The sequence below is a fragment of the Psychrobacter sp. NZS113 genome, assembly GCF_015864825.1.
Taxonomy (GTDB): domain Bacteria; phylum Pseudomonadota; class Gammaproteobacteria; order Pseudomonadales; family Moraxellaceae; genus Psychrobacter.
In genome coordinates this window covers 1-115343 of record NZ_JADYWL010000008.1, presented here as the reverse complement: position 1 = coordinate 115343, position 115343 = coordinate 1, and the positions used below count along the sequence as shown (strand labels likewise).

The 115343-nt window shown below is 42.4% G+C and carries 90 protein-coding genes, 1 tRNA gene and 1 pseudogene (1 of these 92 running past the window's edge); 31 read left to right on the top strand and 61 right to left on the bottom strand.

Annotation, left to right across the window (positions count from 1 at the left end):
- The 5 genes and pseudogenes from I6E61_RS12235 to pilG form a co-directional block, all read right to left on the bottom strand.
- Nucleotides 1-605 carry the 5' portion of a protein-glutamate O-methyltransferase CheR gene (locus I6E61_RS12235; RefSeq protein ID WP_197135035.1) on the bottom strand. It extends 370 nt beyond the left edge of the window, so 605 of the gene's 975 nt are visible here — the first part of the coding sequence; its start codon is at nucleotides 603-605; its stop codon lies off the left edge, out of view.
- 150 nt (nucleotides 606-755) lie between these two features.
- Nucleotides 756-1937: pseudogene (locus tag I6E61_RS12230) on the bottom strand (methyl-accepting chemotaxis protein); the annotation flags it as partial.
- Between the two features lie 391 nt (nucleotides 1938-2328).
- Entirely contained in the window at nucleotides 2329-2859 is a 531-nt protein-coding gene (locus tag I6E61_RS12225) for a chemotaxis protein CheW (protein WP_197135033.1), read from the bottom strand.
- A 3-nt stretch (nucleotides 2860-2862) separates the two neighbouring features.
- Complete coding sequence (locus I6E61_RS12220) at nucleotides 2863-3225, bottom strand: PleD family two-component system response regulator (RefSeq protein WP_194198164.1); 363 nt, start codon at nucleotides 3223-3225, stop codon at nucleotides 2863-2865.
- 281 nt (nucleotides 3226-3506) lie between these two features.
- Complete coding sequence (gene pilG / locus I6E61_RS12215) at nucleotides 3507-3884, bottom strand: twitching motility response regulator PilG (RefSeq protein WP_197135032.1); 378 nt, start codon at nucleotides 3882-3884, stop codon at nucleotides 3507-3509.
- Nucleotides 3885-4577: 693 nt separating this feature from the next.
- Between pilG and I6E61_RS12210 the strand changes: the two genes are divergently transcribed.
- The 7 genes from I6E61_RS12210 to I6E61_RS12180 all read left to right on the top strand — a co-directional run bounded on the left by I6E61_RS12210 (nucleotide 4578) and on the right by I6E61_RS12180 (nucleotide 13240).
- Nucleotides 4578-5846 carry an HlyD family efflux transporter periplasmic adaptor subunit gene (locus I6E61_RS12210; protein WP_197135031.1) on the top strand — a complete coding sequence of 423 codons (1269 nt, stop codon included), beginning with the start codon at nucleotides 4578-4580 and terminating at the stop codon, nucleotides 5844-5846.
- Nucleotides 5847-6151: 305 nt separating this feature from the next.
- Nucleotides 6152-6874, top strand: coding sequence for a response regulator transcription factor (locus tag I6E61_RS12205; protein WP_110924036.1), 723 nt, complete (start codon nucleotides 6152-6154; stop codon nucleotides 6872-6874).
- A 106-nt stretch (nucleotides 6875-6980) separates the two neighbouring features.
- Nucleotides 6981-9068, top strand: coding sequence for a sensor histidine kinase (locus tag I6E61_RS12200; protein WP_197135030.1), 2088 nt, complete (start codon nucleotides 6981-6983; stop codon nucleotides 9066-9068).
- A gap of 256 nt (nucleotides 9069-9324) precedes the next feature.
- A complete protein-coding gene (locus I6E61_RS12195) occupies nucleotides 9325-10095 on the top strand; it encodes a methionine ABC transporter ATP-binding protein (RefSeq protein WP_194198161.1) in 771 nt (256 codons plus the stop codon).
- 18 nt (nucleotides 10096-10113) lie between these two features.
- Nucleotides 10114-10800 (top strand): methionine ABC transporter permease, encoded by a 687-nt coding sequence (locus I6E61_RS12190; RefSeq protein WP_197135029.1) that lies wholly within the window; start codon nucleotides 10114-10116, stop codon nucleotides 10798-10800.
- A gap of 230 nt (nucleotides 10801-11030) precedes the next feature.
- Nucleotides 11031-11987 (top strand): MetQ/NlpA family ABC transporter substrate-binding protein, encoded by a 957-nt coding sequence (locus I6E61_RS12185; protein ID WP_197135028.1) that lies wholly within the window; start codon nucleotides 11031-11033, stop codon nucleotides 11985-11987.
- Between the two features lie 404 nt (nucleotides 11988-12391).
- Entirely contained in the window at nucleotides 12392-13240 is an 849-nt protein-coding gene (locus I6E61_RS12180; RefSeq protein ID WP_197135027.1) for an aldo/keto reductase, read from the top strand.
- A 415-nt stretch (nucleotides 13241-13655) separates the two neighbouring features.
- Here I6E61_RS12180 and ccmE read toward each other — a convergent pair whose 3' ends face one another.
- The 5 genes from ccmE to ccmA all read right to left on the bottom strand — a co-directional run bounded on the left by ccmE (nucleotide 13656) and on the right by ccmA (nucleotide 17078).
- Nucleotides 13656-14156, bottom strand: coding sequence for a cytochrome c maturation protein CcmE (gene ccmE, locus I6E61_RS12175; protein ID WP_194198157.1), 501 nt, complete (start codon nucleotides 14154-14156; stop codon nucleotides 13656-13658).
- 244 nt (nucleotides 14157-14400) lie between these two features.
- Nucleotides 14401-14622, bottom strand: a complete 222-nt coding sequence (gene ccmD / locus I6E61_RS12170; RefSeq protein ID WP_197135026.1) for a heme exporter protein CcmD — start codon at nucleotides 14620-14622, stop codon at nucleotides 14401-14403.
- Nucleotides 14623-14638: 16 nt separating this feature from the next.
- Nucleotides 14639-15427 (bottom strand): heme ABC transporter permease CcmC, encoded by a 789-nt coding sequence (gene ccmC / locus I6E61_RS12165; RefSeq protein ID WP_110924043.1) that lies wholly within the window; start codon nucleotides 15425-15427, stop codon nucleotides 14639-14641.
- Nucleotides 15428-15641: 214 nt separating this feature from the next.
- Nucleotides 15642-16298 (bottom strand): heme exporter protein CcmB, encoded by a 657-nt coding sequence (locus I6E61_RS12160; protein ID WP_110924123.1) that lies wholly within the window; start codon nucleotides 16296-16298, stop codon nucleotides 15642-15644.
- 150 nt (nucleotides 16299-16448) lie between these two features.
- Nucleotides 16449-17078, bottom strand: coding sequence for a heme ABC exporter ATP-binding protein CcmA (gene ccmA, locus I6E61_RS12155; RefSeq protein ID WP_197135025.1), 630 nt, complete (start codon nucleotides 17076-17078; stop codon nucleotides 16449-16451).
- Nucleotides 17079-17211: 133 nt separating this feature from the next.
- Between ccmA and I6E61_RS12150 the strand changes: the two genes are divergently transcribed.
- The 3 genes from I6E61_RS12150 (at nucleotide 17212) to I6E61_RS12140 (ending at nucleotide 20091) form a co-directional block, all read left to right on the top strand.
- On the top strand, nucleotides 17212-18261 hold the full coding sequence (locus I6E61_RS12150; protein WP_227685891.1) for a hypothetical protein: 1050 nt from the start codon (nucleotides 17212-17214) through the stop codon (nucleotides 18259-18261).
- Nucleotides 18262-18325: 64 nt separating this feature from the next.
- The gene (locus tag I6E61_RS12145; protein WP_197135023.1) at nucleotides 18326-19129 is read left to right on the top strand and encodes a YbjN domain-containing protein; all 804 of its coding nucleotides are present in this window, start codon (nucleotides 18326-18328) and stop codon (nucleotides 19127-19129) included.
- 53 nt (nucleotides 19130-19182) lie between these two features.
- The gene (locus I6E61_RS12140; RefSeq protein WP_197135022.1) at nucleotides 19183-20091 is read left to right on the top strand and encodes a histone deacetylase; all 909 of its coding nucleotides are present in this window, start codon (nucleotides 19183-19185) and stop codon (nucleotides 20089-20091) included.
- 33 nt (nucleotides 20092-20124) lie between these two features.
- Here the strand turns inward: I6E61_RS12140 and I6E61_RS12135 are convergent, their stop codons facing one another.
- Both I6E61_RS12135 and coaBC read right to left on the bottom strand, forming a co-directional pair.
- On the bottom strand, nucleotides 20125-20907 hold the full coding sequence (locus I6E61_RS12135; protein WP_197135021.1) for a sulfite exporter TauE/SafE family protein: 783 nt from the start codon (nucleotides 20905-20907) through the stop codon (nucleotides 20125-20127).
- A gap of 218 nt (nucleotides 20908-21125) precedes the next feature.
- On the bottom strand, nucleotides 21126-22499 hold the full coding sequence (gene coaBC, locus I6E61_RS12130) for a bifunctional phosphopantothenoylcysteine decarboxylase/phosphopantothenate--cysteine ligase CoaBC (RefSeq protein WP_197135020.1): 1374 nt from the start codon (nucleotides 22497-22499) through the stop codon (nucleotides 21126-21128).
- A gap of 128 nt (nucleotides 22500-22627) precedes the next feature.
- Here coaBC and radC point away from each other — a divergent pair, with 128 nt between their 5' ends.
- From radC to I6E61_RS12115, 3 genes are all read left to right on the top strand, one after another.
- Nucleotides 22628-23311 (top strand): DNA repair protein RadC, encoded by a 684-nt coding sequence (gene radC, locus I6E61_RS12125; protein ID WP_197135019.1) that lies wholly within the window; start codon nucleotides 22628-22630, stop codon nucleotides 23309-23311.
- Nucleotides 23312-23613: 302 nt separating this feature from the next.
- A complete protein-coding gene (locus I6E61_RS12120; protein WP_197135018.1) occupies nucleotides 23614-26628 on the top strand; it encodes an acyl-CoA dehydrogenase in 3015 nt (1004 codons plus the stop codon).
- 400 nt (nucleotides 26629-27028) lie between these two features.
- Nucleotides 27029-28402, top strand: coding sequence for a dicarboxylate/amino acid:cation symporter (locus I6E61_RS12115; RefSeq protein WP_197135017.1), 1374 nt, complete (start codon nucleotides 27029-27031; stop codon nucleotides 28400-28402).
- A 303-nt stretch (nucleotides 28403-28705) separates the two neighbouring features.
- Here I6E61_RS12115 and I6E61_RS12110 read toward each other — a convergent pair whose 3' ends face one another.
- Nucleotides 28706-29461, bottom strand: coding sequence for a TSUP family transporter (locus I6E61_RS12110; protein WP_197135016.1), 756 nt, complete (start codon nucleotides 29459-29461; stop codon nucleotides 28706-28708).
- 490 nt (nucleotides 29462-29951) lie between these two features.
- Between I6E61_RS12110 and nhaA the strand changes: the two genes are divergently transcribed.
- From nhaA to I6E61_RS12095, 3 genes are all read left to right on the top strand, one after another.
- On the top strand, nucleotides 29952-31154 hold the full coding sequence (nhaA, locus tag I6E61_RS12105) for a Na+/H+ antiporter NhaA (protein WP_197135015.1): 1203 nt from the start codon (nucleotides 29952-29954) through the stop codon (nucleotides 31152-31154).
- Between the two features lie 162 nt (nucleotides 31155-31316).
- The gene (locus tag I6E61_RS12100; RefSeq protein ID WP_197135014.1) at nucleotides 31317-31901 is read left to right on the top strand and encodes a DUF2799 domain-containing protein; all 585 of its coding nucleotides are present in this window, start codon (nucleotides 31317-31319) and stop codon (nucleotides 31899-31901) included.
- Nucleotides 31902-31942: 41 nt separating this feature from the next.
- Nucleotides 31943-33283 carry an oxygenase MpaB family protein gene (locus tag I6E61_RS12095; protein WP_197135013.1) on the top strand — a complete coding sequence of 447 codons (1341 nt, stop codon included), beginning with the start codon at nucleotides 31943-31945 and terminating at the stop codon, nucleotides 33281-33283.
- A 133-nt stretch (nucleotides 33284-33416) separates the two neighbouring features.
- Here I6E61_RS12095 and I6E61_RS12090 read toward each other — a convergent pair whose 3' ends face one another.
- A complete protein-coding gene (locus I6E61_RS12090) occupies nucleotides 33417-34154 on the bottom strand; it encodes a CoA pyrophosphatase (RefSeq protein WP_197135012.1) in 738 nt (245 codons plus the stop codon).
- 496 nt (nucleotides 34155-34650) lie between these two features.
- Here I6E61_RS12090 and I6E61_RS12085 point away from each other — a divergent pair, with 496 nt between their 5' ends.
- On the top strand, nucleotides 34651-35214 hold the full coding sequence (locus I6E61_RS12085) for an NUDIX hydrolase (RefSeq protein ID WP_194198144.1): 564 nt from the start codon (nucleotides 34651-34653) through the stop codon (nucleotides 35212-35214).
- Nucleotides 35215-35315: 101 nt separating this feature from the next.
- Here the strand turns inward: I6E61_RS12085 and I6E61_RS12080 are convergent, their stop codons facing one another.
- Nucleotides 35316-35780 carry a hypothetical protein gene (locus I6E61_RS12080; protein WP_197135011.1) on the bottom strand — a complete coding sequence of 155 codons (465 nt, stop codon included), beginning with the start codon at nucleotides 35778-35780 and terminating at the stop codon, nucleotides 35316-35318.
- 163 nt (nucleotides 35781-35943) lie between these two features.
- Nucleotides 35944-39021: an insulinase family protein gene (locus I6E61_RS12075; RefSeq protein ID WP_197135010.1), complete on the bottom strand. Its 3078-nt coding sequence runs from the start codon at nucleotides 39019-39021 to the stop codon at nucleotides 35944-35946.
- 565 nt (nucleotides 39022-39586) lie between these two features.
- On the opposite strand from I6E61_RS12075, the gene I6E61_RS12070 reads away from it, so the two are divergent.
- Both I6E61_RS12070 and I6E61_RS12065 read left to right on the top strand, forming a co-directional pair.
- The gene (locus tag I6E61_RS12070) at nucleotides 39587-40048 is read left to right on the top strand and encodes a universal stress protein (RefSeq protein WP_197135009.1); all 462 of its coding nucleotides are present in this window, start codon (nucleotides 39587-39589) and stop codon (nucleotides 40046-40048) included.
- Between the two features lie 90 nt (nucleotides 40049-40138).
- Entirely contained in the window at nucleotides 40139-40600 is a 462-nt protein-coding gene (locus I6E61_RS12065; RefSeq protein WP_197135008.1) for a universal stress protein, read from the top strand.
- Between the two features lie 128 nt (nucleotides 40601-40728).
- On the opposite strand, the gene I6E61_RS12060 is transcribed toward I6E61_RS12065, so the two are convergent.
- Nucleotides 40729-41664 carry a LysR substrate-binding domain-containing protein gene (locus tag I6E61_RS12060; RefSeq protein WP_197135007.1) on the bottom strand — a complete coding sequence of 312 codons (936 nt, stop codon included), beginning with the start codon at nucleotides 41662-41664 and terminating at the stop codon, nucleotides 40729-40731.
- Nucleotides 41665-41887: 223 nt separating this feature from the next.
- Here I6E61_RS12060 and I6E61_RS12055 point away from each other — a divergent pair, with 223 nt between their 5' ends.
- Nucleotides 41888-42973 carry a YeiH family protein gene (locus I6E61_RS12055; protein WP_197135006.1) on the top strand — a complete coding sequence of 362 codons (1086 nt, stop codon included), beginning with the start codon at nucleotides 41888-41890 and terminating at the stop codon, nucleotides 42971-42973.
- Between the two features lie 192 nt (nucleotides 42974-43165).
- Here I6E61_RS12055 and I6E61_RS12050 read toward each other — a convergent pair whose 3' ends face one another.
- The 6 genes from I6E61_RS12050 to I6E61_RS12025 form a co-directional block, all read right to left on the bottom strand.
- On the bottom strand, nucleotides 43166-43375 hold the full coding sequence (locus I6E61_RS12050) for a cold-shock protein (protein ID WP_045453470.1): 210 nt from the start codon (nucleotides 43373-43375) through the stop codon (nucleotides 43166-43168).
- Nucleotides 43376-43619: 244 nt separating this feature from the next.
- Complete coding sequence (locus I6E61_RS12045; protein ID WP_197135005.1) at nucleotides 43620-44042, bottom strand: YbaN family protein; 423 nt, start codon at nucleotides 44040-44042, stop codon at nucleotides 43620-43622.
- 262 nt (nucleotides 44043-44304) lie between these two features.
- Complete coding sequence (locus tag I6E61_RS12040; protein WP_197135004.1) at nucleotides 44305-45606, bottom strand: VWA domain-containing protein; 1302 nt, start codon at nucleotides 45604-45606, stop codon at nucleotides 44305-44307.
- Nucleotides 45607-45880: 274 nt separating this feature from the next.
- Nucleotides 45881-46870: a DUF4435 domain-containing protein gene (locus tag I6E61_RS12035; RefSeq protein WP_197135003.1), complete on the bottom strand. Its 990-nt coding sequence runs from the start codon at nucleotides 46868-46870 to the stop codon at nucleotides 45881-45883.
- Nucleotides 46871-46873: 3 nt separating this feature from the next.
- Nucleotides 46874-48223 carry an AAA family ATPase gene (locus I6E61_RS12030; protein ID WP_197135002.1) on the bottom strand — a complete coding sequence of 450 codons (1350 nt, stop codon included), beginning with the start codon at nucleotides 48221-48223 and terminating at the stop codon, nucleotides 46874-46876.
- A gap of 367 nt (nucleotides 48224-48590) precedes the next feature.
- Nucleotides 48591-51524 carry a valine--tRNA ligase gene (locus I6E61_RS12025; protein WP_197135001.1) on the bottom strand — a complete coding sequence of 978 codons (2934 nt, stop codon included), beginning with the start codon at nucleotides 51522-51524 and terminating at the stop codon, nucleotides 48591-48593.
- A gap of 317 nt (nucleotides 51525-51841) precedes the next feature.
- On the opposite strand from I6E61_RS12025, the gene I6E61_RS12020 reads away from it, so the two are divergent.
- A complete protein-coding gene (locus I6E61_RS12020) occupies nucleotides 51842-52942 on the top strand; it encodes a formate/nitrite transporter family protein (RefSeq protein ID WP_320158591.1) in 1101 nt (366 codons plus the stop codon).
- A gap of 159 nt (nucleotides 52943-53101) precedes the next feature.
- Here I6E61_RS12020 and I6E61_RS12015 read toward each other — a convergent pair whose 3' ends face one another.
- The 6 genes from I6E61_RS12015 to I6E61_RS11990 all read right to left on the bottom strand — a co-directional run bounded on the left by I6E61_RS12015 (nucleotide 53102) and on the right by I6E61_RS11990 (nucleotide 58218).
- Nucleotides 53102-54025 carry a bile acid:sodium symporter family protein gene (locus tag I6E61_RS12015; protein WP_110924069.1) on the bottom strand — a complete coding sequence of 308 codons (924 nt, stop codon included), beginning with the start codon at nucleotides 54023-54025 and terminating at the stop codon, nucleotides 53102-53104.
- A 309-nt stretch (nucleotides 54026-54334) separates the two neighbouring features.
- Nucleotides 54335-54868 carry a YbjQ family protein gene (locus I6E61_RS12010; RefSeq protein WP_197135000.1) on the bottom strand — a complete coding sequence of 178 codons (534 nt, stop codon included), beginning with the start codon at nucleotides 54866-54868 and terminating at the stop codon, nucleotides 54335-54337.
- A 49-nt stretch (nucleotides 54869-54917) separates the two neighbouring features.
- A complete protein-coding gene (locus tag I6E61_RS12005; RefSeq protein ID WP_197134999.1) occupies nucleotides 54918-55364 on the bottom strand; it encodes a YbjQ family protein in 447 nt (148 codons plus the stop codon).
- 94 nt (nucleotides 55365-55458) lie between these two features.
- On the bottom strand, nucleotides 55459-56016 hold the full coding sequence (locus I6E61_RS12000; RefSeq protein ID WP_197134998.1) for a YecA family protein: 558 nt from the start codon (nucleotides 56014-56016) through the stop codon (nucleotides 55459-55461).
- A 293-nt stretch (nucleotides 56017-56309) separates the two neighbouring features.
- Nucleotides 56310-56546, bottom strand: a complete 237-nt coding sequence (locus I6E61_RS11995; RefSeq protein WP_110924075.1) for a PA3496 family putative envelope integrity protein — start codon at nucleotides 56544-56546, stop codon at nucleotides 56310-56312.
- A gap of 211 nt (nucleotides 56547-56757) precedes the next feature.
- Nucleotides 56758-58218 (bottom strand): hypothetical protein, encoded by a 1461-nt coding sequence (locus tag I6E61_RS11990; protein WP_197134997.1) that lies wholly within the window; start codon nucleotides 58216-58218, stop codon nucleotides 56758-56760.
- Nucleotides 58219-58737: 519 nt separating this feature from the next.
- Between I6E61_RS11990 and serB the strand changes: the two genes are divergently transcribed.
- From serB to hemJ, 6 genes are all read left to right on the top strand, one after another.
- Nucleotides 58738-59928: a phosphoserine phosphatase SerB gene (serB, locus tag I6E61_RS11985; protein ID WP_197134996.1), complete on the top strand. Its 1191-nt coding sequence runs from the start codon at nucleotides 58738-58740 to the stop codon at nucleotides 59926-59928.
- 234 nt (nucleotides 59929-60162) lie between these two features.
- Entirely contained in the window at nucleotides 60163-61149 is a 987-nt protein-coding gene (locus tag I6E61_RS11980; RefSeq protein ID WP_197134995.1) for a DUF368 domain-containing protein, read from the top strand.
- Nucleotides 61150-61374: 225 nt separating this feature from the next.
- Nucleotides 61375-61776 carry an AciT family ciprofloxacin tolerance protein gene (aciT, locus tag I6E61_RS11975; RefSeq protein WP_227685889.1) on the top strand — a complete coding sequence of 134 codons (402 nt, stop codon included), beginning with the start codon at nucleotides 61375-61377 and terminating at the stop codon, nucleotides 61774-61776.
- Nucleotides 61777-62058: 282 nt separating this feature from the next.
- A complete protein-coding gene (locus I6E61_RS11970) occupies nucleotides 62059-62565 on the top strand; it encodes an SCP2 sterol-binding domain-containing protein (protein ID WP_194198128.1) in 507 nt (168 codons plus the stop codon).
- 209 nt (nucleotides 62566-62774) lie between these two features.
- Nucleotides 62775-63926, top strand: coding sequence for a biotin synthase BioB (gene bioB / locus I6E61_RS11965; protein WP_197134994.1), 1152 nt, complete (start codon nucleotides 62775-62777; stop codon nucleotides 63924-63926).
- A 146-nt stretch (nucleotides 63927-64072) separates the two neighbouring features.
- Complete coding sequence (gene hemJ, locus I6E61_RS11960; RefSeq protein ID WP_197134993.1) at nucleotides 64073-64507, top strand: protoporphyrinogen oxidase HemJ; 435 nt, start codon at nucleotides 64073-64075, stop codon at nucleotides 64505-64507.
- Between the two features lie 159 nt (nucleotides 64508-64666).
- Here the strand turns inward: hemJ and I6E61_RS11955 are convergent, their stop codons facing one another.
- From I6E61_RS11955 to I6E61_RS11935, 5 genes are all read right to left on the bottom strand, one after another.
- Nucleotides 64667-65308, bottom strand: coding sequence for a hypothetical protein (locus I6E61_RS11955; RefSeq protein WP_197134992.1), 642 nt, complete (start codon nucleotides 65306-65308; stop codon nucleotides 64667-64669).
- A 263-nt stretch (nucleotides 65309-65571) separates the two neighbouring features.
- Nucleotides 65572-66063 carry a hypothetical protein gene (locus I6E61_RS11950; RefSeq protein ID WP_197134991.1) on the bottom strand — a complete coding sequence of 164 codons (492 nt, stop codon included), beginning with the start codon at nucleotides 66061-66063 and terminating at the stop codon, nucleotides 65572-65574.
- Nucleotides 66064-66187: 124 nt separating this feature from the next.
- Nucleotides 66188-66904 carry a ribonuclease PH gene (rph, locus tag I6E61_RS11945; RefSeq protein ID WP_110924083.1) on the bottom strand — a complete coding sequence of 239 codons (717 nt, stop codon included), beginning with the start codon at nucleotides 66902-66904 and terminating at the stop codon, nucleotides 66188-66190.
- Between the two features lie 275 nt (nucleotides 66905-67179).
- On the bottom strand, nucleotides 67180-68952 hold the full coding sequence (locus I6E61_RS11940) for an AMP-binding protein (RefSeq protein ID WP_197134990.1): 1773 nt from the start codon (nucleotides 68950-68952) through the stop codon (nucleotides 67180-67182).
- Between the two features lie 675 nt (nucleotides 68953-69627).
- On the bottom strand, nucleotides 69628-71355 hold the full coding sequence (locus I6E61_RS11935; protein ID WP_197134989.1) for an AMP-binding protein: 1728 nt from the start codon (nucleotides 71353-71355) through the stop codon (nucleotides 69628-69630).
- 646 nt (nucleotides 71356-72001) lie between these two features.
- Here I6E61_RS11935 and parC point away from each other — a divergent pair.
- A complete protein-coding gene (gene parC, locus I6E61_RS11930; RefSeq protein ID WP_197134988.1) occupies nucleotides 72002-74308 on the top strand; it encodes a DNA topoisomerase IV subunit A in 2307 nt (768 codons plus the stop codon).
- A 132-nt stretch (nucleotides 74309-74440) separates the two neighbouring features.
- On the opposite strand, the gene I6E61_RS11925 is transcribed toward parC, so the two are convergent.
- From I6E61_RS11925 to I6E61_RS11910, 4 genes are all read right to left on the bottom strand, one after another.
- Nucleotides 74441-74920 (bottom strand): BLUF domain-containing protein, encoded by a 480-nt coding sequence (locus tag I6E61_RS11925; protein WP_197134987.1) that lies wholly within the window; start codon nucleotides 74918-74920, stop codon nucleotides 74441-74443.
- A 108-nt stretch (nucleotides 74921-75028) separates the two neighbouring features.
- Nucleotides 75029-75508: a BLUF domain-containing protein gene (locus I6E61_RS11920; RefSeq protein WP_197134986.1), complete on the bottom strand. Its 480-nt coding sequence runs from the start codon at nucleotides 75506-75508 to the stop codon at nucleotides 75029-75031.
- 235 nt (nucleotides 75509-75743) lie between these two features.
- Nucleotides 75744-76223 carry a BLUF domain-containing protein gene (locus tag I6E61_RS11915; RefSeq protein ID WP_197134985.1) on the bottom strand — a complete coding sequence of 160 codons (480 nt, stop codon included), beginning with the start codon at nucleotides 76221-76223 and terminating at the stop codon, nucleotides 75744-75746.
- Between the two features lie 443 nt (nucleotides 76224-76666).
- Nucleotides 76667-77173 carry a hypothetical protein gene (locus I6E61_RS11910; RefSeq protein ID WP_197134984.1) on the bottom strand — a complete coding sequence of 169 codons (507 nt, stop codon included), beginning with the start codon at nucleotides 77171-77173 and terminating at the stop codon, nucleotides 76667-76669.
- A gap of 312 nt (nucleotides 77174-77485) precedes the next feature.
- On the opposite strand from I6E61_RS11910, the gene I6E61_RS11905 reads away from it, so the two are divergent.
- Nucleotides 77486-78319 carry an HAD family hydrolase gene (locus tag I6E61_RS11905; RefSeq protein ID WP_197134983.1) on the top strand — a complete coding sequence of 278 codons (834 nt, stop codon included), beginning with the start codon at nucleotides 77486-77488 and terminating at the stop codon, nucleotides 78317-78319.
- 88 nt (nucleotides 78320-78407) lie between these two features.
- Here the strand turns inward: I6E61_RS11905 and I6E61_RS11900 are convergent, their stop codons facing one another.
- Nucleotides 78408-78671: a hypothetical protein gene (locus tag I6E61_RS11900; protein WP_197134982.1), complete on the bottom strand. Its 264-nt coding sequence runs from the start codon at nucleotides 78669-78671 to the stop codon at nucleotides 78408-78410.
- Between the two features lie 41 nt (nucleotides 78672-78712).
- On the bottom strand, nucleotides 78713-79519 hold the full coding sequence (locus I6E61_RS11895) for a 3-oxoacyl-ACP reductase (RefSeq protein ID WP_227685887.1): 807 nt from the start codon (nucleotides 79517-79519) through the stop codon (nucleotides 78713-78715).
- A 316-nt stretch (nucleotides 79520-79835) separates the two neighbouring features.
- Here I6E61_RS11895 and I6E61_RS11890 point away from each other — a divergent pair, with 316 nt between their 5' ends.
- Nucleotides 79836-80969 carry a PotD/PotF family extracellular solute-binding protein gene (locus I6E61_RS11890; RefSeq protein WP_265091300.1) on the top strand — a complete coding sequence of 378 codons (1134 nt, stop codon included), beginning with the start codon at nucleotides 79836-79838 and terminating at the stop codon, nucleotides 80967-80969.
- 82 nt (nucleotides 80970-81051) lie between these two features.
- Here I6E61_RS11890 and I6E61_RS11885 read toward each other — a convergent pair whose 3' ends face one another.
- The 11 genes from I6E61_RS11885 to I6E61_RS11835 form a co-directional block, all read right to left on the bottom strand.
- A complete protein-coding gene (locus tag I6E61_RS11885) occupies nucleotides 81052-82263 on the bottom strand; it encodes an FUSC family protein (RefSeq protein WP_197134981.1) in 1212 nt (403 codons plus the stop codon).
- 358 nt (nucleotides 82264-82621) lie between these two features.
- The gene (locus I6E61_RS11880; protein ID WP_197134980.1) at nucleotides 82622-84043 is read right to left on the bottom strand and encodes a glutamate synthase subunit beta; all 1422 of its coding nucleotides are present in this window, start codon (nucleotides 84041-84043) and stop codon (nucleotides 82622-82624) included.
- A gap of 143 nt (nucleotides 84044-84186) precedes the next feature.
- Complete coding sequence (gene gltB, locus I6E61_RS11875) at nucleotides 84187-88650, bottom strand: glutamate synthase large subunit (protein ID WP_197134979.1); 4464 nt, start codon at nucleotides 88648-88650, stop codon at nucleotides 84187-84189.
- 873 nt (nucleotides 88651-89523) lie between these two features.
- Complete coding sequence (locus I6E61_RS11870; protein WP_197134978.1) at nucleotides 89524-90609, bottom strand: hypothetical protein; 1086 nt, start codon at nucleotides 90607-90609, stop codon at nucleotides 89524-89526.
- Nucleotides 90610-90738: 129 nt separating this feature from the next.
- Complete coding sequence (gene aroB, locus I6E61_RS11865) at nucleotides 90739-91842, bottom strand: 3-dehydroquinate synthase (protein WP_197134977.1); 1104 nt, start codon at nucleotides 91840-91842, stop codon at nucleotides 90739-90741.
- Between the two features lie 86 nt (nucleotides 91843-91928).
- Nucleotides 91929-92495 (bottom strand): shikimate kinase AroK, encoded by a 567-nt coding sequence (gene aroK / locus I6E61_RS11860; RefSeq protein ID WP_197134976.1) that lies wholly within the window; start codon nucleotides 92493-92495, stop codon nucleotides 91929-91931.
- Nucleotides 92496-92686: 191 nt separating this feature from the next.
- Entirely contained in the window at nucleotides 92687-94999 is a 2313-nt protein-coding gene (pilQ, locus tag I6E61_RS11855) for a type IV pilus secretin PilQ (RefSeq protein ID WP_197134975.1), read from the bottom strand.
- Nucleotides 95000-95025: 26 nt separating this feature from the next.
- Complete coding sequence (locus I6E61_RS11850) at nucleotides 95026-95559, bottom strand: pilus assembly protein PilP (protein WP_197134974.1); 534 nt, start codon at nucleotides 95557-95559, stop codon at nucleotides 95026-95028.
- On the bottom strand, nucleotides 95559-96278 hold the full coding sequence (locus I6E61_RS11845; RefSeq protein ID WP_197134973.1) for a type 4a pilus biogenesis protein PilO: 720 nt from the start codon (nucleotides 96276-96278) through the stop codon (nucleotides 95559-95561). Before I6E61_RS11845 ends, I6E61_RS11850 begins: the two co-directional genes overlap by 1 nt.
- A complete protein-coding gene (locus I6E61_RS11840) occupies nucleotides 96275-96928 on the bottom strand; it encodes a PilN domain-containing protein (RefSeq protein WP_197134972.1) in 654 nt (217 codons plus the stop codon). Before I6E61_RS11840 ends, I6E61_RS11845 begins: the two co-directional genes overlap by 4 nt.
- Nucleotides 96928-97983, bottom strand: coding sequence for a pilus assembly protein PilM (locus I6E61_RS11835; protein ID WP_197134971.1), 1056 nt, complete (start codon nucleotides 97981-97983; stop codon nucleotides 96928-96930). Before I6E61_RS11835 ends, I6E61_RS11840 begins: the two co-directional genes overlap by 1 nt.
- 193 nt (nucleotides 97984-98176) lie before the next feature.
- Between I6E61_RS11835 and I6E61_RS11830 the strand changes: the two genes are divergently transcribed.
- The gene (locus I6E61_RS11830; protein WP_197134970.1) at nucleotides 98177-100789 is read left to right on the top strand and encodes a penicillin-binding protein 1A; all 2613 of its coding nucleotides are present in this window, start codon (nucleotides 98177-98179) and stop codon (nucleotides 100787-100789) included.
- A 166-nt stretch (nucleotides 100790-100955) separates the two neighbouring features.
- Here I6E61_RS11830 and I6E61_RS11825 read toward each other — a convergent pair whose 3' ends face one another.
- The 10 genes from I6E61_RS11825 to I6E61_RS11780 form a co-directional block, all read right to left on the bottom strand.
- Nucleotides 100956-101483 (bottom strand): DUF6586 family protein, encoded by a 528-nt coding sequence (locus tag I6E61_RS11825; protein ID WP_197134969.1) that lies wholly within the window; start codon nucleotides 101481-101483, stop codon nucleotides 100956-100958.
- 274 nt (nucleotides 101484-101757) lie between these two features.
- Nucleotides 101758-105975 carry a DNA-directed RNA polymerase subunit beta' gene (gene rpoC, locus I6E61_RS11820; RefSeq protein WP_194198101.1) on the bottom strand — a complete coding sequence of 1406 codons (4218 nt, stop codon included), beginning with the start codon at nucleotides 105973-105975 and terminating at the stop codon, nucleotides 101758-101760.
- A 188-nt stretch (nucleotides 105976-106163) separates the two neighbouring features.
- Nucleotides 106164-110282, bottom strand: a complete 4119-nt coding sequence (gene rpoB, locus I6E61_RS11815; protein ID WP_197134968.1) for a DNA-directed RNA polymerase subunit beta — start codon at nucleotides 110280-110282, stop codon at nucleotides 106164-106166.
- Between the two features lie 706 nt (nucleotides 110283-110988).
- Nucleotides 110989-111360 (bottom strand): 50S ribosomal protein L7/L12, encoded by a 372-nt coding sequence (gene rplL, locus I6E61_RS11810; protein ID WP_011514491.1) that lies wholly within the window; start codon nucleotides 111358-111360, stop codon nucleotides 110989-110991.
- A 126-nt stretch (nucleotides 111361-111486) separates the two neighbouring features.
- Nucleotides 111487-112014, bottom strand: coding sequence for a 50S ribosomal protein L10 (rplJ, locus tag I6E61_RS11805; protein WP_110924113.1), 528 nt, complete (start codon nucleotides 112012-112014; stop codon nucleotides 111487-111489).
- Nucleotides 112015-112446: 432 nt separating this feature from the next.
- On the bottom strand, nucleotides 112447-113148 hold the full coding sequence (rplA, locus tag I6E61_RS11800) for a 50S ribosomal protein L1 (protein ID WP_110924114.1): 702 nt from the start codon (nucleotides 113146-113148) through the stop codon (nucleotides 112447-112449).
- A complete protein-coding gene (gene rplK, locus I6E61_RS11795; RefSeq protein ID WP_110924115.1) occupies nucleotides 113149-113580 on the bottom strand; it encodes a 50S ribosomal protein L11 in 432 nt (143 codons plus the stop codon).
- A gap of 91 nt (nucleotides 113581-113671) precedes the next feature.
- The gene (gene nusG / locus I6E61_RS11790; protein WP_110924116.1) at nucleotides 113672-114202 is read right to left on the bottom strand and encodes a transcription termination/antitermination protein NusG; all 531 of its coding nucleotides are present in this window, start codon (nucleotides 114200-114202) and stop codon (nucleotides 113672-113674) included.
- Nucleotides 114203-114296: 94 nt separating this feature from the next.
- Nucleotides 114297-114782, bottom strand: a complete 486-nt coding sequence (gene secE / locus I6E61_RS11785; RefSeq protein WP_197134967.1) for a preprotein translocase subunit SecE — start codon at nucleotides 114780-114782, stop codon at nucleotides 114297-114299.
- A gap of 51 nt (nucleotides 114783-114833) precedes the next feature.
- Nucleotides 114834-114909, bottom strand: a tRNA-Trp gene (locus tag I6E61_RS11780).
- Between the last annotated feature and the right edge of the window lie 434 nt (nucleotides 114910-115343).

Here is a 115343-nt window from a genome sequence, read left to right as displayed (position 1 = left end):
GGCTGGATAAACTGCTGGCAACTGTCTGGGATTAACGACTTCTGCCGCTGATCATAATGTCCTGACTGCGCTCGCTTAATGGCTTGATGACTAATATCTGTACCCAGTATCGTATAATTTTCCAACTTCTCTGAGGTTAAGCTCATCGCCAATGACCAAACTTCTTGCCCACTTGCACAGCCAACACTCCAAATGCGAAATAACTCATCAGAATTACGTTCAGCACTATTATCAGTATTGGTAGCAGTTAACTGTGCTCGCTGATGCTGTACCGCGTACTCTGTGATGAAATTGATAGAAGGTATATAACGAAAAAATCGACTTTCATGAATCAGTACGTTATCTAATAGCTGTTGACGCATCTCATTATTTGTTGGCAGCCGATGCCATAGAGTTTTAGCAGTCAACCCATACGACGATGCAGTGTGGTCAATCGCATTGATTAACCACTGCAACTGAACATCTGGTAGCACAAAACCAATTTCTTGTTCTATGTATCGTCGCCATTGCTGCACATCAAAGCTATTGTTCTGCAAAGAGGCTTCAACAAGTATTGGTTTAATGTGCTTGTTACCATGGTCGTCTGTTTGAATAATTTTATTCACGTCAACTGCTACCTATGATTGCCAATGTAAACCACTATTATTTACATAGTAATGTAATTAACATATTAATATATTAATATATTAATATAAAATACTGTAGAAACTCTAAATATTAACTTACTAGTGCTAAAATAATGCCCAACATGATTATCATGCACTTGCCGATAATGCTTGCTCGTTATCTAGCAGCTCATCATCACTCAATACCTTAAAGCCTGTTACGGATTCTTGTAGTGCTGCAGCCATTTCGCTTAGCTCACCAATAGATCGTGCAGTTGCCATCGTGCCAGAGGAAGTTTGTGAGGTAATATCCTGAATAATATTCATGGTGTGAGAGATATGACCAGCAGACTCTGCCTGTTGCAATGCAGCATTTGAGATGTTTTGGATCAAATCAGCCAACGTGTTAGAAACGCTCTGTACCTCTTCTAGTGCTTCACCAGCATCTTTTGCTAACCGCGCACCGCGCACAACTTCAGAAGTCGTTGACTCCATAGATACAACCGCTTCGTTGGTATCTGCTTGAATGGTTTTTACCAGTGTTTCAATCTGTTTGGTTGCATTCGCTGAACGCTCAGCCAGACGCTGTACTTCATCAGCAACAACCGCAAAGCCTCGACCCGCTTCACCAGCCATCGATGCCTGAATAGCAGCGTTCAATGCCAAAACGTTGGTTTGGTCAGCAATATCATTAATCAAACTAACGATATCACCAATCTCTTGCGAAGACTCACCCAGACGTTTGATACGTTTTGACGTCTCTTGAATCTGATCACGAATAACGTTCATACCTTCAATGGAGCGCTGTACAACTTCTGCCCCGTTGTAAGCAATGGCAACTGAGCGCTGAGCAACGGTCGCAGATTCTGAAGCGTTATTCGAAACTTGGTCAATCGAGATTGTCATCTCATTAATGGCCGCTGATACACCAGCAATTTCTTGCGCTTGATGCTCAGATGCTTCAGCAAGCTCAACCGCATTCATCTGCGTTTGATCTGAAGACTGCGAAACGCGATCAGCCGTATTGTTGATAACCAGTACCAACTGACGAAGTTGGTCAATTGCAAAGTTTACTGAATCAGCAATTGCACCAGTAAAATCTTCTGATACTGTTGCATTGACCGTCAAATCACCTTCTGCCAAGTCACCCAACTCGTCAAGCAAACGCAGAATAGCTACCTGGTTACGCTCGTTTTCTTCTTGGATTTGACGCGCGCGCTCAGATTCAGCTTCTGCTTCTTGGCGACGACGTAATGTTTCTTTCTCGATAAGTAATCGTTCTGAGCCACCGCGCTGTTTAAGCAATTGGTACAGGGCAAAGATTATCCCTAGTACCCCTATCACGAAAACGACGACAGGCAAAACAACGGACTGAGTAAAGTCCAAAAAGTACTGACTCACTGATGATAAGGAGTTTACCAACCAAATCAGACAAGCCACACTTATCGAAACAAAAAGCACTAATAATAACTTCCACTCACTATTAGCATTTGCGCCACCCGCTGTTGCATTAGGGGTACCAGCTATAGGTTTATTTATAACATCACTCATCGTGCGTATTCCTTTAAAACAATCATCAAAGTCTTATCGTGACTGACTTTGACAATCTCATTGCTATAAAAACAACAGTGATTAACAAAGCCTATGTGAATGCTGATATCTAACCGTGTCGTGCGCTATCATTTTGTAATAGCCCTAACAGTCAGATATCTGTTATCGATAGCTATATTGCAGCATCGGTATATTGCAAGTCTTGTGCGAGTAAACTGGGCATAAAGACATACCAGTCTTGTTCATTTTTGAAGAACCTACCATGATTATAAGGTGCAAAAGGCGAACTAGATTCAATGGCCTCAGCACGGTATTGGTCATTCGTAAATTGTTCGATACCAATAACTTGGTCTACTACCAGTCCTGAAAAAAGATTGTCATGATCGATGACAATGACTTTACGTTGGCTCATTTGCGTTAAGCCACTAGGAACCTGTAGAAATCGGGACAAGTCAGTTATAGGTAGTAAGCGTCCACGAATATTGGCGATACCCAGCATCCAAGGCTTTACTAAAGGCAAGCTGGTATACTCTGGCATGGCTAATACTTCTGATACCTGACCCATCGGCGCAACCAAACGCTGTCCACCAATCTCAAACACCACACCTTGCCAATCATACTCTTGTCCACCGCGGCGACCACTTTTGCGCGCGCGTGCCAAATCTGCTAGACGCAGAAGCTCAATAAACCCTTTGGAAGCCACAAGCTACTCCATTACTTTGCGAATGATATTAACCAAGCTATTTTCATCAACTGGTTTGGCAATATACTCTTTAGCGCCTTGACGCTTTCCCCAAACTCTATCTGTTTCTTGATTTTTAGTACTGATCATAATCACAGGGATATGATCAGTCGTTTTACCACGAGTAATTTTTCGAGTGGCTTGGAAGCCATTCATCTCAGGCATCACTACATCCATCAAAATAACGTCTGGTAAGTGGTCAACTGCCATTTGACAGCCTTGCTCACCATTTGTTGCCTCTAGGACTTGAAAGTTATGTCTAGCAAGCATATCGCGAAATTTCGCCATCTCAGATGGCGAGTCGTCAATGACTAAAACGGTAGTCATGGGAATTTCCTTTATTTTCGAAAATATCCAAGAGGATATGTTGTTATATTATTGAGACAACCCCAATGAAACTGAATCACCAAAAATGATTGGCAATATCAATTTCTTAACAGTTGTTATGAAATATTGAGTAATTATCATTAATTGTCACTCATGTTAGATATCTTGACCTTACAACCTAACCTAAAACAACATGCATAAATCATACCAATAATAAGCCTAAACGAAACTTTATATTTACAAACGCATATATTCTATTGCTAATACTAGCGTTTAGCATATCAACGGTATTGATTGATTGCCTCAAACAGCTCATCTTTACTAAAAGGCTTGGTCAGATATTCATCAGAGCCAACAATACGACCACGTGCTTTATCAAACAAACCATCTTTAGAAGACAGCATAATGACTGGCTTTTTTGCATAGTCAGGGTTGTTTTTTATTAGTGCACAAGTCTGATAACCATCTAAACGTGGCATCATAATATCGACAAAAATAATATCTGGGTTGTTATCAACAATCTTTGCTAAAGCATCAAAACCGTCAATAGCAGTCACGACTTCACAGCCTGCCTTTTGGAGTAAAGTCTCTGCGGTACGGCGAATGGTTTTTGAATCATCAATTACCATTACTTTCAAACCATTAAAATCATTTTCCATTATCATTGTCCTATAAACGACTATTTGTTCATAATTCTATCGATCAATACAAAATTTTAACTGTTATTCCAACATGCCGTATCATTTACTATTTGATTGATACGGACGGCTAAATTTGCATTACCATGTGTGATGACAGCGAACCTACTATCTGTCAGTATCGACCCATTAAACATGCTGTCAACATGAGTTACTATACGCACTTTTTTATTAATAAGCTTAGAAAATTGAGACCAACTCTTGGCTTTTTAAGTGACCTACTTTATTTTTAATATCACTAATTAAAAGAAGTACTTTTCTTCCATTGTGTAAAGCACTTCCTCGCTGACTATTTGAACTACTATTCAAATATAGACTACTACAGTCGAAATAGTCGACAACTTTATGATATTTCTACATTATATAGAAACGATAAAGATATTGCTGAATAATCTTGTTTTGTTCTATAAATGTATCAATTTACTTTATTAGGTTTGTTTTTAGCACAATTATTGACCTCTTTCTAGTCATAATCGAGTCAATATACGAACTGACCAGTAATATAGAGAGGCATTCTGATAGCTATATTTATTATTCCTAATGTCGACTGAGTTTAGCTCTCATATATCTACAAGACTAGGTTAGTGTTTAGCAGTCGTTTCACCACACTGTAATTCACTATATAATAAAATGATAACTACTATGGTGAACGCGATGACAGTTTCTAAAATTTTAAAAAACAGCAGCTACTTATTGAGTGCTTTACTCATTGCTGCTTGTCAGCCGCCATCGCCTACTGACGAAGCACTAACCACCGAAAAAAGTCCAACAGCAGATACTCCGGTTATCATTGACAATGACAGTGTGACCATTACACCTGATCATATATTGAGTATAAAACCTTCACGTTACCAGCCTAGCCTTGGCCTACAAGGCAATATCGAACCTATTAAACAGACCCAATTTGTGACAGTACACCCTATTAACGTAGAAGAAATCTTAGTTACTAAAGGCCAATGGGTAGAAAAAGGCACACCATTACTCATTGTCAGGCGATTGGCAGCAGAAAGTAATACGGTTAACTCCTCTGACATATCAGACGATGCGGATTCAAATTCAGGTAAGCCTGATCAAGAAATCAAGATACAGAAGGATGCTGATACTATTGATACCAAACAGACTGAAGCACAAGACACCAGTGCAAACGCTAAACCCAGTCAAACTACAGTAAATAATGACACAACCATTAAAAGCACTTCATCTGATGGCAAAAAAGAACCTTTAATGACAGATGCAGCTATAGTTAGCTCAAGTGATAACGAGATCAGTATTAGTAGGGGTATAGAGAGCTCAAAACCTAAGTATAACTTGATTACTATCCGTGCCAGCTTTTCAGGACGTGTAGAAGGACTGTATGTAAAAGCTGGTCAAAAGTTAGAAGCTCGAATGCCACTCCTAAAGTTTAGCGATGAGACTAAATTACACTTTACTGCTATTCTACCTATTCAAGCTGAACCCCAACTTTCGGTAGGTCAAACTGTCAACTTTACTGCTGAAAATATCTTAGAAAAATTTACTGGACAAATCAGTAAGCTGACCACGACCAGTCAACCTAAAAGACTCATGGTCAATGTTGATGTGATTGATAATGAAGTCAGTCGTAAGCAGTTATTGCCAAATATGAAAGTAACAGGGCGGGTCAATTATGGTCAGATAGATGTAGGTACTATTGTGCCTAAGCGTGCGCTACACGATGTCGACTTGACAGAGCTGCAATCGCCACCATATAAACCACTAGTACCACTGACTGCTAATGTGTGGATTATCGGACAAGATCAACATCTGAAGCGCTACCCTATTGAGGTTGTCGAGTACAATCCCTCAACAGAACAATATTTGATAGCAGGCATTAGCAATGACAGCCTGATTTGTTTGGCTGATTTGCCGCTTGATTCTGATGGCAAAAAGGTCAATGTTTCGTAGTCATCTATAATGACAGTTACATTGTGTAGAAATATTAACAAAGCCTCTCTTGTTTTGTAACAGCCTAATTAGGCAATATAGCAGTATTATATATAGCATTACCCGAGTATTATGAATCGCTAATTATAGTTGGCTAGATACTTTTTAATTCTTAAAGAAATTTTGAAATCTTAGATGCTTAAAACCTTAGAGGCTTAATAGTTTGAATGCTTAAAAACTTAAAATCATCGATGTATTTGTCATGATTGAAATATCAGAGCATATTAGACTTTTGATAAACCATAACAACAACTAGAGGATAACCCATGAGTAAGCAAATTTTATTGATTGAAGATGATCCTGATTTAGCTGAATTGATCAGCGACTATCTAACCATGAACTATTATGATGTGCATCATGCAGGTCTTGGTCAAGAAGGTCTTGAATTATTAGACACCAAAGAGCGTGATATTGACTTGGTTGTTCTTGATTTAATGCTGCCTGATATGGACGGCATGCAAGTGTGTCAAAAGATTCGTGGCAACAAAAACAACATGACTAATAAAGTACCAATTATCATGCTGACAGCGAAAGGTGATACCACAGATCGCGTGTTAGGTCTTGAGATGGGTGCTGATGATTATATCTCTAAGCCTTTCGAGCCCCGTGAGCTGTTAGCGCGTATTCGTGCTGTCATTCGTCGTCACGAGCAACCCAATCAGGCAGATAGCCAGTCAGACAGTCTGACATTCGGCCGTTTGAGTGTATTCCCCGATAGCCATGAAGTGACTATCGATGATGAGGCTGTACGTTTGACGACGCATCAGTTTCAATTGTTGCATTATTTTGCCACGCATTCTGGTAAAGTATTGAATCGCGAGCAGCTTTGGCAAGCCATGCCAAACGATGATAGCTCAGACAATATCGATCGTGCCATTGACGTTCATATTTCACGTCTAAGAGCTTTAATCGAAGACAATCCACGCCAGCCAAAACGTATCATCACGGTACGCGGTGTTGGTTATCAATTTGCCACTGATCAGGTTTGATCATAGAAAACAGCTAACGGATCGAGAAAACAATCATACTGTTGATTTAGTCTTATAGAATCAACAGTATGCATCGATATAAGCGTCTAATAATAGAGATGGTTTAATGCAGCAGTTGGGTTTTCGTTCCGTATTTGCCAAGCTATTTGCCAGTGTCATGATGGCACTTATCTTATTTGCAGTGGCTATGGTGCTGTTGACGCAACTTGTGCATGATAAAGATGCAGGTATTCGCTCAGAAGTACTCGCCACACAAATCTTGGGACAAATAGACCCATTCTTGCACGAGCTAAATACTTCCATTAGCCGAGACAATCGCTTACAGTCTCGCTTTATGTTGGCAGTGGTCAAAAAAAGCTTTGATATCTTTGATGAGTCACTACAAGCTAAGATGGGCTTATATGACAGCCAAGGTCGGCTGCTCATGCAAACAGACAACAGCGACTTACCATTAGAGCTGCCAGAACCGCCTTCTTTGTTATCTCGTGTGTTCCCTTCATTTGCAGAAACATCCCCTACCAAGCAAGCTCAAGTCTATAGCGCTACTGGCTATACACTGTTATATGAATCACGCTTACCTCCCAAAAAACCCGTACTCTCTGCTGCCTTGAATTTATTCACAGGTACTCTGTTGCTGCTATTCATTATGGCAGGTGTATTATGGTGGATTGCTCGAACCATTACTTGGCGTATCAATCAGATGAGCCAACAGATGACACAGTTGGGTGATGGCGACTTTACGGTACGAGTGAATGCTCGTGGTAACGATGAGATTGCATCATTGGCACGCGGATTTAACCAAGCTGCACAGAAAATCGAACATCTTATCGATGCCAATAACTTGCTATTAGCACACGCCTCTCATGAGCTACGTACGCCCATTACGCGTATCCGCTTGCAAATCGAAATGATGGACATGCTGACTGGTACGCTACCAACCGATACCAAAGCAAAATTTGATAAGCGTGCTCATGCAATCAATCGAGACTTATCAGGACTTAATGATTTAGTAGAGAGTATATTACTAGTCAGCCGTTTAGATGCTGGTCATGCCCTGCAACAAGTTGAGCATTTAGATTTATACGATTTGGTCAATCAAGAGCGCCAGCATTATCCTGAAGCCACTCTGATTGGTGAGCATATCGTCATTGATGGTCAGTCATCAATGTTGACCCATTTAATTCGCAACTTACTAACCAATGCGATGTTACACGGCAAACCGCCAGTGACAGTATTACTGTATGGTGTTCAAACTATCGATGAGGCTGATAGCGTCCCTGACTACCTACTACAAACCGTGTTATGCAACAGCTTTGCTAATTATGGTAGCTCTGATTTTGAATCATATGATGCACCCATTGATGTCAGCGAAAACAATACTCACAACGCATCAGACTCAGATGGTTCGTTGAATACTATCGATAAGAGCAAGTCTGAAATAACAGATACGAAAGATGTATTACCAGCACCGCCTATCTATAAAAACGGTACCAGCATTACGCCAGATACTGATGACGAAAACCTAGATGCTAGTGTTACTCTTATAGAAGATAATGCTAAAGGTGAGCAGACTGATGCTGACACCACTAATAATTCAGCAAATATCAGCAACGCAGTTGAGACTAATAGCGAATACTCATTGATTGCTAACTATCATAGCTTCACCAATGATTTGACTGACAGAATCAAAAAAGTTATTTGGAGAATCGTTCCTGATACTGATGTATCTATTAATAGCGATACAAGTATTCATGCAAAAGACGGTCAAAAAACGAATAAAACGCCTACTGACTTGGGCACCATGAAAAACGATACCAAAAATAGCACGCAGAGTGACTCTAAAGAGACTTCTCAAACTGCTGTTGAAACTCAAAGCTTACCACGTAAAGAAAGCTTGTTTGCCAAGCACATAAAGAAAGCCAAAGCAGAACCTGTACGCCCATTACCCAAATATGCCGTACTAGCAGTGATTGATGAAGGCACTGGTATTCCTGAAGACAAACGTGAAGAAGTATTTAGTCCCTTCGTGCGTTTGCAGCAAAAAAACAAGGGCTCTGGACTAGGCTTGTCTCTAGTGTCGCAAATTGTCACTGCCCACCAAGGCCGTATTCTCACTGATACCTTGAATGGCCATACTCGGTTTTTAGTCATCATACCAGTTGAGCATGATCCGCATTACCACCAGCATGATTAGTAAATCGCGCTATCAGATGTACACTTCCTGTCATGCCATCACTACGATCTCATTTCCTCAACATTCTCCCTACTAATAGCTATTAGTCATAAGCCTGTCACGGATGTGCATATCCAAAGTGCTTGATAATATGCTATATTAGCGCCCCTTATTATAGGGTTATTAACGGTTGTTTTTTAATTGGCTTCTTACATCGTAGTAGAAGCAAAACAACACGTTCATGACTATTAAAATATTATTGAATTTTGAGCCCTCCATGAATGACATGATTGTCTTAAACGATGTGACCAAAAGCTTTTTAAGCGACCGATCAATCAAGGACAAAAACGGCAAGCCGCATTGGTTCACTGCCGTTGAGCCGACATCTTTAACTATCCAACAAGGCGAAATATTCGGCCTAATGGGATATTCAGGTGCCGGTAAATCGACTTTATTGCGTCTGATTAATATGCTTGAACGCCCAGATGCCGGTCAAGTCATCATCGATGGTACTGACTTAACGACGTTATCTGCCAGTGAACTGCGTATCGCACGTCATAATATTGGTATGATTTTTCAGCAGTTTAATCTGATGTCTAATCAAACTGTTTTTGATAACGTTGCATTTAACTTAAAAATCTCTGGTTATCCAAGCCGTGATATTCATAAGCGAGTGATGGATTGTCTAGCAATCGTTGACTTAACCGACCGTGCGGGCCACTACCCTGCGCAGCTGTCAGGTGGACAAAAGCAACGTGTTGGTATTGCCCGTGCGATTGCACCCAGTCCAAAAGTACTATTGGCCGATGAACCAACCAGTGCACTAGATCCTGCGACGACCCGTAGTTTGCTGACATGCTTACGTGATATCAATGAGCAACTTGGTGTCACCATTGTCATTGTGACTCATGAGATGAGTGTCATTCGTAGACTCTGTGATCGCGCCGCATTGCTACATCAAGGACAACTACTAGAAGTTGCAGATGTAAGAGACGGTCTGATTCAGGCAACCACCCCTATTGGCCAAGGCTTAGTGCACGAAGACTAATGAGGCAGGAGAAAAAACATGTTAACTGGTAGTGAATTATCCGCCTCGATAGATAAACTGTTGGTGCTGCGCAAAGAAATTATAAGTGCCTTTATCGATACGTTTATTATGCTTGGTATTTCTACAACAGTCGCCATTATCATTGGCGGACTGTTTGGCATATTCTTATTTTTGTCCAGTGATCGACAGTTTTTGCAAAATAAAACGCTGTATGGCGTACTTGGTGGTATCACCAACTTTATGCGCGCCTTTCCTTTTGTGATTTTAATGATTGCTATGAGCCCTTTTACCAAAGCCATTGTAGGTACTGGTATTGGCCCTATTGCTGCATCGTTAGTACTCGCTATCGCGGGTTCGTTTTACTTTGCCCGCTTAGTCGAGCAAAACTTACGTGAAGTGCCGCGCGGTATTATTGAAGCCACTGAATCGATGGGGGCACGTCCTTTTACCATCATCAAAGTTTTACTCAATGAAGCCCGCTCAGGACTGGTATTGTCCGTGACTATACTTTGTATCAGCCTGCTCTCTTATTCAGCAGCTGCGGGTATGATTGGTGGTGGCGGTCTGGGTGATTTGGCCATTCGTTATGGCTATTATCGCTACCAAACTGAGGTGATGATTTTTATCGTTATCGTATTGTCGATAATGGTTATCTCGATTCAGGCCTCTGGTAACTGGTTGGCTACTCGCCTAGATAAACGCTAAAAACGGTTTCAAGAGAGAACAAAACGAGATAAAACATTGCTTATATGAAGAATACTCAAGGCTTGATGCCGATTCATACTAAGCAAAATGCTTGACTTTGTTACTGAGACCCTTTAATTTTGTTACTAAATTAACAGCCACTAACTCAGCAGCATTACTATTGATAATGTTGCTTTTTTTGATGGTCACTATTTAACCCTTTACTCCATAACTCTTATTAAGGAAGTTCTATGAAATTAACAGATATCAGCCGTCAGTTGGCGACTGCATTTGCCGCTGTTGGTGTATCAAGCCTAGTACTAGTTGGCTGTAGCAATTCATCAGCACCAGAAGCGAGCCAAGAGCCTGTGACTGAGGGATCAACTGCAGAAACTGCGGCTAGTGATATCGACCCTGAGCATACAAAAATCGTTATCGGTACTACTGAAGGTGATTTTGCTGATATGGTACGTAACCAAGTAAAAGGCTCACTTGAAGCTCAAGGCTATGAAGTTGAACTGATTGCTTTTACTGACTATGTACGCCCTAACCTTGCATTAGCTGAAGGTGATTTGGATATCAATATTTTCCAGCACAAGCCTTATCTTGATAACTTCAAAAAAGAAAACAATCTTGATCTAGTAGAAGCATTCCAAGTACCAACGGCGCCACTTGGCATTTACTCAGGTAAAAAGAACACGCTTGACGCTGCTTTCAAGGGCATGAGTGTCTCTGCACCTAACGATCCAAGTAACTTTGCACGTGCCTTGGTTATGATGAATGATCTTGGTTGGATTACCCTAAAAGACAATATCGATCCACTAACTGCATCAAAAGCTGATATAGCTGACAACAGTAAATACGATATCGATATCATTGAATTAGAAGCTGCTCAATTACCACGCGCCCGTGATGAAGTCGACTTTGCCGTTATCAACGGTAACTATGCAACGGATGCAGGTATCGAGTTGACTGAAGCTCTATTCCAAGAGCCAAGCTTCTCTTATGTCAACTGGTCAGCAATTAAGTCTGCTGATGTTGGCAAAAAATGGGTTGAAGACGTAACGAACGCTTATAACTCAGAAGCTTTCAAGAAGTACGCTCATGACACTTTCCCAGGTTATAAATATCCAAAAATCTGGGGTGCTGACCATAGCGCGCACACTGACGCCGCTGCACCTGCTGAAGCTGAAGCAGCTGCTCAGTAAGTAGACTAACGCTCAAAAATGGTTGCTCTAAATAAACTATTTTTTGAGCTTAAGTAGTAAAAGCCCATCATTTACAAATGATGGGCTTTTTTTGGTCTCAATTTTATGAATGATAAACAATTACTTATCGTCAATTCAATTTAAAAGTAGTACAAGGCAACGGAGTGTAGACGCGTGAGGCGTATTGAATACTTCAAGCGAAGTTAACGCAGTAATACTTTTATAGTGGAATGATCTATATAGTGAAAATGACGTTACAGCCTGTTAGTCCTTTGTAGGAAACCGTCACTCGCTCTTTCACTTCACACTGATTTTTCTTATAGTAGATAAGCTTAATAGTTGCTAGGTAAAATTAAATACAACTATTGCTGATAAATTAAATAATAAACTATAAGGATAATAATATGAGTGTCAAAAACTATAAAATTCGTACCGCTGGACAAGCGAACATCCCTGTACTCGGTCTCGGCACATGGCAATCAACCGGACAAGATTGCATCGATGTCGTCAAACAGGCGTTAGAAATGGGTTACGAGCATATCGATACTGCTCAGGCTTATGGCAATGAGAAAGAAGTTGGTCAAGGTATCAAACAATCAGGTGTGGCTCGCGATAAGTTCTTTTTGACCACCAAGATATTTCCTGATGATATGAAGTTTCAACCAGAAAAACTAATCGCAGCAGCCAAGCGCTCTTTGGAAGATTTAGATACTGATTACGTCGATTTACTGCTGTTACACTGGCCTGATGATCGTGTGCCACTGTCGGAAACCATTCCTGCATTATGTGAATTACAGAAACAGGGTTTAACGCGTCATATCGGTGTTTCTAACTTTAATATCGCTAACATTATTGAAGCTAAAAAGTACGCTGACGTACCAATTGTGGTCAATCAGGTTGAGTTTCATCCGTTCATCAAGCAAAACACATTGCAGACTTTCTTGAACAATCACCATATTTTATTAGAAGCTTACTCACCGCTCGCGCGTGGTGATGTGTTTGATAATGATACCATCAAAGAAATTGCAGATAAGCATAATGTGACACCAGCGCAGATATCATTGGCCTGGATTTTATCAGATAAGCATCGTGTCGCCATTCCGAAGACTGCAAACCCTGACCATTTACAAGGCAACTTAGATGCCCTCAATGTGCAATTGAGTGCTGAAGAATTAGAAAAAATTGGTAACTTAGCTAGTAGTGCTGGTCGTAAAATTGAACATCCTGACTATAGCCCTGTATGGGATGACTAATATTTCGTCATATTAGAGCATATCCTAAATCTAAACGAGCAAAGCACATATTTGATTAGGGCGTGTCTTCATTTCAAAAATGGTGATGAAAATGAGATAAATTGCCGTCAAACAAGAAAAATAGCGCAGATAATATCGGGATATTAACCAGCTATTTGACGATGTTTGGCAAGATTTAGCCATTTTCAGCCCATTTAGATGACTATCGGGTGAATTGAAGACACACCCTAGAATATGCTCTAAAAACCGTATAAAAAAAGCCGCTAATTGATTTTAGCGGCTCTTTTTTATGGTTAAATTCGTTCAAATATAGCCGATTCAATTTAAAAGTAGTACAGGACAACCGAGCGTAGATGTATATTAAATACTTTAAGCAAGGTTAACGCGGTAATAATTTTATAGTGGAATGACTATATTACTGCTGCAGTGTATCGGTCTCATGAACCTTTTCAGCAGGATTGTATTGCTCAGAAGAAGGTACGGCACCGCTACGATTGTTCTCTTTCATTGATTTTGCCACTTCCGGAGGCATGTAATTTTCATCATGCTTAGCCAATACTTCACCAGCCACAAAGGTGTCACCCTGCATTTTACCAGTGGCAACCACGCCTGAGTTTTCAGCGAATAAATCCGGCAAGATACCTTGATAAGTTACTGGAACGGTTGATTCAAAATCAGTAATCGCAAACTCAACATTCAATGGATTGTCTGCTGCACGCTGTACGCTACCCGCTACCACCATACCGCCTGCACGAATGCGCTTATCTTGTGGCGCCTCACCTTTTGCTATCGCGGTCGCGTCAAAATAATAATCAGTCTGTTGCCCAATAGCATAAATAACCAATACCACGGCGATCGCTGCACCTGCAAGCGTAAACATTACCCACATCAGTTTTTTGCGACGAACTGCGTTCATACCACTACCTCATTGATGAGTCGCTGTTTTAAAAACCATAATCAATCTATAAAACAGAAAAATTTGAAGAAACTACCATTAGAAAAACTTTCTAAAAATGTCTTTCTAATCGTACTCTTCTAACGGCTATATGGTAGCATTTTTCGGACAAATCAATAGGCCTTATAGTGAGGTATGATGTTACCCATTGATAAATGGCTCACTGACCATTTATGCACTAAAGTCATGATATCGAAATGTTTTTTTAACGAGAGTGCTTGGTTGCAGATGGTGTTGTTTTAGTCGTACGCTGTGCCTGACGTGCTTGCTGAATTGTCAGCTGCTTGATAAGGGCTTGTCTCTGGCGGCGACTATAAGCAATAAAAATCAGCATCGCGCCAACCGTAATAGCCCAACATGACCAAACAAAAACACCATGCTTACCCATGGCGATGAACTCAGATACGCTATAAAAATAGGGCTGCATAATCGTTTCCTAGCCGTTATTTATGTTGACCACGGATGTATTCTTTCACCCATGCTTTGCCTTGGTCACGATACAATATCAAAGTATTGGTACGATAAATCGCTAATGTTGCCACCAGTAAATAGCTACCGATCACCATCAGCAGCAATGGCATCCACATATCTGCCGACATCTTTGGTGCTGAGGTCAAGCTAAAAGTTGAACCTTGATGCAATGTGTTCCACCACTGTACTGAGTACTTGATAATCGGTAAGTTCACAGCACCAACAATCGATAAAATGGCTGCCGCTTTGCCGCGATTGGCGGTATGCTCAAAGGCTGCGAACAATGCCATGACACCGGCATATAAGAATGCCAAAATCAGCATAGACGTCAAACGTGCATCCCAAACCCAATAAGTACCCCAAGTGGGTTTTGCCCAAATAGAGCCTGTAATCAAGCTAATAATACAGAGCAAGAAGCCTATGGGAGCAATCGCCTGAGCCACCAAACTGGCCGTCTTAATCTTCCAGACCAAATAGATGGCCCCTAGTATAGCGAGCGCAAAATAAATAGAAATCGCAAGACCAGCAGCTGGTACGTGGATAAAGATAATGCGGTAGCTATTGCCCTGCAAATAGTCAGGTGGCGCAAAAGCAAGCCCCCAAACGCTACCTATCAACAGGCAGATACTGGCTAATATGGCCAACCACTTAACCCAAGGTCCAAAGATACGGAAAAACTCCTTGGTACCCACAGTGGTCAAAAAGCCTTGCCAAATGCGCTGCCACAGGCTAGGAGATGAGACGTTATTCAGGTTGGGCATGGGGATAAACCTATTTGCGCAGCTCTTTGGTCATAACGGACACAGCACACTATGGGCGCTACTATCTATTGACCTGCTGGCGTTAAACACTGGATAGAATCTACAAGTGATTGTTTGCGTATTAAGTTGGCTATTATAGCAAAATTACCTGTTTTCAACAGGCTGTTAATACAAAGGTTTTTTGTAGGAACTGTCGATACATCCTACTTAGTTTTTAATTAAGCCACGCCATTTTTAGAGTCATCGCAATTACCCATGGCATAATCAAGACTGAAATAATACTGCCTGCTAATAACAACGCTAAAATAGGCAAGCCATTCAAACCAGAAGCAAATAAATCAACGGCACCAGTCGCAAAAATCAATACCGGCAACTGCATCGGCAAAGCGATTAATGGCACGAGCACCGCACCGTTTTTCAATGATAGCGTCAAACTGCTGGCAACTGCTGACAGCATCAAAAGCATGGGACTACCAGTCACAATAGACGCCATCAATATCCATGCCTCAAACCAACTGAGCTGAAATAATGGGACGGCAAGCAAGCTTAGTGCTGCCACAATGCCGCTACTAAAGATCCAATGAATCACCAAACGTATCAATACCCACAGTGGCAATGAAGCGTTGGCGACGACCAATTGCGCGAGCGTACCATTATCAAGCGCGGGCTTAAATAAACCATCAACACCCATCACTAATGATAACAGAGCGGCAATCCATACGGCAGAGACACCGAGCCGCTGCAATAGCGCAGGCTCGCTACCAACTGCTAGCGGAAACAAGGTGATAATAACCAAAAACAGTACTAAAGGGTATAACCACTGCACCGCGCCCTGCTGCTTCACTTGCCATTCACGACGCCATAGCTGCATAAAACTGATGCCGCGCACAGCAGATGCGATAACGTTCGAGCCTTTATCTGTTGTTTGTACGGGACTGTCTGTCATTATCCGTCCTTTTACCTATACTACTTATAGTTACCGCACTTATTGAAGCTATCACACTTGTTATAGCTATCGTATTCATACCATATAATCTGACAAATCGAGCACTTGATTGGCAACACCAACGGCCTGATGACTGGTCATTAATATTGAGCCGCCAGCATTGGCAAAGTCACTTAATCTGTCTTCCATTCGTACCACCATATCGACATCAAGCGCAGTAAAAGGCTCATCAAGTAACCACAAAGGTGTGATGTCAGGGGTCAGTAGATATAATCTTGCAAGGGTAATACGGCGGGTCTGCCCAGCAGATAAATGACTGGAGCTAACGGTCTCAAACCCTTGTAATCCTACCCAAGCGAGCGCATCATCAATATCGGTGACACTTGGTGTGATACCATATAAGTTCAATAGAAATGTTAGATTTTGCGCAACGGTGAGATTTGGATGAATACCCAGCTGGTGCGAGACATAGAGAGGCTGAATAGGCAGAGTCACAGCTCTCTGATAAACAACCTCACCAGTAATCACTGGCAGTAATCCAGCCAGCTGCATCAGCAACGTTGTTTTACCTGTACCGTTCGCACCAACTAAATGACAGATGCTACCAGCAGATAAATTGAGAGAGACGGCTTCACACAAAGGTATTTCACCGCGCTGGACCGTCAAGCCATCAAGCACCAGTAAAGGCGTATCCAAAGCTGTCATCAAAACCTCTCGTTATTTATCTAGCAGCCATTAATATTCATCACAAACCAATACGATGTTCATGGCATAATACTTTATGCTTACCACAAACACTCAGTATAACAAATTGTCGATTACTATGACCTCAAAACCTATGCAGACTTCAAAAGATAACCAAAACCTAGACTTAGAAACAAACACGTCAACGTTCACCATCAATAGCTTAATCGACGCCCAAGTTGATTTTATGCAGCAATGGTTACGCCAGCAGGCTGAGCCACTGAGTATGGAAGCTTGGCAATGGTTTGGCGCACAGCCACTTAACAAATACATCAGCCGTGATAACTTGCAGCATTTGATGAGTGATTGGCTACTGAGTCAGCCCATGACAGCGGTGATGCGTAAGGATATCCGTGACATCTTGCACACGGTCATTTATCACCCAGTCAATGATAATGTACCCTTATCTGAGCTAGTAGATGATACACAGGTTGAGACGCTAGCCAACTATGTAGGTAGTCATGAACAGCAGCGCAATGTTTTAATTCACACGCTAGTTGGCAATGAAACCTTTGCAGATTTACTGACCCAAACGCTATATCACGCGATTAACGACTTTATGGAAAGCACACTAGATAAAGCGGGCGGTGTGGGTAAGTTGATGAAACTGGGACGTAGCTCTTTTGAAAAGGCGACCAACAGAAATCTTGACGAAAAACTGCAAGCCTATTTGCACCGCAATATTAAGGATTTAACACGTCGCGCAGAAGCCAATGCACAAGCACATCTATCAAATGAAGAAGTGGCACGGTTACTAGTCACAGGTTGGGCGCGCATCAAAGAGCAACCAGTTAGTCACTTGCAAACTTATCTGCGTGACGAGCCTGACAACAGTAGTATCGATCATATCGAAGCCAGTATTCAGCAAAGCTATAACCGCCTGCGCGTGTCGCCTTACTTGCACACACTAGCAGCAGCAAGCATCGATACTTGGTATGACAATCATCAAGCAGACACGATTGCGACCGTTGCAGCCAGTTTACATATTGATGAGCAAGCCATGACACAGTTTAGTACAGCGCTACTACCTGTCGTACACGATGCGCTTGATAGCCCATGGTTTGTGGCACATATCCGTGAGATGTTAGAGGCATTTTATGCACAATCGCATATCAAAGAAGGATTGGCACTCAATAACGAGTAACTCAACATTTTTAGTTATGCAGCAGACGCTATTATCATTCACTTATTGATCAGCAACCTATATTATGAGCCAAACGAATAAACTCAGCTTGTGGCAAAAACTCAAACAGTTATTGACTGCTGCTGCACCGCAGGCTGTTGCTGATACTGATGTGCGCAATGATGATATAAGTAGCAGAGAGGAGATTAGTGGCTCACATGATTATAGTGGCTCACATGACCATAGTGACTCGCATAACCATAATGAGACTAAGAGAAAATCTGACTCTCCCACCGAAAATGAAAGTGAGCAGGTACAAACTGATGCTTTAAGCTTAGATAAAGAGCAATCCGAGCAATCTGACACACTTATTATCGACTGTCTGAAACAGTATCTTAATACCAAAAAATGGCACTATACTTATCATCGCCCGAAAGCCAATGATGACCAGCAATCACATCATTTGTCTTTTTCGATGCGTCACAAACAACTAATCTGTGCTTATCTGTTTCGCTGGCAGGAGAAAAACAAGCTGCTGGCCATCTATGGTATTTTGCCATTTTCAATCCCAGAGAGTCATCAAAGCGCTGCGATGCTACTAATCACTCAAATCAATTACAATATGATGATTGGTAACTTGGAAATGGATGTTAATGACGGAGAAATACGCTATAAAACCACCATCGATGTCGAAGCAGTTGATATCGACAAAGCACTGATCGAACACTTACTACAAAGCGTGGTTGCTATGACCACTGTCGCTCATGAGTTGTTTAGTGATTTGATCAACAATCAAGATCCTGCAGAAGATATGCAGACGTTACTTGCAGAGCTACACCAACAAGCAGACGCTCGCACGTTCTTTTTGCCCACGCAGTTTGTGCAATGAACCCGTAGCCACTATCCTACTATCCACTCACCCGTTTAGAAAACCTTTGTCCTATGCTAAAAATTGCCTACTCTGATATTTTTCGTTACTCAGTGCCTGAAAAGCATCGTTTCCCTATGCAAAAATACACCATGATTCCTGAGCGCTTACTGGCCGAAGGTACTATCACGACCGATAGCTTTTTTGCGCCTGCACGCTTAAGTGAAGATGAGATTTTGACCACCCATACGCATGACTACTGGTATCAATTGAAAACGCAGACGTTACCACGGAAAGAAGCACGTGCTATCGGCTTTGAGATGACACCAGAACTTGTAGAGCGTGGTCGTTATATTGCTCATGCAACCTATGAATGCGCATTATATGCACAGCAATATGGCGTGGCCATGAATGTCGCAGGTGGCACACATCACGCGTTTTCCGATCACGGTGAAGGGTTTTGTGTCTTGAACGATGTTTGTATTGCTAGCAATTTATTATTAGATCGCGGATTGGCACAAAAGATTTTGGTGGTTGATTTAGACGTACATCAAGGTAATGGCAACGCTAGCATCATGGCAGACGAGCCACGCGTTTTTGTGTTCAGTATGCATGGTGCAAAGAATTATCCTTTTCGCAAGCAAGTATCAGACTTGGATATTGAGCTAGATAACGATACGGGTGATGCCGAGTATTTACAGATACTAGAAGATACGCTGCCCCGTTTAATAAAAGAGTTTGCACCCGACATGATTTTTTATCAGTCTGCGGTAGACATATTGGCCACTGATAAACTAGGGAAGCTCGGATTGACGATGGAAGGTTGTAAAGCGCGTGATGAATATGTATTGCAGCAAGCAAAAACCGCCAACATCCCTGTTGCTATCGTGATGGGTGGCGGCTATTCAGAAGATATCGAAGATGTGGTCGAAGCGCACTGTAATACGTTTCGCTTGGCGCAGCAGCTATTCTTTGGTAAGTAAAACGCACCTATGCCAGCTTAAAAGCATTGGCTACTACAAAAATGCTGTAATCCCCTGCCAGCCCACACGAATACCAAGCACTGTGACAATCAATAAAATAAGCTGACGAAAGCGAGCTTGCGGTAAGTAACGACGCAGGCGAATACCAACCAAAAGAGTGACGATAGATATCACACTAAGCAAAGTAATCAGCTGCCACTCCCCACTACTCAACGCCATAATTGGTTCACGCAGTACGATAATTTGGGCAACTTTACCCAAGAAATAACACATATTACCGACTTTCGCGATGGTATTTTTATCATCGCTGGCAGACAGCAGGTACATCATCAGGATGGTCGACATGGCATTGGTCGCACCGCCAATAACGCCAGCGCTAAAACCAACCATAATCAGTACAGGCTTGGTATCTGGTAGACGGATTTGTTTGCCAAGTAAACTACTGATGACATAAAAGGCAATAACAGCTGCCAGTGTCAATAGAATATAAGCACTATCTACCCACAGTAATAACTTGGCACCCAATATACTACCAAGTAAGCTGGTCAATGCCAGCAACCAATAACGCCGACCATAATAAGTAAAGTTCTGCCAAATCGTACGACCACCACCAGACAACCAAGTCATCGCATTGAGTAGTATAGAGGGGAAAATAACCAACACAATTGCGTGTGGTAACGGGTAAATACTAGCAAGTGCCGTGGTCGTCACCAACGTCACACCTAACCCGCTAATACCATGCAGCAGCGATGCCATTGCAAAAATCAAAGTCAGTATTAGCATCTGCGTGCTATCGTTACCCGCCATTTCCATCATATGTCATACCACTCGCGGCTTTATGTCTACATTTATAGCGACAGCACTACGGCCTGCCCTAATTTTAATAATGGCGATAAAAACGCAATAAATCTTAGTCAAGTAAAGCAACTAAGGACAGATAATATTTTCATATTACCTGCCCTTAATACCGTTTGATATGGATTTAGTCAGTTTTGGCGCATCACATACTGTCTTATTCAAATTGAACGCATATCTTAGCTATTATGGCGCTGCCACACTGTTTCACCGATGATACTAGCCAATTGCTCAGCAATCTTATCTTTGCTCGCTTTTTCAAGCATGACGCTATCATTCTCGTAACGCTCTGAGAAAAAAACCTGCATAGCATTATTGTCACTAGCAAAACCAATATCAGCCCGTGAGACATCATTACAAGCAATCAAATCTAAGTTTTTGGAAATAAGCTTACCACGAGCATAGTGCTCGACATCTTGGGTTTCTGCCGCAAAACCAACAACAAACAATTCTGGATGAGCAAGGGAAATAGTCGCTAAAATATCAGGATTTTTAACTAAATTAAGCATCATTGCATCTTGCGTTTTTTTGATTTTTTGCGGCGCAGCCTCTTCTGTACGATAGTCAGCAACAGCAGCCGTCGCAATAAAGATATCAGCGCATCTTACAGTCTCATCGGTGCTAGTCATGACAACATCGTGCTCATCACCGCAATCACAATCACCATGGTGGTCATGTGAATGTGAGTGGTCATGATGATCATGGTCGTGGTCATGCTCGTCTTCAGATATGTATTGTAGCTCGCTATGTGTACCATCTACACATTGTTGCGCGGCAGTCAGCATCTCTTGCGCAGATAAAACATCTATACGCGTGACTTTAAGCGGTGTAGGCAGTGCCACCTTACCACCGGTAATCAAAATCACTTCTGCACCGGCAGCCACACAAGCACGTGCCAAAGCAAAACCCATTTTTCCGGTAGAGTGATTGGATAAATAACGAACCGGATCGATTGCTTCTACTGTAGGCCCAGCAGTAATCACCACTCGCTTGCCTGCAAGTAGTTGCGGTGTCGTTTGCATGGCATTGAATAATAATACTTCGGCCAATAGATCCTCAGGCTCAGGTAGTCGCCCTGCGCCCACATCACCACAAGCTTGCTCACCGCTTGCAGGCTGTATCACGTGATAATTCATATCGCTCAGCGTTTGCACATTCAGGTTTACCGCTGGATGCGCCCACATCTGCTGATTCATCGCGGGTGCGACAATGACAGGTGCCGTGGTGGCAAGACAAACGGTGGTCAGCAGGTCATCCGCCATACCCATCGCGAGACGGGCGAGCGTATTGGCCGATGCTGGTGCAATGACGATTAAGTCTGCCCATTTAGCCAACTCAATATGCCCCATCCCTGCTTCTGCTTGCTCATCCAGTAGTGAGACATGTACCTCATTACCAGTCAAAGCTTGCAGTGTCAGCGGTGTGATAAAGGCCTGTGCACCTGTGGTCATAATGACGCGTACATCAAAGCCTGCTTTGATTAACAAGCGGGCAAATATAGCAGATTTATAAGCGGCGATACCGCCAGTGATAGCGAGCACAATATTAGACATAGGCATGGCAACAATAAAAAAGTTGAAAGATAAAATTGCGCTTATAGTAACAATTATGAGATAAGTTGGGTAAGAATTTCGATATTTACCAAATATCTCTAGCAGCAATCCATTTTCAAGGAGTGATAATGGCGATTAAAGACTGGCATGAAGATGACAGACCACGTGAGAAGTTATTGAAGTTTGGTGCGGCTCATTTATCCGATGCAGAGATATTAGCCATATTTCTGCGTACAGGCACTCAGTCACAGTCAGCGATTGAGTTGGCTCGTCATTTGATCGAGCAGTTTGGTAGCTTAGCAGAACTCTTGGCAGCCCCGCAAGACATCGTCCTTGCCTGTCATGGTATCGGCCCTGCAAAATACTCACAGATATTAGCCTCGCTTGAGATGGGTACACGCTATCTAGACAGTCAGCTCAAAACAGGCCAAGCACTTGGGCGCTCTCAAGCAGTCAAAGATTATATCAGCACCCAGTTGCGCGGTGAGCATCGGGAGGTTTTTGCCGTCCTTTGTCTAGACAATGCCCTTAACCTGTTAAACTTTGAGATACTATTCACGGGTGGCATCTCATCATGCTCAGTCTGCATGAAGCACGTACTACGCCACGCGTTGAGTCACGCAGCTAGCCAGTTAATCATCGCGCACAACCACCCTCATACAGACTCGAAACCATCAACGGCTGATAACTTGCTCACCTATGAGCTAAAAAAGGCCTGTGACTTATTAGATATATCTCTAGTCGATCATATAATCGTCGGACGTAACGATACTTTATCCTATGCCGAAAGCTGTTTGGCGCCTTTCGGTTAGTTTTATCTGACTTATTTGGTCTTTGGTCGCACTAGCTCTATACTTTATGCAGCTTGATACATATTATCGACACAGCGTAGCATTTTAACCGTTGATAGTCACCGACAACTGTTTCATATTGATGGCTAACTTCGTCTTTTATTTGTCTTTTCCTAATTGGAGTTTAAAGCCAATTCTTGGTAGCTGGCTTAACTTAGCTATAAGACCAATAAAGGTCCGAAAAAATAACAACTATATAGATTCGAATATTTTTATACCTACATTTCTCACGCTTTTGGTTCAGCGTTATAAAGGAGACAGTCATGGCAATTGGCTTATTTATTTTGGCAATCCTCATTCAATTAGCCATGGTTTTGGCCATCTTTTTGTTGTCCCTGTCACGTGTCACTGGCAGCGTTACTGCCCTTGTTACTGTTATCGTTACTGCCGTTATCAGTCCATGGTCACTTATATTAGGCGTGCCGATAGCGCTGCTGTGCTTGGTACTACTCGTAGCCCCTCTTCGTCAGTCGCTAATTACCAAGCCTGTCTATAAAGCATTGGGCGGCGCGATGCCGAGCATGAGTGATACCGAACGTGAGGCACTTGACGCCGGAACGAGCTGGTGGGAAAAAGAGCTATTCATGGGTGCACCTAACTGGGACACTTTTGCCAATTATCCATACCCAGAACTCTCAGAAGAAGAACAAAGCTTTATAGATAATGAAGTAGAAGTGCTGTGCGCCATGCTCGATGAATGGAAAATTCAGCATGAAGACAAAGACCTATCGCCTGAGGCGTGGCAATTTATTAAAGCCAATGGATTCTTAGGCCTAATTATTCCTAAAGAATTTGGTGGTCTAGACTTTAGCTCGTATGCGCAAAGTCGTATCATGAGCAAAATTGCCTCTCGCTCTCCTACAGCTGCTGTGACTTGCATGGTGCCAAACTCGCTTGGCCCTGGTGAGCTGTTGATGCATTATGGTACGGATGAGCAAAAACAACGCTGGTTACCCGGTCTTGCCAAAGGTGAAGAAGTACCTTGCTTTGGTCTAACGGGTCCTGAAGCAGGCTCAGATGCAGGCGCTATTCCTGATACAGGTGTAGTCTGCTACGGCATGCATGAAGGCGAGCAAGTACTCGGCCTACGTATGAACTTCTCAAAGCGCTGGATTACGTTGGCACCTATCGCCACAGTCGTGGGCTTAGCATTCAAAATGCATGATCCAGAAGGTCTGCTTGGTGATTCTGAAAAGACCGATTACGGTATTACCTGTGCACTCATTCCTGCCAACCATCAAGGCGTCATCACAGGGCCACGTCATAATCCAATTGGCTCGCCATTTATGAATGGTACGGTCGATGGCAAAGATGTCTTTATCCCATTAGATTACATCATCGGCGGTGTCGAAAACGCGGGTCGCGGTTGGCGCATGCTGATGGAATGCTTGGGCGTTGGTCGCGGCATCTCTCTACCTGCATTATCAACCTCAGCCAGTGAGATGACGTATCTGTCTGTTGGTGCTTTTGCCAAAGTTCGTGAGCAGTTTAAAATCTCTGTTGGTAAGTTCGAAGGGGTACAAGACGCCACCAGTCGTATGGCCAGCAATACCTATATGCTAGAAGCGTTTCGCCATCTCGTTACATGTGGATTGAACCAAGGTGGTACGCCATCGGTGATGACAGCCATGGCGAAATATTATGCGACCGAAACCATGCGCAGTGTGATCAACGATGGTATGGATGTCGTTGGTGGACGAGCAGTACAGATGGGGCCACGTAACTTTTTGGCAACGCCTTATCAGGCCATTCCGGTCTCTATCACGGTTGAGGGTGCAAACATATTGACCCGCTCATTAATGATATTCGGTCAAGGTGCCATGCGCTGCCACCCGTATCTATTTGATGAGCTACAACTGCTACAGAGCAAAGACAAAGAAGGTGCGACTCGAAAATTCGATACGCTTTTCTTTAGACATTTGGGCTACACCTTCAATCGCGGAGCAAAAGCCTTCGTCGCAGGATATGTCGGTGGTAGCAATAATGCCCCAAATTTTGCAGACAGCTTTACCCGTCCCTACTACAAACATATTAACCGCCTAAGCGCAGGCTTTGCTTTAACGGCCGATATGGCGTTGGGACTGTTGGCTGGTGACTTAAAACGCAAAGAGATGCTCTCTGGTCGCTTAGCCGATATTCATAGTCATTTATTTATCGCAACGGCTATTTTGCAGTTTTATGAACATGGCACCAAATCAAAGTCTGAGCGCTTACATGCTGAAGTTGCCTTGCAAAACAGCTTGTACACCATTCAAGAAGCATTCTTATCATTCTTTGATAATTTCCCAAATCGTATGGCAGCCAAATTGGTCAGCTTTGTGACTTTCCCAAGTGGTCGTATTTTTACGCCGCCAAGTGATGAACTCAAACGCCAGTTGGGTGATACCTTTATGGATGACTTTGAGGCCAACCCTTTCCGTGATTATCTAAAAACCATGGTCTACTACACGACCGAAGAAGACGATGTGACTGGGCGTATGGAGCATGCGTATCAGACCTTGACCAGCATCGAACCGTTATGGCAGAAGTTTAAAAAGGCAGAACACAAAGACAGCTTTGAAGGTCTTACCTTTGAAGATCATGTTGTGCATGCCAGTCAAAATGAGGACATCACTGAAGAAGAAGCTGAAGTGCTCATTCAATATAATGCCATACGCTTTGACTCGTTATTGACCGATGTGTTCGATGAACATCTATTACATGTACAAGAACGCGCCAATCCACATAGCCTCGACAACGCTGTACAGCAACTGACTGACTATGCTGAACTGAAAAGTGCCGCACAAGCTCGAAATGGTATTGCGACTGATAACGATGCTCTAGATGATGACTTAAACACTTCTGCTGATACCGATATTTCTACCAGTACCGATAAACCAACAGGTGATGCCAACCCTGATCATGGCTATGAGGTTGACGGTGATGTCGAGATGGTTGCTGAGCAAGATACTGTAGAAGAAGTACAAGCACAGACCAACTTCGAGGACTCTGACCCTGAGACAGAAGCACTGGATCCTCGATACCGTGATGCAGAATCGCATTTAAGCGAACGCATGAGTAATAACCATCGTCTCAATAAATACAATGCTGAAAATTCTGACCACTTGGATAGCGCTGACAAATCTGGCCATTTGGAAATCGCGAATGACAACGTACAAAAATCCAATAATCTGGATAGCATTGAAAACTCACAAGTAGAGGATAACGTAGAGAAACCATTTACATCCGAGAGCAAGTGGCGAGATGGTCTGCGTCGTGATGAAAGCGATAATGTATAAACACAGCAATATATAAATGTGACTGCGTTCAAGACGTAGAAATATCAAATACCACATAACTATTGTTTGATTTAAAAAGACTGTCCAATTTGGGCAGTCTTTTTTTTGGTTACAAACAAAAACTTTTGCTTATCATTAGTGGAAAAAAGCAGTATTATCTGCTCACTTCAAATCGTAGGTAGCCTTATAAGCAGCTTTATCATTGGGTTTATCTCGGCTGAATCATAAAAAAATGTTGCAGTTACCTTAACAATTATTTTATATTGTTTGAGAACCTGACATAAAATGACCAATCAAAATTTATAGACGTAGCAAGATCGGGTGTAGAAACAGCAATCATTTATGCATTGATTTATTGCCATACCTGCTATTGGACGTTGTACACAAAAGGATAGAGGTTATGTGGAAAAATATGGGACTGACAGGCAAGATCATGGTTGCCATGGCGCTCGGTATCATACTGGGTTTGTTTATAAACTATTCAGGACTAAACGCTGAAGGCGGTTTTGTTAATACCTACATTACAAACGGTTTCCTCGCTATTATTGGTAAGCTATTTGTTAACTCACTCAAAATGTTGGTCGTACCGCTCGTACTTATCTCATTGATTTGCGGTGTTTGCGGTATTGGTGATATTCGTCTGCTTGGTCGTATCGGTACCAAAACCTTTATGATCTATATGTTCACCACCGCACTTGCTATTGCAACGGCGATTGGACTTGGCATTCTGTTTGGTATTGGTAAAGGTATGGACATTGGTACAGATGCTACCTTTGAAGCAGCATCAGCGCCACCTTTGCTTGATGTATTCTCTAATATTATTCCATCCAATCCCATCAGCGCGATGGCCAATGGCGATATGTTATCCATCATTTTCTTTGCGATTTTGATTGGTGTCAGTATCTTGATGGTTGGCAAGCCTGCTAAAGGCTTGGTTAAAAGTTTAGAACTCATCAATGAAGTCATCTTAAAGATGGTGACAATCATTATGAACCTAGCACCTTACGGTGTATTTGCACTATTGACTAAAGCCATGGCAGAGCTTGGCTTAGATTTGATTTGGTCATTGCTGGGTTATGTGGCTGTATTGATCGGCTCATTGGCGTTCCATTTCTTTATCACCATGATGATTGTACTCAAAGTCGGTTCAGGCTTATCGATCAAAACCTTTTTGGCAAAAATGCGCGAAGTACAGATTTTTGCATTCAGTACCTCAAGCTCGAACGCAACGATTCCTATTACCTTGCGTACCGTTACTAAGCGTATGGGTGTGAATAACTCTGTTGCCTCGTTTACCGTTCCTTTTGGTGCCACCATCAACATGGATGGTACGGCAATCATGCAGGGTACAGCGACCATCTTCATTGCCAATATTTATGGTATTGATTTGGGTGTAACCGAATATCTAACCGTTATCTTAATGTCGGTATTGGCCTCTGTCGGTACCGCTGGTGTACCGGGTGTTGGTCTGATCATGCTATCGATGGTATTTGCACAAGTTGGCTTGCCTATCGAAGGTATTGGCTTAATCTTAGGTGTGGATCGTATTCTTGACATGTTACGTACTGCTGTGAACGTTGGTGGTGATGCTGCTGTGACAGCCATCGTAGCAAAATCAGAAGGTAAAATGGATTTGGCTATTTATAACGATCCTAATGCTGGTGCAAAGGATGTGTTCGATGGTCATATTGATGAAGACAACGAGCGTGAATTCTCTGAAGTCTTTAGTGATGGCATCATGGGTAGCGAATACGATGATGTTAAAAAAGACTAGCAATGACTAACGGTCTACCCGTATCATTGTTCCATAAAAAACCCCAGTCTAATTTATAAGACTGGGGTTTTTTATGTTTTATACTTCAAGCGAGGTGAACGCTGTCACTCTTTCATAGTGAATTGACTAGGGCCTGTCATCAATTAGATTGTGAGGCTTAAAATGAGAAAAATTGTAGATAAACAAGGAAGAAACTGCCGTTAATATGAACATATCGACAAAATTACTGACGATGTTTAGCAAAATTTAGCCATTTTAAGGCCACTAAATGCATTAATGTGCTAATTGATGACACGCCCTAGATTAGCCAAATACGTATTTAGTAATCATCGCCAAACACACCACCACAATCATCGGACGAATCAGCTTACTACCGCCCTTGACCACCATGTGAGAGCCAAAATACGCCCCTATCGTTTGTCCAACCATCATCGCTAGCCCTACTTTCCACAAGACATTACCGCCTAAGATAAAGAAGATTAACGAGCCTACATTGGTAGATAGATTCAATACTTTTGCGGCGCCTGTCGCTTCTATAATCTGTCGACCGCGTAACGCCACATTACCGAGCGCAAAAAACATACCTGTACCTGGCCCAATATAACCATCATAAAAACCAATGATTGGTGCAACGACTTTTTGCCATTTACTTTCGGATATGCGTGGTGCTGCTTCTACTTCACCAAGTCTAGGCGCAAACAACGTATAGATACCAATAGCGGCAATCAAAAACGGAATCAGCTTTTCGAGCAAATCCGGTGGCGACATCTGAACGGCAATCGTACCGATAACGGAACCAATAAAAGCAGCAATAATACCTACTTTTATACGTTGCGGCTTTACGACACCTTTTCGAATCATCGTAATGGATGCTGCTAATGCACCTGATGCCGCTTGTAGCTTATTAGTACCTAGCGTGAGTACTGGTGGGATATTAGCCAATAGCATGGCTGGTATGGTCAGTAAACCACCGCCGCCCGCGATGGCATCAATAAATCCTGCCAACGCTGCCACAGCCGTAAGCATTAAAATGACTTCTAGTGAAAGTGATAAGTCCATGACACTGACCTGCAAAATTTATAATAAAAAAAGAAAGCCCTAAAAATCGGCTTTGGAAGTTAGATTTAAAATACTGCTATTAGCATTTCTATTAATATTGTTATTAAAATTGCTGTTGAAGTAGCTTTTAGGGTAGCTATTGGTTTTACTAATGTCGCTCATTATAGAGATAAAGGGCTAAAAAAAACCAAAAACATGGCAAAGTCTGTTAAATTTGTCTAACCACTTACCAAATATGCAAGATAAAAGCAGTCTGATTAAAGAATGTATCGACTGGCTGCGCTTTCGCCTATGACATCAACTTTGTCACATTGCTATTACTAATGTGCGGAGCTGAGCGAATGGCTTTTGATTGACGTATTTTGTTGTGTATATTAATAAGAGTATGAGAAACTGTTGTTGTCTGGCTACTATATCGTTGAGAGCAGTAGTATAGATATTTGAAGTTATTGAACTATTTAGTAAATTGTATTTAGCAAATGAGGATGATATGGCAATACGAAGGATTAAAGCATTTTTTGAGTTTGAGGCGGCAGGCGGTATTGTCTTAGCATTGGCTGCTATTGCTGCAATGATTATTGCTAACTCCCCTCTTAATACGTGGTATGAAGGCTTTATCCATGCCCCTGTTGCTATCCAAATCGGTGAATTTGCTATCGCGAAAGACGCGCATCATTGGATCAACGATGGTCTAATGGCGATTTTCTTTTTCTTAGTCGGCCTTGAGCTCAAACGCGAAGTCTTAATTGGCGAGCTATCTAACGTCAAACAAATCATACTACCAGCGGGCGCGGCATTGGGCGGCATGATTGCCCCCGCGATCGTTTACCTACTCTTTAACTATAATGAGCCTGAGTTTTGGAAAGGATGGGCGATTCCTGCGGCCACAGATATTGCATTTGCACTTGGTATCTTAAGCTTACTAGGCAACCGCGTTCCCAACTCCCTAAAAGTATTCTTAGTATCGATTGCTATCTTTGATGATATCGGTGCGATTTTGATTATCGCTTTATTTTATACCAGTGATTTGTCATTACAGTCATTGGCATTAGCCGCGTTATGTCTGCCTTTCTTATATATCCTTAATCGCCGCAACGTCACTAGTATCACGCCTTATCTACTCATCGGTGTGATTATGTGGGTCGCCGTACTCAAGTCTGGCATTCATGCCACTCTGGCTGGTGTGGTCTTAGCACTGTTTATTCCTATGTTTGACCGTACGGATCCTGAGCATTCTCCGCTTGAGGAGTTAGAACACGATCTGCACAATACCGTTGCCTTTGGTATCTTGCCATTATTTGCATTTGCCAACTCAGGCATATCACTCAAAGGTGCAGGATTAGCAGAATTGTTCCACTCTGTCCCGCTGGGTATCGCTGCTGGTCTATTCATCGGTAAGCAAGTTGGTGTGATGGTCATGTGCTGGTTAATCTTTAAACTTGGTATCTCAACGATGCCTAGAGGCATGAACTATAAGCAGGTTTATGGCGCTGCTTTACTATGCGGTGTTGGCTTTACCATGAGCTTATTTATCGGTGGCTTAGCATTCGCTGGCGACACTGCCATGTTCGATGAGCGCTTAGGTATCATCATGGGTTCAATCGTCTCTGGTGTGGCTGGTTACTTAATGCTCAAAGTCAGCTTGAAAGACAATGTAAGTGGCACGTCAGTTGATTTGACTCGTCCGCATTGATAATAAGGCAAGCCACTTAAGAGCGATATAGCAAATAAGTGGCACATTGCCCGAGCCTTCAAGGTATTTCTGCTTAAGAGTTTTTGGTTTAAGGATGCTTTGCTTAAAAATGCTCTGACTTAAGGATATTTAAATTCAGACACATCGCTATAGGAGACAAGGATGCGACGGTTTATACAGCGGCTCTCGTCAAGTATGGCTATCATTGGTAGCATTTCTCTACTATCAGGATGCGCCACTCTCTCTAAGCAAGAATGCCTCATCGGCGACTGGCAGGCTATTGGCTATAATGATGGCGTCGCAGGCTATCCATCAGACCGCTTAGCATCACATGCCAAAGCCTGTGCCAAGGCCAGCGTGGCTCCTGACTATCAAGCATGGGAGCGCGGTCGCCAGTTAGGACTCAAACAATACTGCATCACTGACAATGCCTATAACCTTGGCAGACGCGGACGTAAGCTCAATAATGTCTGCCCAGTCGCCATAGCGAGCAATCTACAACAAGCCAATCAGCGTGGTTTAGAGTACTATAATCTAGAAAATCAACTAGATAGTGACAAAAGACTGTTAGAAGAATATCAAGAAGAATTCGATAAGTTGGAAGGTGGTGCGATGCTAGGCTTTGCCAATGAAAAAGAGGCACGTGCACGTTTACTATTACTCGCTGATGAGCGACGCCAAATCAAACGTCATATCGATGACAGGCAAAGGCAATTGGACTCATTAAATCAGAACAATATACATTAGGGCGTGATGAAAAAGCCTAACCATAACGGCACTCGATAAATATGGATTCAATCGATATCAATAAAAAATCTCCTGATAGCACCTTACCCCACAAGCAGCCGTCAGTAGAATCTTATCTACGTCATGGGCGTACCACTGCGATAGATGACCACAGCGACCTACAAGTCTTAAAGCGCATCAAACGTTATTTATTACCCAAAAACTTTGTCATCTCGCAAGACTTATTAGATGAAATCGTCGCAGGCTACGACATTGGTGACCCGCTAGCAGACGCATTGGCTAATGATGGTATTCGTTTTGCAAAGCCATTACAGCAATTAATCATCGATGGAAAAGTAGATAGTGACCTCACACAAAACGCCTCATTCAATGCGTTAACAGCGCAGTTTGGCAGCCATCCTGATTGGTTCGATCCCAAGCTGGCGCAAATTGGTGCGGTCGCCTATCGCCGTTATCCACTCATGCTCATTTGGCTATTGCGTAATGTCGCATTGATGGCAGGCTATAGCATCCCTGCTCTGTCTTTGCCACTGATTCAGACTGGCGCATTGATGCACGATGCCCTACCTCGCCTGATGCGCACCTATGCTTATATCTTGTCTGTCTCTGAACATCCACGGTCGAACGTGAGCAATGACCAAAAACCTATTGATCAAGTGTTAGCTATTGGCTCTGAAGGCTGGCGACAGTCTATCAAGGTGCGTCAAATTCATACCTTAGTACGGCAAAACCTGCTGAAAGGTAAAGGCAATGCTGCCACTGGCGTCATAGCAGAGGTAGATCAGCACCGTAATCCTGATGGCAGTTGGAATACTGACTATTGGGGCATCCCCATCAATCAAACCGACATGATTGCCACGCATTTACAGTTCTCATTATTGATTATGCGCGGACTACGACTACTAGGTGCACGCATCAGCAGCGAAGAAGCAGAAGGTATTCTGCATTTATGGAATCTGGCCAGCTACTGGATGGGCGTTGATTTAGATCGCTTGCCAAAAGATGAAGCCGCCTGTTGGGAGTGGCTCTATACCTACCTCTCTATCCAACAGCTTGATTTTAAGATGGGACAGCCACTGGCAAAAGCGCTACACGACTTACCACGCCAGCTCATGGGCGAAGACAATAGACGTGGACGCTTCGTTGAAATGGTCAATGCCAGCGTGACACGTACGTTGGTTGGCGATGATATTGGTGATGGGCTAGATTTACCGAAATCTAAGATACGTTTTGGCGTTCTGTCTTCTGTGCCTATTTTATTTGCACTAGATACCGCACGCCAGCACAATCAGAGTGTTGCTAAAAAACTAGAAGCCTTCCGATTCAAGCGCCAAGATAATATGAATTGGTGGCTAAAGAAAAACGATGACTACTATAAGTAAATGATCATAATATAATCGGTTCAATATAATTTGGATACAATGAAGGCGAGTGAAAGTACTACAGCTAGTAGACTAAGTGAGACTGACACCGTAGCCAATTTATAGAGGATTGACTATAGCCTTATATTAAAAGCTATAGCCTTGTGTCTTGTATACGGTAGTACCAGTCAAGCTGCCGATCAAAGCCCGTCTCTAATAAGCTAGCAATCACTCGACCTGTCAGCCCCCATACTGTTTCACCATCCACTTGCCAACTGGGCGTGAGGATGGTCGCCTTTTCATCTTGTATCGCATATTCCACGGCATACTCTACAGTAGGCTGAGTGACTAACGACTCAAAATCTGCCCAAAAAATGCGTGAGATTTCTCCAGGTTCTGGTACCAATATCAGATCTGGGGCAATGAGCGCAACGATAGGTCTGACACTCATGCCGCTCTTGGAAGTCTGAATAGGCAGTTGGCCGAGTAATTGGACTTTATTAGACGGTAGTGCCGTCTCTTCACAGGCTTCACGTAAAGCTGTGATGACGTTATTGCCATCGCCCTGATCATGTTTACCGCCCACACAAGACACCTCGCCCGCATGACTGTTCATATGAGCAGCCCGAAGCGTCAGTAGCAACTTAGGGTGACGCTCATGAGTAATGGCTACCAATACTGATGCATCCGCAATCGGTGTTTGATACAAACTGTCTAAAAGACGAGCACTTTGAGAACCCTGATAAGAGTCAGGCATTATTGAACCAGTAACGGTATTTAAAGTTTCACGTTGAACTCGCTCAGCTAGCCTTCTGAGCGTGGGATAACGAATAAAGGTTGGCACAGCGACTGAAAATTCATCCAAACTTACAGACTGTGGTGGAAGTAGCATTATAATTGCCCTGTATTTTTATCATTATTCATAATCATTACGAGAAGGTTATCTCTTTTATTGTTAGTCGATGTTAGCGCAATATATGCTATCACTGCACATGCTTTATGTGACCGCGGCTCCTTATATAATGCATTCGCAAGCACATAGTAAGAATATCAAAATTAATCAGCTACAAACGGGCTGTTTTTACGAGCACTGCTAGTACGACAAAATTTGTGTTATCTTAGACTGAAGCACGGCGACTATAAGCGAGTCCAAACAGTTTAAATAAAAGACAGCCAAATGCTAAAAGTGGTCAAAGCGATGTGGTTAAAGCAATGATCTAACCAATGTAAAACGGTTTGGCTATAAATGGTTTAACCATAAACGGCTTGGCCATAAATGAAAACAAGATAGGCTATCAGCCTACAATAAGAATTATTATTCTTAGAATAATGACGTCTTTTTCTTACTTATTTTTTGATTCCTACTATTATTATACAAGGCAGTTGATATGAGCTATTGTCTCCAATGCGGTCATAAAGCAGAACGAAAGATACCACCTACAGATAATATACCGCGCTTGGTATGCCCAAACTGCAACTATATTCATTACGAGAACCCAAAGGTTATTTGTGGTTCACTTGTCGTACATAAAAATCGAGTGTTGCTATGTCGCCGTGCCATTGAGCCTCAATATGGTTTATGGACTTTACCAGCAGGTTTTATGGAGAATGGGGAGACCATGGCAGAGGGTGCTGCACGTGAGAGCTATGAAGAGGCTGAAGCGGTCGTTATCAATCCACACTTATATTGCCTATATGATATTCCTGATATCGGGCAAATATACTCTATTTATTTAGCTGATCTCAAGGACGGTGCTTATGGGATTGGTTCTGAAAGCCTTGACTCTGCTTTGTTTGCCGAAGAAGATATTCCATGGGATGAGATTGCTTTTGAAGCCATACGTCGTACTCTAAAAAGCTATTTCGAAGACCGTAAACAATTCGATGACCATGCTGACTTTCCTATACATCAAGATCATATCGGCAAAGATCAAAGTATCAAACGTTTTTAAACGTCGGCTCAACGACCAATCTATCTTTTAAAAAGCCGCTATCTCAAATAGAAATAGCGGCTTTTTATTACCTGATATTTTATATCGCCTTGCAAAACTTATCATGTTTTCCAAAACCTTTGCATGTACCACAAACTATAAAAGATGACGGCATAATGAATAATTAAGGTAATAACTCCCACCACTGCCATCACTTTATGCATGCCACTATTATGAATATCTACCCATGTGATATTGATGTCCATACTTGTTATAAGTACATTAGTATTTAGTACAAACATCACCACTGATACAGCTGTAATCATCAGCACAGAGAGAACGGCAATACGACCACATTCAGCCTTGTCCAACCCTCGATGTTGACGCTTACGAAATAAAAACGTCATTGTCATATTTAGCATAGCAATGATAGCAACGGTTAAAAGCACACCGCCTACTATAAAGTTGAATTGGTTTAAGACATACGTCAACAGCACATAGCTAAGTGCATAAAAAACAGCATACACTAACAAGCTTTTATAAGATTTGGTGTACTCAGTCACTTCTATGATTAATTTATTTGCCAAGTCGATTCCTATTAATTAACTGCTAATATAAAATTAGCCCCATCTTAAATTATTTGCAGACAAAATAAAAGCAGACAATAATTCAGTATTGTCTGCTTGTTTAATGCTCACTATCAAGATCTGGCTTTCATTTAAATATCTAGCGCTTAGTTAAAAAGCGATATTAGCTCTTTATTTTGCAAACGTTAAAGCCAAGATTTTTAACGGCGTCTTCTTTATCATAAGGCGCTAATACTGCACGCACATGACCCTGCCCTTGCAGATATTGCTTGGCAACGCGCTGTATATCAGCAATCGTCACTGCCAATATTGACGCACGCATTTTACGCTGCCAATCGACACCGCGATGATGCAGATTCGCAAAGCACGCTTTGACAGCCTCACCAGCTGGAGAACCCGGCTTATCCATACCTGAGATAATACCTAAGATGGCTTCTTCTAACTGCTCGTCGGTCTGAGGTTCATTCAATAACCATTCGATACTGGCATCAAAGTGAGCAAAGGTCTCAGCGCATTGTGGATCACGATAGCTAAAGAACTTGAAGGCACACGCATTGGCATCGTAACCCGCACCGCCACCATAAGCACCGCCGCGTTCACGAATGGCACTATGTAGATAGCCGTTGCGTAAGTAAGGCGCCAATACCATCAAGGCTGCCGTGTCAGGATGGTCGGCTGCTGGAACGGTATAAGCACTGGCATTATGGTAGACGTTGGTTGGTACTAGCCAAGCCAAATCCTCAACATCGAGCGCCACACCACTTTCTAGTGCTTTGACCGCGTCTTTCTCACCGTTCAGCGCTGTATCAAGTTGCAAATCTGCAAACTCGCTCGGGACACTGTCTTCAATACTCGTATCAGAATTGCGGAGCTGCTCGGCAATCCTTGGCGCTTGGCTGTCTTTCCAACTATCGACAATCAAGCCGCTTAAGCGTTCGCTTTGCTCAGCTTCACAGATGATAACGGCGTGCTTAGGTAAGCTGATCAAGCGTTGATGTAAATCCATCAAGCTGGTGGCCAATTTATCCCACTGTGCATCATCCGTACTGGCATGCGTTAGGAAGTCTTTTAGCGCGTTTAATGCTGGTAGACCGCTGCGCACATATTCTAACTGTGCTTGACGACTCATACCACGACTGGCGGTTTGCATGGCATAAGAATGCCCAGAACCTGCAAGGTTTGACTGCCAACCTGCTTGACGCTGCTGCAAGATTTCTTTGATACGGTCATGCTCAGAAAAGATACTGTGCTCCATCACTTCTTTGAGCAAATCAATCGCTTCAGGCTTACGATTAAGCGCACGCGTTGCCACGACGAAATAGCTGCTAATCGCTTGGCTATCATCAACATTGGTACGTTGGCTGATACGAGCCGTGACCCCTGATGAATGCGCCGCTTGCTTGGCTTGCATTTCATGAGCACTTAGCGTATCCGTTCCTAACTCTGACAACAGACTTAAATAGATAGGCAGTAATGGATGATTAATCACGTCATTGACTGGCAGCTCATCACTGTTAGCCTTACCAATCGCATCGGTCAACGGGATGATCACTTGATAGTAATAGATACCGTTAGTACCCGCTTCATATTCAAATAAAGTGCTTTCTTGCCCGCTCAAATTGACTGATTTCTGCGTGCCTTGTTTAAAGCTAATATCCGTTGGCACGTCTTCTAGACCAACTTTTGGCAATAAGCTTAAATCATCAGGTGCCGCTTGGCGTGCTGCTAAATCCAATGCTTGTTTGTGCAAGATATCTTTGTCATCAGCAGTCAAATCCATCGCGATAGTATCCAGACGAGTCTGCTCAGCGGCGGCAAGACGGGCTGTTTTTTCACTATCAGGTGTCAGAGTAACGCGGACACGATGTTGATTGTCTAACAGATGGGTTTTGATTAAATTCGGTAGCCACTGTGCATCTTTTACTTGCTCACGCAGCCACTGCAAATGCTCATCAACTTCCCACACATCAATAGGATTACCGTCATGAATGGCGGTACTAAACCCTTCTAACATAAGGTTCAGACCATAAGGGATACTATCACCGCCGATATGACGCTGATCAATCTCGATCTGGTGCAAAATAGTTTCGATGGTTTCATCATCGACTGGCGAGCTAGCCACTTCCGTGAGTAAATCAATAATGCCCTGTTCTACTGCTTCGGCATGCTCAGGGTTTGATCCGCGTAGACCCGTATAAAAGGCCATCTCGTAATGACTATCATCGAGTCCCAATAGTGGACTTGGCGCTTTACCCAGTGGATGGCTGTCAAGATAGGCACGCAGCGGCGAGCCAGCATGCTCAACCAATACGCCTTCTAATAAACGTAATGCCAAACGCTGCTTGGGATCGGTAATCGATGGTAATAACCACGCCACGACATGATGAGTTTGATCTGGGCCAGCTTCATCAGCTGTATAAGTATCTACCGCACTAACGGGCGCAGACAAACGCTGCTCTGGACGCGATACATGTTTTTTGCCCGCTTCAAACCGAGTCAAAGCATCTTCGTGTATTTTGGCTTGCGTTTCAGCAACTGGAATATTACCAAAGCTCATAATCACGCTGTTCGATGGGTGATAATGGCTCTGATGAAACTCAACCAGCTCAGTGTGCGTCAAGTCTGGGATCTCGGCAGGATCACCGCCTGAATTATAGTGATACGTCGTCGTCGGGAACAAATGATGAGCGACCGTATGATACAACTGGTCAATCTCACCGCTCATTGCACCCTTCATCTCGTTAAAGACAATACCCTTAAATTGCGGCTTGTCATTTTCATCTAACTCAACACGGATGCCCTCTTGAGCAAAGTCGAGCGGATGAATACTAGGAAAAAACGAGGCATCAAGATAGACAGCAAGCAAGTTGAAGTAGTCATTTTTATTTTGCGTTGCATACGGATAAGCCGTCCAATCAGCGGCAGTCATCGCATTCATAAAGGTATTGAGCGAACGTTTAATCATTGAGAAAAACGGATCACGGACAGGGAATTTTTCAGAGCCACATAGCGCCACGTGCTCTAATACATGGGCCTCCCCTTTTGAGTCCATTGGCTGAGTACGAAAGCCAACCAAAAAGGCATTTTCGTCACTTGAATGCGCCAAGTGATAATGCATTGCGCCTGTTTTGACGTGTTGGCTTATTAATACATCCATCGACAGCGCGTCAATGTGGCGGTGTTCAATTAACTCAAATGCAGGGTGCAAAGTTAAATCTGCAGTAAATAACGTGTCGGTCATAATTGTCCTTATGGATTGCCCAGTTTTATCTAAATATGCCATTTAACCTATCAATGAAGTCATCAGCGATAAAATAAAATTAGGGTAAACAATAGATAAATAGTGATGGTGAATGTAATACTTATCGTAGTGTCGTTTTTATATGCTATTCATATAAAATATTGTGAGTATTATTGTGATTAACCTATGAGTAATATTCAAATTTAATGGCATATACCGATACATTATGAGAAATGACAGCTGTATCAATTAAAAAGAATTTGCCTAACGAAAATAGATGGGGTTCGCACGGTCATAAGTCAAGCCAGCCATCTGGCAATAACAGACTGCTTTGCCGACTTTTTACTAGAAGCCTTTCTGTTAAAGCCTTTTTGTGCAAACCTCAGTTATCAAAACTTTCATTGTTAAGCCTTCTTTATCGAAACCGTTCTATCAAACGTTGCTATCAAAACCGACAGTACCTTATCCAGATCCAGTCATTACCACAATTAAATAGTGGTTTTAGCCCTTAACAAAGGCGTGCGTCACTGTTACTATAAAGTGAACTACTAATTAGGAGCACCTGATGAGCTACCGACATGTTTTATTAGTGACAGACTTATTGCCTGATGCGAACGAAGTTGCTCTAAAAGCCAAGCGCATTCTTGCAGGCTCTCCTGAAGCGAGACTGTCAGTCTTACATATCGTTGAGGATGATATGGTACGCTTTGGGTATGAGTTAGTACCTGCCTCTAGTCTGTCAGGTGATGTCGATGGCGAGCACTGGCAAGAAGCTCGAGCAAAGTTAGCACAGTTCTTAGAGTACAATGAGCTCAACGCAGCCAACTCCGAGGTGACTGCCGCTATCTCCAACAGCAAAGGCATCGTCAATTACTGCCAAGAAAATGCCGTCGATTTACTCATTATCGGACGCCATGAGCGCCACGGTATTGCCGCTTGGTTGATGGGAGCAACGGCAGACAGTATATTGCCAAACGTGCCTTGCGACAGTCTAGTAGTGAAGCTCGATCAGCCTGTACCAGAGTAGTCAATTATTTAGGCAATGACAGCCCAGAACTACTTAACAGCAACCATAGGTAGTGCTATAGTGAAGACTACCTGCCACGAGGAATCGCTCATGAGTTATCAACATATATTACTGGTTACCGACTTGTTATCTGATGCTGACGTGGTTGCCCAAAAGGCCAAACGTATCGTCGATAATCGTCCTGGCTCTAAGTTATCGGTATTGCATATTGTCAAAGATACGATGGTTGGTTTTGGCTATGAGCTGGTGCCAGCCTCTAGCTTGTACGATGAGATTGATGACGAACGCTGCCAAGAAGCCCGAGCCAAACTGGCAGAGTTTTTGGATCGCAACCAATTAAATGCCGTTACGTCTGAAGTAACCACTGCTATCTCAAATAGTGAAGGTATCGTCAACTATTGTCATAAGCACGATGTGGATTTATTGGTCATCGGTCGTCACGAACGCCATGGTATTGTCGCTTGGTTAAGCGGTGCCACTGCAGATAACATCTTACCAAACGTGCCTTGTGACAGCTTGGTGGTTAGACTGGATAAACCTGTCTCAAAATAGCTTACGTTTCAAAGTTTGGTTAACGAGGTTTAAACTAAGTGGCTTGTATTAAAAATAGCCCTTAAAAAAGCGTTTCATAGCATGTACTATGAGACGCTTTTTATTGTCTGTCTTTAACACTATGACCCTTATTCTGATGTCAAAATATCAATGAAGGTCTGCCAAATGGGGCTCTGATGGCGAGCTTTATGCCAGACTAGCCACCATGTCCGTGACAGATCAATTCCTGCCACATTCACTTGTACCAATGTACCTGCTGCCAGCTCTGGCTCAATCACATACTGCGACAAACAACCCAATCCAATATCGGCACTGACCATATGCTTGATGGCTTCTGATTGTTGAATCGCCATAATGACGTCCGCATCGGGTAAATGCTTTAGCAACTGCTCATCGATAATTTGCCGCGTACCAGAGCCTGTCTCTCGCACCAGTAATGGCAATCGTGCCAGTTGTTCAATACTAAGCTCGTAGCAATCGCCCGCATCATTATAGGATGCTATATCTACTAGCCACTGACTATCGCGCTTGGCAAATATCATTAACTTGTCCGTTCGCCATTCTCGTTGTTCAATGGCTTTCATATCTGTCGGACGCGGCATCCCTTCTACTAGGGCAATATCGATATTGAGTTGCTCAACCTCGGCGACCACTTCTTGGGTATTGGCAATATAGGTGTTCACACTCGCATCTGGCAGTGCTTTATATAATTTAGCCAGCAGCGGTGGCAATACATAGTTGCCTATGGTGGTACTCGCGCCAATATGAATCTGTCCTGCTTGGTGCTTATGATAATGCTCAAGCGTTAATGACTGACCCAAGATCGCTTGCGCTTGCACATAAATGGGATGGGCATTGGGATGCTGATTGAGCCGTCGCCCAACGCGCTCAAACAACGGCATTTGCAATCTAGATTCAAGCTCAGTCAGCGCGCTACTGACTGCTGACTGTGATAAATGCAGCTCTTCACTGGCACGGCTGGTGCTGCCCGTCTGATAAATACTCACAAATACCGCCAATTGCTTTAGCGTAATCTTTGGTAGCGTCTGCATCGCTTTTTTCATTAGTTCATGATGCCTTATGTCAGTTTTTAGCCTGTTTTATTCGCTATACCTATCTTTGTTCGATCTTAATATCTTTTTTATTAACTTTAGATAGTCAGCATTAACCTAAAAAATCGATAGTTTGTATCTTATTAATCTGTTTTTATTATAAATCAGCTTGTCTTATACTGTCTATTCATAAGTTTATGCTTATTTCGATTAGCGATAATAGGATAGGTCTGTCATGCATGCTTTTACCCACTCAGTGAATCGTTACTTTCCCAGCAATCGGCACTTAGCAGGATTAGTCGTGGTGCTGGTCGGTAGCTTATTTTGTTTATGGCTCAATAATGGTCTAGACACTTGGTCGAACGGGCGCATCGTCGGATTATCTTCTTTAACATTGGCGATTTTGTTCGGTATGCTATTGGGTAATACGGTGTATCCTAATTTCGCTGAGCAGCTAAATGCTGGCGTATGCTTTGCCAAAGGTCAAATCTTGCGCTTAGCGATTATGTTTTATGGGTTTAAGCTGACGATGACCCAAGTGGCTAGCGTGGGTATGCCAGCGATCATGACCGATGCTTTGGTACTGACATCGACCTTTTTATTGACCTATTGGCTAGGAACGAGATGGCTAAAAGTCGATAAAAAAACAACTCTATTGATTGGCTCAGGCGCTAGTATTTGCGGAGCAGCAGCAGTCATTGCCGCAGAGCCAGTGGTCAAAGCAGAAGCACATAAGGTCACTATCGCTGTAGCGACCGTCGTCGTCTTTGGCACTATTGCAATGCTGCTATATCCATTCTTATATCATCTCGGTTGGTTGCAGCCTTGGCTAAATGCTCAACAATACGGCATTTACACTGGCTCGACCATACACGAAGTGGCACAAGTCGTGGTCGCAGGTAACGCGATCAATCCTGAGGTTGGTAATACAGCCGTCGTGACCAAAATGATACGCGTGATGATGCTCGCTCCTTTTCTACTGATTTTATCTTTTGCTTTAACCAAGGGTGACAATGACAGTCATGGCGAGACACTGTCATTTATAGACCGTATCAAACAAGTCAATGTGCCATGGTTCGCCTTTATTTTTATTCTTATCGTTGTATTGCACACGTGGGTGCCGATGTCTGACAGCTTTGAGCGAAGTATGGTCAAGTTTGATGATGTTTTGCTGACGATGGCTATGTTTGCACTGGGATTGACGACTCACCTGAGTGCTATTAAACAAGCTGGCGTGAAGCCACTCATCTTGGGTGCTATTATGTTTGCTTGGTTAATCATCGGCGGTGGCCTGATTAATATTGCTATTAGCTCTATCTGATAGATTCACTACACTCTCTAAAAAGAGAAATGCCTACGACTATCAAAATAGTACGTAGGCATTTTTAATTCTAAACTTTGACTTCAGAACCATATGATATTTAATGGCTCATATCAAATGATAGACGAAAAAAAACGAACCCGAAGGTTCGCTTTTTTTACATCTATTCATCTATCTGTCTATAAAGACAAATTAGATAGCAACGATGTTATGTGCTTGTGGGCCTTTTTGACCTTGAGTTACAGTGAACTCAACTTCTTGGCCTTCAGCTAAAGTTTTGAAGCCTGAACCAGTGATTTCGCTGTAATGAGCAAAAACGTCTGCGCCAGTTTCTGGAGCGATAAAACCGAAACCTTTAGCTTCGTTGAACCACTTAACTGTACCTTTTTGAACGTCTGACATAATATAATCCTACTTTTAAATTTATTAATGGCCTAGTGACCGGTAACGCTTGCAAATAGCTACTGAACGATAAATATTAAAACGAAGGATTATAACTAATACTACGAGGTAATGATTTGGTGCAGAACTGCTCTTAAGCTTGGGCATATTATAAGTCGAACATCCTGATTTCGCAAGTCCTATCTGAGATTTCGTGTAACTGGAGGCCTTTTTTCGCTGTTTTTTGACCTATTTTCACTGTTTTTTAGGCATTTGGTAATCGGAACAAATACACCGCTACCCCACTACAGACCGCCGCTACCGCCCATGCCATCCACATCATATCAGCAGGTAAACGATAAAATAATATAGATGTCGATATTGCCATCATTATCGTGGCTAACCACTTGGCATAGAAAGGTACTGCATGATTATTTTCCCAATCACGGACAAACTTCCCAAAAAACTTATGATTGATCAGCCAAAAATGAAAACGCCTTGAGCTACGCGCCCAGCACCCTGCTGCTAGCAATATAAATGGCGCGGTGGGCATTACTGGTAGTAACGCCCCCACTATTCCCAATACAAAAAATAGCCAACCTAACGTCAAAAACAGCCAACGTACGGTAGGGTTCTTTGATTGATTGGTTTTGGGACGGTAATAGAACGTTTTTTTATTATTGGTCATAGAAGCCATGTTGTTAGACAGTTCAGCGATAGAAGTGAGTGGCTACTGATTTTTATGAGTAGCTACCTATACAAGCCATTAAGCATGCAATATCACCGAAAATTGTACAAGACTATTTATATGAGGTTTTTGCTATAGATAAGTAGGTTTGGTTAGTGATGGGTAAATAAACGACCAAACCTATCTCTTGCGTTACCTTTATGGATACCTATCTAGGTATTTATCGACTGGTTATTAGTTCTAGGTGTTTATCGACTGGTTATTAGTTACCGCCAGTCACTATCCCAAGCTGCTTGGCTTCTTTTAGCCACATTGGAAACTCTTCTAGCATGTTTTCATACAAGGCTTCTTCGCTAATGTCATCCAAATCATCAAGTTCAAAAAAGTCGCAATTATCAATCACGCGCCCTTCCATATCGTCTAGTTTTTTTAGGATGCCATAACCACGACCACCCAAGCCCACAAACTGCCAAAATATCGGTAGTTTCGCGGCTTCTGTCATGACTCTCGTGATACCGCGATTGTCATTGACCCCACCATCACTGATAAATAGCACGTAGATGGGCACATCCAAGCCGTCTTTTTGATAAAACTCCGTCACGGCTTTCATGACCTCTGCTTCATTGTTGATACGTGGGCCAAGTGCCCATTTGCGCCAGCCGCCATGAGCGTTATCAATAAAACCGTCATAGTTGCTCAGCCCAATCTCGCCCAAATACTGCGGATCACGGGCAAACGCCCAACAGTCTAATGCTTGGTCATCATCAAAGCTCACTGCCAATGGCAATATGCGATTGACTACCTCTTGCACCCGGCCTTTTTTGTACTGTCTGTTCATTGAGCCTGAGGCATCTAGCACCAATGCTACCTTTGCGGTTAATTGCTGCAATTGGCGTTTCTCAAGCGATATCGTGGCTTTTTTGGCCAGATTGACCAGTTTTGGCGCTTTGTCTAGCATGACCTTTTCTAATGAAGGTTTTGCTTTAACTGGCGCTGCGGTTACGGCTGCTGCTTGCGGGCTACTCTCTTCTACGTCACCACCGAAATGCTGCACAATGGCGGCAAGTCCACCATTAAAGCCTTGCGCGACGTTAGATACTCGCCAAACGCCACTCTTACGATACAGTTGCATCAGCATACTGGCTTGCTGCTGGGCAAAGTCTGCTGCTTGATACTCTGCCTGTACTTTTTGCGATTGCTGCCAAATGCCAATCTCTAACGATTGAATTTGATTAAGCGGCGTGTCAGCTGATAACACAAAAAACAAGCTGTCTATATTGGTAGCCAGTTTGGATAAGTTAACTTCAAACTCAGCTTGGATACCTTTACTCACCGTTGGCTGCGACTCGTAATGGGTGAGCTTGATTTGCCCACAAGGTGAGGTTGGCTGATTATAAAACACCATGTAATCATCATTAATCAGTTTTCCCGCTGCGTCTAAGGCAAAGCAGCTGATGTCCATCTCTATTGGGCTTTGGCGAATGAACTTAAGCGTGATGGGTGCGGTATCGTCAATAGCAAGATTGCTTAAAGGCGAGCGTTGTCCGACGGTGAGATGGTTCATGGTGTTCCTTACTTTAACTTTAAAGTGTTATTCCTTTAAAGATAATAGACTAATTACTGACATTAAAAAACCGCTACAGCGTGTGCTGGAGCGGTTTTTTATTTTGGGGTCAAGCTATTATAAGCAGCTAACATCTGTTTCTATCGAACCTTAATGCGTTATTCCACTAAGTCGTTATTGTCCCACGGCGAGATGATTAATAGCAGATATAAAATTAAATATTTTGTATACACACTGATAGATCAAATAAACTGAATATATGGTACAGAATCTATTAATATGTTAGATACCTACTTTTAAAGTCCTCTAGAAATAACCTCAGACCTTCTGGTTCTTCTGTATATATAGAAAAATCGTTAATAAAATCATTAAGACTTAATTGTTTACTGAATTTAAAATCTTCTGATAACTCTACATCATTTTGGCAAAATTTATTTTTCAAGCTATTTAGGACTTTATAAGAAATATAAAGCAACTCTTTACCTCTATAGGATTTTACAATTCCGTACCTATCAAAATATTCATCGTTTTCAGAAAATCTGCTTTCTATTTTTTCCTTATTATACTGATCTATACTTATAGGAAATAGTTTGTTGAAAAAGGATGTGTCAATAACTCCATCATTTATAATCTTCTGGTTATAATTCTTAACAATCTTATCTATAACATCATCAGAATTACGAAATTTTATATTTAAATCATTCGTAACAATAGCTCTCAAACATATCATGTAATCTCGAACCAGCATCAGGAACCTATTTTTTTCAGAAACAATGTATCTATTTACTATCAGGTAATCTGAGTTTTCTTCAAGCTCTCCATCTTCTTCTGTACGTTTTTTTACTAAATTTGTCAAACCATCTAAAACATTTATAAAAAATTGATCAGTTATATAAAAATTTTCAATGCTATATTTATTTAGTCTAAACACCCTATTATCAGACATTAAAATATGACTACAATTTAAGTAAAAATCTGAATCTAAAAAAGATATAAATGAATGTTGAGAATAATAACTACTATCATTAATAGCTTTCAGTAAATCATAAGATTTATCAATGCCATTACTAACTATTTTTTCAGTCCCAGTATTTAATATTGACTTTACTTTGACATTATAAAAACTAAAATCTTCGTCTCCTTCAAAAATACAAATAACTATGTCTTTATCTCTATAAGCTTTCGTTTTTGTTATACTCATAAACTCTTTGAATAGAACAGAAGAGTCTTCAGTTTCTAACAACATTTCTTCCACTTTATTCATTAACTAACACCCTATCCTTTCTTCGATGTCAATAGTATATTTTTTTAATCCGTTAGAAAATACGAATGGTGAGTGCGTTGAAGCAATTAGAAAACCACAGTTTTCCAGTTTATAGATATCTTCCAAGATCATTTTTTGCCATGTTATAGAAATAGATATTTCAGGCTCATCAAATATAACAGCTATATTCTTGTCTTCTGTTAAGATCAACCTTGCAAATATAGATATTATTTGTTTTTCACCTGAACTTAAAAGATTAAAGTCAATACTTTCCTCTCTTTCACCATCTAGTTTTAATATATCTAAACTTACCTTTATTTCATCATAATATATCTTTTTATTTTTGAGATATTTATTGCAGATTTGGGAGAATTTTATTAATTTATTGTCACTTTTATTCTGATAATCGTGCAATTTCAGCATATTATTTAAAAAATAAACTAATGTACTATTACTATATATCTCTCCGCTATCTATCAAATTAAATATTCTATCCTTGCTACTTTCACTTAGATATTTTTCATCTATTCTCCCTAAAGTCTTTCTAATAATATTCTGATCGTGAGTATCAAAATAAGTTACATTATCTTCGTGGTTAAGAATTTCATTAATCATTTGTCCGTTCACCTTAGAAATCCAATCTATTGAAGATTGAATTATTTTATCAGTGATATCTTTGATAGCATTCTTTACATCATTCATACCAAAATTAATATCAATCCCTTCTACCTCTTCAATGCCAAAATACTCTAATCTCTGCTCAATTCTACGATAAGTTGGTAAAAACAATGTATCAAAACCTAATTTTTTTCGAGTATATTCTAGTTTTTTAATAATCTCCTTATATTTATATAATAATTCTTCTTTATGTATAGATTCATAATTTTCTTGATCCAAATAATCTAAACTAATTTTTTTCTCATACTCATCAAATAAGCTACGTTGAATTACTTTTTTACTTTTAAAATTATGCCACCTACTTGCAAGTTGTGAATTTTTATTATCTCTATATATAATTTCACTATGGAAGTATTCAAGAAGATCTAATTCTTTTTTATTAATTGTCATCTGCTCAGAAACAGCATTCTTTCCAACCTTATAAAAAATTCTTATAAATTCGAAGTTTACATCTTTTAAATATTTTATATTCCCACTAAATATTGCATAAAACATATTAAGTAGACTGGTCTTACCAAATCCGTTATCACCCACAACAATCAAACAATTATCATAAATATCGATATTTAGATTTTTACTTCCATGTAACCCTCCTACTATAATTCTGTTTATAGAAGTTATACTTACTTTCGTGTCTAATTCATTACTATTAACCTTATGAAGATATTTATTCATAGCATTCCTGTCAATTATTTATCGAAATAAATTTAAGTAAAAATTATTACTCAATATATATTTATTAAAAACGTACTTTATACATTACTTAATTCTACAATCTGCAATCTGCATTATCATCGCCATCAACTGCTATTTTTCTCAGCCAGTTTAGCATTGACTATTTCTGTAGGCGTTTTACTAACGATACTTTTTGCAACTTTCAAAGATATATTCGAGCTCATCTCAATAGACTACAAATAATAGCACACAAATATTTAGTATTTATTAGTAATAAGAGTTAGTTAAAGAACTAACCAGTAGACAATAAAAAACGCCATCACAAATGTGACAGCGTTCTTTATTACTATAGATACTTACGCTTTATTTACAACGCTTTCAACTGCTCCATCTGCGCCGTCATCGCGGTCAACTGCCCTTCTAGCTCAGCCAGTTTCGCTTTCTCAGCATCGACCACTTCCGCAGGGGCTTTACTCATAAAGCCTTCATTACCTAACTTACGCGCGATGCCTTCGGCTTGACCTTTCAACTTATCATATGACTTACCCAAACGAGCCAGCTCAGCCGTTGGATCAATCAGACCTTTCATCGGTACGAGTACCCGTAGCTGACCGACCATACTTGATGATGACAGTGGCACCTCATCGCCTTCTTTTAGGATGGTTAAGCTATCGACTTTGGCAAGTGCTTTAAACTGATTGGCGATACGTGAGAGACGCTCGTCTTCTGCTAGAGAGATATTTTGTAGCAATACTGGCAGACGTACGGCGTTGCCCAGTTTCATCTCACCACGGATGTTACGGACACTAGCAATTAACTCTTGTAGCCACGCCATATCCGCCTCAACTTGCTCACTGATTTGTGCCTCATCCGTTTTTGGATAGTCAGCGACTACGATGCTATCGGTGTTTTTGCGACCTAGTAATGGCGCCACAGTCTGCCAGATTTGCTCGGTCAGATACGGCATGATTGGATGGCTAAAGCGTAGCGCTGTCTCTAGTACATGCAGCAGCACATAGCGAATTTGCGCTTTACGCTCGTCCGATACCGAGTCATCATTTAGACTGGCTTTGGCAAGCTCAACGTACCAATCACAGTACTCGTTCCAGATAAACTCATAGATATCTTGGCTGACCATATCCAGACGATACTGGGCGAAATGCTGATGGATATCGGCAACGGTAGAGTTCAGACGACTCATGATCCATTTTTCTGGTAATTCCCATACATCAGGATTCGCGGCTTGGTCGATAGGCTTGGCAGCACCTTCGCTATCGACACAGTTCATGAGTACAAAACGGCTGGCGTTCCAGATTTTATTACAGAAGTTACGATAGCCTTCGACACGCTTTAGATCAAAGTTAATATCGCGACCGGTACTGGCTAAGGATGTGAAGGTAAAGCGCAGTGCATCCGTACCAAAGGCTGGGATGCCTTCTGGGAACTCTTTACGCGTTTGCTTTTCGATTTTGGCCGCGTCTTTTGGATTCATCATATTGCTGGTGCGTTTTTCTACCAGCGCTTCCAGATCAATACCATCGATTAGGTCAATCGGATCTAAGACGTTACCTTTAGATTTTGACATTTTTTGACCATTGCCATCACGTACCAGACCATGCACATAGACGGTCTTAAACGGTACTTGCGGCGTACCATCTTCGTTTTTCACGAAGTGCATGGTCATCATGATCATGCGGGCAACCCAAAAGAAGATAATGTCAAAACCTGTCACCAACACGCTGGTTGGGTGAAAGGTGTCCATCACGCGTGGATCGGCGTTGACGTCTGCCCAGTCAAGCGTACTGAACGTCCACAGACCAGAGCTGAACCACGTATCGAGCACGTCATTATCTTGGCGCAATACGATATTGTCGCTTAGATTGTACTTGCTACGTACTTCCGCTTCGTCACGGGCGACATAGATTTCACCTGTCGCATCGTCATACCATGCAGGGATACGATGTCCCCACCACAGCTGACGGCTGATGCACCAATCTTGCAGATCGGTCATCCACGACATATACATGTTTTTGTACTGCGCAGGGACGAACTCGATGCTCCCGTCTTCTACCGCGTCAATCGCAGGCTTGGCCAGCTCTTTAACCGCGACATACCACTGATCGGTCAACCACGGCTCAACGATCGTACCGCCACGCTCAGCACGTGGGGCTTTTAGTGCGTAGTCTTCGATATCTTCTAGCCAGCCCTGCTCGCCTGCTTGCTCAACGAGGAACTTACGAGCGGCAAAACGCTCAAGTCCTGCATACTCGCTTGGTGTGGTCTCTAATTCTGGCTCACGCGTTTGCAAGTCAGGATAGACTTCCATCGCTGGCAAAATATTGGCGCGCTCATCAAGGATGTTAATCAATGGCAAGCTATGACGACGACCCAATTCATAATCGTTAAAGTCATGCGCTGGGGTAATTTTTACGCAGCCCGTACCGAAGTCTTTTTCGACATAATCATCAGCAACGATAGGCACGACGCGACCCGTGATTGGCAAGGTAATGGTTTTACCGACTAAATGTGCATAACGCTCATCGCTAGGATTGACTGCGACAGCCGTATCACCAAGCAAAGTCTCAGGACGTGTGGTGGCGACGACTAGATAGTTTTTACCATCTTGGGTGGTTAGCTCTGCATCCGTGAAATGATAGCGGAAATGCCACAAGCTGCCTTTTTCGTCGTGGTTTTCTACTTCTAGGTCAGACAGCGCGGTTTGGAACTTAGGATCCCAGTTGACCAAACGCTTACCACGATAGATAAGGCCATCGTCAAATAGACGTACGAACACTTCTTTTACCGCGTTAGATAGACCATCATCCATGGTAAAGCGCTCACGTGACCAATCAACCGAGCTGCCTAAACGGCGAATTTGGCTAGTGATATTGCCACCCGACTCTTCTTTCCATTCCCACACTTTATCAATGAAGTCTTCACGCGTCATATCACGGCGCTTGATACCTTGCGCCTCCAAACGACGCTCAACGACCATTTGAGTCGCGATACCAGCATGATCCGTACCTGGCTGCCAAAGCGTATTGTCACCATCCATGCGGTGATAACGGGTGAGCGCATCCATGATTGCGTTGTTAAAACCATGGCCCATATGTAGCGAGCCAGTGACGTTCGGCGGTGGTAGCGCGATAGAAAATGACTCGTCTTTGTCAAAAGTCGGCTGAAAATAGCCGCTTTCTTCCCAGCCTTGATACATGCCTGCTTCGACTTCCGCAGGATTATAGGCGTTTTCAAGTTGGCTTAAGGCCGCTTGGATAGAGGCGGTTAGGTTGTGGTTACTCATAATGGCATTATCTTTTATTGATTGAATGTGATCAAAGTTAATTGAATTAAAGCGAATATGAAAATTAGGAAAATCATGAATAGAGTGATTTTAACGCAGATAGGCAGATTTTGTTAGATGGTAAGGCAATTTATAAAGCCTGAAGGCAGTTTTTGAGCAAATTATTAATCAATTAACAACAGCAATCAGCTCAATGCTAAACATAAACAGCGATCGTCATGCGATAGAATATAGCTTCTATCTCAATATAGCTTCTGTCTCTACGTTAGACACATCCTATATAGCAAAACTATTATCTTTTAACCAGTGAGCTTACCGTGCCCCAAGATATTGATAGTCATACTAATCATAAAAAAGACCCGCAAGCCTCATTTACAGATGATGAGCATTTGGCGGATGACAGTCATAGAGAAGGCCAACAAGAAAGCAGCTCTAATAACAACGTTAATGACAACGTTGATGGCAAAGCTAATGGCAACACCAATGAGACAAAAGTCACTGAAGACCTAAAAGATAACGATCTGCCAGAAGAAATCAGTGACGAAGACAAAGAAACCATCAAAAAAGTCGCCAATGACGATAATTTGAGTCACGCAAAAAGCTATGCCAGCATCTTAGTTGAGCAAGTCATGGACGCCAAAGAAACGTTTGAGCGCTCGCTTGGCTCACTCTTTACCAGTGCCTTTACCGCTGGGCTTGAGATTGGTATTAGTTTCTTTATGATTTTATCGGCGTTTGCGCTCCTAAATGAGGTGATACCAAGTCACTATGCCATGGTGCTGTCATCCCTACTGTATCCGATCGGCTTTATTATCGTTGTCATTGGTCAGTCTTTATTATTCACCGAGCAGACCTCGCTCTTGAGCTTGCCGGTCTTAAATAAAATTGAACCACTGCACAAATTGCTACGGCTATGGGGCATTGTGATTGCGGGCAATATCGTTGGCGGCTGTCTATTTGCTGCATTAATGGTTGGCTTAGGCCTACATATGCATCTGTTTACAGACCATGCCATCGATGTCTATGCCGAGCATATCTTAGGGTTTGCGTGGTGGGTGATATTTGGTAGCGCCGTACTGGCAGGTTGGATGATGGGTGTGACCGCATGGCTTGTGACCTCAGCACGCGATACCCTTAGCCGCATTGTCTTAGTCACCATCATTACTGGCAGTATCGGATTTTTGGGTTTACATCACAGTATCGTGGGTAATATTGAGGTATTTTCTGCCTTACTGTATGGCAATACCGTCAGCCTATGGCGCTATTTAGTATTTTTAGCAGTGGTGTTGGTGGGTAATACCGTCGGCGGTGTGGTGTTTGTCGCAGTACTGAAGAACCGCACCTTCTTGTTTGAAATTGAAAAAGTAAAAGAGCAAACCGCTAATGCTAAAGCAAGAGTAGATGTCCGTCATCGTTAAACGCTATCCTCAATCCTGTCTTGCGCTATATTCTACAGACTGTATGCAATGGAATATATCAACTATACATGCAAAAACCCCATAACCAGCTTTAAAAGATCAAGCTGGTTATGGGGTTCAGTTAATTAAAAGACGTTTAAGTAATTTATAGTCTTAAGATTAAAGTCTACGTGCTGCCATCACACTACTGTCTATCTCAGTTTGCTTCGCCTTATTGTGTTGCGCACTGAATACTCTCACCATGATACCTGCGGTTAAGAACATGATTAGTGTATAAATAGCTGGCGTCAGCGACATTTTGTAATTGGCTAATAGTGTCAATGCCATAAACATAGAAAGCGTACTGTTCTGTAGGCCGACTTCCATAGTGATCGATCTTCTTTGTGCGGGATTCAGACCAAACCATTTACTGGTGTAATAACCAAGCGCCATCGTCGATACGTTCAATATCAATGATACAGGGCCAGTGGCTATCAAGGCTTCTACAATGATGTCTTTTTGCACATAGCTTAGGAATAGCACCAAGAAGCTCAGGAATATCACGCCAAAACGAGAAACCATGACCTGTGTTTTATCTGCAACCGTAGGCGCATAGCGTTTAATCAGCATACCAACGCTCACAGGTAAGATAGTCAGAGCAATCAAGCTGACCATGGTTTTGACCACTGGCAACTGAAACTCACTACCCGCGCCCATGAAATACACGAGCGAAAAACTGAGGACGATAGGAATGGTAAACACGGTAATGACGCTTGCAATAGCGGTCATGGTAACCGACAGTGCGACGTCACCTTTGGCCAAATAAGTGAATAGGTTTGAGGTGGTGCCGCCAGGACAAAGCACCAGTAACATAACCCCAACGGCATATTCAGGTTCTAAGGACATCGAGGTTGCCAAGGCAAAACCAACCAATGGTAAGAAGATCAGCTGATTGGTTAGGCCTATTGCGACTGCTTTGGGGTATTTGACGACTCTTTTAAAGTCATTGGTAACTAAGGACAGACCCATCCCCATCATGATCAAAAAGATACCAATGGGAATGACTTTTGAATTTACAAACGTGACTAACTCCACACCTTCCATAACTACATCCTTGTAGATAGAGCCTTTACATAGGCAGTTTTATGACAACTTTGTGATGCTTAATCAGCCAATCCTGCTGAAATTTTTGGTAAAAGCCATCGACGTCATCAATGTTTTGTATGACAACATTACTTGACAGCATTCCATGCCATCTTTCACATATATTCAGTAATCGTAATAGAGCGGTAACATAAAGTATATCTTTGTAAAAGTGTATGTATTTGATTTTTTTGACTACTGGTCAGTCAACGTTGAGTTTTGTGCTGCGACAACCACAGAGGAGAATCTAAATAGCAGTGCTACGAGGTGTTAAGAGATGCTAGGAAATGCAGAAGATACACGTGCAGGTGATGCGTGTGTCGCAGAAACGATAGGTGTATGGTCAGTACTGATGACTGCTGTGCCATAAGCAATGGCTTCTACCATGCTGCCTAGTTGATTGACGTTAGTCACCTCAAGGCGTAGACCATAAATGTGATTACAACCTTTGGCATTGGCCTCGGTACGCATCCGTACGATAGCCTCACGGCGGGCGCGATCTAATAACGTCTCGTAGGTGGTCAGATTTTTACCAAAGATACTTAAGACACGGGCGATAATCATTTTGAAATAATCTTGACCAATCACCACACTACCTAGTACCAGCTCACCCTGACTATTAGCCGCGATATTGGGACGATAAAAGCGTTCGCTTGATACAATGATATGACTCAGTGCTTGCTCGTCGATGCTCAACTGTGCCAAATGCTGACGCTCGTGACGCGTGCCAAAAAACCAACCAGCCGCGAATAATAAAACAAACGGTGCATAGTTGATGAGAAATTGGGTAAGGGAGTTGTTCATGGCACGTCTCTTATCATACAAAAGCATCAATGCTTTAAGATTCGGTTAACTAACCAAAAGGATTGAAACGTGGCAACTCATCAGTAGGTTCTGATGATGGGATTTGCGTACTTGGGTGTTGACCTGAGTGATGATGAAAGTCGTTTGTCGGATTTTGATGTGATTGCTGTGGCATTGGTATTGCTTTGACAGCAGTGCCATAAACAAATAGCTCAGAGGCTCCCTGCGCGATGCTAGAGGTCGAAAAACGCAAACCAACGACTGCATCAGCACCCAAAGACTCTGCCTTGACAATCATGCGGTCTATCGCTTCTTGGCGCGATTCTTCTAGCAGCTCGGTATAAGCTGTCAGCTCACCACCGACGATGTTTTTTAGTCCAGCAAACAAGTCTTTACCAACGTGCTTTGAGCGTACCGTACTGCCGTACACCACATCTAAACGCTCGGTAATTTGATAATTGGGTAAGTGCTCAAGATTGGAAAGCTGCACAGTCATGTTACGACCTTATCAGTGAGTTAAAGAGGTGTAAAACTGCATGAAATATAATAAGCAGCGCTATTGATAGTACTGCTTATTAAATACAAAAGTATTAATCGTTGGTATGAAACAACAAAAACAGCTCAGTCAAATTGCCTTCAATGCTATTGGCCATTTGCGCCAGCTTATCTTCATCTTTACGCATCTCAGCAAGCTCTGGATCTTCGTCATCGATACCGCTCAACACAATCATTGGTAAAGTCAAAACCGCTACGTCTTCTGCGGTTTCTTCATCTTCAAACCAATCACTGGCTTCATCACCATACATTGCATCGACAAAGCCGATTGACCAAGCAACGATATCTGAGTCATCTGAAAAGTCGACGGCTACTTCTTCATCACCAGCGTCTTCATTAAACGGTAGCGCGATAGGCGTCTCGTTTTTTAACTCAGCGATGATTGAGTCACGCCAGCGTGTGATGCCATCGATCACGTTTTCTGGAATCTCACTAGTGTGGCCTTCAAACAATGCATCCATCCAGTTAGGCAATGGGAGACCGATGACTGTCGCCGTCAAAAAACCATGCGCAGCAACACTGTCAAGCACAAACTGGCTCTCTTGATTGTCCATATAGTCTAGTAATTCGTCAAAACTTAATTGGTTACTCATGGTGTAATTGTCCTTGAAAGGTGGATTACGACAGTCTTAATAAATGCGCAATAAACGTTCAGTTACGTGAAAAATCAGTGATAATTTGAGGATAAAGGTCATTCGAATAAACATTCAAACAACCATTATAAAATCAGAACTACTGCATAGAATGGGCTGCTAGCAACCATAGAAAAGTAATAAATAAGATATCATCACCCTAATACCATCAGGTAATGAGCCATTATTACGTGGCTTTAGTCGGCTTAAATGACTGAACTTTCTTATATTGCGTGAGGACTTTATTCTAAAATCTAAAAGTCGTCATCATCCCAGTCATCGCCATCTTCATCGAAGTTATCGATGTCATCTAAATCGTCTTTTAGCTCTTTAGCCAATCGTTTTTCTTCTAGCAAATTATCGATTAGACGACGTTTCTCAAGACTGCTTAAGCGCGTACGTACACTCGTCTCAGCCTCTTCCACCATCTTTGCATCATCATCATCGATGAAATCATCATCAAAATCGTTGTCAATATCAGCGTCACTCATGACAAACTCCTATCATTTTTGGCAAAGGTATTAAGAATACATTAATATATATATGCCTTATAAAGTCTCTACTGAACGTTGTCAATGCTTTTTATCACTATGGCCTATTTTGGCTACAATACCAAGGTAATGATGTGGGCAATATAACAGACAATTGTGTACATAAAAACAGAAAAATTGCCATTAGTTAAACATCATTACATAGATACTATTAAATATGTGACTCATCTTCATTTTCAATCATCAGTACCGAATTTCGGACATCCGCCAAGCGTTGAATCATTGAATCATTCCCACCATCGAATACGGCACATTCACGCTCATAAACGGTCGTTGGACGCATGATGCTTTGCACTTGTATATGATGACTGATTTGCTTGAGTCCAGCATTCGGTAACAAGATCAGCATCTGCTCTTTTTTGCCAACACTGTGCAGCAATTGCGTCATCGCATCACTTTGCGCATCATCACTGATACCCGCTTTGGCAGGTAATGCAAAGCGCGACAGCTCGATATGCTTATCATGGATAATCTTATTAAGCATTAAATACAACTTACCAAGCATCACGCCTGCTAGTGCAACTTTGGCATGGCTATTATCAGCTTTTAATAGCACGCTCGCACCGCTGTCATCGAACTTAGGCTCATTTATCATGCTGACACCTAGCAACAATGGCTGTTTGAGTAGCTCGGTCGCTGCTTGGTTCAACAGCTGAGTGCATAATGCTAAATAAGGCAAGCGCTGGGCAGGTGCAAGACGCTCAAGCATATTAAACTCGTCATGGAATACAATCTGTACTCTCACGCTGTCGAATGCTCGTGTGGCAGACAATCGCGAGGCGCTGCTAGATCTATGAGTACTACTACCGCTCACATCGTCTTGCGTACTTTCTTCTACTTGATCATCTGCCGCACCATCAACAGTAGTACTAGAATGAGCAGTATCACTCGCCGCACTTTGGTTTTGTTGTGTTCTTAAATACTGGTTTACTTCACTATTCACATCAAATTTACGAAGGTCGGCTGGCTTGTGCTCTGAATCACCCTCATCCAAGCTGCCCATTGTTTGAGAGTCGTTTGTTTGACGGTCAGCTGAACGGCGCTCGTGGTTACGGCTGCGCTGATCGATTTGCATATACTGCTCACGATGCAAATCTTGTATATCACGACTGAGCGCATTGATTTGCTCTTTGGTTGGACGAGCAAGATAACCGTAAATCAGCCATAGCAATAAATGTAGCAGCATAGTACCGATGACAAACGGCCACTGCATGGCGATAATCTCACCTTTGCTAATGTCCTTTAATGTCAGTGCTACACTACCGATCACAGCATCACCGTTGGTGGCAATTTGACGAATCGTATCACCTTGCTGCATAGGCGCATTGCCGACTGGTACCAAGATATCGTCGTTATTGTCTGTGATCAATATCTTCGTCACGTCTTGCTCGCTGGTATAGCGATTGGCAATCACGCTTAGACTGACACGGTCTTTATTTTCTAAAGACAACCTTGCCTCATCAATCAGCTGAGCAACCATCTGCTCGCCTTTTAACGCACGACTGTTGCTCAACTGTTGATCGGTGCTGATAACCAATAGTAGAGTCTGCAAACAAAAACTAACCAGAAGAATAATGGCAAACAACCCTTGCCGCGGCGCTAAATACGTCATGATATGTTAAACTTTTTTGGATAAAAGAAATTAAAAAACAAGGCTATTGCTCATTTTTTGGCTATTTTTCAAAAACGGTGATGCAGGCATTTTTTTTGTAACGCGTGTCTTTATAACGTATATCTGGGTAAACCATTGCTTATAGTCGATTCAATTCAAGAGTAGTGCAAGGCAACCGAGTGTAGATGTATATGTGATACTTCAAGCGAGGTTAACGCTGTCATACTTTTATAGTAGAAGGACTATAGGATAAACGACCGCATAGTAGACTTGTTATGACTAAACACATTATCATAAATACAACTCGTTTATGCTATCTACTATATCACCATAATAAACCTTATAGCATTAGCAGCTTTATAAATTTGTCATCATAATAACATTCAATTTCAAACGCTTTTCTGTCTGGTACAGCCCTTTTTAGTTAACCATGATACTTTGCATGTCATCTATAGGCGCTGCCGATGAAAGCTGCTATTATTCCCAATCTTATACGAGCATACAAGGGACAATTAAGCCATGCCAAACAATACATCTTATTCGTTACCAAAAGACAGCAAAGCATGGCAACAAGCCGTTGACTCTATTGCATCGCTCCTACCTGACGGTACCGATCTGCAGGATTTTGACGCGCTACAGTCCCTACCCGTTTTTGCACTAATTGTGGTGCTACCGACCAAAGTCTCAACCCTTGATATCCATCAGTATGTACAGTCGTGGGTCGATGAGCAGCCCAACTGGCATCTGGTCACTGTCGATGAAGATACCGATGCAAGTTTTGTGAATATTACTGTCTCTGACACAGAACCAACATCCGGCAATGCACAACGCCTTCCTTTTACACAGTCACAAGTATTCCGCTATCTATTGGTACCGGTCACTGATACGCTCATGCACCCTGCCAAAAAGACGGCTGCCGCTCACATCATTGATGACCAGTTAACCACACGCTTGCGTCGTGATTTGGCCGAAGAATATAAGAATACTCGCAGCGCTGACAGTGTGGATGATTTGAATGTCGTTGATTGCCATATTTTATCTGTCGGTCATATGCTACGTACCCACAAGCTTGCCTGCTTCGATATGGACTCTACTTTGATTGAGCAAGAAGTCATCGTTGAACTGGCAAAAACCGCTGGGATTGGCGAAGAAGTTGAAGCCATTACTGAAGCGGCGATGCGTGGTGAGATTGATTTTGATGAATCTTTTGCCAAGCGTGTGGCACTATTAAAAGACATTTCAACTGACGTGCTAGATGATATTTGCAGCCGTTTAATATTATCAGTAGGCGCACGCACTACGATCAGTGCGCTCAAAGCCTTGGGTTATCACACCGTACTAGTATCGGGCGGCTTTACTTATTTTGCCCGCTATATTGCAGATCAGTTGGGTATGGACGAGGTTCATGCCAACTTTTTAGATATTGAGAAAGGTAAGGTAACCGGTCATGTACAATTACCCATTGTCAATGGTGCCAAAAAAGCCGCAATCGTTGAACACACAGCTGAGCGCTTAGGCATTGATATGTCACAAGTGGTCTGTATTGGCGACGGTGCTAATGACTTGCCAATGATGGCCATTGCTGATCTAGGCGTCGCTTATCACGCAAAACCTATCGTCCAAGCACGTGCTGATGCCGCGGTAAATGTGACTGGTCTTGAAGGCACGCTTTATGCCCTTGGCTATCCAGCGCTTGCTCCTACTAAATAAGTGCTAAATGCTCGCAATCGTATAAAAAGCTAGGTTGATGTTTTATCATTAATCTGGCTTTTATCTTTCTAGCTTTTATACTTTGTTGCCACTGGTCATGATGCTATTTTAATCAAACCATTTGAATCTTACCGCCTGAGCATTACTTTGGTATAACTACAATTTAGTCTAACTATACTTTAGTCTAACTGTAGTCACTCACTTTCAACGCTCATCTTAAATCAAGGACTGTCCATGACGGCACCCCAATCCCCCAAACCAAGCGAGTCGTCAGCACCGCAACCATTAGATACTAGTGTTACTACGGACAATCCAAAACAGCTGTTAGGTGTCTATATCAAAGGAATGGCCATGGGTGCAGCCGATATCGTACCTGGCGTCTCTGGCGGTACTATTGCGCTGATTGCTGGTATTTATGAGCGATTGATTAATGCGCTTGGCAGTATTGGCCCCAAACTTTGGCAGACATTTCGAAAGGAAGGTGGCATCAAAGGTTTGCTTGCTGTGTGGCGACAGGTCGATGCGACATTTTTATTATTCTTATTATTAGGTATCGCCACCAGTTTCGCCACTTTGGCAGGCATGATTAAGTACTTGCTAGACAATCAACCACTGCTGATTTGGTCGTTCTTTTTTGGATTGGTCGTTGCAACTATATTTATATTACTAACTGAAATTAAGCGTTGGAATATAGGACGTATTGCCTTGTTTGGCGTCGGTCTCGTTAGTGCAATGGTTATCAGTAGTTTGCCATTACTCACCGGCACGCCAAGCTTACCTTATCTGTTTTTTGCAGGAGCAATCGCGATTTGCGCCATGATATTGCCGGGTATATCAGGCTCCTTTATTTTATTATTGTTAGGTGCTTATGACACGGTATTAGAAGCCGTACATACCCTTAATTTTACAGTTATTTTCACTCTCATGGCTGGTATGGTCACTGGACTGCTACTGTTCACCCATGCACTAAAATGGCTATTGGCTCGCTACTATCAAGCGACCCTAGCGCTGCTCACCGGCTTTATCGCTGGCTCTTTGATGAAAATATGGCCGTGGAAAGTAGATATCTTAAACACCTTAGATAACGAGGCAATAAACAACGTCATGCCGTGGCACTACCCTACTGGTCCACACTGGCTCAGCACACTGGGGCTAATGTTATTAGGTGCTGTGTTGGTATCACTGTTATCGTGGTGGGGCAAGCGTAATAACCATCATTGATAACAATTTTAGTTGCTATTGATTAGGAAAACTCTTACTTTGAGAGAGAAACAAGCGCCTCCCCTTACGGCGCTTACTCTCCAAATCTACAATAAAAAATCATCGAAACATCCTAAAAAACCAAACGTCATCGGTTGTCGCAAACTCGCCTGTACCCTCTTTAGCTTTGCCTCGCAAACTTTCATAATAGTCTTATTGGAATTCACCTTATGAATAGCGAGATGAATGATGTTACTAACTATATTTTCTTTTATCGACATAGCGACATGGAGCAATGCTGCTCTACTTGGCTACGGCTTGTTGGCAGTGCTCATAGCGGCGCTCGCCTTCTCGTCTCAGCGCTGGCTGCTCTTATATCTATTTGGCGGTATGGCGTATTGGCTAAGCGTGGAAGTCATTCACAGTATATTATCGAGTCGTCTGATGCTGTCAGAGTTATCAGATTGGCACAGCTATATCATCGCCATGGGTCTCAGCTGGTTGCCTTTAGCGGCCTGGGTGCTATATCGAGCGCTACGTTACGACGATGTCAGTCAATCGGTTCAGCTGCAGCGTGAATTAGAGGCTGCACGCTATATCGAGCATACGCCCGTCTACGATGATGATTACCAACCGCGCTTTCACTAACATTTAGTCCTATATAAATTGGATACGGTGTCAGTCTTGCTTAGCCTACTATTCGTAGTACTGTCACTCGCTTTCTTTGCAACCCAGTTATATTGAACCGACTATAGCCAACTCTATATAAACCATACTGCCGTCATTGAATGTTACAAGATACTTAACGCTCTCTACGTAACTCCTAAAGAATAACAACCTGTCCATCGTTTATAATGTAATTATATATTTGTCACAAAAATTGTTATAAAGTACGTATTATTTTGCGTCTCATTTTTTAGGAGTTCGATTATGTTTACTATTCCTGTTCTAGATATTAAGTCTGATCCTTTAGACGTGTTGTTGGCTGTGATCGGTTATCGTTTATCTATGCTAGCTGATAGCGACGATGAAGCTGTCAAAAAGCTATTCGCTGATCGTAATGTCACGATTGAACTTGCCAGCACTGAAGCGGACATCGCCCGTTATTTTGTCTTTGATAATGGTAGCTTTAGCCAATCTAGCGGTCATGCAAAATCAGCAGACCTCACTATCAACTTCAAAGATTCTATGACTGGTGTTAAGCTTTTGACCAAAGGTAACCTTCCAGCATTTATGACAGCGGTTCAAGAAGGCAATTTAAGCATTGAAGGCGACTACAGCCTCATGATGTGGTTTAACAAGCTTGCCAAGCATATCGTTCCAGCGGTGCCAGAAGAGTGCAAACCTTATCTGGACAAAGCCAAGCCTTATGCTTATAAAGCACAGAACTTTGCAAACCATTGGATTGGTGTTGCCAAGCATAAACTGGGCAAATAACCAGATACAAATAATTAGACCGTTAAATAGCAAAATGAACAGCAAATAGTTACTATTGACCTACTTTATTGTATTCAATATAAATACTATTTAACAGCACTCTGATTTTCTAAAAAGGTTACGGTATACTATATCGCAGCCTTTTTTATTATTTTAAAAACACAAAAACATTTAGATGTACCCAATACCGTTATAAAAGGATTTATCTCATGGCAGGATTACTTAACATCTCAGAACCCAATGCCGATAGCCACGCTCAGACACTCAATCATCAAAACAGTAACGATGATTTTTTGGCCAGTTTAGTCACCGATGCCAACCAACCAACTCCGCACAAGCATAGCCGCGAAGAAATCGCCGCACTGTTTGATTTGCCATTGATGGATTTGTTGTTGCAAGCACAAACAATACATCGGGCACACTTTACTGCCAATGAAGTACAAATCAGCACCTTGTTGTCGATTAAAACAGGTAATTGCCCTGAAGATTGCGGCTACTGCTCTCAATCAGGTCACCACCGCGACACGACTAAATTACAAGCAGAGAAACGCATCGAAGTGGACAAAGTCATTGCCGCTGCTAAACGTGCCAAAAACAGTGGTTCATCACGTTTCTGCATGGGTGCTGCATGGAAACATCCAAGTGCAAAAGACATGCCTTACGTGGTTGAGTTAGTTAAAGAAGTCAAGGCATTGGGGCTTGAGACCTGTATGACGCTTGGTATGTTAGATACCAATCAAGCGACGCAATTGGCGGATGCCGGATTGGACTATTACAATCATAATCTAGATACCTCACGCAGCTATTATGAACAAGTCGTCAGCACGCGCAGCTATGATGAACGTCTGGATACGATAGACAATGTGCGCAACTCAGGCATCAATGTCTGTAGTGGTAATATCGTTGGTATGGGTGAAAGCCGTGATGACCGCATCGACTGGGTACATGAATTGCTCAAAATGCCAAAAGCGCCAGAGTCGATCCCAGTCAACTTGCTCGTCCCTATCGCCGGTACTCCTATCGGTGACAAAGTACTTGCCGAAGGTCAGCTGTCTGTGCTTGAGTGGATTCGTACCATTGCCGTAGCGCGTATATGTTGCCCAACCAGCTATGTGCGTCTATCTGCTGGCCGCGAAAGCCTCTCTGACTCCGAGCAAGCCTTGGCCTTTATGGCAGGTGCCAACTCGTTCTTTTATGGTGATAAACTGCTGACGACTGGGAATGCCAGTCAATCAGGCGACGACAGACTCATGCGTGAGCTTGGACTAACCAAGCAATTTGCAGCACCAAGAGCGCCTAGAGTACTGCCTGTCATGGATGCGATGAATGGTCATCAAACACAAGTAATATTGGCTGACTAGTTTGATGGTGTGCAGCGACTATTCATCAATAACCTGCATTGCACTTGCATTTGGGCTGTGTCATCAATTAGCCCTTATAAAAAGCGTATGAAAATAAGCCTAGGGTGTGTCCTTATTCCAAATGACTGATAACAAGAGATTAAGTAATGGCAGATTATTTTAACTGGATCAAAGCAGCACATATTATTTCTATGGTTTGCTGGTTTGCGGCGATTTTCTACTTGCCACGTCTGTTTGTTTATCATGCGATGAGTGATGATACCATCAGCCAAGAGCGCTTTGCCATTATGGAGCGTAAGCTGTATCGTGGCATCATGACCCCATCGATGATAGCGACATGGGTCTTTGGTCTATGGATGTTGGGGCTGGGCTGGGATGTCTATAAAACTCAAGGTTGGCTGCACGTCAAGCTCTTACTAGTGGTACTGCTATCCGGCTATCATGGTGCTTGCGGCTTGTATCGCAAAAAACTGATTGATAATCCACACTATAAATCTCATAAGTTTTGGCGTTGGTTTAACGAAATACCCGTTTTTGCTTTGGTGATTATCGTCATTTTAGTTGTGGTAAAACCTTTCTAAAATTAGCGCCAAAACCAGAAGAATAATTGATATCTACAAACTAAAAGCGTCCGCCACTTTATCAGTGACGGACGCTTTTTTTGACCTATTATATCTAGTAGCTTGAACTACCTTGATACCGCTGACCATATTTCTGAAGTTGGTATCAAACGTTAAATATTAAACACTAGGGCGCATGATTTGATAGACGTTACTCAGATCATAAACACGGTAACGAGCTGGCTCACGGCGGTTTTCGCCAGCATAGCTTAATATCAATGCTTGCTTCGCGCGCTCATCGACCCAGCCCACAAATAGCCCACTGTGCTCGACGCCATTATAGCCATGGTTGATATAGTAGAGCCAATCACCCGCCTCAATCTCGCTACTATTAGCATAAGGACCTTGTCCGTACGTGCCTTTATGTATGGTATTGCGTGTCACCCCTGCTCGATTAAATACGGCATTTAAGTAGTCCCAGCAGCCACCTTGAATGATGGTGCGCTCATTTAGCGCCATCTTGCGAGCAGTACTGACGACCTCACGGGCAGCGGGACTGCTTTGTATCTCCGCATTACTCAGTAACGGTAAGTACTCACTATCGACATTGTCATAGTTCCCAGATAAAAACGCAGGGAGCACTGTGGGCGCTTGACGAGATAAGTCTGGATAACGATAGGAAGTAGTTGTCGTTAATTGGGCAGATTTTTGAGCGATCAGTGAGCTCATACTATCTGCATGAGCTTGACCTATTAGGCTAACGGTAAATAATAGACTGCATGACGCTGTAATTGATGACATCAATGTAGGCAAACGCAACATGACTGATTCCTTGTCTATAAGATATAAATAATGACATAAGCAACAATAATAGGCGCTTTTCAAGTTTACTTATAAACTATTTAGGCATGAATCTGCAAGCACTATTCATTCTGAATAGATGATAGAAGGTATTAAAATATAGATTAATGGTGGAGTCACAATGCAAAATTAGGAGGGGTAAATCAAGATAGTACTAAAGGCTAGGCAGGTGATATATACGCTTTTAGAAAAATTTGATTTGGATAGGATATGAGAGACAACTACTAATTATCACTCATTTTGATATTAACATGGCGCTTAGATAACGCTTGGCCTTGTAGGATAGCTTTAGCAGCAGTGGCTTCTTGGATACTTTCAAAGCCACTGATATTGTACTTACGTGTGTCACTACTATCGACAATCTGTAACTGCTCGCCGATCAGCGTTACCTTGTCACTGTCGATCAAATGGATATGCTCTCGCTTACCCTGATTGTCATGCACCAGCTCACCAGCACGCACCCACAGTGTGCCGCTACTGATAGCGCCAACCATAGCTTTTTTATGTTTTTGGCGTTGTCGATTAAAAATAAAACTGCCAATAATTAGCAACGCTAGCGCACCGATAGCCAAGCGCTCAGGTAGCACACTCATTGCAAAGGCGACTGCAACTGCCCCGACCAATAAGGCAGAGCCAAACCAAAACATACCGTTATCAGTCGTTTGGGACGGACCTTGCAAGGTGATTTTGGCGCCATCGTCGGTCAGCTTAAGCATGCATGATTACCTGTTGCGAGATATCTATTTGGCAACAGATAGCGGGATATTAAAAGCCAACTATCTGTTAGAGGTCGTTGTAGTGTTAAAAAATCAGCACCGTTTATAATTGAGTAAAAGTAGATTACCAACCTAAAGCAGTTTGCTGCATTTTAATCAATTCGGCAATTCCTTTTTCGGCAAGAATCAGCATATCGTCCGCTTGAGCGCGAGTGAATGGTTTTTCTTCCGCAGTACCTTGCAGCTCAATGAACTCGCCTTTTTGAGTCATAACGACGTTCAAATCGGTATCGCAGCTAGAGTCTTCTTCATAATTCAAATCTAGATACGCTTCACCATCTTTCATACCGACAGACACAGCAGCAACTAAACCAATCAATGGATCTGCTTTTAGTTTTTTGGCTTTTTGGACCGTCTCTAGTGCGTCAATCAGTGCAATCGCTGCACCAGTTACGCTAGCAGTACGAGTACCACCATCAGCTTGCAGTACATCACAGTCAAGATAAATGGTGTTTTCACCCAACTTACTCAAGTCAATCATCGCACGTAAGCTACGACCGATTAAACGCTGAATCTCTTGGGTACGACCTGATTGCTTGCCGCGTGCCGCTTCACGTTGATTACGGGTATTGGTCGCGCGTGGCAGCATACCGTATTCAGCGGTAATCCAACCTTTGCCTTTGCCTTTCAACCAACGCGGTACACCAGACTCGACACTAGCAGTACATAATACTTTGGTATCGCCAAAGCTCACTAACACTGACCCTTCGGCATGCTTAGTATAATGGCGCTCAAAGCTGATAGAGCGAAGTTGGTCAAGCTCACGATTGTCATTACGCATAAAAATTCCTAGTACAATGTTTGAAAAGCAGGGTGATAAAAATGGCTATAAAATAAAATGTTGTCGCTACATGGCAGAGCATTATTTATTATCGTATATTTATTAATCGCATACCAGCTCATGAAAATTGACATATACGAATATAACTCGAATACAAATAGCGACTGCGTGCCTTAGTGGACGCAAATATGGAGATATCCTAACGTGACAGCGGCGCAATAGCAAGATTCACCCACGCTATTACGCCGCTGTTTCAGTAAAGTGTGGTGTTAAATTTATTCTAAACCTTCCATCTTACGCAATTCTTTACGTAGGATTTTGCCTACGTTTGACTTTGGTAATTCATCAACGAACTGGATGCTACGCGGACGTTTATAGCCGGTCAGTTGCTTTTTGCCAAAATCGAGTAGCTCTTGCTCTGTCACCTCGCCTTTTTTGACCACAAATAACTTTGGCTCTTCACCGCGGTTTTCGTTAGGAACACCGATCGCACCGCACTCAACCACTGCTGGATGCTCGCTCATGGCCTCTTCAATCTCATTTGGATAAACATTAAAACCAGAGACTAAGATCATGTCTTTTTTGCGATCAACGATTTTAATAAAGCCTTTTTCATCCATGATACCGATATCACCAGTTTTGAGATAACCATTGGCAGTAAAGGTTTCCTTTGTTTCCTCTGGACGGTTTTGATACCCAATCATCACTTGCGGACCTTTGACACAAATCTCGCCACGGTCACCCAGAGCGACTTCTTTTTCATCATCATCAATCAGTATCACATCTGTGCTAGAAGCAGGAATACCAATCTTGCCAGTGAATTCAGCAATGGTCATTGGGTTAAAAGCAACCACTGGCGAGGTTTCAGACAGACCATAACCCTCAACGATAGGCAAGCCTGTGATTTTATGCCACTCTTTTGCCACGCTTGGTAGTACTGACATGCCGCCGCCGATAGAGGCTTTTAGATTAGAAAAGTCTAAATCCGCAAAGCTGTCTTTGTGTACCAAGCCATTGAATAACGTATTTACCGCAGGAATAAATGATGGTTTATATTTGCCCATCTCTTTAATCAGACCATCGAGATCACGTGGATTCGGGATAAGCAAACCCGCATAGCCTTGGTACATGCCATACATACCGCAAACCATAAATGAGAACACATGATAGAGAGGTAACGCCGTCAAGATAACCTCGTCGGCATCAGCGTCATCGTCAAATGCACTGTTCATCAACGCACTGATCTGTAGCATGTTGGCCACTAAGTTACCATGTGACAGCATTGCCCCTTTAGCCACACCTGTAGTACCACCGGTATATTGCAGCAATGCCACGTCGCCTAAATTCAAATCAGGACGTTTATATTTGCTAGCAGAAACAGCATTCAAGGCATGCTTGAAGCTCACACTCTCTGGCAAGCTATAAGCAGGAATCATTTTTTTGATATGGCGCGCAACGAGGTTGACCACGGCTCCTTTGATCGTGCCTAGCATATCGCCAATCTTACAAACGATGACGTGCTCGACTTGACCTTTATCTTCCGCTTCTTGATACGTTTTTGCAAAATTCTCTACGATAAATAAAGCTTTTGTGCCGCTATCGTGCAGCTGATGTGATAACTCGCGGCTCGTATATAAAGGGTTGACGTTGACTAGCACCATACCTGCGCGGATGATACCTAATGCAACCACTGGATACTGCAGGAGATTGGGCATCATTACCCCAACTTTATCACCCTTGACCAATCCTAACGATTGTAAGTAACTGGCAATTTGACGACTAAACAAATCCAATTGCTTAAAGGTAATCGATGCACCCATACAGATATAAGCAGGCTTTTGGCCATAACGGCTAAAATTACGCTCAAACACCTCCAATAAAGAAGTATTATCATCCGGCATATCGATAGTAGCCGCAATACCATAGCGCTCATAAGTACCTAACCATGGGCTATCACTCGGTATCATCGGCATAGTAGGAAATGCGCTGTCGTTATTATTAGTCGCAGCATTATTGTTTGTGGTCTTTTTATTGGTACTGTCGGTCATAACTTTTCCTAAATGTTGCCGTTAAAAACGTAGAATAATCTAATGGAAACACCATTATTTTTGTGGTTGATCAATGACAGCAAAACTTGTGAATAAGAAACGATGATAAGGTAATAGCATTCGTTATTCACAAGATTTGTAAATCAAAGCGCAGTATTAGGTCCATGATAAGTGGTGTAATAACTCAACAAGGATAAATTAACATTCACACCTATAATGTTGATTTTACAAGGAATATAGAGAAAAAATCATATCGTATTATAGTTAAATATAACTATACGCTGATGAGCACTATAGCAGTTTTGCCAAAAATTCTCTATCTATACTAAGTCCTGCTCTCAACTCAATCGCTGACTATCTAACTAGTCTAATGATGACGAGGCTAATGATGGTTAGGTTTTGCCAAACAGTAACACATAGCTGATTAATATCTCGATATTGTCGACGTCATTGTTTTCTTTTGATTTCAATACTTGTTAATTGATTACGGCTTTTGAAATAAAGACTCGCCCTAGCGACATCTTAAAGACAAAATAGACGCAAAAAAATGACAAGATAGCATGTAAGCAATCTTATCATTTTTAGTGGAGACCCTACTCTGTATTACGATTAGTTATGAGCGCTGAGTCTTTGTAATCACTCATAACTAGCTTTTGAGTATTGAGTATCAATCAATTAGCCATGGTTCTTTTCTTCAAGCAATCGCAAATCTTTACGTAGGATTTTACCCACGTTAGATTTTGGCAATTCATCGATAAACTCAACATGGCGAGGACGTTTGTAACCGGTTAGATTTTCTTTGCCATAAGCAAGCACTTCTTCAGTAGTCAGGCTAGGATCGTTGCGTACGACATAAATCTTAGGAGTCTCGCCGCTCTTTTCGTCACTAATACCAATGACACCGCACTCTAGAATTTTAGGATGACCCGCCATGACTTCTTCGACTTCGTTAGGATAAACGTTGAAACCAGACACCAAAATCATATCTTTTTTGCGGTCAACGATCGTCACGTAGCCATTGTCAGCCATTATACCAATGTCGCCTGTACGGAAGAATCCGTCTGCTGTCATCACTTCGGCGGTAGCATCTTCACGATTCCAATAGCCTTTCATAACCTGTGGGCCACGAACACTAATCTCGCCGCGCTCACCAAGCTCTACTTCATTACCCGCATCATCTAAGATGGCAACATCAGTCGCTGGCATCGGTACACCAATAGTACCTGTGAATGTTTTACTATTGCTAGGGTTAGAGGTCGCAACCGGTGCTGTTTCAGACAATCCATAACCTTGGATAATGATATTACCCGTTACTTGGCGCCATTTTTCAGCGGTTGGACTCAGTACTGCCATGCCGCCGCCCATTGATTGACGCAGCTTGCTATGATCCATCGCGATAAATTCTTCGTTATTGGCAAGCGCGTTGAACAACGTGTTGACCGCTGGGAAGAATGCTGGTGGATTGGCTTTATATGCTTTTAATAAGCTATCAAGATCACGTGGGTTTGGTACTAATAGCACCACACAACCGCGATATAGACCAAACATACCGCACACAGTAAATGAGAAAATATGATACATCGGCAATGCTGTCATAATGACAGGCTGCTCACCTCTTTGATCGAAATCATCAAAAGCAGTGCCCAAAAAGGTATTGGATTGAATTAAGTTTGCCACTAAGTTTTTGTGCGTCAGCATCGCGCCTTTTGCCACACCTGTCGTACCACCGGTATATTGTAGGACGGCGATGTCATCGAGCGTGATATTGCTTGGGCGTTTATATTTACTCGCAGCGCTATGACTCAGCGCACTTTTGAAGGTGATGCTATTGCTAATGCTATAGGCGGGCACCATTTTTTTCACATGGCGAACGACCGTATTGACCATGAATCCTTTGAGCGTACCCATCAAATCGCCCATACCTGTAATCACGACCTTATCGACTAGACTACGGCCGATGTCTTGATAGGTTTTGGCGAAGTTTTCAACCATGATCAGCACTTTTGCGTCTGAGTCAGTCAATTGATGCTCAAGCTCTCTGGTGGTATATAACGGATTGACGTTGACTAAGGTAAAACCTGCACGCAGTACTGCAATGACAGAGATTGGCAATTGCAGAATATTGGGCATCATGACCGCAACTTTGTCACCTTTGACCAGTCCTAATGACTGTAGATAGGCAGCCATTTGGCGACTGTATAAATCTACTTCTTTAAAGCTTAATGATGAACCCATGCAAATATAGGCAGTCTTATCACTATTCTCAGCAAAGCTTTTCTCAAAAACATCGATGAGTGAGGTGTCGTCAGCTGGCATTTCAATGTTGTAATCCAGTCCAAGCTCTTCATACGTTTTTAGCCAAACTTTATCGTCACGACGGGTAAAATTTACTTGATTTTCCATAATCTTTTTTCTCCTAGTAATAGTACATTACCGTCAGCGTATACTAATCACAGTGTGATAAACATACGAAATGCCAAGCCTTTGCTGACCATTACGGTGGTAAGCAAGGCTATGGCGCAATCGTACAGTGCTGAGCAAACAATATAGCGGTAAATAGCCCTTTGTTTATTAACATACACACTTTGTACAAACTACTCAATATAAAAGATTGCTGCTTGAGTTCGCAAACAAGCTTGACGGAAAATAAAACCTTTTATATCAAATTCTTAATAATAAAAACCAATGAGTTTTTAGCACTCAATTGTCGAACATTCATCCATAGAAGTCCTATGGTTTGTTACCCGTTCATTACTTTGTACTGTCAAGGGCGCTAGCCAATTCTGTTAAAGTCACAAAGTTACGGCGAGTGCCGTCCTTATCATTGCTTAACTGACGGGCAATACTAATTGTTGCTAGCTTGACCTGTTTTGTAAAAGCCATCAAGCAAAGTGTGATAGATAAACCTAATAAAGCGCGTCACGTCCTGTCGTCTATTCTGACTTATACCTTTTTAATTCTGCCAATTTCCTTTACGATAGCACTATCCTATTTGTACGCTTGCACCAATTATCTATACCTATTAAAACTGATAAGTGAATCCTATTTTATGTCTGATGTTATTGATAATACGATTGTCCCAATCATTCCCACTGAACCGATGGATACTCGCTCAGTCGCAGAGTTCACTGAGCAAGCCTATCTCAACTATGCCATGTACGTCATCATGGATCGAGCGCTGCCAAATATCGCTGACGGTCTAAAACCTGTACAGCGCCGCATCGTCTACGCCATGAGCGAGCTGGGGCTAAAATCGACTGCCAAGGCCAAAAAATCGGCACGTACGGTCGGTGACGTCTTGGGTAAATACCATCCGCATGGTGATAGTGCTTGTTACGAAGCCATGGTTCTAATGGCACAGCCGTTCAGCTATCGCTATCCACTCATCACTGGTCAAGGTAACTGGGGTAGCCCTGATGATCCTAAATCCTTTGCGGCGATGCGTTATACCGAAGCCAAAATGTCCGCTTATGCCAATACGTTGCTAGCAGAACTCGGACAAGGCACAGTCGATTGGCAAGACAACTTTGACGGTACGATGCAAGAGCCAACTACCCTACCTGCCCGCCTACCTAATATTTTACTAAACGGCACGACAGGTATCGCGGTCGGTATGGCAACAGACATTCCGCCACATAATCTCAATGAAGTAGTACGTGCAGCGATTCGGTTACTTAAAAATCCTGAACTGTCGGTCAAGCAGCTTACCCAATCAATACCAGCACCTGATCTGCCAACACCTGCTGAAATCATTACCAGTAAAAAAGATTTGCAAGCGATGTATGAAACGGGTCGTGGCAGCTATAAAATGCGTGCGACGTTCCATGTTGATCCTAAAGAAAAGAATCTCGTCATCATTGATGCGCTTCCTTACCAAGTATCAGGCAACAAAATCCAAGAGCAAATCGCCAAGCTCATGACCGATAAGAAGCTGCCTTGGATTACTGATATTCATGATGAGTCAGATCACGAAAATGCCTGTCGTATCGTGCTTGAGCTAAAATCAACCCGAGTCGATGTTGCTCGCGTCATGAGTCACCTGTTTGCTAGTACTGAGCTTGAGAGCAATTATCGCGTCAATATGAACATGATTGGCCTAAACGGTAAGCCGCAGGTCAAAAACCTAAAAGAAATATTGGAAGAATGGCTCGTCTGTCGCCGTTCTGTGGTCACACGCCGCTTGCAATATCGTCTTGATAAAATCGATAAACGCTTGCACATCTTGGCAGGTTTACTAATTGCTTATCTTAATATTGATGAAGTCATTCGCATCATTCGTGAAGAGGAAGATCCAAAAGCGACGTTAATGCAGAACTATGACCTGACTGACATTCAAGCCAATGCGATTTTGGATATTCGTCTGCGTCAATTGGCAAAGTTAGAAGAGATTGAGCTGCGCCGCGAGCAAGATGAACTGGCTGCCGAACGTGCCATTATTCAAGAGTACTTGGACAATCCAGACAGTCTAACCAATCTGATGATTGACGAGCTGACAGCCGATATGAAAGAACACGGCAATGAGCGCGTATCACCACTGGCAGAGCGCGAAGAAGCGCAAGCATTAAAAGAGTCAGACCTCGTACCTAGCGAACCTGTCACTGCTATCCTATCAAAAGCGGGCTGGATTCGCGCAGCCAAAGGCCATGATGTCGATGCTGCCGGTATGAGTTACCGCTCAGGTGATAGCTATCAAGCGCACGTCCGCGGTAAATCCAATGAGCGAATCTACGTGCTCGACAGCACTGGACGCAGCTATAGTATCGATGCGCATAACTTAGCGTCTGCGCGTGGTCAAGGCGATCCGCTGACCAGTGTGTTAAAACCGCCAGCAGGTGCCAGCTTTGAGCAGCTACTAACGGGTGCTGACGATCAACGCATTATTCTCGCCAGCTCCGCAGGTTATGGCTTTATCAATACCATTGGCAATCTCGATAGCAATCAAAAAGCGGGTAAAAACATCATTAACCTAGCGGCTGATAGTCGCTTGCTTCCTGTCGCACGTATCGATGCGCCAGTAGATGCGACCGTTAATGCCGAAGGTGAGAATAGCAATACAAGTGTGGCACCTGACCACGTCGCCGTCACGACCAATGCAGGATACTTACTGATATTTGGCCTCGATGATCTGCCTGAACAGGCGCGCGGTAAAGGTAATAAGCTGATCAAGCTAAAGGACGGCGAAGAAGTACTTACTATCACGCCACTGAGTCAGCAAGATAGCCTTGTCATTACTGCCGGTAAGCGTCACGTGACACTCAAGCCAAATGATTTGGCTAACTATACGGGTGTGCGTGGTAATCGTGGTGGGCAGTTGCCAAGAGGCTTTCAGAATGTGACGAGTGTTGAAGTTGGCTAATTTGACTATTTAAATTTTGGAAATCCTAGTTCAAAATCTGGCTGATAAAATTAAACAACTCCTATCAAAAAGCCGCCTATACGATGTAATGTATAGACGGCTTTTTTACGCCAATCAGAATATAGAACTTATCTAAGACTTATTGGATTCGGTATCCTCAAATATCGCTTTCAGGAAGCTTGTAATCTGAGTGCTTTTCATTAGATAAGGATTAAAGTCAGCACCTGCTGAGAAGCTTTTTAGGGTATATTCTTCGTCTTCTACGCTTGATGTTAAATATTTTAATAAAAACCCATCCCATCTACGTACTTCTACTTCTTCAACCATACTGAGATGAGGTCCTAGGTAAGAATATTCATTGATCAACTTTACTAATATGTCATTGATAAGAGGTCTTGGACCTTCGATATTTTGGATGAAGTAATTGTCATTAACGACAAGCGCTGAGGTTACACCACTTTTTTCATTGTTTCTTCGCCATTGCTCAAGAAGACGAGCCAATTCTATTCCATTATTACTGTCACTATTTTTGCCAATATACGTCAGGCTGAGAATAATATGCTCACCATGTCTTTTTCTATTTTCTGAAGGTCGGCTGGTAGTGATATGCATAAGAAACCTTATTTATAAAAAAATTATCTAAATCAAAAGATACTTTATAGACAGCTTTTTAATACTAGCTAGAACAAGTAAATATTCTAGGAAACAAATACTACTCATTTAAAACTTATTGGCTTCAGCATCTTCAAATATCGCTTTTAAAAAGCTTTCAATCTGACTGCTTTTCATTAGATAAGGATTGAAGTCAAAACCTGCTGAGAAGCTCTTTAGGGCATATTCCTCATCTTCGACACTTTCCGTCAGGTGTTTGGTTACAAACCCATCCCATCGAAGCGCTTCTATCTCTTCCACCTTGACAACATTAGGGAGGATTTTGAAGTGCTCATCAATTATCTTCGCCAGAGCGGCATTAACAGCTGGTCTTGAGCCTTGAATGTTTTGAATAAAGTAACCGTCATTGATCACAAGCGCTGCAACTAACCCACTCTCCTCAAAGTATCTCCGCCACTGCTCAAGAGCACGAGTTAATTCTATACCTGTTTTCATTTCGATGTTTTTACCGATATACGTTAGGCTAATCAGAAGATGCTCGCCATGTCTTTTTCTATTTTCTGAATTTTGACTTGTCGTTATATGCATAAGAAAATCCATTTATATAATAAGTATATAAATTAATATACACTCTATTATAAGGTGTAATCAATAAAACTCTTGGTAATTGACCAGTTTCTTATCGTCTACACCTTAAAATGATACGACAAAAATAGGAATCACCAAAAAGCCGCCTACACACACGTATAGACGGCTTTTCTATTCTAGCTAGAACCAATAATTATTCTAAGAATCAAATACCTAAGAAATAAATCTTACTCATTTAAAATTTATTAGACTCAGCATTTTCAAATACTGCTTTCAAAAAACTGTCAATCTGAGTACTTTTCATTAGATAGGGATTGTAGTCAGATCCTGCTGAGAAGCTCTTTAGGGCATACTCTTCGTCTTCAATACTTGATGTTAGATGTTTGACTAAAAACCCCTTCCATTGACGCGATTCTATTTCCTCTATATTAACAATATTAGGAAAAATGGTTGAATGCTCATCAAGTATCTTTTCCAAGGCAGTATTGATAGCAGGCCTTGTCCCTTGAAAACTTTGGACGAAATAATCTTCACTAATGACTAAAGCTGAAACTATATTATTTTCTTCAAAATATCTGCGCCAATACTCAAGTGCGCGAGTCAGCTCAATCCCCGAATCTAGATCGACATTTTTGGCGATATATGTCATGTTGACAAGAATGTGCTCACCATGTCTTTTTCTATTTTCTGAAGGTCGACTTGTAGTGATATGCATAAGAAAATCCATTTATAAAAAATTAAGATATACTTTATTATAAAATATAATCAATGAAATTGTTGCAATTTGACCAGTTTGTTAACATCTATTATCATTTTTATAGCTATGACATGAAATTTTTAATGAGAGAACATACCAACTTGTATCAGAGTACAAGTGTACTACAAAAACTGTCCCAATCATGGCGATATCATTATTCTAATAATTATAATGTCTAATCTATATTTTCCTATAGCCCTGCCTTAATTACATCATACGGTTGACCTATGCTTACTCAGCGGTCGGATGTTGCAAGCCTCAATCAAAGCGTTGTCTATTGACTAAGCTAGCAAATTTTATAGACATCTTTTATAGACATCTGGAACATAACTTACCATCATTAAAAAGCCGCCTAAACACTGTATAGACGGCTTTTTACGCTGACTACAGTGTCTGATTGACTAATACCGACCCATCTCAACCGTTGTCTCAGCAGTCATCATATCGCCCTGCCATGACTGCACGTCTATCGTATACAGATGATCCTTACCACCTGAGCATGGTGGCTTATACGCTCCTCGGACATCGCCCTGGCGGCTACGATACTCAGCCACCATCTCTATACCGACTGGCACTTCATAAGTATGGCCAAACACTCGCGGCACCTCTACACTGGTTTTGCCACCTGACAATGCATAACTGACAATCCCATGCCCGCCCTTTTGCATGCGCTTGTTGCTCACATCGTTATAGACAAATACCAGACTATCAGCCCCCTCAGGGATATTTGATACCGTCATACTCGGTGTGGCTGGGCTTTTGCCACCGTAATCTAGACACTGCTGACCTTCAGGTATGTGATCCGCATCCCACGTTTTATCATTGAACGTGACATCCATCGCAAAGGTACTGGTAGACAAAGCGAGTGCGGTTAGGGCGACTACTTTCTTTAGTGTAAAAACTTGCATCGTTATTCCTTTAATCAGTTAAGTTATCAGTGAATACGGAAGGGCTTACTCTTTAATTAAAAGTAAACGTTAACAGTGATGATTAAATATAACTTTATAATAAATTATCATTATTAAGCTAATCATATATTTTAGGGTTTTTGTTAACTATTTGAATTAAAAAGAAATAATATTAAAGTTGGTAGAATCATCTCAGCCTACCAAGAGAAAATATCTATGGGTACGTTACCTTATAGCTATGGTCTTCCTTTACGTGGTTATAGTAGTATTTAAGTCACTGACCCCTGAATGAATAAAAATAATAGGATCATCATGTTTGTTGAAGATAAAACTGCTACAGAAATTATGGCACAGAGCACCATACCTATGCCCAAAATCATATTTTTTGATATCGATGATACACTCAGTCGCAACGGTATTATCGCTGAACATAACCAAGCCACGTTGAAGCAGCTTGCTGAGACTGATATCAAGCTAGTGATATCAACAGGGCGCTCTAAAGCAATATTGCCGGATGACATCTTAGCCTTGCTAGAGTCAAATGTGTTGGATGCTATTATTTGTATGAATGGACAATATAGCTTCGACAACGCTGGCCGAATCAGCCATTACCCGTTGTCCACAGAACAAACGGATAAAATTGCAAACCTGTGCATAAAAGGTGAGTTTATTCATAAGTTTGACTCAGCGACTCATATTGCTTGGTCAGGTGAAAACGAGCGTTTACGTGAGTTCAATGCCATCACACCCAACTCTATCGTCGCCCCTGATTACTATAAATCAAACACCGTGTATCAATGTTCTGTTTTCTTTAATAATCAAGAAGACAAAATGCAAGATATTGATTTTGATCAATACGATTTAAAACTGGTGTATTGGCATCATATTGGCGCTGATATATTGCCGATAGAAGCATCCAAAGCACGAGGTATTAAAGATGTGTGTAAATACTATGAAGTGGATGCAAGCGAGTGCATGGCATTTGGTGATGGTATGAATGACCTAGAGATGTTTGATTTGGTCGGGTTTGCCGTAGCCATGGGAGATGCGCAACCAGCGCTGATAGAACGTGCTGACTTTGTCACTGGAACGATTGAAGAATATGGTATACAGACGGTACTTGATCAGTTGAAAACAGCATCATAAGAATACTTTCTAAAATTGTTAAGAAGCCCTTGTCAGTATCTGACAAGGGCTTCTTAATGACGTTTTTTATGAAAGGCTTTTAGAATATTTACAACTTATCCGCTATCAAACCATAAACCCAGCTGCCCATTTTATAAAACCCTACAACGATAAGAATAAGCACCACTGCTGCCAACATGTAAGCCAACCAATTAGGTACGCCACTCAACCAGCCAATCGTGAATGTCAGACCCATATAGGTCTCAACTGGCCAATTCACCATAGGTATCGTTGAGCCAGAATTAAGCAATGTCATAAAGGCAACTATGGCCAGCATAGCGGTGACGACTCCAGCACCTTGACGAATATTCATTTTGTCCCTTTTACAAATCCAATCAAACGTTAAGGCATCGGTTAAGGCATTGTCAAGCCACCGTCAACAGCGATGGATTGTCCTGTGATGGCTGCACTCAAGTCAGACGCCATTAGCAGTACAGAATTGGCAAAGTCAGCTACTGAGGTCGCTTGACGCAGTGGTGTCGTAGTAGCAATATAATCAAATACCTCTTCTGTGGTCAGGTTACTCGCATCAGTCGTCTTTAAGAGTCCGCCTGCCAACAGATTGACACGGATACCATACTGCCCCAATTCAGCTGCCAAGTTACGTGTCAGCCCGATTAGCGCTGATTTAGCAGTGGTATAGTCGTAATAAGTAACCACCGGATTATAAACGAGGTTGGTTGAAATATTGATAATCTTGCCCATTTTCTGCGCTTTCATCTGTGGTAATACCGCTTGTACCGTATTGACTGCACCCTTGACGATGCCATCCATCTGCTGAGAGAAGTGCGCCCAGTTCACAGTTTCGATACTGGTATAGTCCGCACTAGGATTGAACTGGTAACTAGGCAAGGCATTATTGACCAATATATCAATTGCACCGAAATGCTCAATAACTGCCGCTGCCAGTGCTTGCATTTGCATGGCGTCAGTCACATCCCCTTGATAAGCAAAAGCTTGCCCACCTGTCGCTTTAATATCAGCCACTACCGCTTCGGCAGCATCTTTACTGTTCAGGTAATTGACGCATACATTGGCCCCCGCTGCTGCCATCTGTTTGGCAATTTGTGCGCCGAGGCCGCGGCTAGCCCCTGTGACAATAGCAACCTTGTCTTTGAGAAGCATTGGAATCACTGCATCTGCTGAATGGCTCTGAGTCATATTTTACATCCTTATTATTATGGTATGGTTGAATCTATGCACGATAAAAAATAGTAGCATGACACACTAAGCTCTTAATCATAGCATGATTATATACTGTCACTAGACTGACCAAATCTAGTACCAAACCCTATATCAAACCTTTATTATTGACGGAAAATCAGTGCTTCATCATAGCGACTCACATTGATTGCCTTAATTGCCCTTTAAATCACTGAAACAAATAGCCATAATAGTGTAACTATCTATATTAAGTAGCATTTACCAATCGATACTTTTCACTGATTGGCATCATTCTTTGTTTAGGAGAGATATTTTGACACGTTCATCATCCCATTTGTCATCGAGCATGTCGGCTCGTATTGGCCGTATAGTACCAAAAGCACTATTGACCATGGCGGTCGGTTTCGTACTTGCCAGCTGTAGCAACTCTGATAATGCTGCTGCTGATAGTAGTGCGACTGCGAGCAATGAGACGCTTAACTTATACAACTGGTCAGAGTATATGCCACAAGAAATCCTTGATGGTTTTGAAGAAGAGACTGGCATTTCGGTTAATTACACCACTTTTGATTCTAACGAAGCGATGTATGCCAAGCTGAAACTTCTTGATGATTCTAGCCAGTATGATTTAGCAATTCCGTCGACCTATTATGTCGAAAAGATGGCAAAAGAAGGGCTATTACAAGAGTTAGATAAATCTAAATTGAGCAATTTTAAGAATCTAGATACCTCATTTACCAATACCAAAGTAGATCCTGAAAACAAATATTCTATTCCTTATATGTGGGGCAGTACAGGTCTAGCAATCAATGGTGACAGCGTCGACCCTGCAACCGTCAATAGCTGGAATGACTTGTGGGATCCCAAATACAAAGGGCAGGTCATGCTTACCAATGACTTACGTGAAGTGTTTGGCATGGCGCTACTCACGCTTGGCTTCTCAGGTAATAGCACCAACCCTGATGAAATCGAAGCAGCTTACGACAAACTCACCGCCTTGATGCCCAATGTCAAAACCTTTAACTCAGATGCCACTCGCATGCCTTACATTGAAGGTGAGACCTCACTTGGTATGACATGGAATGGTGAAGCGGTCATGGCTAATGATGAAGGCTTGACCAGTTTGGTTTATAAGTATCCAACGGAGGGGGCTATCCTATGGATGGACAACTTTGTTATTCCCAAAAATGCCAAACAGGTTGATGCTGCACACAAATTTATTGATTACTTACTACGTCCTGAAAATGCCAAAATCGTTAGTGAAGAAATTGGTTATGCCTCACCAAATATAGCAGCACGCGAGTTAATGGACGAAGAGGTACGTAATAATCCAACGATTTACCCTTCAAAAGAAGTACTAGCAAAAGCTGAGTTCCAAGAAGACGTAGGCGATGATGCCTTACAAGTGTATCAGCAGTACTGGGATAAACTAAAAACTGGTCGTTAATACCAAAGCAGTTAACCCTCGCGTTAAAGAAAATAAACATCCATAAATAAAAACGCTGACTTTAGATAGTCAGCGTTTTTTACTATACGTCCAAACCGCCTTCACCGCCCTGCTCTTTCATTCTGCGCTGCTCACGGCGTTGATAGCCAAGCCCAGATGCTGCATACCATTGTGGCTTGGTCGTTTGTAGCAATTCACTTAGCTGCTGTAGTTGGGTCTGTAAAGTTTGGGTCAGCCAAAAATATCCTTGCCATTCAAATGCCAAATGCTGGACACTTGGATATTCTGAAACGGCAATACGAGTAATGGGCCTGAACACCTCATCACTCGGACTACGCAATACCGCTGCTATATGCTGCATGGCTTGCGTCAGCTCGCTTTGATAATGAATCAATAAGATATGATTGTCATCATCGATTTCAATGTTTGCTAAACGTGGGGCTGCACTCAGCAGTAAGTCAATGGTGCCAATGATATTGCGGTGGGTACGTTGAATGGTCTCCAGCGTTGTCTTGTTAATACCTGACTCACTGGCAGTCGCCGCGATATGTGGGCGAACGGCTAGCAGACGCTTATTAATCTGTTGTAGCGCGGTGACCAATGTCTTATTTACAGGTACGCCGTCATCAGGAAAGACAACTGAGTTGAGCTTTGTATTCACGTTGACTGGCGTGTCCTCAGTCGCGTCAATATGCTTGCCCACACCAGCATACAAGTTGCTACAAGCATCGAGGTTGCTGCTCAGTAGAAATCGCCACATCAACGTCGATTTCAGTGGCAAGATGAGCGTCACGGCTACCGAAACGCCAGTACCTAATAAGATATTCAGCGCACGATAAATCCCGTCTTGGCTCATATTGCTTTGCCCCAGATTTGAGACAATCATCAACATAGTAATACCTGTCAGCAGACCTGTATAACCAAGCTTTCTGACGGCTAAATAGCCGATAAAGCCACTCACCAAACCAATCAGTGCATAATAAACCCATGTCCATGCATTGACACTGTCGCTAAACCATAAAATACTAAAAGCGGCGACAATACCTAATAGCGTACCGAGTATCCGCTCTTTGGCCTTGGTATAAATAGCACCTTGATACTGCAATAAACCCAAAATGATGAATACGGTGATGGTTGTCCATTCACCATGTGGAAAACCAGTAAGGACATTGACTAGCAAGGCTAATATTACAGCCACACCTAAGCGTATGGCATGCAAAATATCCGCATATTGATAGCGGACATAAGGCTCAACAAACGGAGCAGACACACGCTGCCAGAGGATTGATTTCACGCAAGGTTACTCTTTTTAGTTGATAGGCAGGATGAATAATGAAAACCATGGTTTCCTAACGGACATGCTAGCAGCCGCGACTCTATTTACAAAGCAATAATCAAAAAAAACGCCTCTTGCCTATCGAAAGACAAAAGACGTTTACGTTCAGAATCTACTAACAACTAACTGCACTTAAATAAAGCCAGTTAAGGTGTGTCCTCATTTCAAAAATGGAGATAAAAATGAGATAAATTGCCGTCAAACAAGAAAATAGTTCAGATAATATCGAGATATTAACCAGCTATTTGACGCTGTTTGACAAATTTAGCCATTTTTAGACCAGTTAGATGACTATCGCTTGAATTGAGGACATGCCTTAGACTTCCAAGAAATCTAATATACCTTCAGCAGCCTCACGACCTTCCCAAATAGCAGTTACGACTAGGTCAGAACCACGCACCATATCGCCACCTGCAAATATTTTAGGATTGTTGGTTTGGAACTTAAAGGTTTGCTTTTCTGCTGCCAATACTCGACCTGAGCTATCCATTGAGACTTGCTGCGTCTCAAACCAATCAGCAGGGCTAGGACGGAAGCCGAATGCCATAATAACTGCATCACAAGGAATGATTTCTTCTGAATTAGGAATCGGCTCAGGGCGTTGACGACCACGGTTGTCTGGCGCACCTAGATGCGTAGTGACAACCTTTACTCCGTTGACCTTACCGTTCAAGCCGATAATTTCAGTTGGCTGACGGTTAAATAAGAATTCAACGCCTTCTTCGCGAGCATTGACCACTTCACGGCGTGAGCCTGGCATGTTTTCTTCATCACGGCGATACGCACAAACCACTTTTTCAGCACCTTGACGAATACTGGTACGGTTACAGTCCATCGCTGTATCTCCGCCGCCTAGTACAACTACTTTTTTGCCTTTAAAATCGATATACTCTTCAGGGTTCTTTTCCCAATCATTACAGCGATTCACATTAGCAATCAGGTAGTCTAGTGCATCATATACGCCTTCTAGCTCTTCACCAGCAAAACCACCACGCATATAAGTATAAGTACCCATACCCATAAACACGGCATCGTACTCGCTCAATAACTCGTCAATGCTAATATCAGTACCGATTTCTGTCTCAAGACGGAACTCCATACCCATGCCTTCAAAGATGACACGGCGATTGCGCATGACATCCTTTTCCATTTTAAATTCTGGAATACCAAAGGTAAGCAAGCCACCAATTTCAGGACGCTTATCGAACACAACTGGCTTCACACCATTTCTTACCAAGATGTCTGCACAACCGAGACCCGCTGGCCCTGCACCAATGATAGCGACTTTTTTGTCTGTCCAAACCACATCAGACATATCTGGACGCCAGCCAAGGGCAAACGCCGTATCATTGATGTATTTTTCTACGTTGCCAATCGTCACAGCCCCAAAGCCATCGTTTAAGGTACAGGCACCTTCACACAAGCGATCCTGTGGACAGACACGTCCACATACCTCAGGCAACGTGTTGGTACGGTGACACAACTCAGCAGCTTGAAATATCTGGCCTTCAGTTGCCAGTTTCAGCCAATTAGGAATGTAATTATGTACTGGGCATTTCCATTCACAGTACGGGTTTCCGCACTCAAGACAACGATGTGACTGCTGCGCCACAGCCTCATTTTCAAATGGTTTATAAATTTCGACAAACTCTGTCGAACGGGTTGCGATGTCTTTTTTGGTTGGTTCAAGACGTGGTACATCTAAAAACTGAAAACTATTTTCTAAGCGTTTTGCCATGATGCTATCTCTCTATAGTGGGCGGTGACAGCCAACGATGACTGATTCATTTGATGACATATAAGATATGAATATCATTGCTGTCACTTACCTGCTTAAAACTTGTGAGTTAAAACGTATCTTAAAACATATCGGCCATTGCGCTATTGCGGATCAGCCATTGTCGTTTTAAGAAGGCTTGCAATGTTCGCCGCTTTTGGTTTTACCAAGTAAAACTTACGGACGTAGTGTTCAAAGTCATCTAATATTGTCTGACCCCATGCACTGCCTGTTTTAGCTACATGTGTTTCAATCACTTGTTGCAAGTGGATACGGTGTTCCTCAGTTTGCTCACTTGAAATACGGTTAAGATCGATCAGCTCATGGTTGCAGCGGTCAAAGAAATCACCATCCATATCTAGCACATAAGCGAAACCGCCCGTCATACCAGCCCCAAAGTTAAGGCCTGTACGTCCAAGGATGGTGACGATGCCACCTGTCATGTATTCACAGCAATGATCGCCAGTACCTTCGATGACAGCATGCGCGCCAGAGTTACGAACACCAAAGCGCTCACCTGCCGTACCCGCAGCATACAACTTACCACCTGTTGCACCATATAGACAGGTGTTACCAATGATAGCAGTATCTTGCGCTGTAAAGACTGAGTCTTTCGGTGGATAAATGACAATCTCACCGCCTGCCATGCCTTTACCAACATAGTCATTGGCATCGCCTTCAAGCTCAATATTTAGACCACCTGCGTTCCAAACGCCCAAACTCTGCCCTGCAGTACCAGTCAGATGCAATCTTACTGGCATGTCACTCATGCCAAGATTGCCCCATACTTGCGCGATTTCACCAGAAATACGCGCACCGATAGAGCGATCACAGTTACCGACATAATAACTATAATCCCCGCCTATTCCTTGACGAATATTAAGCAGCATATCGCTAACCATTTGTTCAGCGAGCAAACCTTTATCAAATGGCTCATTTCGCTCTACTTGACAGGTTTGTGCTTTACCAGCACTCGCTGGATGGCTAAACAATAACGGTGTCAAATCAAGATGGCGCTGCTTGTCAGTATTGCCTTCTAGCACCTCAAGTAAGTCAGTACGCCCGACCAGCTCTTCCATACTACTGACACCAAGTGCCGCTAACCACTCACGAGTTTCGGTCGCCACAAATTTGAAGAAGTTAATTAACATCTCAGCTTCACCAATGAAATGCTCATCGCGTAACTTGGCTTTTTGAGTAGCAACGCCTGTTGGGCAGTTGTTCAGGTGACAGATACGTAGATACTTACAACCAACCGCAATCATCGGCGTGGTACCAAACCCAAAGCTTTCTGCACCAAGAATGGCTGCTTTGACCACATCAAGACCAGTCTTTAGACCACCATCAGTTTGCACACGTACTTTATCTCGTAGCCCATTGACCCGTAGCGACTGATGAGTCTCTGCCAGACCTAGCTCCCATGGTGAGCCTGCATGATGGATAGAGGACAGCGGAGAGGCTGCTGTGCCGCCATCATAGCCTGAGATAGTAATTAGGTCAGCATAGGCTTTTGCCACACCTGTAGCGATAGTACCAACGCCTGGACGGGATACTAGCTTCACAGAAACTAAGGCATCAGGATTGACTTGCTTCAAATCAAAAATCAGCTGTGCCAAATCTTCAATAGAATAAATATCATGATGCGGCGGTGGTGAAATCAATGTGACGCCCGGCACTGAATAACGCAAGCGTGCAATCAGAGCATTGACCTTACCACCGGGTAGCTGACCACCCTCGCCCGGCTTAGCACCCTGAGCAACTTTGATCTGCATGACTTCTGCTGAGCGTAGATACGCAGGTGTTACCCCAAAACGACCAGAAGCAATTTGCTTGATTTTCGAGTTACGCAACGTGCCGTAACGTACTGGATCTTCACCGCCCTCACCAGAGTTTGAGCGACCACCAATGGTGTTCATCGCCATGGCAATTGATTCATGCGCTTCAGGTGACAATGCTCCTAGTGACATGCCAGCGGAGTCAAAACGTGTCAGGATTCTGGAGATATCTTCGACATCATTTACATCAATAGAATTGTCAGTTTTTAACTTTAACAAATCACGTAAAGTGGTGACTGGACGACTATTAACCAAATCCGCATAGCGACGGTAGTTTTCATAGTCACCAGTGCGTACAGCCGTATGCAGACTGTTGATCACATCTGGGTTAAAGGCATGGTACTCTTTATTAAAGACAAACTTGAGCAGACCACCTTGATCGAGCGGTGCGCGACGCTTAAAGGCATTGGCTGCTAATTGCGCTTGATCTGCAGCCAAGTCAGCAAAGGTAGCGCCTTTAATACGGCTTTGCACGCCTTTGAAACACAAGCTGACCACTTCTTCAGATAGCCCAACTGCTTCAAACAACTGAGCAGCACGATACGAGACAATAGTAGAAATACCCATTTTTGATAAGATTTTTAGCAGTCCTTTATCCAAGCCTTTACGGAAATTAACCCGCGCCTGAATCGGATCACCAAGCAGCTCACCCGTCGCCACCAAATCATCGATGACATCATAAGCTAAGTATGGATACACGCAGGTCGCGCCAAAGCCAATCAATACCGCTACTTGATGTGAGTCACGAGCCAGACCTGTCTCAATGATTAAGTTAGCATCGGTACGGATACCTTGACCAATAAGATAATGATGCACTGCACCGGTCACCATAATGGCATTGGCCGGTACTTTATCTGCATCAATGTCTTTGTCAGACAACACGATTAAAGTATTACCAGCACGGATAGTAGTTGCCACTTGCTCACAAATAGCGGTGATGGCTTCTGATAACTCTAGAGTACGATCATAGTTCAGATCAATACGAGCCATCTTGAACGCTGGATCGTCCAAGGCTTCAAGCTGATGCATCTTGCTGGCTGACAATACTGGCGATGATAAGATAATACGATGTGCATCTCGCGCTGATGGCGCAAACACGTTGGTCTCGGCACCCAAGCAAGTCTGTAGCGACATGACAATGGATTCACGTAATGGATCAATCGGTGGATTGGTCACCTGCGCGAACTGCTGACGGAAAAAATCACCAACATGACGAATTTGCTGTGACAGCACTGCCATTGGCGTATCATCACCCATCGAACCCACAGGCTCTTGTCCGTTTTCGGCATTAGGGCGAATGATTTCGGTGCGCTCTTCATTGGTAATGTGATACATTTTTTGCAATGTTTTCAGCTGATCACCGCGACATGATTGCGCTGCTAGCTCTTCTTCTAGGCGCTCATCATCACGGATACGGGTCGCTTCTTCACGTAACCACTTACGATATGGATGCGCTTTTTTGAGCAAGGTAGCAATGGCTTTAGTATCTAAAATCTGACCCGTTAGCGTATCAATGACCAGCATCTGACCTGGACCAACACGACCTTTTGCCAACACATCCTTAGGATCATAATCCCAAACGCCAACTTCGGAGGCGACAGTGATATAGCCATTCTTAGTCGTTACCCAACGTGACGGGCGTAGGCCGTTTCTGTCAAGCATACAGACAGCATAACGTCCATCCTGAATGACCAAACCAGCAGGGCCATCCCATGCTTCCATGTGCTGCGAATAGAACTCATAAAATGCGCGCAAGTCCATATCCATGCTATCGACGTTCTGCCATGCTGGCGGTACGAGTATCGACATCGCATGGAACAAATTCATGCCACCTGACATCAGTACTTCAAGCATATTGTCTAAGCTTGATGAGTCAGAACCACTGCTGTTTACCAATGGTGTCAATTCATTCAAGTTAGGCAGTTTGTCTGATTTTAACTTTGGCGTACGAGCTTCAGACCAATTACGATTACCAGTAATAGTATTCAATTCACCATTGTGAGCGAGATAACGGAATGGCTGTGCTAATGGCCAACGCGGTAAAGTATTGGTCGAAAAACGTTGATGGAACACCACAATATGTGACGCCAAACGCGCATCTTGCAAATCTAAGAAGAACGCTGGCAAGTCTGATGGCATCACCAAACCTTTATAAATAATAGTCTGACAGTTTAATGAACAAACATAGAATAGTTCATCATCAGTCAACTGCTGTTCTGCTTTTTTGCGTGCCACAAACAGCTTGCGGTTAAAGTCATCCGCAGCCAAATCATCAGGAGCATTGACGAATACCTGCTTAAAATCTGGTAACGTCTCACGGCCAATCTCACCCACAATACTAAGGTCAAGTGGCACATCGCGCCAGCCAGCAATCTCTAACCCTTGCGCTACAATCTCATCACTTAGCACTTGTTGGCTATGCTTGGCTTTATCCTCATCTAAATTGACGAATACCATACCAACGGCAAAGTTTTCGGTAATGGCTAATTGTTGCTCATCAGCAATCTTTCTAAAAAAATCAATAGGCGTGGCCAGTAATAAACCACAGCCATCACCAGTTTTACCATCAGCAGCAACACCGCCACGGTGAGTCATACAGCTTAGACTATGAATAGCTGTTTTTACCAAATCATGACTGGCTTGCCCTTCAATATGAGCAATCAAACCAAAACCACAGTTATCAGAAAAGTCATCTGGTGTAGCCAGGTGAGTTTGCGAGGAGATCATTGACATAGCTGGTCCTTTTGAGTAAACGGGTCGCCTATATATCCAATGCGGCACATAAGCTGAGCCCCGTAAGCAGAACGGGCTGATAATTAATATTCATATACCGGATTCAATAAATGATGCAACGCTCATTGACATCATGCTCTAAGAGTAAGGTAAAACCTTCAACTCTTTTAATGTTAGCAGATGTCTCAATAAATAATTAGCGTCTTAATAGATAGTAAGTAATTGCCTTTGGCATGGGAGAAAGCCCTGCCCTCTATACCAATTACTTAGTTACCAATAACGTAATATCGTTATCTTGAGTATCGCTCGTTATTAAACACTGTACAGCACTTGAAGCCAATTAGCTGAACAGTTAATAACAATGCATTTGATTAATCTTGAATATCTGACGCTCTGTATTCAAGCGCGTTATCAACCCTAATAAAGGGTGACAATAAGAGAGGTTGCTCCACTTGCGATCACTTGAATGTGAATAATAAGTAGCAGCGCTTGAGCCAAAATAATTAGTAACCTATTTTATAAATAGTGGGATTTTACTAATTGACTGTTAAATAAGTAGTTTTTACGATAACTATACAGAACGTCGCCCACAGTTATATTAGTTAATGATGACCAAAAAATCTAGTCTTTTCTACGGATTCATCAACCATATTTTGTAAGAGAACTTATTACTATTGGTTATGAGACAGCTAAAAACTGTTTGCGAAACTTAATATAAAGTAGCTGTTACTGTGTTTGTCTGAAATAGTTAATTTAGGTTTACCTCATCGAAATACTTATTTTTAATATTAATAAAATGCTATATAAATCGCCATAAAAAAACCCACTAATAATGTCATTAGTAGGTTTTTAAATGATGACAATAGTAAAAGATTAATTACTTTTGGCGTCTATCAATGTTTTGATGCTATCACTACCATTTTTAGGAGAGTTGGCATTAGCTGTTGTGTTACTAGAATTTGTGCTATTAGCCGTACTTGGTGTCTTAGGTGCTGGTACTACTGGTGGCTTTGGCGTAGCAGTTGGTGGTTTCGGTGTTGGCACTACTGGCGGCTTTGGAGTAGCACTCTCAGTACCTGATGTCGCCGGCTTTTTGTTATCCTGCTCAGCTTTACTGGTAGCACCATCATCTTTAGTTGTCGTGACTGATGTTGACTGCTCTTCGTTCACCACTGTACGCTGTTCATTAACAGATAAGGTGTCAGAGGTATCCGCTGACTGACGAATGCTTTCAGTACCATTTGTATTGCTTTCTGCTGTTTCAGCAACTGGTTTTTTCTGACGCACTGGCACTTCCCGCTTGGTCGGTTCTAAATCAATAGAACGGGTGCGTTTAGCGCTCAAATCTTTCATCGGATCAGCACGTGTGTAGTTATCGATAATACCGACATATCGATTGATTTCTTCTGGTAATACACGCACATCAGCAGGTAGTCTAAAGTCAATGAGCTTGGCTGCTCCAACTGCTTCTTGCGGGCTGCTCATCAGTCCGTAAGTCAGCATATAACGCACTTGCTTTTCATCATCGAGATAACGGAAATAAGCAAATTTGTTACGGTCTTTGCGACCTTCTAGATAACTAATAATCACATCGTTTTCAGCGACATTCATCACCTGCACAGTCCATTTACCCTTATTGGCCAGCAAATAACTCTTGTCTTTGAACTCATCGGGATAATTACGCAAATCTTGAATCGCTGCATCAAAACTGAGTGGCTGTACATCCGTATCTAGCTCATGCAACGATTCGATTTTTAAAGGTTGCTCAAGCTCAGTACTCAGTGTTTCCGGTGCGGATATCGGCGCATTTTCAATTTTGGCACCCATCGCTGGCGTTTGACTAAACATCCAAATCAGAGCCGTTAGCACGCCTAACAGCAAAGTCACTACCAGCCAGATCAATGCTTGACGTCGATAAGATTGGCTAGCGCTACGCGGCGTCGGTCTTGATGCTGCCATGGGAGTATCCTTGGTAAAAATAAAATTGACTGCATTAAATAGATGCACAGGTAATTAGCATTACTGTGAATCAGCTCTTATAAGCGCTTAATCTCAGTATGCACTTATGAAAGCTAATTTTTTGATACATTATACGTTCTGTTGTGACAATACTTCTGTCAAAAGCTGGGCATCAAAATCATCGGTCAATACAGCCTTACCCAGTGATTTTAACAAAATAAGGCGAATTTGTCCTTGTTTCACTTTTTTATCATGCCCCATCAGACTCAAAGCAGTCTGTGTATCAATAGGTGGTGCAGTGATGGGTAAGTTTGCCAATGTTAAAAGACGTTTAATACGAGCGACTTCATCGATCGTTAACCAGCCAATTTTTTGTGACAGCTCAGCAGCTTGTACCATACCAGCAGCAACAGCCTCACCATGTAACCAATTACCATAACCTTGATGCGTTTCAATCACATGACCAAAGGTATGACCAAAGTTCAATAGCGCACGCACACCGGACTCTCTCTCATCTTGTGCAACCACATCTGCTTTATACTGACAACAACGCTTTACCGCTTCGCCAAGTACAGCCAAATCTAATGCCATCATTGCAGGTAGGTTTTCCTCAAGCCAGGTTAAAAATGCCTCATCCATAATGAGCGCATATTTGATGACCTCAGCCAACCCTGCTGATAGCTCACGAGCAGGCAAAGTTTTGAGCGTACTCATGTCAGCAAGCACCATTTGTGGCTGCCAAAAAGCACCAATCATGTTCTTACCCTGAGGATGATTGATACCCGTTTTGCCACCCACACTTGAGTCTACCTGCGACAAAAGCGTCGTTGGAATTTGGATAAAATTTACCCCACGCATAAAGCTTGCTGCAGCAAAACCCGTCATATCACCAATGACGCCGCCACCCAACGCAATAAGCGTGACGTCTCGATTGAAATGCTCCGCCATCAATGCATCATAAATTTGGTTGATACTGGCTTGGTTTTTATATTGCTCACCATCTGGCAGTACACAGACTCTGACAGTAAACTGCTCTGCTAATGCTTCTTCTAAGGCGCTTAAATACAAAGGCGCCACAGTTTCATTAGTGACAATCAGTACTTGACGACCACTAATATATGGCGCTACCTGTTTTGCCATACTACTATTTTCTATCGCAGTGTTTTCTGTGATGACAATTGGATAGTCATGACTTTGCGTATGAACGGTCAAACCATCATGAAACAGTGACATTGCCAACACTCCTTAAGCATTATTAATGAGATGAAAGTAGTTAAATGTGAGTAACCATAATTTAAGTGCTATTGGTTTCTTATTATTTATGATTCATTTTCTTTATGTTCTGGTGTTATAGCAGCAGAGTTATTCAACGACTCTAGTTGTTGTAAGAGCTGACTGACCATATGACGGGGATAAGTATGTCCGGTTGGCATAATAATATGGGCGACTTGACGATATAGTGGATCGCGCTTGCTATATAAGTCTTGCAATATTTTTCTAGGATTAGGCTGCTGTAGTAACGGGCGTGATTTGTCTTTGGCAGTACGAGCCATTTGCACATCAACTGGTGCATTCAAATAAACGACGATACCACGTTGCTGTAAAAAAGCTCTGTTTTCAGCACACATGACGGCACCACCACCAGTCGCTAATACGATTTGGTTTTTTTGGGTCAGCTCATCGATGGCTCGCGTCTCACGCTCACGAAAGCCCGCTTCACCTTCTTTCGCAAATATCCAAGCGATATCAGCACCTGTCTGTGATTCGACATACCAATCACTGTCTACAAAAGTGCGACCTAACTGCTTAGCAAGCAGTTTACCGATTGTCGTCTTCCCTGCTCCCATCGGTCCTACTAAAAACACCGATGGCAATTCCTCAACCATAATACTTACTCAGTTAAATTAGCTATCATACAACGTCATCGATATTCTGGCTAGTAATGAGGCTTGATTATTACCAGTAAAAATTAGCTCATAGTAAAAATAAGGCAAGAAAAAAGCAAGCTCCTAGGCTTGCTTTTTTCTTTTGTGAGATAACAAAGTATTGTTTTGGTTTCACATAACCAATATCATGATTACTCTAAACGACTAACACCATCGTTAATCAACTTAGTCGTAATGAATATCAACAGCTCTTGTTTCTCATTGCTGGTCGAATCATTCCGGAACAAACGACCAACATATGGTAAGTCACCCAAGAATGGTACTTTTTCGACAGACTCAGAGGTGATATTTTTGAAGACACCACCAAGTACAACGGTTTGACCATCTTCTACAATAATGTTGGTCGAGATAGAGTCTTCAGAAATTGCCACATCACCATTATAAGTCGTTGGCGAACCGTTCTTGATGTTTAAGCTTAGGCTGATTTTACCATCAGGCGTAATATTCGGCGTGGCTTCCAAGCTAAGTGCAGCTTCTTTGAAGCTAGTTGTCGTTGCGCCACTAGCTGATGCTTCTTGATAAGCAATTTGCGTACCAGAAGATATTTTCGCCGTTTGTTTGTCTGCGGTCAAAATCTTAGGTGTAGAAATCACTTCACCACGATTATCCGCTTGCATAGCTGATAATTCAAGATCCAGTGTATAACCTGACAACCCAAGCAAGCCAAATGCAATACTACCAGCCGGATTAGAAACACCAAGATCAACGTTTAAGTTATCAGGACTCGTGATATCGTACGAAAACGCACCAGTATCACTATCTGTATCAAAGTCTCTAAGGTCCCATAAAGTCTGATCACTACCACCAACCAGTAAACTACTGTTAGTTGCAGTACCATCAGATAAAAGACCCCAGCTCACCCCAATCTCTTTACTGAAGGTATCTGAAGCACTTACAATACGTGCTTCAATCATAACTTGACGGACTGGAATATCAATTTTTGCAATGAGTTTATGAATGTTTTGAATACTGTCAGCCACATCTTTAATAATGAGAGTATTGGTGCGCTCATCTACGGTTACTGTGCCACGGTTGGATAATAAGCTATTACTACTATTAGAATTCCCAGTAGTGCTAGTGGTACTTGATGACCCTTTCCCTTGAGAAATTAACGTTAATACATCTTGTGCTTTAGCATAGCTTAAACGAATGTATTCAGTACGCAATGGTGAATACGAATCAACAGCTTGCTGTGCTTCAAGCTCACGTGCCTCTTGCTCGGCAAGCTCAGTAGCAGGTGCAACCAAGATTACATTGCCATTTTCACGCTTACCTAAATTTTTACTCTTTAAGATAATATCAAGTGCCTGATCCCATGGCACGTTAATAAGACGTAATGTAATATTGCCAGAAACAGAGTCATTAGCGACAATATTCATTTCAGTAAACTGTGCTAGGATATCTAAGACACTGCGAATCTCAACGTCTTGGAACTCCATAGACAAGGGCTCACCACTATATACACGTTCTTCAAGTGTTGGCTCACGTAATAATGCAGGCTTATTGATGCTAATATTTAATTGATTACCCGACTGATAGGCTTGATACTCATAATCATCGGTCATATTAATGGTAATAACACCATTTTGACCTTGATTCTTGGTATCAATGCTATTAACGAGACCGCTATCGATATTCAAACGACGTAATAGATTTCTTGGCACCGTACTACCCGTTAAGTTTACCACCAACTTATTACCTTGGCGTTGTACATCAACTGGTATTGCTTCATTGGTCAGGGCGATACTGACGTTACCACCACCATCATTGCCTGCTGCAAAATTAACTGCACTCAGGCCATCATAGCTATACTGCTTGCTTACTTGCGACGCAGAAAGCTGTGGACTTAACAACGGATTGACTCTGACAACCATCGTATCCGCTGGTACTTGATTTTTAGTCACAGTCTTACTGGTCGTATCAACAGCAGTATATGCGCTACTGGTTTCTACAATCGGTGTCGTTGTGATTGCATTATTAAGCACGTCTTGGACAGGGTCATTAGTTCTCACTGAACGGCTCGGATCGGTAATGGTCAATACTAAGTCATTACCATCAATCGTTGTCGTATAAGTACCTGTCTGCTTTAAACCAATAATCAGACGCGTGGTACTGTCACTACTTAGGGTAGTGACATCATTAACTATACCAATATTGTATTCGCTAAAACGACTTGCAAGTCCATTTTGCACTTGTTCAAAATCTAGTACCAAGCGGCTAGGATCATCAAGCTGATAGGCTGCAGGCAATACTGGCACACCTGCAAAGCCTAAACGTATTTGCGTCACTGCTGGAGCAGTTTGTACCACAGAGACATTATTAATGCGCTGTGCAGCATAGGCACTGTTACTCACTGCTACCATGCTGATTGCCAATGCTGAAATGGCAAAAGCAGAAGTTACGCGGTTGCTCATCATCATTACCTTGTTATTGCGTACTGTCATTATTTATTCCTCAAAAATCTGCCGACTTAGCTTATAGGGGAAACCAACGACTGGGGTTTTTCAACAAACCCTGCGCGGCTGTCTGGCATAATTTCAATCAAGTTAATCTGAGTCGGCGTGATTTCAACAATACGGCCGTCATTTACTCCAAGATAATCACCCACTTTAACGCTCGCGACTGAACCATCAGGACGTTGTATCAAAGCGTAGCGCTGACCTTCAGGTGAAACGACGACGCCGCGAAAGACCAGTTGTGACAATTCATATTGCTCAAGTGGTTCTTTTACTCTGGTAATATCAGGGCGAACACCATCGATAGACGTGGTAGGACCTTGTGTATTAACCAAACTAGGTGGCAGAAATGGGCTACGCTGTGCACTCGCACTATAGACAAAATCTTCTACAAGCTCAGCCTTAGGCGGTGGCTCGATGGCTTTTGCGGGCTGATTACGGATATCCGCCATTGCCTGCTCTGCCATACCAATACGATCCGCACATCCTGTCATTGATAAAACAGCAACGCTTAAAGCCAGTAGCATAGGCAGTTTTTGAATAGTCATTAGTTGCCTCCTGCATTATCAGTGGTAGCGACAGTATCAACAGCCTCAGGATCAGCTTCTTTTGAGCGATACGTTTTAGTGTTCAGTACCAAATTAAGTTCTGGTAAGACATCTAATGTTGGCTGCGGGTTGCTGACTTCAAAATCGTGCATGGTAATGATTCGTGGTAGCGCTGCAAGACCACTGATAAAGCTACCGAACTGATGAAACTCACCTAAAGCAGCGATACGAATAGGCTGCTCAATAAAGAATTCATTTTCAATTTCAGGCTCTACAGAAATATCTTGAAAACGTATGTTGCTGCCAACACCCGTCATATTGATACCTTCTACCAACTCTGATACACGAGTATCTTTCGGTAACTGATCCAATAAAGTATTGAATTCTGTTTCCATTTGAACTACTTGTGCTTTATACGCATCTAAGTGACGCGCACGTGATTCTTTTTCACGGTAGCTTTCAAGCAACGTATTTTGCTGGCTTTCAGCAGCGGTTATCTCATCAATTTTACTACTGATTGGTAGTGACCATGACAATGCTGCTATCAGCGTAACAATAAGACCAATGACGGTGACTTTTACAGGTAGTGGCCAGCTACCATAGTTTTCAGAATCTAACGATTCAAAGCTGCGGCGAAACTCCTGCAAATCAAATTGTTTCTTTGATTTTGAGGCAGTTTTTTTGGTTTTGATTAGGCTTTTTTTACGGCTAAGCTTCATAACTCACCTCCAGGCCCAGTACTGGCATCATCAGGTGCGGCGGTCTCCGACTGAACCTTAGTCGTTACCACAAACTGAACATAGCTGTCTTCAGGATAAATGGGACGAGACTGCCCACCAGTAGTGACCGTATTGTTGAGCACTGGTGCAGACTCGTAAGCGCTGATATTCTGTTGAATATTGCTCACTGCTGAGTTACCCATCCATTTACTATTATCAAGATTTAGAATCAGTCTTGACACAATATAAGGGTTATCAGCCCGACCTGTTAAAGTAAGCGTGTCGCCTTCACGTTTTAGGTTGTTTAAGTAAAGCGCAGGTGGCATAGCTTTAGCAAGATCATCCCATAAACGTACAGGTACAGGACGTCGTCCTTGTAAATCCTGAATGACTTGCATACGTGAGATAATATCTTCACGACGCTGCTCTAAGCTATCAATTTCAACCAATGCTGTGTCTAAAAGAACGTTTTCTTGTTCAATCAAAGCATTCGCATCACGCTGCTCAGCAAGCGCATTATTAAAGTAGCTCCATGAAGCAAACGCAGCCAGTAGACTGAGTAAAATCACCGCAACCACCAACGTTATAAATTCTTTGTTGCGACGTTCGCGTTCTTCTTGTCGCCATGGTAAGAGGTTAATACGAGCCATTAGTCGAAGCTCCTTAACGCAAGACCGCACGCGGCCATTAAGCTTGGTGCATCAATTGCTAGTTGCTCATTGTCAATATTTGGCGCAATGGTCATATTGGTAAAAGGATTAGCAATACTGACCGTCACACCCAGTTTTTGTTGTGCCATGCCTGCAAGACCAGCGATAGAACTACTACCACCAGCCAACACTACATGGTCAATACTACTGTATTGGCTTGATGAAAAATAAAACTGCAATGAGCGAGTAATTTGTTGAATGGTATTTTCAATAAAAGGCGTCAGCACATCGAGGTAATAATCGTCAGGCAACGTACGTTCACGTTTGCTTATCGCCGCTTCTTCAGCAGATAGTCCATAACGATTTTGTATCGCTTCTGTCAATTGGACACCGCCAAACAACTGCTCACGACTGTATATAAATTCGCCATTTTTAGCGACATATAGAGTCGTTTGATTGTGACCAATGTCAACCAATGCAACCAACTCTGGGTTATTTGGTAAGTTGTCCACCATAAGCCCAAAAGCACGCTCAATGGCATGAGACTCGATATCCATAACCTTGGTTTTCAAGCCACCGAAGGTTAAAGCGTCAACTCGTTGGTCGACATTCTCCGAGCGAGATGCAGCAAGCAATACTTGAACCATCTCATCACTAACTAAAGAAGGACCCAGAACCTCAAAGTCCAAGTTAACGTCTTCTAGTGGATAAGGTACATATTGATCAGCATCCAAACGTATTTGAGCTTCACGCTCAACATCGCTCAATGCAGTATCCATGTCAATTATTTTGGTAATCACGGCAGACCCTGAAACCGCCGTAGCAGCATCAGCACCAGCGACATGGCAACGTTTGGCTAAGTTGGTAATCGTATTACCAACCGCTTCAGTGTCTAAGAGAAGTTTATCGACGACTACCCCTTCCGGCAGTCTCTCAATGCCATAAGATTTTAGATGAAACATGCCTTGTTGGCGCTGTATGTCAACCAATTTCACTGAAGTGGCACAGATATCCACACCAATCAAATGTTGACTTTTGGAAGTAAATAGCCTCACAAACTCTATACCTTATATTAAGTGTACAATCTGATAGTTATTTGTAATAATTGAATACAATACTTTACTTAATAGATAGATTCAAGCATTTAAATAAGTTATTAAGGCTAACTTACACATTTATTATGACCTGCTTATTTTGTTCAAGGTATAATACCTTATCTGTTGCAAATTTTAATTGATAAGTCTCCTTATGATCAAAAAAAATGCTACCGCCCGACTGATTCATTTTTTGGTAGGGCTTTTTGTCGCCTGCTTAGCATTAGCGGTTATCTTAGCCCTTGCTGTGCCTATCGGTTTTTATGGTATGGCGATGTATTTATCGCCAACGTTGCCTAGCACTCAAGAGATCAAGACGGCAAAGTTAGAGATGCCATTACAAATATATAGTAGTGACGACAAACTAATTGGTCAGTATGGCAATCGCTTATCACTACCGATTACTTTCGAAGATATTCCTGAAGACCTTACTCATGCCTTTTTAGCAGCAGAAGACGCCTCTTTTTTTCAACACAGTGGTATTAGCATCAAAGGTTTAGGGCGCGCTGTTACTGAAGCGGTCACCGATGATAATAGTCAAACAGGCGGCTCTACCATCACGATGCAAGTCGCCAAAAACTATTTTTTAAGTTCAGAGCGGACCTTAAATCGTAAGTTAACTGAATTGTTCTTAGCGCGTAAGATTGAAGATGAACTCAGCAAAAATGATATTTTGACGCTTTATGTCAATAAAATATATTTAGGCGAAGGTGCCTACGGTGTACGTGCCGCTGCCAAAAAATATTATAGTAAATCACTAGAAAACCTCACTATTGCTGAGACAGCAATGTTAGCTGGCCTGCCAAAAGCACCCTCTAAATACAACCCTGTGGCCAATCCTGAGCGTGCGTTAACTCGCCGTAACTGGATCATTGGGCGCATGCATGAGTTGGGTTACATCACTAAAGCTCAACGTGATGAAGCGATCGCCTCTCCTATTGGTATTAACCTTTATCAAGAGAAGCTTGACGTCAATATGCCATATTTGGCAGAAATGACGCGCTCCACTTTGGTCCAGCGCTATGGCAAACAAGTCATGCAGAGTGGCTGGCGTGTTCGCCTTACCGTTGATAGTAAAGCACAAACAGATGCTGAAGCTGCAGTATTGACAGGTCTCGTCGCTTACGATCATCGTCATGGATGGCGAGGTGCTGAAGCGAATGATGAACCTCTAGAAAACTTCCGTCGCTATAGCAATATGTCGCCTGCTAAAGTAACCAAGATAAACTCTCGTAGTTTTGATGCCGTTATGCCTTCAGGTGAAACGGTAACTGTTAATTGGTCAGGCATGCGCTGGGCAAGTAAATATATCTCTGCTAATCGCATTGGCTACGCTCCTAGTAATGCTAGCCAAATAGTCAGTAAGAACGATATTATTCGCCTAATTCCAACCAGTAATAACAATTGGCAGCTGGCACAAGTACCTAAAATACAAAGTAGTCTCGTTTCATTGAATCCAGCGACTGGTGCCGTTAATGCCTTAGTGGGTGGCTTCGATTTCAATCACAGCAAGTTTAACCGAGCGTTACAAGGCTGGCGTCAACCAGGCTCAACGATTAAACCACTTGTCTATACAGCAGCGCTAGAAAAAGGCTATCGTCCCGATAGTATTGTGTCAGATAGTCCTATTCAAGTCGGTGAATGGAAACCTAAAAATTCTGATCAACGCTTCTTAGGTGACATCACTCTACGCCGTGGCCTTTATTTGTCTCGTAACTTAGTATCTATTCGTCTATTACAAGCCATTGGTATTGCTGATACCCGTAGCCTATTAGATCAATTCGGCCTTGATAAAGAGAAACTTCCAACCACTTTATCGTTAGCACTGGGTGCAGGGCAAGCAACACCCTTACAGATGGCAACTGCCTATGCCACTTTTGCCAATGGTGGCCATCGCGTACAACCCTATTTCATTGAACAAATTTATAATTATAGTAATAACCTATTATTTCAGGCGAACCCACAACAAGCATGTGCCAAATGCTTCAATAAAGATCTCGAAAAGCGTAATAAAGAGTCAATCGAAAATTATAATCAGTCGATTGAAGATGAGAGCAAAGCGGTCAGTAGCGAAGTAACTGTTGCAGAACAAGATGTAGAAGGTACTGAACAAAACGATAAAGCCATCGATTTAAGTGTCTATGATGCTAGCCCACAAGCGGATCGTTTAAAAGCACCTGCGGTTCAGTATGCATTGGCCAAACAAGCGCCTCGAATATTGAAACCTAGAGTTGCTTTTGATATGGCAGATATTTTACGTGACGTCGTTCAGCGTGGTACAGCAGTACGTGCAAAAGCACTAGGACGCGATGATATTGGCGGAAAAACAGGTACTACTAACGACGCTAAAGATGCTTGGTTTGCAGGCTTTCACCCTACCAATGCAACGGTCGTATGGATGGGCTTTGATCAACCAACTACCATGGGCCGTCACGAATACGGTGGTGTGGCAGCATTACCTGTTTGGATGGACTTTATGAGAGCCCAGCTTAAGGATACACCTCGTCAGTGGGTATCTAATGACCAAGGCTTTACACCTACCAGACAAAAAAAGAAAACGACAAGAAGCAGCAAGACTGACGACAATACATCTGAGAAACCAGTTTCTACGCAAACACAACAGCGTACACCTGTAGCACCTGAACCTGCTGCAGAATCAAGTAATTCACAAACCTCAAGATCAGAGAATCGCCGTAATAATGATGTGGTATCGCAAAACCCACTATCAGTAACGCCAGTTGAAACGCTTCCACCGATGCCAGAGTAAACTATCTAAAATATTAACTGATGTTGAATATAAAAAAGCCTGTTTAGACAACTCTAAACAGGCTTTTTTATATCTGGAAATTATAGCAATGATGTCCTGCTTCACGTAGCTTATCAGTCAGATTTTCTATCAACACCAAACTTACACCACTCTACTGGTAGATTTGCTAAAACTCAACCATTCCAGCACGAAGCTGTTCAATCAGCTCTAAAAACTGCTGACGCCATTCGCGTATCGTTGATTCATCTGGTAACCACTGGTTCGATAAAGTAACCACGTTAACGATGAGATCCGATGACTGCTTCGTATTGTTGCTTAATTGTTCATCAACGACTGTATCTGGTGGTACCGCATAAAGACAGCGCTGGTAAGCACGCTCTATATTGGCCAAAAACCCTTGCTGCTGTAGCTGCTGTAGACGCTGAATCTCAGGAGATACTTGCGTACTTTCACTCAAGGCTTGTTCGATATCTGACAATGTTGGTGCTGGCATATTCAAATTATAGAAATAACCAAGCTCTTGAGTAAATGCAAGAAAAGCCCCGTATAGATGAAAAATAGCAGTCTCACAATGTGCTTGATACAGCTGCTTATCATTGGTACTTCCTGCTGATTGGCAAGAGAGACGGCAAAAATAAAGTTTTTGATTGGTTCGATCTGCCTGATATTTGGCAACACGTGTTTTACCTGCCATTTTCTACTTATCCTTATATTAATCATAAATATAACCAGTTAGCGCATCCATAACTTATAAGATGAAGTTTTGAGTGTCCTACTAACTGAAACAACCTTGCTAGAAAGTATATCAGCTAAAAAATAGCGGCGCTATATTAAGACTTATTAGCTTACTAGATATAGCATTAGGCCTATTATTCTCATTGCTTTGCTTATCTATAAACGTAAAAAAGCCAGCAACTTAGGCTGGCTTTTTTATTAAGCTAAGAGTGAATCAAAAATATCTAATACTATTAGTTATCTTGGTTCAGCTCTTGTGCAAAAGCTTCATCAAAGCTAGCAAAGTCTTTACTATCAGTGCTAGCAGTCATGTCAAACGCTGCATTAAGATCTTTATCTTGTAGCTTTTGATCCGCTTTCTCTTTACGTGCTTTATGATAAGCAAGACCAGTACCTGCAGGAATCAAACGACCAACAACCACGTTTTCTTTCAGGCCACGTAACTCATCCACTTTACCAGTAACGGCAGCCGCAGTTAGTACACGTGTCGTTTCCTGGAATGACGCAGCTGAGATAAAGCTTTCTGTTGCCAGACTTGCTTTAGTGATACCCAGTAATTGACGCTCAAACTGTACTGGGAATTTATCTTCCGCTTCCAGTTTTTCATTCAATGCTTTGATATCAGCATACTCTGCTTGATCACCTTTAAAGTGGCTTGAATCGCCGCCGTCGGTGATTTCAACTTTACGCAACATCTGACGAATAATAACTTCGATGTGCTTGTCGTTGATTTTTACACCTTGCAGACGATAAACGTCCTGTACTTCGTTAACGATATAATCAGCAAGTGCAGTTTGTCCTTTCAGACGCAAGATATCATGCGGGTTTTGTGGACCATCAGCGATAACTTCACCACGTGCTACTGTCTCGTTTTCGAAGACGTTGATTTGACGCCATTTCGGGATTAGCTCTTCATGAATCTCACCATCTTCATTGGTGATGATGAAGCGATTCTTACCTTTGGTCTCTTTACCAAAGCTTACGACACCTGTCATTTCTGCCATGATCGCATGATCTTTTGGACGACGTGCTTCGAATAGATCGGCAACACGTGGTAGACCACCGGTAATATCTTTAGTTCCTGATGATGCCTGTGGTACACGACCTAGGATCGAACCAGCTGCTACTTTTTCACCATCGCTAACGCGAATGATAGTTTCAGCAGGTAGGAAGTAAACTACTTCTTTACCTTCATCAGTATTCAAGATAATAGCAGGACGTAAGTCTTTTGCTGAGCTTGAACGGTCACGAGTCGCTAGAATCTCAAATGAGCTCATACCAGTCGCATCATCAACTTTCACTGTTGCAGTCATACCATCAGTGATGTCACTGAAGCGTGCTGTACCAGCAAATTCTGTGATGATTGGATGCGTGTGCGGATCCCATTTAGCGATGGTCTGACCGCCTTCAACCTGATCTTCGTGTTTCACAAGAACGCTAGAACCATAAGGTACTTTATAACGTTCACGCTCACGGCCAAGATCATCAGTCAATGCAATTTCAGCTGAACGCGATACGATAACCAAATGGCCATCAGTATGTTGAACGGTTTTCATGTTTTCGAAATGCGCTTGACCAGCATTACGTACAGAGATGCTATTGTCCACAGATGCAGAGCTTGCAGCCCCACCCACGTGGAAAGTACGCATGGTTAACTGAGTACCAGGCTCACCGATAGACTGTGCAGCCATAACACCAACTGACTCGCCGATGTTCACTTTATGACCACGAGCCAAATCACGGCCATAGCACTGTGAACAAACGCCATGCTCAACATTACAGGTAATAACTGAGCGTACCCAGATATCGTCGATAGCGTTTTCGTCAAGCACATTGACCCAATGCTCATCGATCAACGTACCTGCTGGAATCAATACTTTATCAGCATCATCGTTATAATTCACATCACGTGCAGTGACACGACCAAGTACTAGTTCACCCAACTTCTCAATGATTTCGCCACCTTGAATATGTGGTTTCATGAGCAAGCCTTGCTCGGTACCACAGTCATCAGTGGTGATGACTAAATCTTGTGCGACATCAACCAAACGACGAGTCAGGTAACCTGAGTTAGCCGTTTTCAGTGCCGTATCCGCTAGACCTTTACGTGCACCGTGAGTTGAGATGAAATACTGTAGTACGGTCAAACCTTCACGGAAGTTAGCTTTAATTGGGGTTTCGATGATAGAACCATCTGGCTTAGCCATCAAACCACGCATACCAGCCAACTGACGAATCTGTGCTGCACTACCACGAGCACCAGAGTCTGACATGATAAAGATAGAGTTGAATGACTTCTGCTCTTCTTCTTCACCTTTAGCATTCAAGATCTTATCTGTTGCCAAGTTATCCATCATCGCCTTAGCGACTTTGTCATTAGTACGTGACCAGATATCAACTACTTTGTTATAACGCTCACCAGCAGTTACAAAGCCTTGCTCGAATTGATCTTCGATTTCGCGAACTTCGCCTTCTGCTACTTCGATGATTTGCTTCTTCAATGGTGGGATGACCATGTCATCGATACCAATAGACACGCCAGACAATGTCGCTTGAGCAAAACCAAGATACATCAATTGGTCAGCAAACATGACACTTTCTTTAACGCCTACTTTGCGATAGCAAGAGTTAATCAGACGAGAGATGTTTTTCTTCGTCATTTCTTGGTTACATTCATCAAACGTCATACCTTTAGGCATGATGTTCCAGATAAGTAAACGACCAGCAACCGTATCTTTGATACTGATTTCTTTGGTTTGGTTACCTTCTTCATCAATATGCGTCTCAGTGACACGCACTTTGATTTTAGCATTTACATGTAGATCGTTTGAACCAATCGCACGCAATGCTTCATTGACGGTAGCAAAAACCATGCTCTCGCCTTTAGCATTGATAGAAGAGCGACTGATGTAGTACAAGCCCAATACAACATCCTGTGATGGTACGATGATTGGATCACCGTTCGCAGGTGACAAGATATTGTTGGTAGACATCATTAGCGCACGTGATTCTAACTGTGCTTCTAGCGTCAATGGCACGTGAACGGCCATTTGGTCACCATCGAAATCGGCGTTGAATGCGGTACAAACGAGCGGATGCAATTGGATTGCTTTACCTTCGATTAGTACTGGCTCAAATGCCTGTAGACCCAAACGGTGAAGTGTTGGTGCACGGTTAAGAAGCACTGGATGCTCACGGATAACCATGGCCAGCATATCCCACACTTGTGGCTCTTCACGCTCTACCATCTTTTTGGCGGCTTTAATCGTTGTTGCCAAACCATGAGACAATAGCTTGTTATAAGTAAATGGCTTGAATAGTTCAAGTGCCATTTTCTTCGGTAGACCACACTGATGTAAACGTAGTGTTGGACCTACAACGATAACCGAACGACCAGAGTAATCGACACGCTTACCAAGTAAGTTTTGACGGAAACGACCTTGCTTACCTTTGATCATATCTGCCAAAGACTTCAATGGACGCTTGTTACTACCCGTGATGGCACGACCGCGACGACCGTTATCTAACAATGCATCAACTGACTCTTGCAACATACGTTTTTCGTTACGTACGATGATATCAGGAGCGCTTAGCTCAAGCAGACGCTTTAGACGGTTGTTACGGTTGATGACACGGCGATACAAATCGTTTAGATCCGAAGTCGCAAAACGGCCGCCTTCTAGTGGTACTAGTGGGCGCAAATCTGGTGGTAGTACTGGTAAGATGTTCATTACCATCCACTCAGGCTTGTTATTAGAATCACGGAATGCTTCTAATAGCTTAAGACGCTTAGACATCTTTTTAAGCTTAGTTTCAGAACCTGTTTGTGGAATCGCTTCACGTAGCTCATCAATCTCGATATCTAAATCGATATCTTTTAATAAGTCTTGAACCGCTTCAGCACCCATTTTAGCAGTGAATTCATCACCAAACTCTTCAAGAGCTTTGAAGTAATCTTCATCATCAAGCAACTGATATCTTTCTAAGCTGGTTAGACCAGGCTCAGTCACGATGTAGCTTTCAAAATATAGAACACGTTCGATATCACGTAGCGTCATGTCTAACAATAGACCGATGCGGCTTGGTAATGATTTTAAGAACCAAATATGTGCAACTGGGCTAGCCAAGTCGATGTGGCCCATACGGTCACGACGAACTTTAGCAGTCGTAACTTCTACGCCACATTTTTCACAGATAACGCCTTGGAACTTACGGCGCTTATATTTACCACACAAGCACTCAAAATCTTTTACTGGGCCAAAAATTTTGGCACAAAAAAGACCATCACGTTCAGGCTTGAACGTACGATAGTTAATAGTTTCAGGCTTTTTCACTTCGCCATGTGACCATGACTTGATGACGTCAGGTGAGGCTAAAGTAATTTGAATGCTATCAAACTCTTGGTTACCGTTGCCGGTAGGGCTTTGCATGATATCGAGTAAATCTTTCAAGTTGCTTCTCCGTTATCTTTATAATCATCTGATAGCGCATTTTTGACGCAAATAAGATGAATGAAGGCAATGAATAGGGTTGAGACAAATCACTAAAAGCAGCAGCTATGCGCGTACTGCTTTTAGATTGACCACTAAGGATAATAATTAACTGAAGCTATGTTAAAGGTAGCCTCAGCCAGCCGTGCTTAATGGGTTTGCTTTAACTCAATATTAATACCCAATGATTTGATTTCTTTGGTCAGTACGTTAAACGATTCAGGCATACCTGGATCCATATACTGCTCACCATCAACGATGTTTTTATACATACGCGTACGGCCTTCAACGTCATCCGACTTAACAGTCAGCATTTCCTGCAACGTGTAAGTCGCGCCATACGCTTCTAGTGCCCAGACTTCCATCTCACCGAAGCGCTGACCACCAAACTGAGCTTTACCGCCCAATGGCTGCTGCGTGACTAGTGAGTAAGAACCAGTTGAACGTGCATGCATTTTGTCATCAACCAAATGGTTAAGTTTGAGCATGTACATATAACCAACGGTCACTTTACGGTCAAACTTCTGACCAGTACGGCCATCATACAATGTCTGCTGACCATCACGGTCCATACCAGCAAGCTCTAGCAAGTCTTTGACTTGACTCTCTCTTGCACCATCAAACACTGCAGTACCCATTGGTACACCGCCGCGTAAGTTGTCTGATAATGCCATGATGTCATCATCACTCAAGCTATCAAGATCAACTTGCTCGCCGCCTACTTGGTTATAGATTTTGTCCAAGAAACCACGTAGCTCTTTGATCGCTGCTTGCGATTTGAGCATACCATCGATTTTCTCTCCCAAACCTTTGGCTGCCATACCCAAATGCGTCTCTAGAACCTGACCGATGTTCATACGAGATGGTACACCAAGCGGGTTCAATACGATGTCAACGGTATTACCATGTTCATCATAAGGCATATCTTCGACTGGCATGATGCGTGATACGACACCTTTGTTACCATGACGACCAGCCATTTTATCACCAGGCTGAATACGACGCTTAACCGCTAGATAAACTTTAACGATTTTTTGGACACCATGTTGTAAATCATCACCAGCGGTCAATTTGCGTTTTTTCTCAGCAAACTTAACATCGATGTCTTTTTGCTTATCAACTAAGTACTCAGCGATTTGCGTTAGACGCTCAGAGATTTCTTCTTCAACTGGCTGAATATCAAGCAAGGTCTCAAGGCTCATATCTTTCATATCAGCCAAGGCCATAACCGTACCGGCTTTTAGACCAGAACCACCACTGACTTTTTGGCCATCTAATAGATTACCAATACGACCACGTGCTGCTTCTTCAAAGATACGTAGCTCTTCTTTTAAATCTTTGCGATAGCTATCAAGCTGTGATTTTTCAATCGCTTTTGCACGTGCATCTTTTTCGACACCATCACGAGTAAAGACTTGTACGTCGATAACCGTACCTTTGCTTGATGTAGGAACACGTAAAGACGTGTCTTTTACATCAGCTGCTTTTTCACCAAAGATAGCCCGGAGCAATTTCTCTTCTGGCGTTAGTTGCGTTTCACCTTTTGGCGTCACTTTACCAACTAGGATATCACCAGCGTCAACTTCAGCACCGATATAGACGATACCTGCTTCGTCAAGACTTGATAGTGCTGCTTCGCCAACGTTTGGAATATCAGCAGTAATCTCTTCTGTACCCAACTTGGTATCACGCGCCACACAAGTCAATTCTTGAATATGGATAGTGGTGAAACGATCTTCTTTAACCACTTTCTCAGATAGCAAGATTGAATCTTCGAAGTTGTAACCATTCCACGGCATAAATGCGATGCGAATGTTCTGACCTAGTGCTAGCTCACCAAGATCCGTTGATGGACCATCTGCCAAGATATCACCCAAAGCAATCTCATCGCCTTGGTTAACGATGATACGTTGGTTGATACAAGTGTTTTGGTTAGAGCGCGTGTATTTAACTAAGTTATAAATATCGATACCCGCTTCACCAGCAGTCATCTCGTCTTCGTTTACACGAACAACGATACGTGATGCATCAACATCTTCAATCACACCGCCACGCTTAGCGATCACACAAACACCAGAATCACGAGCAACATAGCGCTCCATGCCAGTACCTACTAACGGCTTATCAGCACGTAGCGTAGGAACAGCCTGACGCTGCATGTTCGATCCCATTAAGGCACGGTTAGCATCATCATGCTCTAGGAACGGAATCAAACCTGCTGCGACCGATACTACCTGACTTGGCGACACATCCATATGCGTCACTTTTTCTGGCGGCATGCGGACGAATTCACCATAGCTACGGACACTGACCATCTCGTCACTTAGTGCACCATCTTCAGTCAATGGTGAGTCAGCCTGTGCAATGACAGTACCTACTTCTTCAATAGCTGATAGATATTCAATGATATCCGTTACTTTACCGTCAACCACACGGCGATATGGCGTTTCTAAGAAGCCAAAGCTGTTGGTTTTAGCAAAAGTTGCCAATGAGTTGATAAGACCAATGTTTGGACCTTCAGGAGTCTCAATCGGGCATACACGGCCATAATGGGTATCATGTACGTCACGTACTTCAAAGCCTGCACGTTCACGAGTCAGACCACCGGGTCCTAGTGCTGATACACGGCGTTTATGGGTAACTTCAGACAACGGGTTGTTCTGATCCATAAACTGTGACAACTGGCTTGAACCAAAGAACTCTTTAACCGCAGCCGCAACCGGCTTAGAGTTAATCAAATCTTGTGGTGACAAGTTATCAGATTCCGCTGAGCTCAAACGCTCTTTAACTGCACGCTCTACACGTACTAGACCAACACGGAACTGGTTTTCTGCCATCTCGCCCACTGAACGAATACGACGGTTACCCAAGTGATCGATGTCATCGACTTCACCGCGGCCGTTACGAATCTCAATCAGCTCTTTCAATACATTCACGATGTCAGCATTGGTCAGGACACTACGTTCGCGCTGAATATCTGGATCATCTGTATTATCAAATTCCAACCCTAGACGGCGATTGAACTTCATACGACCAACGTTTGACAAGTCATAACGATCTGCATTGAAGAACATGCTTTCGAACAGTTTTTCAGCAGTTTCGACCGTTGGTGGTTCACCTGGACGCATTACTTTATAGATTTCGATCAATGCTTCTTCACGGCTCGATGTGCTATCAGCACGTAGCGTGTCAGCAATATAACTACCCTGATCGATATCATTGGTGAATAGAATGCTGAATTCTTTGATAGATTCACTGGCTTCAAACGCACTCAATTTAACCAATAATTCATGGTCAATTAAGGTGTTAGCACGAGCGATAACTTCATCATTAACCACGATATCTTCAGCTAAGATACGCTCATATAAATATTCATCAGGCACAGCAATTTTCGTCATACCAGCTTCTTCTAGCTGACGGATACGACGTGCATTGATACGTTTGCCCTGCTCTACGATGACGTCACCTTCAGGCGACACGATATCAAACTGAGCCATCTCACCGCGCAAGCGATCAGCAACCAGATCAATCTCAAACGTCTCTTCGCCTTTATAAACAGCTACTTTATCAAAGAAAAGATCTAAGATTTCAGAAGTGGTCAGACCTAGTGCACGTAGAATGATTGAAGCAAGTAGCTTACGACGACGGTCAATACGAGCAAATACTAAATCTTTTGCATCAAATTCAAAATCTAACCATGAACCACGGTAAGGAATGATACGTGCGTTATAAAGCACTTTACCACTTGAATGCGACTTACCTTTGTCATGGTCAAAGAACACGCCAGGTGAGCGATGTAGCTGTGATACGATAACACGCTCTGTACCATTGATAATAAAGGTACCGTTGGCAGTCATTAATGGCATTTCGCCCATATAGACGCTTTGCTCACGGATATCTTTGATAGCAGCTTTGCTGTCTTTATCTTTGCTGTCTTTATCTTTGATGATCAAACGGATTTTGACACGCATCGGCGCAGCAAATGTTGAACCGCGTAAGATACACTCACGCTCATCAAATTCAGGCGTGCCTAAATAGTACTCAACAAATTGTAGCTCTGCGTTACCAGAGTGACTCTCAATTGGGAAAATAGAGGAATACGCAGCTTGCAAACCAGTATTCTCACGAGCTTTCGGCTTTTTGTGCTCTTGCAAAAATTGCTCATAAGAATCTACTTGAATAGACAATAAGTAGGGAATGTCCATCACAGTGGGCAATTCAGCAAAACTTTTGCGAATACGCTTTTTTTCAGTATAAGAATATGCCATCGAGAGTCCTTACAGTAAACGTGGAAACAAATTAAAATCGAGGCCAGGATGCATAGATATTATGTATCTTGACGACGTAAACGATAATATAAAACGGGTGTTCGTGTTCAGTTCATGTCTTTTGGTTAATTACTACTTTACTAATCAATGCTTATTTAGCACACTTCATTCAATCTTGGAATTGGTGTCTAGGTCAGTCTATATGCCTACTCAAACTGACAATTTCAATATCATATAATCTACAATACATTGCCCTTATGGCTCAATTTACAAATACACTTACAATATCTTGTACTGCGGTTTAAAATTCATCATCAAAACTGTTATCGTCGCTGATATATACCGTCTACGAGCCTACATACTGACAGTAAAATCATTCTATATGGATAACCTAAGATCAATAGCTTTTCAGAAATAACAATAATCGGGGTAACTATAACTTTCAGAATCAGTATAAACTATAGTGTTAATAGGAAAGCATGCAGACACAAAAAAATGCCAAACATCTACGGACGTTTAGCTCATATTAACTGATTTTAATAACTGGCATGTGTGCTTGCATGTATATCGTCTGTCCTTTTGATGGGTATCCACCGTGTTGTTGCATACGTATGTTGGCAGACACAAAAGGTCAAGCTACGAATTATAGTAAAAAAAAGCTGGCAATGCAAGGCATTACCAGCTTTTTTTCGTACAGCTGTTAAACTTATTTTAGTTCAACAGTTGCGCCAGCTTCTTCAAGTTTCTTTTTCAACTCTTCAGCTTCAGCTTTGTTAACGCCTTCTTTGATTGGAGCTGGAGCGCTTTCAACCAAATCTTTCGCTTCTTTCAGGCCAAGACCAGTAGCTTCACGTACGGCTTTAATTACGCCAACTTTCTTCTCGCCAAAGCTGGCAAGAACTACGTCAAACTCGTCTTTTTCTTCAGCAGCAGCAGCAGCAGGGCCAGCAGCAGCAGGTGCAGCAGCAACAGCAGCTGTTACGCCGAATTTTTCTTCCATAGCGCTGATTAATTCAACGATATCCATTACTGACATTTCAGCGATTGCGTTTAACACATCATCTTTAGATAGTGCCATGAGAACTCTCCGTTATCTGATAAAAATTAATTGATTTTAATATCGCTTGGATTGCTTGCCAAATTTTCAAATAGTGTTGGCAATATAGTGCAATCAACGATGTCAAAGTTACGTTAAAACAAGCAATTAAGCAGCTTCTTTTGCGTCTTTGATTGCTGCGACAGTGCGAACGAACTTGCCAGGAACTGCGTTCATAGTCTGGACAAGCTTGGTCACTGGTGCATTCATAGTAGCCATCAAGATAGAGAGTGCTTCGTCGCGAGTTGGTAGCTTCGATACGCGCTCTAGCTCTTCTGGACCATAAACAACACCACCAACTGATACCAATTTGGTCTCTAAAGCTTTGTTTTCTTTGCTGAAGTCGAAAACGACTCTAGCAGCAGAACCCAAGTCTTCCATAGAGAAAGCCAAAAGTAGTGGACCAGTCATACGGTCTGACATGCTCTCAAACTTAGTGCCTTCAAAAGCGCGTCTTGCTAGTGTATTTTTTACCACTTTCAAAACAACGCCTTTTTCACGGGCTTGTTCGCGTAGCTTAGTAAGCTTTGCAACACCAATACCATGATATTCGGCAGCTACTGCTGAGTAAGCATTAGCAGCAACTTCAGACACTTCAGCCACAACTTGTTGTTTTTGCTCTAGCGTTAATGCCATAAGTTGACTCCTTTAATCTTATCAATCTGCTCAGTATTTTAATTCTTAAAAACCGAAATTTTCAGTTATTAAACGACTAAATTAGACTGACTTGATACGACACGTTACTTCTAAACTCTATAGCAATAGATTTTATTAGTAACGACTGATTACGGCACCGTTATCAGAATGACATCAAGTGATAGATTGAACTATCGGCTCTTATCAACAACTGGGTGGATCACCGTCTGCGTAGGACAACTGAGATTTTCATCTGTAGTCGATTAAAAAAAGCAGCTTGTTATCACATCTAACCATTCGAAAATTGCTATCTATGACGCTAAACCACTCTCTACCTACGGTCTTAGACAGCGTAGCATATGCTACGCTGACCTAATTTTTTAGAATTTGTTTGTACTCATTATTCAAAATATTTGAAGAGTGAATACTTAATTATTTAGCAGTGCGATAAGGAACAGCATCAATAGTGATACCTGGACCCATAGTGCTAGACAAGGTAATTTTCTTAATGAAAGTACCTTTAGAAGTAGCAGGCTTAGCACGTTTTAGATCTGTGATTAATGCTTCAGCATTTTGAATAACTTGCTCAGCAGTAAAACCAACTTGACCAATAGTAGTATGAATAATACCTGCTTTGTCTACACGATACTGTGCTTGACCCGCTTTAGCATTTTTCACAGCTTCAGCAACGTTTGGCGTTACTGTACCGACTTTCGGGTTAGGCATTAGACCACGTGGACCTAGGATAGTACCTAATTGACCAACAACACGCATTGCATCAGGAGCAGCAATAACGATATCAAAGTCCATGTTACCAGCTTTGATTGATTCTGCTAGGTCTTCAAAACCAACGATGTCTGCACCAGCTTCTTTAGCGGCTTCAGCAGCAGCGCCTTGAGCGAATACAGCAACGCGTTTGGTTTTACCAGTACCAGCAGGTAGGTTGGTAGCGCCACGAACTACTTGATCAGATTTACGTGGGTCAACGCCCAAGTTTACTGCGATATCAATAGACTCTTTGAATTTTAGCGCAGGCAAATCATTTAAGATTTGAACGGCTTCTTCCATAGTGTATTGCTTTTCGTTATCAACACGGCTTTGAATTTCTTTTTGACGTTTGGTTAGCTTGCTCATTTACACACCCTCCACGGTAATACCCATTGAACGTGCAGTACCAGCGATGGTACGAACAGCAGCGTCAAGGTCAGCTGCAGTTAGATCTTTATCTTTGGTCTTAACGATTTCTTCTAACTGTGCACGGTCAACTTTACCGACTTTAGCAGTGTTAGGTGTACCTGAACCTTTAGCAACACCAGCAGCCTTACGTAGTAAGTATGAAGCTGGTGGTGACTTCATGATGAAGGTAAAAGACTTATCGCTATATACAGTGATCTCAGTAGGAATCGGTAGACCCGGCTCTTGGTTTGAGGTCGCAGCGTTAAATTCTTTACAGAACGCCATGATGTTCACGCCTTTTTGACCCAATGCTGGACCAATCGGTGGTGAAGGATTTGCTTTGCCTGCAGGCACTTGCAGTTTGATGTAACCATCAATCTTCTTAGCCATGATACTCTCCTAAATGGGTAATAACGCTAAATCAATATGCTATGTAAGCTTATTGACTAATAGCTCCCCGGTTGATGAATTTGTTATGGGTTTAGTCTAGCTTTTCAACTTTACTAAACTCAAGCTCAACCTGAGTCGGTCGATTAAATACGTTTACTGTCAAATGTAGTTTAGACTTTTCGTAATCGACTTTTTCCACCATACCTTTAAAGTCAGTGAACGGACCGTCGATAACCAATAACTCTTCGCCCGGCTCAAATAGCGTTTTAGGACGGGGATCGGTTTCAGTCTGATTCAAACGGTTTAGAATACGGTCAGCTTCTACTTGCGTAATCGGCGCTGGTGTTTCAGGCGTACCGCCAATGAAACCCATAATACGTGGACACTCTTTAACGATATGCCAAGTATTGTCATTCATTTCCATTTGGATCAAAACATATCCTGGAAAGAATTTACGCTCACTTTTACGCTTTTTGCCGTCTTTCATTTCGACGACTTCTTCAGTAGGAACCAATACGTCACCGAATGATTCAGCGAAGTCACTACGATTGATACGATCAGTTAATGAACGCTGTACTTGCTTTTCATATCCTGAAAACGCTTGGACAATATACCAACGCATATCACGCTCCTAATCGTTATAAGTAAAATTTTGAGTTACAATATTTAAGTTAGAGCGAATCGTCATACACGATAGTATGCTCAACTTCAAATATTTAACCGATAAATATGCCAACGAACCAATTGAAAAAATTATCTAACAGCCAAACAAAAAGCCCAGCAATACCAATCACGACAATAGCTTGCCATGTGTATTGAAAGGTTTCGTCTTTACCTGGCCATGTTACTCGGCGTAGCTCAACAGCGGCATCTTTTAATAATATTTTAAAAGCGCGGCCTTGATGCGTTAATGCCAAGCATACTAATGCAAATACAATAAGAGCGACAATGATACTAATACGTACCCAAACATCATTGGCAGGTTGCCAATAGCCAGGTAAATACTGGTTGACCAGAGTCGCGCTAATTAAAACTGCTGCAGCAAGTAGCCACAAGATCAAATCTTTGATTGAGCCAGTCTTAGCAACTTCAACAGCAGAAGTATTGACCGCTGAGATATGCTTATCTTTAGACAGCATTCCACCAGCAACCGCCTTGGCATCAGATAACTTAGTCTCGAGGTTATCTTGATTATTGCTCATAAAGAACTCGCTTCGGAGATGGTGGGGTACAACAAAGATGTGATAAGAAGATGGCAGGCGATGTAGGACTCGAACCTACAACCCTCGGTTTTGGAGACCGATGCTCTACCAATTGAGCCAATCGCCTATGGGTGTAAAGGACAGCATTATACAATATTGAGCATAAAATGCAAGCCTTTAGCGGTAAAATTGTTATTTTTACCTAGTTTTCTCTTATTCAGCATACCTACTCCATCAACTGACCATTTAATTAGGCTGATAATGTGAGTACCTGATAAGAAGCTGCGTTAATATATCAAGCTATACTACAGATTACAATAGTCTAGATTAGAAATAAATTAACTCTATAGTTAATAGTCTTTATTTAGAAGTTCACTCCTATAATGAGTATGACTATAGATAGCTAAACCCATAGCTTTTCTTTAGTTATAACCACCCATAAAAAAAGCCGTTCTCAATAAAGAGAACGGCTTTTGACTAACAAGTTAAATACTAGGATCAGTATTAAACGTTTACGTTAGCAACAACACCAGCGCCTACAGTACGGCCGCCTTCACGAAT

Coding starts and splice junctions, on each gene's coding strand:
- I6E61_RS12220 (WP_194198164.1), bottom strand. CDS start 3,225: ATGACTACCGTTTTAGTCATTGACGACTCGCCATCTGAGATGGCGAAA.
- pilG (WP_197135032.1), bottom strand. CDS start 3,884: ATGGAAAATGATTTTAATGGTTTGAAAGTAATGGTAATTGATGATTCA.
- I6E61_RS12210 (WP_197135031.1), top strand. CDS start 4,578: ATGACAGTTTCTAAAATTTTAAAAAACAGCAGCTACTTATTGAGTGCT.
- I6E61_RS12205 (WP_110924036.1), top strand. CDS start 6,152: ATGAGTAAGCAAATTTTATTGATTGAAGATGATCCTGATTTAGCTGAA.
- I6E61_RS12200 (WP_197135030.1), top strand. CDS start 6,981: ATGCAGCAGTTGGGTTTTCGTTCCGTATTTGCCAAGCTATTTGCCAGT.
- I6E61_RS12195 (WP_194198161.1), top strand. CDS start 9,325: ATGAATGACATGATTGTCTTAAACGATGTGACCAAAAGCTTTTTAAGC.
- I6E61_RS12190 (WP_197135029.1), top strand. CDS start 10,114: ATGTTAACTGGTAGTGAATTATCCGCCTCGATAGATAAACTGTTGGTG.
- I6E61_RS12185 (WP_197135028.1), top strand. CDS start 11,031: ATGAAATTAACAGATATCAGCCGTCAGTTGGCGACTGCATTTGCCGCT.
- I6E61_RS12180 (WP_197135027.1), top strand. CDS start 12,392: ATGAGTGTCAAAAACTATAAAATTCGTACCGCTGGACAAGCGAACATC.
- ccmE (WP_194198157.1), bottom strand. CDS start 14,156: ATGAACGCAGTTCGTCGCAAAAAACTGATGTGGGTAATGTTTACGCTT.
- ccmD (WP_197135026.1), bottom strand. CDS start 14,622: ATGCAGCCCTATTTTTATAGCGTATCTGAGTTCATCGCCATGGGTAAG.
- ccmC (WP_110924043.1), bottom strand. CDS start 15,427: ATGCCCAACCTGAATAACGTCTCATCTCCTAGCCTGTGGCAGCGCATT.
- I6E61_RS12160 (WP_110924123.1), bottom strand. CDS start 16,298: ATGCAGCTATGGCGTCGTGAATGGCAAGTGAAGCAGCAGGGCGCGGTG.
- ccmA (WP_197135025.1), bottom strand. CDS start 17,078: ATGACAGCTTTGGATACGCCTTTACTGGTGCTTGATGGCTTGACGGTC.
- I6E61_RS12150 (WP_227685891.1), top strand. CDS start 17,212: ATGCAGACTTCAAAAGATAACCAAAACCTAGACTTAGAAACAAACACG.
- I6E61_RS12145 (WP_197135023.1), top strand. CDS start 18,326: ATGAGCCAAACGAATAAACTCAGCTTGTGGCAAAAACTCAAACAGTTA.
- I6E61_RS12140 (WP_197135022.1), top strand. CDS start 19,183: ATGCTAAAAATTGCCTACTCTGATATTTTTCGTTACTCAGTGCCTGAA.
- I6E61_RS12135 (WP_197135021.1), bottom strand. CDS start 20,907: ATGATGGAAATGGCGGGTAACGATAGCACGCAGATGCTAATACTGACT.
- coaBC (WP_197135020.1), bottom strand. CDS start 22,499: ATGTCTAATATTGTGCTCGCTATCACTGGCGGTATCGCCGCTTATAAA.
- radC (WP_197135019.1), top strand. CDS start 22,628: ATGGCGATTAAAGACTGGCATGAAGATGACAGACCACGTGAGAAGTTA.
- I6E61_RS12120 (WP_197135018.1), top strand. CDS start 23,614: ATGGCAATTGGCTTATTTATTTTGGCAATCCTCATTCAATTAGCCATG.
- I6E61_RS12115 (WP_197135017.1), top strand. CDS start 27,029: ATGTGGAAAAATATGGGACTGACAGGCAAGATCATGGTTGCCATGGCG.
- I6E61_RS12110 (WP_197135016.1), bottom strand. CDS start 29,461: ATGGACTTATCACTTTCACTAGAAGTCATTTTAATGCTTACGGCTGTG.
- nhaA (WP_197135015.1), top strand. CDS start 29,952: ATGGCAATACGAAGGATTAAAGCATTTTTTGAGTTTGAGGCGGCAGGC.
- I6E61_RS12100 (WP_197135014.1), top strand. CDS start 31,317: ATGCGACGGTTTATACAGCGGCTCTCGTCAAGTATGGCTATCATTGGT.
- I6E61_RS12095 (WP_197135013.1), top strand. CDS start 31,943: ATGGATTCAATCGATATCAATAAAAAATCTCCTGATAGCACCTTACCC.
- I6E61_RS12090 (WP_197135012.1), bottom strand. CDS start 34,154: ATGCTACTTCCACCACAGTCTGTAAGTTTGGATGAATTTTCAGTCGCT.
- I6E61_RS12085 (WP_194198144.1), top strand. CDS start 34,651: ATGAGCTATTGTCTCCAATGCGGTCATAAAGCAGAACGAAAGATACCA.
- I6E61_RS12075 (WP_197135010.1), bottom strand. CDS start 39,021: ATGACCGACACGTTATTTACTGCAGATTTAACTTTGCACCCTGCATTT.
- I6E61_RS12070 (WP_197135009.1), top strand. CDS start 39,587: ATGAGCTACCGACATGTTTTATTAGTGACAGACTTATTGCCTGATGCG.
- I6E61_RS12065 (WP_197135008.1), top strand. CDS start 40,139: ATGAGTTATCAACATATATTACTGGTTACCGACTTGTTATCTGATGCT.
- I6E61_RS12060 (WP_197135007.1), bottom strand. CDS start 41,664: ATGAAAAAAGCGATGCAGACGCTACCAAAGATTACGCTAAAGCAATTG.
- I6E61_RS12055 (WP_197135006.1), top strand. CDS start 41,888: ATGCATGCTTTTACCCACTCAGTGAATCGTTACTTTCCCAGCAATCGG.
- I6E61_RS12050 (WP_045453470.1), bottom strand. CDS start 43,375: ATGTCAGACGTTCAAAAAGGTACAGTTAAGTGGTTCAACGAAGCTAAA.
- I6E61_RS12045 (WP_197135005.1), bottom strand. CDS start 44,042: ATGACCAATAATAAAAAAACGTTCTATTACCGTCCCAAAACCAATCAA.
- I6E61_RS12040 (WP_197135004.1), bottom strand. CDS start 45,606: ATGAACCATCTCACCGTCGGACAACGCTCGCCTTTAAGCAATCTTGCT.
- I6E61_RS12035 (WP_197135003.1), bottom strand. CDS start 46,870: ATGAATAAAGTGGAAGAAATGTTGTTAGAAACTGAAGACTCTTCTGTT.
- I6E61_RS12030 (WP_197135002.1), bottom strand. CDS start 48,223: ATGAATAAATATCTTCATAAGGTTAATAGTAATGAATTAGACACGAAA.
- I6E61_RS12025 (WP_197135001.1), bottom strand. CDS start 51,524: ATGAGTAACCACAACCTAACCGCCTCTATCCAAGCGGCCTTAAGCCAA.
- I6E61_RS12015 (WP_110924069.1), bottom strand. CDS start 54,025: ATGGAAGGTGTGGAGTTAGTCACGTTTGTAAATTCAAAAGTCATTCCC.
- I6E61_RS12010 (WP_197135000.1), bottom strand. CDS start 54,868: ATGAACAACTCCCTTACCCAATTTCTCATCAACTATGCACCGTTTGTT.
- I6E61_RS12005 (WP_197134999.1), bottom strand. CDS start 55,364: ATGACTGTGCAGCTTTCCAATCTTGAGCACTTACCCAATTATCAAATT.
- I6E61_RS12000 (WP_197134998.1), bottom strand. CDS start 56,016: ATGAGTAACCAATTAAGTTTTGACGAATTACTAGACTATATGGACAAT.
- I6E61_RS11995 (WP_110924075.1), bottom strand. CDS start 56,546: ATGAGTGACGCTGATATTGACAACGATTTTGATGATGATTTCATCGAT.
- I6E61_RS11990 (WP_197134997.1), bottom strand. CDS start 58,218: ATGACGTATTTAGCGCCGCGGCAAGGGTTGTTTGCCATTATTCTTCTG.
- serB (WP_197134996.1), top strand. CDS start 58,738: ATGCCAAACAATACATCTTATTCGTTACCAAAAGACAGCAAAGCATGG.
- I6E61_RS11980 (WP_197134995.1), top strand. CDS start 60,163: ATGACGGCACCCCAATCCCCCAAACCAAGCGAGTCGTCAGCACCGCAA.
- aciT (WP_227685889.1), top strand. CDS start 61,375: ATGATGTTACTAACTATATTTTCTTTTATCGACATAGCGACATGGAGC.
- I6E61_RS11970 (WP_194198128.1), top strand. CDS start 62,059: ATGTTTACTATTCCTGTTCTAGATATTAAGTCTGATCCTTTAGACGTG.
- bioB (WP_197134994.1), top strand. CDS start 62,775: ATGGCAGGATTACTTAACATCTCAGAACCCAATGCCGATAGCCACGCT.
- hemJ (WP_197134993.1), top strand. CDS start 64,073: ATGGCAGATTATTTTAACTGGATCAAAGCAGCACATATTATTTCTATG.
- I6E61_RS11955 (WP_197134992.1), bottom strand. CDS start 65,308: ATGTTGCGTTTGCCTACATTGATGTCATCAATTACAGCGTCATGCAGT.
- I6E61_RS11950 (WP_197134991.1), bottom strand. CDS start 66,063: ATGCTTAAGCTGACCGACGATGGCGCCAAAATCACCTTGCAAGGTCCG.
- rph (WP_110924083.1), bottom strand. CDS start 66,904: ATGCGTAATGACAATCGTGAGCTTGACCAACTTCGCTCTATCAGCTTT.
- I6E61_RS11940 (WP_197134990.1), bottom strand. CDS start 68,952: ATGACCGACAGTACCAATAAAAAGACCACAAACAATAATGCTGCGACT.
- I6E61_RS11935 (WP_197134989.1), bottom strand. CDS start 71,355: ATGGAAAATCAAGTAAATTTTACCCGTCGTGACGATAAAGTTTGGCTA.
- parC (WP_197134988.1), top strand. CDS start 72,002: ATGTCTGATGTTATTGATAATACGATTGTCCCAATCATTCCCACTGAA.
- I6E61_RS11925 (WP_197134987.1), bottom strand. CDS start 74,920: ATGCATATCACTACCAGCCGACCTTCAGAAAATAGAAAAAGACATGGT.
- I6E61_RS11920 (WP_197134986.1), bottom strand. CDS start 75,508: ATGCATATAACGACAAGTCAAAATTCAGAAAATAGAAAAAGACATGGC.
- I6E61_RS11915 (WP_197134985.1), bottom strand. CDS start 76,223: ATGCATATCACTACAAGTCGACCTTCAGAAAATAGAAAAAGACATGGT.
- I6E61_RS11910 (WP_197134984.1), bottom strand. CDS start 77,173: ATGCAAGTTTTTACACTAAAGAAAGTAGTCGCCCTAACCGCACTCGCT.
- I6E61_RS11905 (WP_197134983.1), top strand. CDS start 77,486: ATGTTTGTTGAAGATAAAACTGCTACAGAAATTATGGCACAGAGCACC.
- I6E61_RS11900 (WP_197134982.1), bottom strand. CDS start 78,671: ATGAATATTCGTCAAGGTGCTGGAGTCGTCACCGCTATGCTGGCCATA.
- I6E61_RS11895 (WP_227685887.1), bottom strand. CDS start 79,519: ATGACTCAGAGCCATTCAGCAGATGCAGTGATTCCAATGCTTCTCAAA.
- I6E61_RS11880 (WP_197134980.1), bottom strand. CDS start 84,043: ATGGCAAAACGCTTAGAAAATAGTTTTCAGTTTTTAGATGTACCACGT.
- gltB (WP_197134979.1), bottom strand. CDS start 88,650: ATGTCAATGATCTCCTCGCAAACTCACCTGGCTACACCAGATGACTTT.
- I6E61_RS11870 (WP_197134978.1), bottom strand. CDS start 90,609: ATGGCAGCATCAAGACCGACGCCGCGTAGCGCTAGCCAATCTTATCGA.
- aroB (WP_197134977.1), bottom strand. CDS start 91,842: ATGTCACTGTTTCATGATGGTTTGACCGTTCATACGCAAAGTCATGAC.
- aroK (WP_197134976.1), bottom strand. CDS start 92,495: ATGGTTGAGGAATTGCCATCGGTGTTTTTAGTAGGACCGATGGGAGCA.
- pilQ (WP_197134975.1), bottom strand. CDS start 94,999: ATGACAGTACGCAATAACAAGGTAATGATGATGAGCAACCGCGTAACT.
- I6E61_RS11850 (WP_197134974.1), bottom strand. CDS start 95,559: ATGACTATTCAAAAACTGCCTATGCTACTGGCTTTAAGCGTTGCTGTT.
- I6E61_RS11845 (WP_197134973.1), bottom strand. CDS start 96,278: ATGAAGCTTAGCCGTAAAAAAAGCCTAATCAAAACCAAAAAAACTGCC.
- I6E61_RS11840 (WP_197134972.1), bottom strand. CDS start 96,928: ATGGCTCGTATTAACCTCTTACCATGGCGACAAGAAGAACGCGAACGT.
- I6E61_RS11830 (WP_197134970.1), top strand. CDS start 98,177: ATGATCAAAAAAAATGCTACCGCCCGACTGATTCATTTTTTGGTAGGG.
- I6E61_RS11825 (WP_197134969.1), bottom strand. CDS start 101,483: ATGGCAGGTAAAACACGTGTTGCCAAATATCAGGCAGATCGAACCAAT.
- rpoB (WP_197134968.1), bottom strand. CDS start 110,282: ATGGCATATTCTTATACTGAAAAAAAGCGTATTCGCAAAAGTTTTGCT.
- rplL (WP_011514491.1), bottom strand. CDS start 111,360: ATGGCACTATCTAAAGATGATGTGTTAAACGCAATCGCTGAAATGTCA.
- rplJ (WP_110924113.1), bottom strand. CDS start 112,014: ATGGCATTAACGCTAGAGCAAAAACAACAAGTTGTGGCTGAAGTGTCT.
- rplA (WP_110924114.1), bottom strand. CDS start 113,148: ATGAGCAAGCTAACCAAACGTCAAAAAGAAATTCAAAGCCGTGTTGAT.
- rplK (WP_110924115.1), bottom strand. CDS start 113,580: ATGGCTAAGAAGATTGATGGTTACATCAAACTGCAAGTGCCTGCAGGC.
- nusG (WP_110924116.1), bottom strand. CDS start 114,202: ATGCGTTGGTATATTGTCCAAGCGTTTTCAGGATATGAAAAGCAAGTA.
- secE (WP_197134967.1), bottom strand. CDS start 114,782: ATGAGCAATAATCAAGATAACCTCGAGACTAAGTTATCTGATGCCAAG.